Below are 113,869 nucleotides of genomic sequence, written 5' to 3' on the forward strand. Positions count from 1 at the left end.
GGGCCCCTCCCTCCCCCCCCGCCCCCGGACGCGACCCCGATTACCCACACATCAACGGCATGAGCCAGGGCGCAAGATTGTTCCGGCAGGCAGGCAGCACCGCAACAGGCACGACCGACGACCCTGTCAGCGGCTCCCCACCTCACGCCCCACGGAACGTCGGCGACGCCTTGAGGATCGCCCGACCGATCTTCAATCCTGCGAGCATCCGATGGGAGCGGGTTTGAGGGAGGCGACCGCCCTTTCTGATCGCTGATGTGCCGGATCCGCCCTACTCCTCGTCAAGGAGTAGGGCCGCCGCTTTGGGACCCATCAGGCTGGACCCAGCAGGCAGCAGGTCACGCTCGGGTAGAGCCATGCCTGGAAACCATGCTTCAGGGGGACAGCCAGGCGCTATTCGCCGTAGAGGGCGGCGGGCCGTCCCATGTCGTGCGCCGGCAGCGACAGGACACCGGCGACCCGCTTCTGGCTGAACTCTCCCGGCACCCACCACCGGACGGCAAAACCGCCCCTGGCGACCGGCGGACTGCAATCCGCCTCGATTGCACGCGCCCGGCGCGGCGGCCACCCCCTCGTGGTCCCATCCGCCTCCTCGTCACAGCCCCGAAGCGGTGGCCCCTGGCCGGTCCTCAGGAGCCCGGGCAGGAAGCGCGTCGTCGTGACAGGAACCTCGGCCTCAGCGACGAGCGGCCCTTGAGACGGCCCTCGATGGCCCACACCTCAACCCGTCAACCCAGGGTTTCCAGCCCCCTGGCGAACCCTTCGGTGTCATCACCATGGTGACGGCCGGGAACCGGCGCTCAGTCGAAGGTCAGACGGAGGCGCGGGTCATCCGCGTCGACGCAACGGGCGGTGATCTTCATGGGCAGCACGATGAAGCCGTTCTCCAGCCACTCCATGTACTGCTCGCACAGAGCCTCCTCCTGCTCTCTCCAGTCGTCGTCCGCGGCCGCCGGCCCGGCTGACAGGAGCATGGCGGCGGCGGTTGTGGCCAGGGCGGTGACGGCGCGTGTGTACATGGGGCCCCCGATCGGCTCGAAGTGATCTTTCGAGAGCCTTCGTACCCGCGCAAGTGGATCAGCTCGTCAAGGAAACGATCTGCGCATCTTTACCAGGCGGCTCGGCCGGTTGGCGGCCGAGCCGGATGGATCGTCAGGCCGGGGCCACCGGAGACTTGAGCGGGGTGCGGCCGCGGCCCAGAACCCAGAGCATGGCGCCGAGGGCGGCCACCTGGAGCGGCCAGCCCATGGCGATCTTGGCGAAGCCGAGGGCGGCGACCGCCTCGTTGCCGCCCCCGAACCAGTAGACCGGCCCCTGCACGGCCACCCGGACCGCGCACGGGAGCAGGAGCAGCCAGGTCAGCCGCGTGCACAGCTTCACGATGCCCGGGTCCTTGTGCCAGGCGGTCGGGTCGCCCGTGACCGAGCCGATCAGGAAGCCCACCACCGGCCACCGGGTGACGATGGACAGCAGCATCGCCACCATGTAGCCGGCGTTCCACAGGATGCCGGGCAGGAAGTAGTCCTTCGCGTCGCCGGTGCGGCTGGCGAAGAACGCGCCGATCGCGATGCCGATCAGGCTGTTGATCACGAACTGCGGTGTGGACCGCTGCACGATCCTGACCAGCAGCAGCACCACCGAGAGCGAGACGCTGACGATGAGCGACAGCTTCAGCTCCTCGGTGGTGACCCAGCACAGCGTGAACGCGATCGTCGGGATCGCCGCCTCGATGATGCCGCGCACCCCGCCGAACGCCTTGGCGAGCTGGGCTCGCACCGCCGCCTCAACGGTGTCGTGGGCGACCTCTTCCGCCTCAGCACTCACGTGTCAACTCCCTGGGCGCAGCTCGTAACGCGGATTGAACATCACCTTGCGTCCGTCCTGCATGCTGACCAGGCCCTCGGCCTTGACCGTGCGGCCGGGCTCGATGCCCGCGATCTTGCGGCGGCCGAGCCAGACCAGGTCGATCACGTCGGACCCGTCGTAGAGCTCGGCCTCGAGGGCGGGGGCACCGCCCCTCGGACGGAGTGTCACCGTACGTAGCGTACCCGCCACGCAGAAGCGCCGGCGGCCGCCACACGACACGATGGGGGTCGCGCCCACCTCGTCGGCGTCTTCTCGCAGTTCCTGGGCCTCGATCTCGGACTGGGGTGAGGCCAGCCGACTGAAGAAGCCGCGCAATCCCCCGCGTTTCGGAGGCTCTGCCGTACTCATGATGAATCAGCCTATGTGATGTCGGCGCGATGTCAGCCCTCAGCGAATCTCGCTGATTTCGGGTCCCCGTTTGAACGGGTTGAGCCCGGGCCGCTCGTCCGCCTTCTCGCCTGCTTGTTCGTTGGGGCGGCGCAGCGGGATGGGCTCCTCGCGGGCCATCGGCTCACTGCCCCTGACCACCACGACGTCCTTGACGAAGTCGATGTACGCCGCCGCGACGGCCTCGTCCAGCGCCGCCTTGCCGGAGATCACCGCGAGCAGGAACCAGCGGGGCCCGTCGATGCCGAGATACCGGGCGGGGCGGGAGCCGTCGTCGACCTTCATCTCGCCCTGCAGCTCGCTGCCGAAGGGACCCTCCTGCTCCTCCAGGTGGTGCGCCTGGGCCAGGATCTTGGTCTTGACCTCGTCCCACAGGCCCGAGCTGCGCGGTGCGGCCAGGGCCTGCAGCTGCAGCGAGCTCTCCTCGTAGAGGACGACGACACCGACGTGCTGGTCTCCGACGGAGGCCAGCCGCACGTCGAAGTCGGGATTGTGCGGCAGCCGCAGGCCGCCCAGATCGATCCTGTCGGTCTCCGGGTGGGGCTCGTCGGCGTCCCACGGGCCGGCGTCTCGTACAGGGGCGGCAGACTCCTGCTCGGCCACCTGTTCCGGCTGCTCACGACGACGACGTCGGAACACGTTCCTCACTCTCCTCGCTCGCGGGGCCGTCAGCGCGGCCCATTGATCATCGTCCTGTCGATCCGAACCCGTTGGCGCCGCGCACCGAACCGGGCAGGCGCTCCACCTCGTGGAAGGCCGCCCGCTCGACCCGCTGGACCACGAGCTGGGCCACCCGGTCGCCGCGCTGGAGGCGGAACGGCTCCTTGGCGTCGGTGTTGATCAGGGTCACCCTGATCTCGCCGCGGTAGCCCGCGTCGACCGTGCCCGGCGCGTTGACCAGCGTGACGCCGTGCTTGGCGGCCAGCCCGGACCTCGGGTGGACGAACGCGGCGTAGCCGTCGGGCAGGGCGATCGCGACGCCCGTCCCGACGACGGCCCGCTCGCCGGGCAGCAGCTCGACGTCCTCGGCCGCGTAGAGGTCGGCGCCCGCGTCTCCCGCGTGGGCGTAGGACGGCATCGGCAGCCCGGCGTCGAGCCGCCGGATGAGGACCTCTACGTTGCTCAAGGTTTCACCTCGTAGTCCTGGTGTTCTGTACGGTGGCGTGCTTGGCGAAGTGTCCCATGCTCACCTCGACGAACAGCGCCGCCGCGCGGACGGGCGGCCGGACCGTCGGGGCCGTTTCGCCCCTCAGCCTCAAGGTACGCCTTCCCGCCCGCGATGCCGTCGCACCCGGCGCGCAAGTGGAGTGTCGTGCCCAAGGGAGTAGAGAGAAGACAGGGGGTCACGGCTGACGAGGTTACTCGGTGTCGACCCGCCGGCCGTTCTCACCCTTGCTCCCGCGCTCGGCGCCCGTGCCGCCGGGCTCCGCGCCGTGCGGTCCGGACGCGTCGTCGCGGGGAGCGGCTCCCTCGCCACGCGGACGGGGAACCTCGCCGGGCCCTCCCCCGGCGTCGCCCCTGGGCCCCTTGTCCTCGCCGGGGCCGTAGCTGGGCGGTGGCAGGGCGGGCGGTTGGTGCCTCAGCTCGGGCAGCGCCCGGTAGATGACCGCGGCCACCGGCACGGCGACGGCGGCCCCCGCGATGCCGGCCAGGATGCCGCCGATGGCCAGCACCAGGATGATCGCCAGCGGATGGAAGTTGAGCGCGCGACCCACGATCAGCGGCTGGAGCACGTGATTTTCCAGCTGCTGCTCGACGATGAGGATCCCGAGGAAGATCAGCGCGTAGACGAGCCCCTTGGCGCCCAGCGTGACGAGGGTGGCGACCGTGCCGGCGAAGAAGATGCCGACGATGGGGATGAAGCTGGCGAAGAAGATCAGCACAGCCAGCGGCGCCCACAGCGGCACGCCCATGCCCGCCAGCACGATGCCCATGATCAGCCCGTGCACGGCGGCCACGGCCACGGTGCCCTGCACGTAGTGGGAGAGCGTGGCCCAGGCGGCCCGCCCGGCCCGGTCCACGCGCGGCGCGACGGTTCCGAACCCCCGCAGGACCCACGCCCAGATGCGGTCGCCGTCCTTGAGCAGGAAGAACGTCACGAACAGCAGCAGCACGATGGACGCGAGCACCTCGAAGGCGACCGCGCCGGCCGACAGCACGGTGCCGGTGATGGCCGTGCGCTGCGCGTTGACCATGGTGGCGATCTCGTCGACGTAGCTCGTGATCTGCGCCTCTTTGAGGTGGATGGGACCGGTGATCAGCCAGTCCTGCACCGATCGGGCCGTCGCCTGCACCTGCTGGACGAGGTTGGGGAACTCGTCGCTGGCCCGCGCGCCCACCAGCCAGCCGGTGCCGACCAGGATGGTCAGGGCCACCAGCATGGTGATCCAGGTGGCGTAGATGGGCCGCATGCCCGCCTGCCGCAGGCTGTTGGTCAGCGGGAACAGCAGGGCGGTCAGCAGCAGCGCGATCGCCACGGGCAGCGCCACGAACGTGAGCCGGGCGATGACGAGGGCGAAGAAGTAGACCACCACGCCGACGAGGATCAGGCACGCGCACCACGCGGCCATCTTGGCCAGCACGGGCGGCACGAGCTTGGTTGGGCGGTCGGGCAGCACGTATTCCAGACTGTCACGTCCGCGGCCCGGACGCGCGCCCATAAATCTTGGGGCGGCTCACAACAGAGCAACGCGAAGGCAGCGCAACCTGCACAAGCCCACCCCGCCAAGGTCGGGCCTGTGCAAGGGGTGGACGGCGTGTCACCGCCGTGGTCATGAAGGCTGTGGTGGTCCTCGCCGTGCTCGCGTCGCTCTTACCCGCCCCCGCGTACGCCTCCCGCGCCGATCTGGCGCTGGAGGTGCTCTCCAGCCGCCCCGACCAGGTGACCGGCGGCGATGCCCTGCTCAGGGTCAGCCACCGTGAGGGCGCGCGGCTGCGGGTCACGCGCGACGGCGAGGACGTCACGGCGGCCTTCAAGCAGACCAAGGACGGCCTGACAGCCCTGGTCACCGGCCTGAAGACGGGCGCCACCACGATCGTCGCGACGGCGGGCCGGGAGCGGCGGACGCTCACGTTGCGCAACCACCCGATCGAGGGCCCGGTCTTCTCGGGACCGCACCAGTACCCGTTCCTGTGCAAGACCGAGCGCAGCGGCCTGGGCCCGCCCGCGGTGGACAACCAGGACGGTCAGGGCATGCGCGTCGCGGGCGGCTGGAGCAGGGACTGCTTCGCGCCGGCCGTCACCGACCGCCTCTACCGGTCCACGGACGGCACGTTCAAGCCCCTGCCGGCGAGCGGACCAACTGGACGGCCGGCCGACATGGCCACGACCACGCTGCTGGACGGCCGCACGGTCGACTTCGTGGTGCGCAGGGAGCGCGGCGTGATCAACCGCTTCCTCTACTCCATCGCCATGGTCGAGGACGGCTGGACCGGCCGGGCGATCTACCGGTTCGACGGCGGCGTGGGCATCGGCCACGACCAGGGCACGCTCGGCGGCAACGCCCTCGACCCGTACGGGCTGGGCAAGGGCTACGCGATCATGTACTCGTCGGGCACCCGGACCTCCACCCACTACAACCTGATCCTGGGCGGCGAGACGGCCCTCATGGTCAAGGAGCGCTTCATCGAGCAGTACGGCGTCCCGCTCTACACGGTGGGCGTGGGCGCGTCGGGCGGCGCCATCCAGCAGTACCTCTACGGCCAGAACCTGGGCGACCGGCTGATCGACGCCGCGATCCCGCAGTACTCCTATCCGGACATGGTCACCCAGACCATCCACGTGGGCGACTGTAAGCTGCTCGAACGCTACATGGACCACAATCCGCGCTGGGCCCGGTGGGACGACAGGACGGCCCTCATCGGCATGAACGCCGACGACACGGTCGCGAACCCGTACACCGGCAAACCGGGCTCCGACGAGTGCGTCAACGGCCCGCTGGAGGGCGGCGTCCACAAGTGCCGCCTCCAGACGGTCGATCGGGCCGTCGCGAGGGGCCTGTACGGCTCCTGGCACCCGACCGAGGAGGAGCGGGCCAGGCTGAAGCAGATCTTCCCTACCGGGGTGTGCGACTACTGACGGCCAGCTCGCGCATCGAGCGCAGGGGCGAGGTGACCAGCGGCAGGAACGCCAGGCAGGCCCCGGCCGCCGCGACCAGGAGCGTGTCCCGCACCCCGATCACCCCGCCCAGCGCGCCGCCGATCAGCCCGCCCAGCGGCAGCGTGCCCCACACGAGGAAGCGCATGGTGGCGTTCACCCGCCCGAGCAGCGGCTCGGGCGTGATGGCCTGGCGGAAGCTGAGCTGCGTGACGTTGTAGATCACCACGCCGGCTCCGACGCAGAACTCGTAGGCCACGAACAGCCCCAGCCGCCAGTCGGCCGCCATCCACGGCAGCACGAACGTCAGCGGCGCGGGCACGGCGATGCCCAGCCACATCGCCGGCCCCTGCCCGAGCCGCCTGACGACCCGGGCGTTGACCAGCGCGCCGACGATCCCGCCGAGGCCGCCCGAGGCCATGAGCAGCCCGATGGTGCCCGCGTCCAGGCCGAGCTCCCTGGCCAGCAGCAGCAGGACCATGGGCTGGGCCACGGAGACGAAGAAGTTCGCGGTGGCGGTGCAGGCGGCGATGCGACGCAGCAGCCGGTGCCCGAGCACGAATCGCACGCCTTCGACGATCTCCCGGCCCAGGTGGGCCCGGCCGGGCTCCTGGCGGGGCTCGTGCCTGCGGATCGTCCCCAGGCACAGCGCCGACCAGGCGAACCCGGCCACCGTGGTGACCAGCGCGAAGGGCGCGGTGAGGAGGTGGATCAGGTAGCCGCCCCCGCTCGGTCCGCCGACCTGGGCCACCGTACGCACGATCTCCAGCGTCGAGTTGCCCTCGACGAGCCGCTCGCGCTCGACCAGGCAGGGCAGGTAGCTCTGATACGCGACGTCGAAGAACACGGTGAACACGCCCAGCACCAGCGCCACCGCGTACAGCTGGTGGATCGTCAGCACGTCCAGCCACCACGCGACCGGCACGGACGCGAGCGCCAGCGCCCTCGCCCAATCACTGACCACCATGACCACGCGCTTGCGCAGCCGGTCGACGAGGGCGCCGGCGGGGAGCCCGATCACCACGAACGCCAGCGTCTGGCACGCCGCCAGCAGGCCCACCTCGAACTCGGAGGCCCGCAGCGCCGACACGGCCACCAGCGGCAGGGCCAGCACCAGGAGCTGGCTGCCCGCCTGGCTGGCGACGTCGGCGAGGAACAACCGGCGGAAGTCGTGATCGCGTAACAGGCTCACCCGTCAGAGGATCCCTGACCGATTGAGAAAAATCAACCGGTTATAGGGTGTCGATCCATGGGCACCCAACGCCGCCCCGCCACCGAGGCCGAGGCCCGCGCGCTGGCCTCGGCCGTACGGCTGCGCATCCTGCGGCTCTGTCTCGACCAGGCGCTCACCAACAAAGAGATCGCCGGCCGCCTCGACGCGAACCCGGCCACCACCCTCCACCACGTGCGCAAGCTCGTCGAGACGGGCTTCCTGGCCGCCGAGGCCAGCCGTCCGGGGCCGCGCGGCTCCACGGAGATCCCCTACCGGGCCACCGGCAAGTCATGGGAGATGGACGTCCGCGAGAGCGGCGTGAGCGGGGGCAGCGCGGCGATGCTCGACGCGTTCCTGCAGGAGAGCAGGCTCATCGACATCGAGCAGGCCGACCTCGTCAGGCTGGGGCTCAGGCTCACCCCCGACGGGCACGCGGAGCTGCGCAGGCGGCTGGAGGAGCTGTTCGACGAGTTTCGCGAGCGGCAGCCGCCGCCGGACGGGCACGCGTACTCGATCTTCCTGGCCATGCACCGCGACGTCACCCGCGACCCCTGAACGCACGGACGCCGGGCGCCCCGCAGAGGGGGCGGCCCGGCGTCCTGCCATCCGGACGTCAGCCCAGGTGGACCTCGGCTTTCAGCTCGTCACCATACTCCAAGACGAACTCCTCCACAGTGCCTGCGGCGCAAAGGTCGTCCTGAGCTTGGCGGACAAGCCCGACTTCGGGCGCCCAAACGGTCAGCCTGGAGACCTCGGCCCGCATCGACAGCTTGGCCTCGGACTTCGCCTTGCGCACCTGACCGAGCACCTCGGAGGCCACGGCCAGCACGGCCGGGTCGCCGCTCCCGCGCGAGAGGCCGGGCCACGGGGCCCGGTGCACCGACCCCTCGCGCCACCACGACCACACCTCTTCGGTCACGAAGGGCAGGAACGGCGCGAACAGCCGCAGCAGCACGTCGAGCGCCTGCCGCAGCGCCGCGTGGGCGGAGGCGGCGGCCGGACCGGACTCGTAGGCCCTGGCCTTGACCAGCTCCAGGTAGTCGTCGCAGAAGGCCCAGAAGAAGCGCTCCACGGCCTCCAGCGCCCTGGTGTGGTCGTAGGCCTCGAACGCCTGGCCGGCCTCGCGCACGACGTCGGACAGGCCCGCGAGCATCGACAGGTCGAGCGGCTCGGTGACCGTGTCTGATCCTGGTCCGTCGTTCATAGCCAGGCCGAGGACGAACTTGGACGCGTTGAGGATCTTGATCGCGAGCCGCCGCCCGACCTTGAGCTGCCCGGCGTCGAACGCGGTGTCCACGCCGTAGCGGCCGTTGGCCGCCCAGTAGCGCACCGCGTCGGAGCCGTGCTGCTTCAGCAGGTCGAGCGGGGTGACCACGTTGCCCTTGGACTTGGACATCTTCTTGCGGTCGGGGTCGAGGATCCAGCCCGAGATCGCGACGTCGCTCCACGGCAGCTGGCCGAACTCGTAGTGCGACCTGACCACGGTCGAGAACAGCCAGGTGCGGATGATCTCGTGGGCCTGCGGCCGCAGGTCGGCCGGGAAGACGCGCTTGAACAGGTCGTCGTCGCTCTCCCAGCGGCCCGCGATCTGCGGCGTCAGCGACGAGGTGGCCCAGGTGTCCATCACGTCGGGGTCGGCCATGAACCCGCCGGCCACGCCGCGCTGGTCCTCGGTGTAGCCGGGCGGCACGTCGGAGGACGGGTCGACCGGCAGCATGTCCTCCGTGGGCACGATCGGCGCGTCGTGGACGGGCTGCCCCGACTCGTCGATCGGATACCACACCGGGAACGGCACGCCGAAGAACCGCTGGCGCGAGATCAGCCAGTCGCTGGTGAGCCCCTCGACCCAGTTGTCGTAGCGCACGCGCATGTGCGGCGGGTGCCAGGCCAGCTCGCGCCCGCGCCCCAGCAGCCGCTCGCGCAGCTCCTCGTCACGCCCGCCGTTGCGGATGTACCACTGGCGGGTGGTGACGATCTCGAGCGGCCGCTCGCCCTTCTCGTAGAACTTGACCGTGCGCGAGACGGGCCTCGGCTCGCCCTCGAGGTCACCGGACTCCCGCAGCAGCTCCACGATCCGCTCGCGGGCGCTGTGCACGGTCTTGCCGGCCAGCTCCTTGTACGGCTCCGCCTCCACGCCCTCCGGCGGCTCGGCCAGCAGGCGCCCGTCCCAGCCGATGACCGGCCGGGTCGGCAGGTGCAGCTCCCGCCACCAGGTGACGTCGGTGATGTCGCCGAACGTGCAGATCATGGCGATGCCGGTGCCCTTGTCCGGCTCGGCCAGCCGGTGGGCCAGCACCGGCACCTCCACCCCGAACAGCGGCGTCAGCACCGACGTGCCGAACAGCGGCTGGTAGCGCTCGTCGTCGGGGTGGGCGACCAGCGCCACGCAGGCCGGGATCAGCTCGGGCCTGGTCGTCTCGATGTAGACCGGCCCCGTCTCGCCGTAGAAGGAGATCTTGTGGAACGCGCCCGGCCACTCCCGGTCCTCCAGCTCGGCCTGGGCGACGGCGGTGCGGAAGGTGACGTCCCACAGCGTCGGCGCCTCGGCGAGGTAGGCCTCGCCGCGCAGCAGGTTGCGCAGGAAGGCGCGCTGCGAGACGGCCTGCGCCTCGTCGCTGATCGTGGTGTAGAGCAGCGACCAGTCGACCGACAGGCCGACCCGCCGCCAGACCTCCTCGAACGCCTGCTCGTCGAGGGCGGTCAGCTTGTGGCACAGCTCCACGAAATTGCGCCGCGAGATGGCGATCTCACGTTTGCCGGGCTTGTCCGGTGGCACGAAGTCAGGGTCATAGGGCAGCGACGGGTCGCAGCGCACGCCGTAGACGTTCTGCACCCGGCGCTCGGTGGGCAGGCCGTTGTCGTCCCAGCCGATCGGGTAGAACACCGACTTGCCGATCATCCGCTGGTAGCGGGCCATGATGTCGGTGTGGGTGAAGGAGAAGACATGACCGACGTGCAGCGAGCCGGACACGGTCGGCGGTGGCGTGTCGATGGCATAGACCTGCTCGCGCGAGGCGGACCGATCGAAACGGTAGGTGCCCTCGTCCTCCCAGCGAGCTACCCATACCTGCTCCAAGCCATCGAGGGTCGGCTTTTCCGGCATGGATGCATGGCGTAGTCGCTGTTGAGTCATGCCTCCATATGGTACGGCTTCGCAGGCCCGGCAAGCGGTACAGACTAGTGTTCGTTACAGAGGGGAAGGGAGATCGACATGGCGGAGGACAAGCCCGATGTCGCCTGGCGAGTGATCGGCGGCCTGGTGGGTCTGGCGACCGGCTGGGCGGCGAGAAAGATCCTCGGGTTCGTCTGGGTGAAGGCGACGGGGAAGGAGCCGCCGCTCGACACGGACTCGCCCGAGGTCAGCATGGGGGAGGCGATCGGCTACACGGTGCTCATGGGCGTCGGCATGTCCGTGGCGCAGATCGTGGTCAACCGGACCGCCAAGAAGCGTTACGACGCGTGGAAGTCTGTGAAGCAGGTGACTCAAGGGCAGTGAGAAACTCGTTGGCCCAGCGGTCCACGTCGTAGGTGGCGACCCGGCGGCGCATCGTGCGCATCCGCCGGGCCAGCTCGTGCGGCGTGGCCCGCATCGCGGCCAGCATCTGCCGTTTGACGTCCTCCACGTCGTAGGGGTTGACCAGGTAGGCCTGGCGCAGCTCGTCGGCCGCCCCGGCGAACTCGCTGAGCACCAGCGCCCCGTGCAGGTCGTGGTGGCAGGAGACGTACTCCTTGGCGACCAGGTTCATCCCGTCGCGCAGCGGGGTCACGACCATGACGTCGGCGGCCAGGTAGAGGGCGGCCAGCTCGGAGTGGTCGTACGACTGGTGGAAATACTGGACCGGCTGGTAGCCGAGCTGCGCGTGCTCGCCGTTGATCCGCCCGACCTGCAGCTCGATGTCGTCGCGCAGCCGCTTGTACTCCTCCACCCGCTCCCTGCTGGGCGTGGCGATCTGCACGAACACGGCCTCGTTCGCCTTCAGCCGCCCGTCCTTGAGCAGCTCGCCGAACGCCTCCAGCCGCTGCCCGATGCCCTTGGTGTAGTCGAGCCGGTCGACGCCGAGCAGCACGTGCTCGGGATCGCCCAGCTCCGCCCTGACCTCCTTGGCCCGCGCCATGATCTGCGGGTCGCGCACCAGCGAGTCGAGCTGCCCGAAGTCCACCGAGATGGGGAACGCCTGCGTGGTCACCACCCGGTCGTCGAGGAAGATCTCGTTCCCCTTGTACGGCAGCCCGAGCAGCCTGCGGCACAGCCGCCGGAAGTTGGAGGCCCCGCCGGGCAGCTGGAAGCCCACCAGGTCGGCCCCGAGCAGCCCTTCGACGAGGTCCTTGCGCCACGGCAGCCGCCAGAACAGCTCGGTCGGCGGGAACGGGATGTGCAGGAAGAACCCGATCCGCAGATCCGGCCTGAGCTTGCGCAGCATGGCCGGGACGAGCTGGAGCTGGTAGTCCTGCACCCAGACCACCGCGCCCTTCTCGGCGGCGTCGGCGGCGGCGTTGGCGAAGCGCTCGTTGACGGCGCGGTAGGTCTCCCACATCGCCCGGTCGAACACCGGCGGCGCCACCACGTCGTGATAGAGCGGCCAGAGCGTGGCGTTGGAGAAGCCCTCGTAGTACAGCTCCACCTCACCGGCCGACAGCGGGATCGGGATGAGGTTCATGCCGTCCTGCTCGAACGGCTCCAGCTTCTCGTCGGGGGCGCCGTGCCAGCCGAGCCAGGCTCCGTGACGGCGCTTCATCACCGGTGCGATCGCGGTCACGAGCCCGCCGGGGCTCCTGCGCCACGAGGCCGTTCCGTCAGGCTCGAGCGTCCGATCCACCGGCAAGCGGTTCGCGACGATCAGAAACGAGCTACGGCCAGTCACGCAGTTCCTCCTATTGTTCACCGAGCACACGGCGGACGGCGCCCGCCATCGAGTCCGGACCCGCATGGGGGATGATCGCGGCGATGTGGGAGTCGGGCCTGATGAGCCATGCCTCATCCGGCCCGGCGCCGAGCCTTTCAGCGAGCGAGCCGGTCCCATCCATCTCCGCGAGCCCGCGCACGGCGAGCGGCGCCGTAATGACCTTGCCCAAGACCTGGGCAAACAAACTCGAATCGCACATATCACCCAACAACACGAGAAATCCGTCGCGACAGAACTCCCGCAATCTGCCGCCCGGAATTCGCACGTCCGGAAGGATCACGCCGGGCGCCGGGACGCACGGCGCGCCCTTGGGCGGCCTGCCCCCGAACGGCCGCGTCGGCTCGGGGGTCGTCAGCGGCGAGTCCACGTACCAGAACGGCTCCGCGAAGCGGCCCGAGTCCACCTCCGCCACCCGCCCGCCCTCCAGCACGGCCCGCCTGCGCATGCGCTCCGTCACGGTCCTGGGCGCGAGGAAGCGCATCGTCGCGGTGGTGATCTCGAGGTTCTCCCGCGCGGCCGCGTGCCGCTCGGCGTGGTACGACTCCAGCAGCCCCTCCCCCGCCCAGCCGTTGAGCACGAAGGCCAGCTTCCAGGCCGCGTTCTCGGCGTCGGGCACGCCGGAGTTGAGCCCCCTGGCGCCGAACGGGGCCACCAGGTGGGCGCTGTCACCGGCCAGCAGGACCCGGCCGACGCGCATGCGGGAGGCGATGCGGGAGTGGAAGCGGTAAGTGCTGTGCCAGAGCAGGTCGAAGGGCTGCTCGCCGATGATTTGCCTGATTTTTCGCGAAATATCGGCTTTTGTTGGGATGAAGTCGGGCGCGATCTGCCAGTCGATCCGGAACGTGCCTCCCGGGCAGGGATGGATCAGGACCTGGCGGCCCGGGTTCCACAGCGGGTCGAAGTAGAAGCGGCGCTCGTTCTCCCAGCCGGGAAGGTCGGCCTTGATGTCGCAGATGAGGAACTGGTCGTCGAAGGTCCCCCCGTCGAACGAGACGCCGAGCGCCTGGCGTAGCTGCTGGGCCCGGGCACCCGCGCAGACCAGCGCGTAGGACGCGCGCAGCGAGCGCCGGCCGCAGCGGACCGTCACGCCCGAGGGGTCCTGCTCGATGCCGGTGACCTCGTGGTCCCACCGCACCTCGATGAGCGGCTGCGCCGCGATGGCCTCGTCCAGGATCTGCTCGGTGCGGGACTGGGAGATGTTCACGCACGCCGGCAGCGGGCCCTCACGCTCGAAGGACCAGGAGAACAGCTCGCGGTCGCGGTAGTACGTGCGGGCGGTGGTCCAGGCCAGGCCCTCCTCGGCGATCTTGCCCGCGCCGGCGGCGGTCCAGATGTCGAGCACGTCGCGCTGCTGGCAGATGGACTTCGACCCGGTGGAGTCGCGCCCGGCCCGCCGGTCGAGCACCAGCACCTGGATGCCCCAGCGGGCCAGCAGCAGCGCGGCACTCTGCCCCACCGGCCCCGCCCCGACCACGATGACCTGCACGCTGTCCGGGGCGCTCATGGCTGGAGTTGGTCCCAGACTTCGCGGTCGCGCTCGGCGGTCCAGATGCGCGGGCGCTCGATGCCGTGCAGCTCGTCCCAGAGTCTCGAGACGTTGAACGGCAGGCAGTGCTCGAAGATCGGCCAGGACCCGTACCGGGGCTCCAGCGCCCGGTGCGTGCGCTCGAACGCCTCCTTGACCGAGCCCGCGGCGCCGACCTCGCGCAGCATCACGGCGAGGAAGTCACGCGTCTGCCCGATGGCCGCGTCCACTTCCTGCCTGCCGCGCGCCACCGCGCCCCTGCCCCCGACCAGCGTCCGCGCCCCGAACGACGCGACCTTGTCGAGCGTCGCGGCCGACCATTCGAGGTGGAAGGCGTCGCCGGTGTAGAGGGCGGCCTGGGACTCGACGAGGTCGCCGGCGAACATGATCCGCTGCTTCGGCAGCCAGGCCACCAGGTCGCCCTCGGTGTGGCCGCGCCCGCAGTGGGCCAGCACCAGGTCGCCCCGGTCGCCGCCCAGGTCGATGGTGAACGTGTCGCTGAACGTCGCCGTCGGCCACGTCAGCCCGGGGATCGACTCGGGCTCCTTGAACAGGCGGGGCATCCTGGCGTACTCGCTGGCCCAGTCCTGCTCGCCGCGCTCGGCGATCAGCTCGCGCGTCTTGTCGTGCGTCACGATCACGTCCGCGCCGAACGCCGACGCGCCCAGCACCCGGACGGCGTGGTAGTGCGACAGCACCAGGTATCTGATCGGCTTGTCGGTGTGCTCCCGCAGCCTGGCCAGCCACTCGCGGGCGGCCACGGGCGTGGCGAGCGCCTCGAAGCAGACGAGGAAGTCCTCGGCCTCTATGGCGCCCACATTCGGATCGCCTTCTGCCGTGAGCGCGTACACGCCCTCGGCCAGCACCTCCATGGACTGCTTCTTCTCGCCGAGATCGGCCGACGAGGCGAACGGTTTGCCCATCACCACTCCTCCCGCAGCGCGGTCAGCATCCGCCAGAACCCCTTCCCCCTCCACCGTCCCCTCTCCCAACGCCGCCGCCGGTGCAGCGCTCCGAGTCTCGCCGCACCGGGCACGGCCACGTGGGCCGCACCCCGGCGACGCCCCGCCGCCGGCCCGCTCCGGCACAGCGCGCCGGGCGCGACGTCGCCGATGGCGCGCCGCTCGACACCGCATAAGGGACCTGGCGCCATACCGCGCGTGGACGGCGGCGATCCAGTGTCCGTCACGCGGGCCCGGGGCGGCCGGCGGGGGGTCACGCCGGGCGCCGGGTCTGGACGATGTGGAAGCGGCCCGCCACGTAGCCCGGGTCCGTGAGGGAGGCCGTGGCGGCCGGGTTGGCGCCCGTGCCGTGGTAGTCGCTGAACGCCGCCGACTGGTTGACGAAGACGCCGCCCGTCAGGTTGCACGACAGGTTCACCCCCGCGTCGAGGGCGGCCCGTTCGGCCTGGTCGAGCACCTCGGCGGAGGTCGAGTAGGCGGCGGCCGTGAGTGCCCCGCGGACCTTGATCGTGCGGCGCAGCACGTCGAGGCTCTCCTGCGTCGACCCCGTCGGGATGACGAACGCGATCGGTCCGAAATGCTCCCGCCCGTAGACGTCGGAGTCGTCCGGCGAGACCTTCACGATCACCGGCGTCCGCACCACCGCGTCCGGGAACCCCGGGTGCTTGACGGCGCGCGACTCCAGCACCACCTCGCCCAGCGACGGCGCGGCCTCCACCCGGGCCAGCACGTCGGGGTTGACGATGGCCCCGGTCAGCTCCACCGCGCGGGCGTCGTCCCCGAGCAGCCTGCCGACGGCGCCCGCCAGCCCGGCGCAGACCTCCTCGAAGCTCTTGTGCCCCTCGTCCGTCTCGATCCCGCCGGCCGGCACCAGGAGGTTCTGCGGCGCCGTGCACATCTGACCGCTGTAGAGCGACAGCGAGAACGCCAGGTTGCCCAGCATGCCGCGCCAGGAGTCGGTCGAGTCGACGACGATCGTGTTGACCCCCGCCTTCTCGGTGTGCACGAGCGCCTGCCGCGCGTTCTGCTCCAGCCAGTCGCCGAACTCCGTGGAGCCGGTGAAGTCGACGATGCGGACGTCGGGGTGGGTGGCGAGCGTCCTGGCCAGCCCCTGTCCCTCCTCCACCGCGAGCGAGACCAGCCCGGGGTCGAAGCCCGCCTCGGCCAGCACCTCGCGGGCGATCCGCACCGTGATGGCCAGCGGCAGCACCGCGCGCGGATGGGGCTTGACGATCACCCGGTTGCCGGTGACGAGCGAGGCGAACAGCCCCGGGTACGAATTCCAGGTCGGGAACGTGTTGCAGCCGATCACCAGCGCGATGCCCCGGGGCACGACCGTGAAGCGCTTGTCCATGACCAGCGGCTCCCCCTTGGCCGGCTTCTCCCAGCGGGCGCTCGCGGCCGAGGAGGTCATGGCCGCGTAGCCGTACGCGACCGCCTCGAGCGCGCGGTCCTGCGCGTGCGGCCCGCCCGCCTGGAAGGCCATCACGAACGCCTGCCCGGTCGTGTGCTGCACCGCGTTGGCCAGTTCGAAGCTGCGCCGGTTGATCCGGTCGACGATCTCGACGCAGGCCAGCGCGCGGGCCTCGGGCCCGGCGTCGCGCCAGGCGGGCAGTGCCGCCCGGCCCGCGGCGATCAGGTCGTCCACCAGCGGCTGCGGGTAGGTGACGCCCAGGTCGATGCCGTACGGCGAGCGCTCGGCGCCGATCCAGGACCCGGTGCCCGGCTGGTCGAGGGGGAACGGCTTGCCGAGGTAGGACTCGAACGCCTCCTTGCCCCGCTCGGCCGCCCCCTCGCCGTAGACGCGCGGGCTCGGCGACTCGGGATAGGCGCTCCAGTATCCCCGTCCGGCGATGGCGGACAGCGCCTGCTCCAGAGTCTCGCGGTGCTGCTCGAACATGGTGTTCACCTCTTGACAGGGATGGTCCGGACGGTGAATTGTTTACCGAACATTCGGTCAGTTGACAAGGGAGACCTGCGTTGGAGAGCGCGCGTCGCATGATGGACGCCGACACCGCCTCCGCCGCCCTGGGCATCGAGCTGACGGAGCTGGGCGAGGGGCGGGCGGTGTGCCGCATGACCGTGACCGACCAGATGATCAACGGACACGACCTGTGCCACGGCGGCTACGTGTTCCTGCTGGCCGACACCGCGTTCGCCTGCGCCTGCAACAGCCACGGCCCGGTGACGGTGGCGGCGGGCGCGGAGATCACGTTCGTCTCCCCGGCCCACGCGGGCGACGTGCTGGTGGCCGAGGCCGCCGAGCGCACCCGCTACGGCCGCAGCGGCATCTACGACATCACGGTGCGCGGGGCGGCCGGCCAGGTGGTCGCGGAGTTCCGCGGCCGCAGCAGAGAACTGAGACGGGTGAAGGGCTGATGAGACTCGGCGATGCCCCCGCGCCGGAAGACCTCGACCCCATCGAGCGGGTGTCCCGCGACGAGCTCATGTCGATCCAGCTGGAACGGCTTCAGCGGACGCTCACCCACGCTTACCAACATGTCCCGATTTATCGGCAAAAATTCGACCAGGCGGGCGTGCATCCGAGCGACTGCAAAGAGCTCGCCGACCTGGCGAAGTTCCCCTTCACCACCAAGCAGGACCTGCGCGACAGCTACCCGTTCGGCATGTTCGCCGTCCCGCGCGAGCAGGTGGCCAGGATCCACGCCTCCAGCGGCACCACGGGCACGCCCACCGTGGTCGGCTACACCAGGCACGACCTCGACGTCTGGGCGGAGGTCATGGCCCGTTCGATCCGCGCCTCCGGCGGCCGGCCGGGCGACCTCGTGCACGTGGCCTACGGGTACGGCCTGTTCACCGGCGGGCTGGGCGCCCACTACGGGGCCGAGCGGCTGGGCTGCACGGTGGTGCCGGTCTCCGGCGGCATGACGCCCCGGCAGGTCCGGCTCATCACCGACTTCCGGCCCGACATCGTCATGGTCACGCCGTCGTACATGCTGGCCCTGCTGGACGAGTTCGAACGGCAGGGCCTGGACCCCCGCGCGTCCTCGCTGCGGATCGGGATCTTCGGCGCCGAGCCCTGGACCGAGCGCATGCGCGCGGAGCTCGAAGACCGCTTCGACCTGCACGCCGTGGACATCTACGGCCTGTCGGAGGTGATCGGCCCCGGCGTCGCGAACGAGTGCGTCGAGACCAAGGACGGCCTGCACGTCTGGGAGGACCACTTCTACCCCGAGACCGTCGACCCCTTCACGGGAGAGCCCACGCCGGCGGGCGAACTGGTCTTCACCAGCCTCACAAAGGAGGCCATGCCGGTCGTCCGCTACCGCACCGGCGACCTGACCACGCTGCTGCCGGGCACCGCCAGGCCCGCGTTCCGGCGCATGGAGAAGGTGACGGGCCGGACCGACGACATGATCGTCCTGCGCGGCGTGAACGTGTTCCCGACCCAGATCGAGGAGCTGGTGCTGCGCGTGGAGGGCCTGTCACCGCGCTTCCAGCTCCACCTGACCCGCCCCGGACGGCTCGACGTGATGACGGTCAGGGTCGAGTCCCGCCCCGGCTTCGCGAGGCGGGCCGAGGCCGGCCAGGCGCTGCGCCGGGCCGTCAAGGACACCGTCGGCGTGAGCGTGGAGGTCGAGGTGGTGGATCCGGAGACGCTGGAGCGCTCGGTCGGCAAGCTCAAACGAGTCATCGACAAGCGGGATAATTAAGACATGGCCTCTCCGACCCCCACCCGTCAGCGCAAGCGCGGACACGACCCGGAGTCCGTGCTGTCCACCGCCGTGGGTGTCTTCAACGAGCGGGGCTACGACGGGACGAGCATGGAGGACCTGGCCAGGGCCCTCGGCGTGACCAAGTCGGCCATCTACTACCACGTGCCGGGCAAGGAGCAGCTGCTCGCGCGGGCGCTGGACCGGGCGCTCGACGGGCTGTTCGCGGTGGTGACCGACGAGCGCGCCGCCTCGGGGCCCGCGATCGACCGCCTGGAGCGGGCCGTACGGCAGAGCGTGCGCATCCTCGTGGACCGGCTCCCGTACGTGACGCTGCTGCTGCGGGTGCGCGGCAACAGCCGCACCGAGCAGGCGGCGCTGGAGCGGCGGCGGGAGTTCGACAGGTTCATCAGCCGCCTGGTCAAGGAGGCGGCGGCGGAGGGCAGCATCCGGCCGGACGTGGATCCGGCGCTGGTGACGCGGCTGCTGTTCGGCGCGGTGAACTCGATCACCGAGTGGTACAGACCGGCGCGCGGGGCCTCGGCGGACGACCTGGCCGACGCGCTGCTCAAGATGACCTTCACCGGCCTACGGGTCTAACGCTTCCCGCCGCCCGGGATCGACCTCGGGGGTCTCGGCGCCGCGCGGCAGCTTGACGCGCAGGTCGTTGCGGACGGCCTCGCCGAGCTTCTTGGTGGCGATGCGGTTGAGCGCGCCGCCGGCGATCGCTCCCGTGAGGAACGGGCCGAGCGTGGTCAGATGGCGGCCGAGCGTGCGGAGGAGGCGGTTGCGCAGGGCGGTCTTGGTGGCCGCGCCGAGCGCCAGCGAGACGGACGTGGGTGTGAGGGGGTCGATGCCACGTTGTTTGGCCCATGCGGCCGTGAACGCGACCGCGCGCTGGGTGCCCGAGCCCTGGACGCGTACGCCGTAGACCTCGTGCAGCTCGGCCAGGAGCTTGACCTCGATGGCGGCGACGACGATGGTCTCGGCGACGAGCTGCGCGGGGGCGGAGAGCAGAAGGGGCGGTGCGGCGAACTCTGCCGCCGCGAGCGCTCCGCCGATGGCGCCGACCGTCATCGTGGCCTTCTGGGCGGTGCGCACCAGGTCGTCGGCGAGTTGCTCGCCGGTCAGGCCGTGATGGTGCTCGGAAAGGGTGTGCAGGTCCCTGATCGGGATGCGAGGCGCGATGCTGAGAAAGACGTCCGCCAGCCAGCGGCCCCGGCCCGTGCCTGTGGCACGCGCCTTCTTGGCTCCGTCGGACAGCGCGCGGGCTAGTCGGCCGAGCAGCCTGCGCCGCTCGGCCGGCTCCAGCTCGCCGGGCTCGGTGAGCTTGCCTACGAGCTCGCCGACCTCGCGTTCGGGGCCGGCGACCTCGTTGTCTGGTTGCTTGTCCTGCTCAGGTACGGCCACGCGTTGCCTCCGTCCTCATGGTCGCGATCGCTCAAGGTCGGGTTTCTCCCTACCCAGAGCATTTCGCTCCAGTCGATTAGGCGGCGCACTCCCGGCAGACCTGCTGGCCGTTCTTCTCGGAGGCCAGCTGGCTACGGTGGTGCACCAGGAAGCAGCGCGAGCAGGTGAACTCGTCGGCCTGACGGGGGATCACCCGCAGGGAGAGCTCTTCGTTCGACAGGTCCGCACCGGGCAGCTCAAGCGACTCGGCCAGGTCCGTCTCGTCGATGTCGATGCTGCCAGACGACTTGTCGGTGCGCCGCGCCTGCAACTCCTGGAGGCTGTCCTCCCCCAGGTCGTCGTCTGTCTTGCGTGGGCTGTCGTAGTCGGTAGCCATTGTGCTTACTCCATCCCCCTCATCTATATGTCCTCGCGCTCATCGCGCGTCTTCTAACGTCCAGGAAGCCCATCTTGTGCCCGTTCCGCCGGGGAGATTTCCCATGGGTACCCCGCGGGAACGGACGACGAACCTCCCAACACGTCAGGGCTGGCTGCCGCCGGCAATGGTTAGCCAAATATGGCGAAACCCACAGCCTTGGCGCCATGCACCACCGTGTTCGACGGCACATCCAACCACATGTGCGGCGTGAATGAGACGCCCCCCACGCCTCAACACGGGCACCAACACACGGACGAACGCGCCAGAGCAAGACGATCTCAGCGTCTCGGGAGCCGAATGGTCACGACAAGCCCTCCACCATCGCGTGGCACGGCGGCCACATTTCCACCGTGAGCCTGAACCACCGCACGAACGATGGACAGCCCGAGCCCCGATCCCTTCGCCGAATCCACACGGTCCGCGTGGAGCCTCCTGAAGGGCTCGAACAGGCTGTTCACCTCGTACGCCGGGACGTGCTGCCCTGTGTTGGCCACCTGAACAACCAAGGCACCGTCCGCCATTCCCGTCTGGATCCAGACTTTTCCGTTTTCGGGAATGTTGTACTTGACCGCGTTCTCCAGCAGGTTGCTGACCGAGCGCTCCAGGAGCACCGGATCGCCTATGGTAGGCGCGCTGACCAGTTCGGCCGTCACGGTTACCCCGTGCTCCTCGGCGAAGGCCGTCACCTGTTCCACGGCCGTCTGAGCGACTTCCCGGACATCGAGCGGTTTGCGCACGGCGAGTTCGCGCTCGCTCCTCGCCAGCAACAGCAGTCCCTCGATGAGCTTCTCGTTACGCGCGTTGACTTCGAGAAGGGTACGGCCGAGCGCTTTGAGATCCTCGGACGCCTCGGGATCGGACAGGGCGATCTCCAGGACGGTCCGGTTAATCGTGAGGGGAGTTCGCAATTCGTGGGAGGCGTTGGCCACGAATCTGCGCTGGGTGTCGAAGGCGACGTTGAGCCGGGTGAGCATGGCGTCGAACGTGTCGGCCAGCTCCTTCAGCTCGTCGTTGGGGCCGTGCAGGTCGATGCGCTGGTGGGCCAGGGTGCTCTCGGACAGCTTGCGGGCCGTCGCCGTCATCTGGGCGACCGGCCGCAGCGCCCGGTCGGCCACGAAGTAGCCGATGATCAGCGCCAGGATGCCGACGCCCATCAGCGCGAGCAGGGAGTTGCCGAACAGCGCGTCCCGCGCGTCCTGGACCGCCTGCTTCTGCAACTTGGCCCAGACGATCTGGAACTGCTCGTCCGCGGCGGGAGGCAGCCCCAGGTCGACGTTGGGCCACGCCGAGCTGAGGGCCGTCCCGACGATCACGTAGACCGACCCCAGCAGCACGGCGGAGGCCGCGAAGACGAGCGCGCCGTACGTGAGCGTCAGCCGCCACCGGATGCTGACCTTGGCGGGCAGCTCCCTCATCCGCTCCATCGGCGTGCGCTGCACCGGCGACTGCCCGGGCGGTGGCGGGCCGTCCCAGGCGGGCGGCCCGCTGGGTGGTGGCGCCTGCTGCACGCGCGTCGCCTTCCTCCCCGAATGCGGGCTGATCATCGGATGCGTCGGCCCGGACTGGAGCTCCTCCGACTTCTCCGTCACGGGGCCTCCCCCGCGACGGACGGGCGGCGTTCGATGGATCGCCGTTCACTCACAGTTTGTACCCAACCCCGGGCACAGTCTCGATCACCTGAGGCTCGCCCAGCTTCTTCCGCAGCGTCATCATGGTCACGCGGACCACGTTCGTGAAGGGATCGATGTTCTCGTCCCATGCCTTGTCCAGCAGGTCCTCCTGGCTGACCACGGCACCCTCGGCCCGCATCAGCTCCTCGAGCACCGCGAACTCCTTCTTGGTCAGCACGACCTCCTTGCCGTCGCGCTCCACCAGCCGCTTGCCCGGGTCGAGCCGGATGCCGGCGCGCTCCAGGACGGGCGGCAGGGCGGGCGCGGAGCGGCGGCCGAGCGCGCGCACCCTGGCGACCAGCTCGACGAACACGAACGGCTTGGCCAGGTAGTCGTCGGCCCCCAGGCCGAGACCCTCCACCTTGTCGTCCACGTCGCCCGACGCGGTCAGCATCAGGATCCGCGAGGCGGTCCGCTGCTCCACCAGGCGACGGCACACCTCGTCGCCGTGGACGACCGGCAGGTCGCGGTCCAGCACGATCACGTCGTAGTCGATGTAGGAGGTCCGCTCGAGGGCGCCGCCCCCGTCGTAGGCGACGTCGACCGCCATGGCCTCGCGCCGCAGCCCGGTCGCGATCGCGTCGGCGAGCACCCGCTCATCCTCAACCACCAGCACCCGCACGCCTGATGCACCTCTCTCCGATTCTGGTCACTCATTCTGTCCACAGCCTCGATAAGCGCACGGTAAGGCATGTTCAGAGGTGGGTGACCCCCCGGTCAGGGAGAGGAGCACAAAATTCATGTTTCGGAGTGTGAGGGGCCGGGGTATGCCTGCGGGACACCCATCGCCCGGACATCACCCGGCAATGGGCGTACTTCGCCCCAAGAGCACGGATCGGACCCCAGAGAGTAGGTGAGATGGGCGAGTTCACGACCACGATCGAACACCGCCTCGACCAGGCTTATAAGGGCCTTCGGGAGGCCCGTAGCGTCGGCGACGAATATCTCGCCGACACACTCACCGCCGAGATCGAGGACCTGCGCAGGCTGGCCGACGATCACGGCATCCCGTTGCCTCGCTGATCAAGCGCGAACGGCCGGAGCCCTCGAGGGCTCCGGCCTTTCGCGTCAGGCGTCCCGTTCGGGGTTCTGCGCCGCCAGCAGGTCGTGCAGTTCCTCGAAGAGCCCCGGCGCCGCGCAGAGCGCGAACTCCGGGCTCACCGGCTTGCCGTGCAGGCCTTCGAGCCTGGCCCCCGACTCCGTCGCCACCAGGCCGGCCGCCCCGTAGTCCCACGGGTTGATGCCGCGCTCGTAGTAGGCGTCCACCCGGCCCGCCGCGAGCGAGCACAGGTCGATCGCGCACGAGCCGCCGCGCCTGATGTCCCGCACCCGGGGCAGCACCTCCGCCACCACCTGGCCCTGGACGGCGCGCCTGCTCACCGCGTAGCCGAATCCGGTCGCCACCAGCGCCTGCGCGAGCGGCACGCCCGTGTTGCAGCGCAGCCGCTCCACGCCGAGCCAGGCGCCCTCGCCGAGTGCCGCGGTGTAGACCTCGCCGCGGGCCGGCAGGTTGACGGCTCCGGCCACGACCCGGCCGTTCACCTCGACGGCGATCGACACGGCCCACTCCGGCAGGCCGTACAGGAAGTTGACGGTGCCGTCGATCGGGTCGACCACCCAGCGCACGTCCGACTCGCCGGGCTCCTCCCCGCCCTCCTCGCCGAGGATCCTGTCGCCGGGCCTGGCCGCCAGGATGCGCTCGCGGATGAGCTCCTCCGACGCCTTGTCCAGCGCGGTGACCACGTCGGTGGGGCTGGACTTGGTCTCGATCTCCTCGGACATCGTGGGCCGCTTGGCGAGCAGCATGTCGCCCGCCTCGCGCGCGATGTCCTCGGCCAGTCTCAGGAAATCCGTCATCAGGCCACCGAGTCCGGACGCTTCCACTCCTCGCCGAGCACGTGCTGGGCGAGGAACGCGAACACGGTCTCGTACCAGGCGACGATGTTGCCCGGCTTGAGGATCCAGTGGTTCTCGTCGGGGAAGTACAGGAACTTCGACTCGACCTCGCTGCGCCGCAGGTCCCACCAGAGCCGCAGACCCTCGCCGATCGGTACGCGGTAGTCCTTGTCGCCGTGGATGACGAGGAGCGGGGTGGTGATCTTGTCGAGGGAGTTGTGCGGCGACAGCAGCTGGTAGCGCTCGGAGCCGGGCTCGCCCATCTCGCGCTGCCAGTACATGGCGGCGTCGGTGGTGCCGGCGAACTGGTCGAGGTTCCACAGTGCCGCGTGGGTGACGATGGCCTTGTAGCGGTCGCTGTGGCCGGCGAGCCAGTTGGCCATGTAGCCGCCGTACGAGCCGCCCATCGCGGCGATGCGCTCGCTGTCGATGTCGTCCCTGGCCAGGGCCACGTCGACGATCGCGTCGAGGTCGGCCTGGGTGCGCGGGCCCCAGTTGCCCCAGCCGCGGTCGATCATCTCCTGCCCGTAGCCGGTGGACAGGCACGGGTCCGGCATGAGGACGGCGTACCCGCGCTGGGTCATGAGCCACACCTGCCAGCGCCACTGCCAGTCGTTCCACGAGGCGACCGGGCCGCCGTGGATCCACAGCACGAACGGCGCCGGCTCGTCGGCCGAGGCGCCCTCGGGCAGCGCGAGCCAGCCGCGGACCGTGGCGCCGTCGTCGGCGGTGGCGGAGATCTCGGTCAGCGTGCCGGGCACCTCGGGGCGCGGCCCGGGCGAGGGCAGGTCGACGATCTCGCCGGTGGCCACGTCGATCCTGGCCGGGCCGGGGGCGAGGGCGATGCCGCTGCGCAGCGCGTAGACGGAGCCGCCGTCGGAGGAGGCGTTGAGCCCGGTGTACGCGGCGTCGTCCTGGGTGAGCCGCGCGCTCTCCCCGTCCAGCGGGACGCGGAAGACGGGGCGGCGGCCCTGGTGGTCGGCCACGATGTAGACGGCCGAGGAGTCCGGCGCCCACTCGACGTCCGCGGGGAACAGGTCGGGCGCGTACGCGCGGCCCTCGCCGGTGGCCACGTCGGCGATCCACAGCTCGCTGCGCGCCGAGACCTCCAGCCCGGTGAACCGCTCGCGGGCGCAGGCCACCTTGGAGCCGTCGGGCGAGATCGCGAGCGGGCCCGTGTAGTCGAAGCCCTCCTCGGTGAGCACGGTGCGCCGCTCGCCGGAGGCCACGTCGATGGCCACCAGGTCGGTACGGCTCTCGCCCTTCGGCAGGTACGTGCGCCAGGTCGTGATCACCGTGGCGCCGTCCGGGCTCAGCTCGAACGAGGCGTCCCGCAGCGCCTCACCCGCGTCGGGGGTCAGGTCGCGCACGTCCTCAAGGCGGTCGCCGCCGAGCCTGGCGGCGAACAGCCGGGTGCGGCCAGGGCCGAGATCGTGGTCCCAGAAGCGGATCGGGTAGCCCTCGTGCAGGATGGCGCTGATCCCGGCGTCCTTGCGGGCCTTGCGCCTGGCCTCCTCGGCCGCCTCCTCGCCGTCGAGCACATCGGAGGAGAACACCACGACGTCGGCGGCCGTACGCACGGCGCCGATCCCGCCGGGGCGGGTGGCCACCTGGCGGGCCTCGCCGCCCGCGCGGGGCAGCAGCCAGAGCGCGGGCACCTCGTCGGAGGAGTCCTTGACGGTGGGGTCGGGGCGGGCGGAGGTGAACAGCACGTCGCCCGCGGCCGTGAAGACCGCGGCCGACTCGCCCTTGGCCGAGCGCGTCAGCCGGTGGGGCTCGCCGTCGACCGGAATCGCCCAGAGCGCGGTGCCGTAAGACTTGCCGTCGGGGTTGAGTGACTGGACTGTGGAGATCAACCTGGAGCCGTCGGGGGAGAGCTTCAGCGAGAGAACCCGGGGGATGGCCACGTAGTCGCGTATGTCATTGAATGCGCTCACTCAATCGAACCTACCCTGCCCATGGCCTCACTTCGTGAGGCTGGCTCGGTCGCTTCGAGCCGCCGCCTTCCCTCGTCACTCCGTGAGGCTGGCTCGGTCGCTTCTGTCGGTTGCAATCGAAGCTGTCGGTGTCCGCGCGTTGTCGGTGCTCGTGTCGGCGTTCAGGTTGATGTGTCGGATTCGGCCTTCGGCTCCGATCTTGGTGATGCAGAATGCGAGGCGGCATCGTCGGCGCGATCCGGCAAAGTCATCAGGGCCGATTGTTCTTGCCGTCCAGCCACAACGTGTCAGTCTCATCGCGATGGGAACCCGAACTGCCAACGTGCTTGGCGTCGATCTTCGGACCCTTTTTGATCACATGCACCAACGCCATCGCGTGTCCACGTCCAAGGCCGTAGTCCAGCTTCAGCCAGTCGATGATCGCTCCGGCTTTCGTGGATGGGTCGTCAAGGCCACGCTCTTTCGCCAAAGCGATGAACTCACGCGGTGTCAGTCCGGTCTTGTCCTCGATGTTGTCGAGGTACGCCTGGAACGACATTTTTCTCCATTCTGCGGGGATCGGCCGGATGGCCGCCGACTCTGCGGTCCGGCGAGCAGCAAGCTTGTCTTTTGCAAGTATGGTTTGTCAACTGTACTTTGAGCTAAGATCTGCACCATGGCGTCTCGAGAGTACGGACAGTTCTGCGGCCTGGCCCGCGCGATGGAGATGATCGGCGAACGGTGGAGCATGCTGATCATCCGCAACCTGTTCGCCGGACCCCAGCGCTTCACAGATTTGCGAAAAGGCTTGCCCGCCATCCCGACCAACATCCTGTCGGCCCGCCTCAAACAGCTCGAAGGGGCAGGCCTGGCCACCCGCCGCGCGCTGCCACATCCCGACCGCGCAGTCGTCTACGAGCTCACCGCCTATGGACGCGATCTGGAACCGGCGCTCATCGCGCTGGGACGATGGGGCGCACGGACGATGACCGAACCCCGCCCCGGCGAAGTCGTCACCGCCGAATCGATCGCCATGTCCTTCCGCACCACCTACCGGCCGGAAGCAGCCCAGGAAGTCACCGTCGGCTACGAGGTCCGTATGGGCGACTTCACGCTCGGCCTGCAGATCACCGACGGGGTACTGACGGTGGGCCTCGGCCCGCACCCGGCACCCGACCTCGTCATCAAACGGCTGACCGGCCACCCGATCCGCGAACTCATGAGTGGCAGCAAAACCCCGGACGAAGTACTCCACGACAGCAGCGTGCGCATAGAAGGTGATCCCGCGCTTCTTGGTCGCTTCGCCGAGATGTTCCGTTTCTGAGCGACAGAAAGACCTGAACGACTCTGCTCGAAACCGTCCGGACCAAAGTGTCGCGCCGCTGGTCAGAGTCCACTCCGGCCGCCGACTTCATCCGGAAGGGACAGCTGCGCTCCCTCCACTCCTCAGTCCAGGCGACGGCGCTCGCGTTCATGGCCTCACTCCGTGAGGCGGGCTCGGCCGCCTCACGCCTCGCGGGGGACCGGCGGTAGCCCCGAATAGGGTGGGCACGTGGGAACTTACGACGCGTTGCTGGTTCTGTCGTTCGGCGGGCCCGAGGGGCCCGAGGACGTGCTGCCGTTCCTGGAGAACGTCGTGCGCGGCAGGGGGGTGCCGCGCGAGCGGCTGCTCGAGGTGGCCGAGCACTACCAGGGCTTCGGCGGGGTCAGCCCGATCAACCAGCAGAACCGCGACCTGGTCGAGGCGCTGCGCCCGATCGCCGGCGTGCCCGTCTACTGGGGCAACCGCAACTGGCACCCGTTCGGCGAGGACACCGTCCGCCAGATGAGGGCCGACGGGATCAGGAAGGCGGCCGTGTTCGCGACCTCGGCGTTCGCGGGCTACTCGAGCTGCCGCCAGTACTACGAGGACATCGCCAGGATCTCCGTCGAGGACGGCCCCGAGCTGGTCAAGATGCGCCACTTCGGCGACCACCCGGGGTTCGTGGCCGCGATGGCCGACCACACGCGGGCGGCGCTCGAACGGCTCGGCCGCGACGACGCCAGGCTGGTGTTCACCGCCCACAGCATCCCCGTCTCCATGGCCGAGACCGCGGGCCCCTCGGGCGGCCTGTACGAGGCGCAGCTCCGCCGGAGCGCCGAGCTGGTCAGCCGGGCGCTCGGCCGCACGCAGCCGTGGGACCTGGTGTGGCAGTCGCGCAGCGGCCCGCCGCAGGTGCCGTGGCTGGAGCCGGACGTCTGCGACTTCCTGCGCAAGACGGACGCCCGTTCGGTGGTGCTGGTGCCGATCGGGTTCGTCTCCGACCACATGGAGGTCGTCTACGACCTCGACACCGAGGCCAGGCAGGTGGCCGCCGAGCTGGGGCTGCCCATGGAGCGGGCGGCGACCGCCGGCACGCACCCGCGCTTCGTCCAGATGGTGCGCGAGCTGATGGACGAGCCCGAGCCCGTCCCCTGCGCGCTCACCTGCTGCCCGCCTCCCCGTAGACGTCCTCAGGCGTAGGTACGGGCGTAGGCCTGAGCGATCCCCATGACCTTGTTCACGTAGTCCCAGGAGTGGTTGTAGAACCAGATCGCCTTGCGTAGCTTCTCGCCGCCCTGGCCGGCGCCGTTGGCACACAGGTAGTTGGCGGCGCCCGGCACCGCGTCGTAGGGGCTCCAGATGTCGGCCTTGCCGTCCCCGTCGCCGTCCACGCCGTAGTGCTTCCAGGTGGCGGGCATGAACTGCATGGGCCCGAGCGCGCCCGCGCTGGACGGGCCGTTGTTGCGGCCGTGGCTGCTCTCCACCTGCCCGATCGCCGCCAGCACCGTCCACGACAGCCCCGGGCAGCGGGTGGCCGAGGCCTTGTAAAGGTCCAGGTAGCTGCCGGGGCGGCCGACGTTCACCGTCGTCGGCGGCTTCTGCTGCTGCTTCGGCGTACGGTGCGCCGCGTCGAGCATGACGACCTGCGAGCCCTTGCCGAGCACCTTGCGAACCCCGGTCTCGCTGATCTTGCCGGCCTTGCCGTGCAGCAGCACCGCGACCCCCGGCGCGAACCCCAGCGACCTGCCCACGTCCGCGCTCACCAGCCCGTCCACGCCCATGAGCCCGAGCGTGGCCGAGGCCGCCACGCGCAGCCTGGGACCGCCGTCCACCTGGTACATGGCACCCAGGATCATCCCGAACTTGCGCATCGCGCCCGCGTCGGCCACCAGCTCGCCCCTGGCCAGCGCGCTCCACACGGCGGGCTGGTCGGCGACGGGCTGCGGCGTCCAGGAGCGGAAGTCGGCGGGGTCGACGGCCAGCAGGTTCAGGGCGGTGCCGGCCACCTTGACCGCGCCCGCGTCCACCACGATCACCTTCTGCACGTGCTTCAGCCCGCTGAGCGCGAACCTCGTGGTCTTCGGCACCGCGCCCGCGGCGATGGCCAGCACGCGCGGCGGCGTCGCGGTCACCCCGGGGCCGCCCTGGCCGAAGTCCTTGACCGGCTCCTTGACCGGGGCGGCCGTGGGCACGAGCTGGTCGAGGCGCGGCGAGGGCTGCTGCGGCCGCTGGGTGGGCTTCCTGCGCACCGGCTCATTCGCGGTTTTGACCAGGTCGTCGCCCAGGATCACGACGACTCCGCCGGCCGCGGCCGTGACCACGAGCACGGCGGCGACCATGAGGATGACCGCACGGAACGAGGGAAGACCGGACACTCGGGACACGTTAACCCACGCGGCCGCCAAATCACTTGCCATACGGACATACGGTGCGCCATGGTTACTTGGCTCAAGTAAGGGGGAAACGGCGTGGTCGGGCCTTACCGGGGATTGTTCGACGGGCCCGGCGTCAAGGGATTCGTGCTGGCGGGATTCATCGGCCGCATGCCGATGTCCATGCTCGGCATCGGGGTCGTGCTGCTGGTCTCCGCGCTCACCTCGTCGTACGCCACCGCCGGCGGCGTCGCCGCCATGACCAACCTGGCCTTCGCCGTGGCCGCCCCCATGTCGGGCCGCCTGGTGGACAGGTTCGGGCAGGGGCGGGTGATCCCGCCGTTCGCCGTCGTCAACGCCCTCGCGCTGGTCGCGCTGATGCTGTGCGCAGGGTTCGGGCTGCCCGACTGGACGCTGTACGCCTCGGGCCTGCTCGTGGGCGCCACCTCGCTGTCACTGGGCTCGATGGTGCGGGCCCGCTGGTCGGTCATCCACGGCGGATCGGGCAAGCTGCACACCGCGTTCGCCTTCGAGTCGGTGGTGGACGAGGTCATCTTCGTCACCGGGCCCGCGCTGGTCACGGTGCTGGCCACCGCCGTGAACCCGTACGCGGGGCTGGTCGTGGCGCTGGTCTGCATGCTCCTCGGCGCCCTCGCGCTGGCGGCCCAGCGGCGCACCCAGCCGCCCGTGCAGCCGGTCAAGTCGGCGGCGGGCTCACCCATCCTGATCCCCGGCATCGCCCTGCTGGCGTGCGTCTACCTGGCGCTGGGCGCCGTGTTCGGCTCGGTCGACCTGATCACGGTGGCCTTCGCCGAGGAGCACGGCGCGAAGGGCGCCTCCGGGTTCCTGCTGGCGGCGTTCGCGGGCGGGTCGATGGTGTCGGGGCTGTGGTTCGGGTCGAGGAACTGGCAGATCTCGCTGCGCGGGCGGTTCGTGCGGACGCTCGCGCTGTTCGTGGTGGGGCTCATACCGATCATGTTCATCGGTGACGCGCGGATCATGGCGGCGGCGCTGTTCCTGGCCGGTTTCGCCATCTCGCCGACGCTCATCACGGGCTTCTCGCTCACCGAACGGCTGGTGCCGCCGTCCCTGCTCACCGAGGGCATGGCGTGGATCTCGACGTCGATCGGGTTCGGCGTGGCGGTCGGCGCGTGGGCCGGCGGGCGGCTCACCGAGATGTTCGGCGCGTCCAACGCGTACGCCTTCTCCTGGACCGCGGCGATCCTCGCCGCGGTCGTCGGTATCGGAGGTTCGGGTTTGCTGAGACTTCCCGAGGCTCCTTCACCAGCCAAGAGCTGATCCGCTACGGTCGGGACATCCCTCGCAACACCCATCTCATTGGAAGCATTACCTATGTCCCGACAAATCAGTTCACTTCTAGCTATCGCGGCGGTTTGCGTCACCCTGGCCCCGGCGCCCGCCTTCGCACAGGCGCCGAAGAAGGCCGCGCCCGTTGACTGCGAGCAAGTCAAGTGCCTCGCGCTGACGTTCGACGACGGGCCCGGCAAGTACGCGGGAACGCTCCTCGACACGCTGAAGAAGTACGACGCGAAGGCGACGTTCTTCCTCGAGGGCCAGTACGTCAAGAGCCGCCCCGCGTTCGTCAAGCGCATGGTCGCCGAGGGCCATGAGGTCGGCAACCACAGCTACAGCCACCCCGACTTCACCAAGGCCGAGGCCGGCACCATCAGGAACGAGATCAAGAAGACCCAGGACGCGGTCAAGAAGGCGGCGGGCGTCGAGCCCAAGCTGCTGCGCCCGCCGTACGGGCTGGCCGACCTGCAGGTCGCCGACATCGCCACCGAGTTCGGCATGCCGATGGTCCTGTGGACCGCCGGCTCGGAGGACTGGGCCAGCAAGAACGTCGACGCCATCAAGAAGAAGACCATGGAGGTCGCGCAGCCCAACGGCATCATCCTGATGCACGACTGGGTGAAGCAGACCGTGGACGCGATGCCGGCCCTCATCAAGTCGCTCCAGAAGAAGGGCTACACCCTCGTGACGGTGTCCGACATCGTCAAGAGCCAGAACCTGCAGCCCGGCGACATCTTCCCGGTTCCCGCCGGCTGGGAGAAGTGAGTATCGTTCGCGCTTAACCGAATGACGCTCTGGAGGGGTGCCATGACGTTCGCGAACTGGGCGCGTAACCAGTCGGGCACCCCTGCCGAGGTGCGTACGCCGGCCTCGGTCGAGGACGTCGTACGCACCGTGCGGGACGCCGCCGCCTCGGGGCGGCGGGTCCGCATGGTGGGCACGGGCCACTCCTTCACGGGGGTGGCCCTCACCGACGGCATCATGCTGCGCCCCGGCGCCCTCACCGGGGTCAGGTCATGGGGCGACGACCGCGTGACCGTGCTGGCCGGCACCCCGCTCCGCGTGCTGAACGAACTGCTCGGCGAGCGCGGCCTGGCCCTAGCCAACATGGGCGACATCACCGAGCAGACCGTCGCGGGCGCGATCCAGACCGGCACGCACGGCACCGGCCGCGACAGCGGCGGCCTCGCCGACCAGGTCGCCGAGCTGGAGCTGGTGCTGGCCGACGGCTCGGTGACGACGGCCGGGCCGGGCGAGGACCTGTTCGACGCGGCCAGGGTCGGGCTGGGGGCGCTCGGCGTGCTGACCGCCGTGACGCTCCGGGTGGAGCCCGCGTTCCTGCTGCACAACCGGCGGCGCAAGCTGCCGCTCAGCGAGATGCTCGACTCGCTCGACGAGCTGACCTCGGCGAACGAGCACCTCGACTTCTTCTGGCTGCCGCACACCGACGCCTGCCTGGTCAAGACCAACAACCGCAGCCCCGGCCCGGGCCGGCCGCCGAGCGCGTTCCGGCACTGGCTGGACAACGTCTTCCTGGAGAACACCGTCTTCGGCGCGGCCTGCGCGCTCGGGGGCCGTTTCCCCGACCTCATCCCGCGGATAAACGCCGTCAGCGCGGCGGCGCTCGCCGACTCGGAGTCGATCGACACGTCGTACAAGATCTTCACGGCGCGGCGGGACGTGCGCTTCCTGGAGATGGAGTACGCGGTGCCGCGCGAACGCCTCGGCCAGGCGCTGCGCGAGACCAGGGACCTGATCGACCGGATGGACTGGAAGATCACGTTCCCGGTGGAGGTGCGGGTCACGCCGCCCAGCGACGCGTGGCTGTCCACCGCGTACGGGCGGTCGTCGGCGTACATCGCGTGCCACATCTACCGGCCGACGCCGAACCCCGCGTACTTCGAGGGCGTGGAGGAGATCATGACTCGGCTGGACGGGCGGCCGCACTGGGGCAAGCTGCACACCAGGGACGCCTCCTACCTGAACAAGGTCTATCCCCGCTTCGCGGACTTCACGGCCCTGCGCGACCAGCTCGACCCAGGACGCCTATTCGGCAACGAGTACCTGGATCTCGTGCTCGGCTAACGCATCGTTAGGTAAAGAGCTTGCTCGAAAACGTGTCCTGGGATCCGCGCGGGCCGCGTGGCGGGCATCCTCGTAACTCGTGCCCCGACGACTCGGCCTGCCCTCCGTGTACCTCGCCGCGGCCGTGGCCACCGCCGCCACGACCGCCGTTCCTCTCGCGATGACGCCCGCGTCAGGACTCGCCCTGCGCCCCGCCCCCACCGAGCCCACCCGGCCCTTCATCGTCACCGCACGCAGCCGCGGCGCCGCCCGCGACCTCGTCGGCGAGGTGCGGTGGCGGGTGCGGCGCTACTACACCGCCGCACTGCCCGGATTCGCCACCTTCCTCACCGCCGCCGAGCTGGCCGAGCTCCGCTCCGACCCGCGGGTGCGCGCGGTCGAGCCCGACCGCGAGATCCACCCCATGGCGCTCGGGAAATCCGGCCCGCTCTCCCGCTGGGCCACCGGCGCCGGCGCCACCGTGTACGTCGTGGACAGCGGCCTGGACGCGGGCCGGGCCGAGCTCCGCGACCGGGCCTGGCGCGCCTTCGACGCCACCGGCGGCACCGGGCACGACTGCGCCGGCCACGGCACCGAGGCCGCCCGGCGCGTCAACGTCATGGCGCCCAAGGCCAGGATCGCCTCGGTACGGGTGCTCGGCTGCGCCGGCTACGGCACCCTGGCCGACCTGCTCGCCGGGCTGGACTGGATCGGCAGGCACGCCCACGGCCCGTCCGTCGCGAACCTGGCCGTCGACGGGTCCGACTCCCCCGCGCTCGACACCGCCACGCGGTCGCTGGTGCGGTCGGGCGTCTTCGTCGTCGGGGCGGCCTCCTCCGGCGACTGCCGGACCGTGCCCGGCGGTCAGGCGTTCTCCGCTCACGCCCCGTATCTGGCCGGGGTCGCCGCCCGGTACCTGGAGCGCCATCCTGGCGCCGCGCCTTCCGTTCTAGCTTCTTGGCTCAAGTGCACGACAGCAGGCGGCGCGATTCGTCAGAATCCGTCAGGGGCCTCTAACCTCCACTTGCACAACGGCGGGCTCTAGAGGGATGGATTCGACAAATGTGACCGGCGTCACACCTTCCCGGGAGTATCCCAGGAAGGCGATGTTCGGACATGCCGGGTACGGTGCTGGCAGGCAACCGGCACACGCGAGAGACTCAAGGGTCCGGGGGAAGAATGGCGACGCTGACGAAGGGACTCGCATGCAGGAGCTCCGACTCGTCGCGGTGAGTGAGGACGGCACCTATCTCGTGCTGGCTACTGCCGGGCGAGGTACGCGCTTCACGCTTCCCGTGGACGACCGGCTCCGTGCTGCCGTCCGCGGCAACTTCTCCCGTCTCGGCCAGTACGAGATCGAAGTGGAGAGTCCGTTGCGCCCCAAGGAGATCCAGGCTCGCATCCGCGCCGGAGAGACGGCGGAGGAGATAGCCGCGACCGCCGGGATCCCGGTCGAGCGTGTCCGCTGGTTCGAGGGTCCGGTGCTGCAGGAGCGGGAGTACGTCGCCCAGCAGGCGCAACGCGTGGCCGTCCGCATGCCAGGGGAGGTGGCGCCCGGGCCCACCCTGGGCGACCTCGTCGCCGAGCGGCTGACCAGGCGGGGCGTGCCCACCGACGAGATCGACTGGGACTCCGCCAAGCGCGACGACGGGCTGTGGCGCGTCAAGCTCGGCTACGTGTGGAACGGTCACACGCGCCACGCCGAATGGCTGTTCGACCCGCGCAAGCGGCACGTGACGCCCCACGACGACGAGGCCATGCGGCTGTCGTCGGCCGACTTCGACCCGGATCCCGTCGTGGTGGAGGACACGACGGTGACGCCGTTCACGCCGCGGGTGGCCAAGCTGCAGCCGGTGCCGCCGCTCGCCTCCGACCCGCTGCCGTTCCCGTCGGTGGTGCGCCGCGAGCCGGAGGAGCCGGCGGTCGGCTACAGCCCGCCTCCCAGGCCGTCGGAGACGTCGTACGGCCGCGCTCCGGAGGCGGCGCCCCCGTTCGAGCGCGGCGCGCCTCCACGTGAGCCTGACGCCGCCAGAGAGGCGTCCTACGACACGCCCGACCCCGGCGAGCCCTACCGCCCGGAGCCTCCCGCCCGCGAGGCCGGCTACGCCCGCCCCGGCGACGCCTCGTCGCGCCGCGGCGGGTCTTCGCCGTGGCTGCCCGACCTCGGCTCCGGCCGCCCTGCCGGGCGCGACGCCGACTCCTCCATCTACGCCCCCGCCGCCACGCCCGCGGACTCCCGCACCTCTCCGCCGCCCGCCGTCGAGGAGCCGCCCGCCCAGGAGCGCCCCGCGGCCGGTCGCGACCAGACCTATGCCCCGCAGGCCCCGGCACCGTCCCAGACGGCCGCCGTCGCCCCGCCCCCCACCCAGCCCCGCCCCACCGCCGAGCCCCACCACCAGCCCACCACCCGAGACCCCCTCACCACCCCGGACCAGCCGACCTACCAGGACCGGCCCACCACCGCACATCAGCCCGCCTCCCAGGACGGGCCCACGGCCGCGGACCAGCCCGCGACCCAGGACCGATCCACCGCCGCGCACCAGCCTTCGGTCCAGGACCGGCCCGCCGCCGCGCACCAGCCCGCCTCCGGGGAACAGCTCACCGCTCCGGCCCGGCCCGTCTCCCAGGACCCGCCGGCCTCTCAGGACCGGCCCGCGGCTCAGGACCGGCCCGTGGTCCAGGACCGGCCCGCCGCTGAGGACCAGCGCGTCGGCCAGGCCCAGGCGAGCGCCGGCGTGGAGTCGCCCGCGCAGCCCGAGGCCGCGACGCCCGCTGCGGTGGAGCCGCCGGCCGCGCCGGAGCCGTCCACGGAGCCCGCGCACTCCCCTGCCCGCAACGAAGCGACCAGCCAGCCGAGCACGGCCCCGGACCCGATCGCGGCCTCCGAGCCGACCGCAGCGCCTGAGCCAACCGCGAACTCCAAGCCGACCGCGGTCCCTGGGCCGGCCGTGGTCCGGGAGGCGTCGGCGGCCGCCCAGCCCGCGGCGTCAGCCGACGCCGTGACGCCCGTGGAGGCTGCGGCAACCACCGAGCCAGCCGTTTCCGACCCCGTGACATCCGCAGAGCCGGCGACAGTCGCCGAGCCTGTGGCCGCGTCGGAGCCGAAGACAGTCACCGAGCCGGCGGCATCTGAGGCACCGGCGGCGTCCGCCCAGCCGACCTCGGTCACCGAGCCCGCGGCTACCTCGCAGGCGACGGCAGCCACCCAGCCCACAGCCTCCGAGCCGACGGAAGTCACCGAGCCCGTGGCATCCTCGGAGCCGACCGCAGCCGCCGGGGCCGTGGCCGCCTCGGAGTCGGTGGCATCTGCGGCGCCGGTGTCATCCCCGGAGCCGACCACGGTCGCCGAGTCGGCACCGGCCGCCGAGCCGGTCGCATCCTCGGCCACCGAGCCGGTCGCGACGTCGGCCACCGACGCCGAGCCCACTCCCGAGCCCACTCCCGAGCCCACTCCTGAGCCCGCTACCGCGCCGGTTCCCGAGGCCGTCTCCGCGCCTGCCGCCACGCCTGGCGACGCGTCCACCGACGCGCCCACCGACGGGGACGCCACGCCGACCACCCCGAAGGACGCCCAGGCCGCCGACGCCGTGAAGGCCGAGGCGTCCAAGGCAGCGGACGTCGCGCCCACCGCCGAGCCGGCGGCCACCACGCCCGAGGAGAAGGCGGCCCAGCCCGTACCGGACGCCGAGCCTCAGCCCGAGGACGCCCCTGAGGTCGCCGCACCAGCGGCCGCGACCAGCGCCACGACGGAGCCTGGCGCCTCCACACCGGAGGCCGCGAGCACCGCCGCACCGGAGCCCGAGCCCGCAGCCCAGTCCGCTGAGCCGGAGCCCCAGAGCGCGGCCGAGCCTGAGCAGCCCGCTCAGGAGGCCAAGCCGCCGGCACCCGCCCCCAAGCCCAAGCCCACGGAGCCCAAGACCGCCCCGGCGGTCCCGGCGGCGCGGTCCGGCAAGGAGCAGCCCAAGGAGGAGCCGCCCGTGCCGGTGCCGTCTCCCCCGCCCGCCCCGGCGGCCCGCCAGGCGCGCAAGGGTTCGCGGGGCCGCCGCGCCTCCGTCCCGACCTGGGACGAGATCATGTTCGGCGCCCGCCGCCAGGACTGACCCGCCTCAGGCACAGAGACCCACCTCGGCGGCGCACCGCCAGACCACGACGCCCACAGCCACACCGTCCACCGACTCCACAAAGGCCGAGCACCGCGGCGAGAGGACGGGAGCTCCCTTCCTCTCGCCGAGGGAAAGGGGCCGCTGCCTCAGCAACGGGACCGCCCGATTCACCGCCGGGGGAAGAGGGATCGCTTTCTCGGCACGGGACCTCCCGATCCACCGCCGAGGGGATACCTCGGCTCGGCCGCCCGGGTAAGGGGACCGGTGCCTCGGCTAGGCCGCTCGGGGAAAGGAGACCGGCGCATGGCCGGTAGCTCCCATTAGGTGGCGGGGGGTGTGTTGTGGGAGTCGAGGAAGGGCGCGAGCCACTCCGGCGTCACCTCGGCGGGAAAGGCCGCCCCCTGGGCCACCGACACGTCGATCGCCGAGTAACCCCCCTTGCCGGCTCCCACACCGGCGATCAGCGTGAGCACTCCGGCCCGCCGCTGGAACCACGTCTGCCGCAGCCGCCACCCCACCACGGCCCGGCGTTCGATCACGGCGTGGGAGCGCCGCAGCGACCCCGACCGCACCGCCACGCGAACCCCGTCGTAGCCGTGCCCCAGTGACCGGTACCGGTCGAGCCCCAGCGGAATCCCGACCCCGGCCAGCAGCGATGCCGGCACCAGCAGGACCCACCAAACGATCGCCCCGGTCGCCCAGAGCCCCACGGCGCTCGCCACCGCCACCACGGCCCAGGGGAAGACGGCACGGAACAGGCGGCGGTTGCGCGCGACGGGCGGGTGGCGGCGGAGTTCGGCCTGGGAGGGGCCGATGGCCTCGGCGGTCACCTGGTACGCCACGGCCCGGGGCACGTCGGGCAGCAGTTGCCCGCGGGTCTCGGAGTCGCCCAGCCCCGTGACGATGGCCCAGGCCCGTACGACCCCGGCCCAGCGTTCGGCGAGCCCGTCGACGATCTCGTAGCCGCGCACCCGGGCGGACTCCAGCGACACGCTGCGCCGGTTGATCAGCCCCCGTTCGGCGACCAGGTAGCCGTCGCGGTGCTTGAGCTTGAAGTCCCAGTTGAAGACCGCGTACATCAGCCCGCCCACGAACGGCATCGCCGCCACGAGCAGCACCGCCACGGCCACCAGCAGGTAAGGATGGTCCCAGACCCACTCCCAGGCGCTCCAGGCGGTGTCCTGGTCGAGGCCCAGTTCGTCGCCCCACTGGAACACCAGGCCCACGGCGCCGCCCGCGAGGGCGAAGGGGGTGAGCAGGTACGCGCCCGACAGCGGCCCGTACAGCAGCCACTTCCGCGGCACCCCGACGATCACTCGCTCCTGAGGGAGCGCCGCCTCGGGCACCTGCGCCTCGGGCCGGGGCGCGCGCCGCAGCAGCAGCAGCACCGACTTGAGGCGTTCGGCCTCCTCCGGCGTGATCCCGTCGAGCTCGGCCTCCTCGTCGTCACCGCTGGCCCCGGTGTCGATCTTGAGCACGGTCAGGCCGAGCAGGCGGTGCAGGGGCGGCGTGGACACGTCGACGCCGCGGATCCGTTCAAGCGGGATGGTACGGACGGAACGGCTGATCAGGGACCGCTTGGTCTCCAGCCGGTCGCCGATGATCTCGTACGTGAAGGTGGCCCACCTGATGATCGCGAACACCACGGTGCCGGCCACGCCCAGGGCCGCCCAGACGTACGAGTGAGCCGAGAACCCGCCCACGAACAGCACGCCGACGAGGGGCAGGAGGAGGGAGGGCAGCATGCGTACGGGGTCGATGAGCAGCACCTTGGGGCTCAACCGCAGCGGCACCCGGGCCGGCGGACCCGGCGGGCCGGTCCACGGCTCGGGCCCCTGCCCGCTCCCATCGCCGCCGGCCGAGGGCGGCGCGCCCGGCGCGGCCCAGGTCGGAGCAGCGGCCCGGGGATACGGCTCGCCTTGGAGCGGAGGACGCCACTCGCTCCGAGGGGGAGGACCCGGCTGCGGGGGCGGGTCGCCATGCGGGGGCGGGTCGCCATGCGGATGGCGGGGGTCGGTCATGTCGCGTCGTCCCTGAGCGCTTCGGCGCGGTGCGCCAGCTGCTCGGCGAGTCCGGCCGCCACCGCGTAGTCAAGACCCTTGATCGTCGAGGACCCGGCGTGGGAGGCGGTACGGATCTCGAGCGTGGCCAGCCCCAGCAGCCGCTCCATCCACCCTTGCCCCTTGTCGACCGTCTGGATGCGGCTTACAGGGACGAACACCCACTCCCTGGTCAAGAACCCCGACCGGGCGTAGACGACGTCCCCAGAGAGCTCCCAGCGGTGCACGGCGTACCGCACGAACGGCTCGGCCACCAGGAACGGCGCCGTCACCAGCACGACCGCGGCCGGCAGCAGCCAGGAGTTGTCCGCGAACCAGCCGGGCACCCACGACCAGCCGCTCCCGCCGACCCACCGCGCCACCAGAAGCGAGCCGCCGAGGAAGAACACGAACGCGACCAGCGACTCGAGCAGCCACAGGCGGACGGCCTTCGGCGAGACGCGGTTCGCCGGATCGCGCAGCGGGCCAGTTGACGTCACAAGGCCAGCTTAGGGCGCGCGGACGCAAGGCGATCAGTCCGCGAGCCGGTAAAGATCGACCGAGATTCCCGGCGTGTCGGCCGACGCGCCCCTCCGCCCCGGTGCCATGCTCGGTGGCGGCCGGCCGCAGGCTGTCGAGCCAGGCCACGTCGGCGGCGCCACGTACGTGCCAGCCAGGCCCGGCCAGCGCATGACCGCACCACCGCGCGAGCGCCTCACGCAACGTGGCAGCCGCCGTCCACCCCGCACGAACCACCACCGGACGTGGCCCCCGCGCCGCCAGAGCACCGGGCCAGAGCCACCCAAATCACCGCGAGTTCCTACATCTATGGACCGATCCGACGCACCTGGTTTTTTGCGACATCGCCGTGACCGAAAACGGTGTCCGTTTTGCCGGATCCTGGGGTACGAGCCCGCCCGCGTCCCGCCGGATCGAACCGGCAGGCCAGGCAGGGTCCCGGGGCGCGACCCGATCCGCTCCCCCAACAGACACGCAGGCCACTCCTGTGGCCAACCTCACTCCAAGGATCCCGCGATTCTGACCCGTTTCGGATCCTTTACCGAGCACCGACCATCGAGAAACGGTCTGCGCACCGCCGAGAGCCGCGTAGCATCGTCCGGCATGGGGCTGTGTAACGCGGCAACACGTATGCGGCGCATCGCCGTCAGTGTGACGGCGGTGACTGCGGCGTTCGCGTTGGCCGGTTGCGGCAGCTTCATCGGCAGATCTCAGGCCAAGGACATCGCGGAGATCAACGTCTCGAGCCCGGAGTTGCGGGAGGGCAAACCGCTCCCCGCCGAATACTCCTGCAGGGGTGGCGAGGGCAGTCCTCCGCTGCGCTGGTCGAGCCAGCCATTGTCCGAGGCGAAGTCGATCGCGATCGTGGTCGACTCCCACACATCGTCCGACTCGGCGGTCAACTGGGTGCTCTACAACATCCCGGCGACCACCACCGAGCTGGGGCCCAACGCCGCGGCCGACCCTCCTGAGGGGTCCGGCCAGGCGAAGGTCACCGGCGGCAAGGAGGGCTACGAGCCTCCTTGCGACCCGGGCAGCTATCGCTTCACCGTCTACACGTTGAACGGCAAGGTCGACGTCCAGAAGGGTGCCGAGCTCCCCGACATCCTGAAGAAGATCGCGGACAAGACCATCGCCCGGGGTCGGCTCACAGCGGTCGACATCCAGTGAGATAGCGAACACAGCAGGTAGTCCGGTGTACCAATTCTTCACGTAGGGTGTGACAACGCTCATAGTGGTCCGACACAATCAGATCCAATCGTTAGGCACTGGTGATCAAAAGGGGCAGGTCGCGTCGATGGCCGCGCGATCTCACCAGCGCCGAAGGGAGGCCATGGCTTTGAGGGTGGTGCAATGATCGCGGTCGTAGTGAGCTTGGTCGCTGTCGTGCTCCTCGTGCTCGTCGTCGTGGCACTGGGCATGCGTTCAATGAGCCGCCGGGAGAGCTCTCTCCCTCCGGAACGGCTGAAGGAGATGGCCGAGAAGGAGGAGAGGACCCAGACGCGGTCCACTGACGAGTTCGCCTCGCATGAGCCTCGCATGGCCAATTTCAGCCCGGATTTCAGCCCCATCGGCGAGCGCGAGCCCAAACCGGTGCGCACCGGTCAGCGTGGCAGGCGCGGCGTCGACGAGTGGGGCAACCCGAGCACGGATGACGACGACGAGGAGTTCTGGGCCAACATCCGCAGCGACGCGGAAGAGGGTGGCTTCGGCGCGGGTGGCACCGTGGCGGCCAGGAAGGGCGCCTCCCGTCCGGTCGAGCGCGAGAAGCCCGCCGAGCACCCCGCGACCCCCAAGCGTCAGGAGCGCACCGCGAAGCCGCGGCCCGCCGCCGCCTCGGCCGCCGTCGACCCCGACGCGACCACCGTCCAGGCCCCCCTGCCGCAGCGCCAGCCGGCCTCCGCCGCGGCCAACCTCGCCGATCTGGTGGAGCCCGCCAAGCGCCCCGCTCCGTCCCAGCCGGAGCTGGCCGACCAGCGTACGGTGACGTTCGCGGCCCCCACGGCCGACGTGATGAGCATCCTGGGCGCGGGCGCCCAGCCGGTCCCCTCCCCCCGCCCCGACTCCCTGTCGTCCAACAACTCGCCCAGGAGCGGCGCCGGCTCCTTCCCGGCGGCCCCCGCCGCCAACGGCACCTTCCCGGCCGGCCCCGTAAGCCGGCCCGGCGGGAGTGGCGCCTACCCGGTCAACCCCGCCTCGAGCGGCTCCTTCCCCGCCCAGCCCGCCCCCATCCACGGGGCGCCCACGAGCGACCCGTTCCCGGCCTACAACAACGCGGCCGAGACCACCTGGACCAACCCGCCCGCGACGCCCTCCTCGTCCGGCTCCTGGCCCGCGCAGCCCGACATCCTCGACGACCCCTCCCCCGCCGCCGGTTACGGCTCGGGGACCTCCTGGCCAGCGTTCGAGCAGCCCGCCGCGCGCTCGTCCTATCCCGCCTCGTACGAGGTGCGCTCCGGTTGGGCCGTGGCCGACGACACCGACCCGCTCACCGGCCCCTCCCCCGCCTCCGGCACCCCGACCGTGCCCGGCAGGGCGGTCTCGGCCTACGATGACGTGCTGTCGTCGACCCCGGTGCCCCCGACGCCGCAGGGTGCCCCGTTCGCGTACGAGACGGGCGACATCACCACCGCCCCGGCCGCAGCCTGGCCGGAGCCGCCGTCGAGCGCGACCGCGTGGCCGACGTACGGCTCCCAGAACGGCAACGGCGGCGGCAACCACCGTCGCGGGTCCGACCAGGAACACCCGCACGACTACTACCGGTGAACGCACGCGCCCATTAATGGGTAAAACCAGCGTGACACACCCTTAAAGCAGGGTCGACGGAGCAATAGGGTTTGCTCCATGATCCCCGACACGAAGAGTAGCTGGCTGAGCACCCTCCGGCATGATGTGCCAGCCTCGCTCGTGGTTTTCCTCGTCGCGGTGCCCCTGTCCCTGGGCATCGCGATGGCCTCCGGCGCGCCGCTGGCCGCCGGTCTGATCGCCGCCGTGGTCGGCGGGATCGTGGCGGGCGCGCTGGGCGGGTCCGCCGTACAGGTCAGCGGGCCCGCCGCCGGGTTGTCGCTGGTGGTCGTGGACCTCGTGCAGACGTACGGATGGCGCGCCACCTGCATGATCACCCTGCTGGCGGGCGCCGTGCAGCTCCTGCTGGGCGTGTTCAAGGCGGCCAGGGCGGCACTCGCGGTGTCGCCGGCGGTCATCCACGGCATGCTGGCGGCCGTCGGCGTGATCATCGCCCTCGCCCAGCTCCACGTGGTGCTGGGCGGCAGCTCGCAGCGTTCGGCCGTGGCCAACCTGATCGAGCTGCCCGGCCAGATCGCGAACCTGCACGGGCACAAGGTCGCCGTCGGGCTGCTCACGATCACGGTGCTGGCGCTGTGGACGCGCCTGCCCAAGCGGGTCAAGGTCGTGCCCGCGCCGCTGGTGGCGCTGCTCGTGGCGGCGGTGACGGCGTGGGTGTTCGACTGGGACGTCACGCGCGTGGACCTGTCCCACAGCCTCACCCAGTGGGCCTTCCCCGTCCTGCCGCACGGCGACTGGCACCTGATCGTGGGCGCGGTGCTGCTGGTGGCGCTGCTGGCCGGGTGCGAGTCGCTGCTGTGCTGCGTGGCGGTGGACGGGATGCACGGCGGCCGCCGCGCCGACCTCGACCAGGAGCTGACCGGCCAGGGCGTCGCGAACATGGTCACCGGCGCCCTCGGCGGCCTGCCGGTGGCGGGGGTGATCGTGCGCAGCACCGCCAACGTGCAGGCGGGCGCGCGTACGCGCTGGTCGGCGATCCTGCACGGGGCGTGGGTGCTGGTGTTCGCGATCGGGTTCGGCTGGACGATCAAGCTGATCCCGCTGGAGGCGCTGGCGGCGTTGCTGGTGTTCATCGGCGTGCAGATGGTGAACCTCGGTCACATCCGGAAGGTGCACGGCCACGGCGAGGTGCCCGTCTACGTCGTGACGATGCTCACCGTGATCGTGCTCGGGCTCGCCGAGGGCGTCGTGATGGGGCTGATCCTGGCCGCGCTGCTCGCGCTGCGCCGCCTGACCTGGGTCACGGTCCTGAAGCGCGACGGCGGCGACGGGCGGCTGCACGTGACGGTCTCCGGTTCGCTGACGTTCCTGGGCGTGCCCAGGCTCACGCACGAGCTGCGGACGATCCCCCCGGTCACCGCCGTGGACCTCGACCTGAACATCGACTTCATGGACAACGCCGCCTTCGAGGCCATCCACTCCTGGCGGCTGGACCACGAGCGCATGGGCGGCACGGTCGACATCGACGAGCTGCACGACGAGTGGTACGCGCTGGCGGCCAGCGGCGCGCGCATGTTCCCCGTGAAGTCGCCGCCCAAGGTGCCGGATCGCTGGTGGCTGCCGTGGTCGCACCGCCGTCGTCCGGTCCGTCCGTCGGCTCCCGACTCCGCCGAGGCGGAGTGCCTGCTGACGGCGGGGGCGCGCGAGTTCCATCGGCGTACGGCGCCGCTGGTCCGGCCCATCTTCACCGAGCTGGCCCGCAAGCAGCAGCCGTCGCACCTGTTCATCACGTGCGCCGATTCCCGGATCGTGCCCAGCCTCATCACCGCGAGCGGCCCGGGAGACCTGTTCACGGTGCGCAACATCGGCAATCTGGTGCCGCGCCGGGGCTCGGAACCGCACGACGACTCGGTGGTGGCGGCGATCGAGTACGCCACGCAGGTCCTCGGCGTACACACGATCACGGTGTGCGGGCACTCCGGGTGCGGCGCCATGGCGGGGGTGCTGAGCGGCGGGGTGCAGGCAGGCAGCCTGCCGGGGCTGAGGAAGTGGCTGCGGCACGGAAACCACAGCCTGGCCAGGTTCATCGAGACCGAGGGCGACCGGCTGCACAGCGGCGCTCTGGACGTGCTGTGCCGGGTCAACGTGCAGCAGCAGCTGGAGAACCTGCGCACGTACCGGAAGGTCGACGAGCAGGTGCGCGCCGGGAAGCTGGAGCTGGTGGGGCTGTACTTCGACATCGGCTCGGCCAGGGTGCACATGGTGCCGCCGCTGCGCCCCAACGCCGAGCGGACGATGAGCGTGTGAACCGTTCTGAGTAATCCTGCGCAGACGCGGCGCCCGGGGCGGATTAGTGTCGCGGGGCCGGCGAGGTTCTCCACATGCCCATGGCGCTCCTCGCGACGCCGGTCCTGACTCCCAGGGGCCGGAGGGGCGGAGGTGTCGATGCCTCCGCCCCTCTCTCGAGTAACGCAATGACCGAATGGGTACGCAACCTCACACAGAGTGATGATTCGCCCGAAACAGGGGGAATGGGTGGGGACGGCACTTCGGACGGCAGCAGTGGCCGCGGCGACGGGAATGCTCGCGGTCGCATGCGGCAGCACGCAGAGCACGACGATGACAGTGATCGGGCCGCCGGTCGGCCTTGAGCCGTTCTATCAGCAGAAACTGTCGTGGTCGGGCTGCAGGGACGGCTTCCAGTGCGCCACGTTGAAGGTGCCACGGGACTACGCCCGTCCCGAGGGCCACCAGTTGAAGATCTCCGTCATCCGGCTGCCCGCGAGAGACAGATCCCGGCGCGTCGGCTCACTGGTGACCAACCCCGGAGGACCCGGCGCATCCGGCGTCTCCTTCCTCCGCACCTCCAGCCAGGCGTTCGGTGCGGCGCTACGAGATCGCTTCGACCTCGTCGGGTTCGACCCCCGCGGCGTGGGAAAGAGCGAGCCGGTGCGCTGCTTCGGCTCCCGGCAGGCCGAGCAGCGCCTCTTCGCCGACCCGCCCGCCACCCGCTCCCAGATCGACACCCAGGTCATGTTCTGGCGGGCGTTCGTGGCGGCCTGCCGGGCCAGGTCCGGCGCCAACCTGCCGTACGTCGGAACGGTCAACGCCGCCCGCGACATGGACGTGCTGCGGGCCGCGCTCGGCGACCAGCGACTGACCTACCTCGGATTCTCCTACGGCACGTACCTGGGCGCCTTCTACGCCGACCAGTTCCCACGGAACGTGCGGGCCCTGGTCCTGGACGGCGCGTCCGATCCGAAGCTGACGGGCGAGGAATTCCTCCTCGGCCACGCCCAAGGCTTCGAGACCGCGCTGCGAGCCTTCGCCGCCTACTGCGTCAAGATCGCCGGGTGTCCCCTGGGCGCCGGGAGCGTGGACAAGGCGGTCGGCAAGATCTCCGACCTGCAGGAACGGGCCGCCCGCAAACCCCTGAGGAACCGGGCAGGCGACCACAGCCCGGTGGACGACGACGTGGTGACGCAGGGGATCTACATGGCCCTCTACAGCCGGAACACCTGGCCCGCGCTGCGGCAGGCCCTGACCCAGGCGATCGACGACGGCGACGGCACCGGCCTGTACAAGCTCGGTGACGAGCAGGAGGCAGACGACTCGACCGGGGCGCTGAAGGCCGTCAACTGCGTGGACAAGCCGTTTCCCGCCGATCTCGCGGCCGTCGAGAACCTGGCGGACCGGGCCGAGAAGGTCGCGCCGCACTTCGGCTCGTTCATCGTATGGCCGTGGCTGCCGTGCGCCTACTGGCCGGTCAAGCCCACCCGGCAGCCCAGGGCCGTGACCGCGGCCGGCGCCCCTCCGATCCTCGTGATCGGCACCACCCGCGATCCTGCGACCCCGTACAAGTGGGCTCAGAGCCTGGCGAACCAGCTCACGTCCGGCGTCCTGCTCACCTACGACGGCGACGGACACACCGCCTACCTGGCCAACACAGAGCAGTGCATCCGCCGGCCGGTCGAGGAGTATCTGATCAACGCTCGGCCCCCGCAGCGCGGCATCACCTGCAAGCAGCAGCCGCTGGACCCGGACAGCAAGGGCTCACCAGGCTGAGCCCTTTCACCTTGGCTAACACCGGAGAAACAGCTGCGTCGCAATGCTGCCTGCCATGGCTTCGCGTTCTTTGCCGTTTTTGTCCCCCACGTAGGCCGCCGTGCCGTCCCAGCCCGGGACGCGACCGCTCCGGCGAGCCCTGCCGGCGTCCGTCCTCCTGTCATCCCTGCTCACCTCATGCGGCCCCGCCCCCGTGCCTGCCCCGCTCGTCCCCCGCGCGGTCGCCGCGACCTCACCGTCGCCGCCTGCGCGCCGTCCGTACGGCAAGGCGCTGACCCGTTCCTTGGACCGCTACCTGGACGCCCTCCCGGGTCAGCTCTCGGTGTCGGTACGCGAGCTGTCCACCGGCCTGTCCTACACCTACAACCACCGCCTCAGAACGGCCACCGCCAGCATCGTCAAGGTCGACCTCGTGGTCGCGCTGCTGCTCAAGGCCCAGCGCCGGCACCGTGGCCTCACCGGCTCGGAGCGGCGTTCGGCGGCCCGGGCCATCAAGGTCAGCGACAACGCCGCCGCGTCCACGCTGTGGTCCGCGATCGGCGGCGCGCCGGGGCTGGCCGCCGCCCACAGGAGACTCGGCCTGCGTGACACGGCCCCCGGCCCTGGAGGGGCGTGGGGAGCGACCACGACCAGCGCCGCCGACCAGGTCCGCCTCCTGACCGCGCTCACCTCCCCCAAGAGCCCTCTTTCCGCCGAGAACCGCCGGTATGTGCTCGGCTTGATGAGTGACGTGACGCCGGAGCAGTCGTGGGGCGTGAGCGCGGCCGGACGCCGGCACGTGGCCCTCAAGAACGGCTGGCTGCCACGACCGCGCGACGGGGGCCGGTGGACGGTCAACAGCATCGGCCGGGTACGCGACCGCCACGGGCACACGTACCTGATCGCCGTCATCTCCCACCGGCACCGGACGATGGGGGCCGGGGTGAAGGCGGTCGAGCACGTGGCCGAACTCGTCGCCGAGGCCCTCTCCAAGACCGCGGGCCGCAGCTGACGAGGCCCCGGCCCACCTCGACCGACGAGGGCCCGGCCCACCCCGGCTGACGAGGCCTGGGCCCATCTCGGCCGACGGCGACTCACCTCACCGGCGAACTGTGGTCCGGGCCGCCGGAGGGCTGGGGTCGAGGCCGGTCAGGGCGGAGGTGGCGGCCCACAGGCGTGCCGCGAGTTCGGTGTCGGCCAGGTGGCCGCGTACGGGTTCGAGAATGGGCAGGCCCCGGATCCCGAAGACCCGGGGTCCCCATAGCTGGCCGCCCTGTACGGACGGGTCGAGGACGGCCCGGACGGCGGGCCAGGCGGCGGCTTCCTTGCCCTGGAGGAGGAGGCCCGCGGGCAGGCCGCGCAGCCGTTCGCCGGTGGTGGGGAGGTGGACCGGCGGACGGGCGGGCGTGAGGGAGTCGAGCGCGCCGCCGGGATGGGTGACCACGCTCAGCGTCGTGCTGCCGGCGGCGCGCAGGCGGCGGTCGAGTTCGAAGCCGAAGAGCATCTGGGCGAGCTTGGATCGCGCGTAGGCGCGTTTGGGCCGGTAGTCGCGCGTGCTCTGCAGATCGTCGAGGTCCAGGCTCCCGGACTTGGCGGTGAAACTGCCGGTGGTGACGACGCGGCTCGCGGGCGTGGCCGTGAGCAGGGGCAGCAGCCAGTGGACCAGCGCGAAGTGCCCCAGATGGTTGGTGGCGAACATCAGCTCGTCGCCGTCCCCGGTGACCTGCCGTTGTGGCTGGTCGAGCAGCACTCCGGCGTTGCAGACGACCGCGTCCAGCCTCTCCGGACGCAGGGCGTACACGGAGGTTTCGATCGAGGAGAGGTCGGCCAGGTTCAGGCGGATGTGCCGCACGTCGGCGCCGGGGACGCGGGCGCGGATCGAGGCCTGCGCGGCTTCGGCCTTGGCGGTGTCGCGGCTGCCGAGGATGACGGTGGCGCCGGTGCCGGCGAGTTGTTCGGCGACGAAGTATCCGATGCCCGCGTTGCCGCCGGTGACGAGGAAGTGCTTGCCTTCGGCGCGCGGCAGGCGTCGTACGTCCCAGGGGATGCCCATGTCCGGCTCCTTGTCTCGGTGATTCTGGATTGGCTCTGAAACTATAGTCATTCTGAATTCATAGGCGCTCCAGGTTTCGCTACGATGAAGGCATGGAGATGGGGCGCCGGGAGCGCAAGAAGGCACAGACCCGCCGGGCGTTGTCGGACGCCGCGTTGCGGCTGTTCTCCGAGCACGGGTACGACGGCGTCACCGTCGCGCAGATCGCCGACGAGGCCGACGTCTCCATCGCCACGCTGTTCGCGCACGTGCCGGACGGCAAGGAAGCGCTGATCTTCGACGACGGCGCGGAACGGCACGTCCGGCTGGCCGCCGCGGTCCGCGACCGGCCCGCCGGGCAGTCCGTGCTGGAAGCCCTGCGCCGCTGCCTGGCGGGCCGTGGGCCCTTCACCGACGATCTCCCGCCCGAACTGCGGGCCAAACGCGACCTGATCGTCAGCACACCCGCGCTGCGGGAGTACTCACGCAAGCTCTGGATAGCCGGCGAGGGCCCCCTGGCCGAGGCGATCGCCGCAGAGAGCGGCCGCGACCCCTCCGACATGACCGTTCGCGCGCTCGCCCGCTATGTCCTGGAGATCCCTGAGCTCGCGGGTGCGGAGCCCAACCCCTTGGCCGCGATGAACGCCATCTTCGACCTGCTCGAATCCGGCTGGCCGGAGTCGCACGAGAACGCCTGACCGGCTCGCTCGGCCCTGGGCGAGCTCCGGGCACCGCCCTCACAGCACGGCGTACCACCCCCGGGAAGAGGCCACCGCCAGGAAGAAGCCCCCCGAGAGGAAGCCACCCCTGGGAGGAGGCCTGACCGGCTCGCTCGGCTCTGGAAGCGGGCTCCCGGCGGCGATGCCGCTCTCGGCGCCGCGCCTGCAGCACGGCGCATCCACCCGGCGCCGGCCGCCCGGCTGACCCGGCTCCGGCCGGGCCGTCGTCACCGCTCAGCCCGGCCGCGTGTGCTCGCCCGTTATCTGCCGCCGCTCGGCGTGCGGTTCCCCATTGGGCACAGACGAAACTCAACCCACAGTCGTACAAGTGATCCAGAAAATCGGACCCAGGGTGCATTGGAGCAGGTCCAGGGCTCGCGATAACGTCCATCGCATGACGCTTTCCCTCCACCGGCGCGCAGTCGTGGCCGACACACACAACGACCTGCTCATGGCCGTGTCCGCACGGCCGCCTCAGCAGTGGGCCTCGTTCTTCCGGGAGAGATGGCTGCCCCAGCTCGTCGAGGGCGGGGTCGATCTGCAGGTCCTGCCGGTCTTCATCGACGACCAATATCGGCCGGAGGGCGCGCTGAGGCAGACGTTGCGCATGATCGAGTGTGCGCACGTGCTGGCCGAGGGAAATCCCGACCACGTCCGGATATGCCTCAGCGCGGCCGACATCGACCGCACGCTCGACGAGGGCAAGATCGCTCTGGTGATCGCGCTGGAGAGCATGCCGGGCCTCGACGCCGACGTCGAGCTGATCTCGACCGTCCACCGCCTTGGCGTGCGAGTGGCGTCCATCGCCCACTTCGGGCGCACGCCGCTGGCCGACGGCAGCGGTGAGGACGCCACGGGCAGCGGCCTGACCTCCCACGGCATCGCGGCGCTGGCGGAGATGGAGCGGCTCGGCATCGTCTTCGACGTCTCCCACCTGGGCGCCTCCGGCGTGGCGCACGTCCTGGAGCTGGCCACCAGACCGGTCTTGGCCACCCACTCCTCCGCCAGGGCGCTGCGCGACCACCACCGCAACCTCACCGACGACCAGCTCCGCGCGGTGGCCGCCACGGGTGGCGTGATCTGCGTCAACTTCTTCGCCCCCTTCCTCGCCGAGCGCGAGGAGGACATGACCCTCGACCGCCTGCTCGACCACATCGAGCACATCGTGTCCGTCGCCGGGATCGACCATGTGGGGCTCGGCCCCGACTTCATCCGCGAGGTCATGGACGACCTGACGCCGCCGTGCTGCGAGGGCCTCAACCCGAGGGGTGTCAACCCGAAGTCGGCCATCCCGGGATTGGAGGGTCCCGCGGGCCTGCCCATGGTCACCGAGGGTCTGCTGGCCCGCGGCCTCCCGGAGAAGGACGTCATGCAGATCATCGGCGGCAACGTGCACCGCTTCCTGGGCGGGCAACTGGCTTGATCGGCGGCATGCGCACGTGGGTGGGTTCACGGCAGTGCATCGTCTTCGGGCAGACGGCTGTGGCGGTCAACGGCGGCATGCACCGCTTCCCGGCCAGATGGCTCGGCCGGTTGACGCTGGTGTGCACCGCCTTCGGTGAATAGCTGGGTCGGTTGACGCCGGCGTGCGCCGCCTTCCGGTAAATAGCTGGGTCGATTGGCGGCAGCGTGCGGCGGTTTCCGGGTAAGTAGCAGGTGGAGTGGGTGGCGGCCGGTGCCGTCTCCTGGGTGAGCGATTGATGGCGTTGGCGGCAAGGTGCGCTGGTTCCTGGGCGGGGAGCTGGTTCGGTCGGCGGCAGCGACGACGCTGCTTGGGCGAGTAATCGGTGGAGTAGGCGGCGGCGTACGCCGTCTCTTGGATGAGCGATCAACGGCGTTGGCGGCAGCGTGCGCTGGTTCCTGTGCGGGAGCCGGTTCGGTCGGCGGCAGCATGCACCGCTTTCTGAGGATCTGAGTGAGCGGGTGGTGGGTCGCCGGCATGTGCATCACCCCCTTCATCAACCCCTCCTCGAACGGCGGTCGGGCCGGTGCGAGGGGACGGCTGCGGAGAGGAAACGGTATGAAGCGCGAGCTCTACGGAGGGATGGCATGATCGAGGATCTCGAAGAGCTGGTGTTGTGCGAGTCCTTCACCCACGACCTGGAGGCCATCGCCCGCAGCGCGAAAGTCGTGGCGGCGATGGGAGCCCGCCATCTGGGCGCGCAGCCCGAGTTCCTCGTGATCGACGGCGTCACGCACCTGCGCTGGACGTTCGGCACCCCCAAGGTGTTCCTGCTGTGTCACCACGACACGGTCTGGCCGATCGGCACCCTCGCCACCCACCCTTGGTCCGTGGTGGACGGCGTGGCACGGGGGCCCGGCGTGTTCGACATGAAGGCGGGGCTGGTGCAGACGTTCCACGCGCTCGCCGGGCTCGACTCACTCGACGGCATCACGCTGCTGATCAACGGCGACGAGGAGTGCGGCTCGCGTACCTCGGCCGAGCTGATCAAGGAGACCGCGCGCGGGCTGGCCGCCGCGTTCGTCATGGAGGCGAGCGCCGACGGCGGCGCGCTGAAGACCTCCCGCAAGGGCACCGCCCTCTACACCGTCAACGTCCGCGGCCGGGCCGCGCACGCCGGGCTCGAGCCCGAGAAAGGGTTGAACGCCGCGATCGAGCTGGCTCACCAGATCCTGGCCATCGCCGCCATCGGCGCCGGGGCCACCACCGTCACGCCGACGGTCCTGTCAGGCGGTACGGCGCGCAACACCGTCCCTGCTGCGGCCTCGGTCGCGGTGGACGTGCGAGTGGCTGAGATGTCGGAGCAGGATCGGGTCGACGCGGCCTTCCACGCGCTCCGGCCGGTCCTGCCCGGCACCCGCCTGGAGATACTCGGCGGCCCCAACCGGCCGCCGCTCGAGAGCGCGATGTCGGCCTCGCTGTACGCGTTGGCGCAGGAACTGGCGGCGGACCTGGGAGTGGGGCCGCTGACCTCGGCCTCGGTGGGCGGCGCCTCGGACGGCAACTTCACGGCGGGAGTCGGCTGCCCGACCCTCGACGGGCTGGGCGCGGTGGGCGGCGGGGCGCACGCGGACGACGAGCACGTCATCGTCGCCGAGATGCCCCGGCGCACCGCCCTCCTCCGCGCCCTGATCGAGGCCGTTCGTCGTGGGGCGTGAGCGGAGATCCTCACCGCGCGAGTGTGCATCGGGGCGTGTGGCAGGGCGTGTGGGCATCGGCACGTGTGGGCAGGGGCGTGCGGGCATGTGTGGGCGGGGACGTGCGAGCATCGGCACGCGGGGGCATCGGCACCTGTGCACATCGGGGCGTGTGGGCATCGGCACGTGGGGCCGTCGCAGCGGTCGAGCGAGGAGGTCCGCATTCCTCGCTGGTGCAGGCGTCGGCGGCACCCGGCGCAGCGGCCACCGGGCGTGTCCGATAACGTCCTCCCGCCACCGACTGCCACCGACCGACACCGACCGGCACGGACGGGCACGGACGGGCACGGACGGCCACGGACGGCCACGGACGGCCACGGACCGACACCGACCGACACGGACCCGGCACCAGGAGAACGCCCCTCCGGCCGGCCTCACCCGGCGAGGACCCCCGTACGAGACCGCGAGCCGACCAAGCTGGCGAGCTTCACCGGCCGCGGCTGGCGGTGACCGGCGCCACGATGACCCACCCTCCATGGCCCCTGACCGTCCCGGGCTGCCCCAGCGGTGACGTCATATCGTTGATCTCCGGACGGCACCGCGCGATGCCGAAGCCTGGCGAGGGCGCGATCGGGCTCATGGCCGGGTTCGGGGCTGACCCTCGAGCAGGGCGGCGAAGCCGTCGAGATGGCGCGCGAGGCTGTACTCGAACAGCCCGTCCAGGTCCGACACCGTCTCCTCGGGAATCGTGGCCAGCAGTGGAAATCGTCCGCTGCTGAGGAGTTCGTCGGCGCGGTTGCGTTGCGCGAGCCACCACCGGTCGAGGGACACCCCGGTCTCCTGCTCCGCCTCGACCTCTTCCGCCATCGACAGGGCGACGGTCATGACCAGCCCGTGCAGCGCGAGCGCCTCTCGAATGCGGGTCGCCATGGGCAGGCCGAGCCCGTCGAGCGCGCGCAGGGTCCATTCGGTGTGGGCCATCATGTTGGGCACGAGCAGCGGGCGCGTGAACGAGACGGCCCTGGGCAGCCAGAGGTGCCGCCGGACCAGCTCCCATTGCCGCCGGGAGATCAGCTCGAGCTTGGCCCGCCACCCGTCCGGCCCGGGCACGGGAAGCTCCGGCTCGCCGAAGACCTCGTCGACCATCTGCGTGACCAGCTCGTCCTTGTGCTCCACGTGCCGGTACAGCGACATCGGACCGGCGCCGAGCTCGGCCGCGAGTCGCCGCATGGACACCGCGTCGAGGCCCTCGACGTCAGCGATCTTGATGGCGGTGCGGAGCACCTGCTCGCGGTTGAGCGCCTGCTTGGGAACGCCGGCCTGCCGCGGTCTCGACGGCGCGGCAGGCTGCTTCTGGGTCACGCTCGCGCTGACCACCGCGCCGGAGCCGACCTTCGTCTCGACCAGCCCCTCGTCGCGCAGCGCCGCCATCACCTTGGTCGCGGTGGCGAGCGCGACGCCCCAGCGCTGGGCGATCTGCCGGATGGACGGCATCCGGTCGCCGGACCGCAGGTCGCCGCTCAGGATCCGGGCACGGATCTCCGCCACGATCCGCTGATAGGGCGGATCCGTCCGCTGCATGGGAGCCTCCGATCCATCGGCAACTGTACTAGTTCACTCCATACAGTACTAGTTCACTTATTTCCTGCAAAACAGCCATAAAGACCGCCATGTCAATACTCTGTACGCATGACAGTTGATACGCCGTACGCATCCGTGCGGCAGGCGGACGAGCAGGCGGTGCTGGACGTCCTCACCGAGGCGTTCATGGACGACCCCCTCGCCTGCTGGCTCTTCCCCGAGGCGAGCGAACGAGGTCGCCTCCAGTCGCACTTCTACCGCTCCCTGCTCATCCAGCCCACCGCCGAGGCGTACCTGATCGGCCGTGGCGAAGGCGCCTCGGTGTGGCTGGGTCCGGCGTCCCGCGAAGAGCCAGCGCCTGAGGCGGACCAGAAAGCGGTCTTCGGCGAGAGCGGGGCGCGGCTGCAGGCCGTGGGCGAGGCGCTGGCCCAACGGCACCCCGGCCACGAACCGCACCTTTACCTCGCATGCATGGGAGTGGTCGGCCGACGGCAGGGCGCCGGGCTCGGCTCGGCGATGCTGCGGCACCGGCTGGAGCGAGCCGACGCCGACGGGCTCGCCGCGTACCTGGAGGCGAGTTCGCCCCGGAGCCGCACCCTCTACCTGCGGCACGGATTCGAGGATCTCGGCGAACCGGTGCGCGTGGCGGACAGCCCGCTCCTGTGGCCGATGTGGCGCCGGCCGCGCCACTGACCGCCTGCCCAACCCGACGAACAAGGAAGACAACGACAATGACCAACCATGAAGCAGAGCGCGCGCCGACCCTGGTGTTCGTCCATGGCACCAACTCCTCCTCGGCCTTGGGCACGGGGCTGATCCGCGAACTCACCCTGCGCGGGCACCGCAGCCTGATGGTCGACCTTCCGGGACACGGCGACGAAGCGTTCTACCCCCGCGCGTACCAGGCCCCGCAGGACCTCCAGTCGCTCGCGACCGAGCCGTCGCCGCTCTCGAAGATCACCATCGACGACTACGTCGAACGCGTCGTGGACGTGGTGCGCCGCGCCCGCCGCCTCGGGCCCGTGATCCTGGCCGGCGCCAGCCAGGGCGGCGTCACCGTGAGCAGGGTCGGCAACGCCATCCCCGAACTGCTCGACCGGGTCGTCTACGTCGCCGCGTACTGCTGCGTGGACCTGCCGAACCTGACCGCCTACCTCTCCACGCCGGAGAACAGCGACAGCCTGCTCCCCCAAGTGACCCAGGCGCTGGTCGCCGACCCCGCGGTCCTGGGGGTGACCCGGCTCAACTGGCGCTCGGCCGACCCGGCGGTGTTCCGCGGCGTCCGGGAGGCCCTGGCCGGCGACTTCACCGACGAGGCCGTGAGCCGGCTGCTCAACCTGCTCGAACCGGACGAGACCGCCGGCATTCCCATGGCCGAAGCCCGGGGCCAGGCGCACACGTGGGGCCGCATTCCCCGGACCTACGTACGATTCACTCTCGACCGGCTGATCCCGCCAGCGCTGCAGGACCGGTTCATCAAGGAGGCAGACCGCCTCACGCCGGACAACCCCACCGACGTGCGAAGCGTCGCGGCGCCCCACGTCGGCCCCTTCGACCGGCCCGAACTGGTGGAGATCTTCAGCGACCTCCTCAGCCACTAGTTCCGCGCGACGTCGCGGGTGGTCCCGTCGGCGATGGCCTGGAGTTTGTCCGGGTTGGCGATGTTGTGGATGGTGGTGATGCGGCCCTCCGCGTCGAAGTCGAACGTGACGGTGGCGATCACCTTGCCCGGGCCGCTGAACACCACGCCCGGGCCGCCGTTGATCTCGACCAGTGCGGCCTTCATGTCGGCGGGCTCGACGCCCTGGTAGGTGACCTCGCCGATGGCGGCGAACCAGGCGGCCACCGTCTGCGCGCCCACGACCGGACGCAGGGCCTGGCGGACCTTGCCGCCGCCGTCGGTCCACAGGGTGACGTCCGGGGACAGCAGTTCCATGAGGATGTTGATGTCTCCCCCGGTCGCGGCGGCGAGGAAGCGCTCGGTGACGTCGCGCTGCCGCGACCGGTCCGCGGTGAAGCGGGGCCGCCGGGCCCGTACGTGCTCGCGGGCGCGGTGCGCGGCCTGGCGCACCGCGGTCTCGGAGCGCTCCACCGCCTCCGCGATCTCGGCATGGCTGAAGTCGAAGACCTCCTTCAGCACGAAGACCGCGCGCTCCAGCGGGCTCAGGGTCTCCAGCACCACCAGCATCGCCGTCGATACCGACTCGGCGTCCGTGACGTCGCCGGCGGTGTCGCCGCCGGTGAGGATGGGCTCAGGGAGCCACGGCCCCACATAGGTCTCGCGCTGGTGCTGCGTGGAGCGCAGCCGTTGCAGCGCCAGGTTCGACACGATCCGCGCCAGATAAGCCTTCGGGTCGGCCACCTGCGAACGGTCGGCGGCCGACCATTTGATCCACGCGTCCTGGACCGCGTCCTCGGCGTCCGCCACGGTGCCGAGGATGCGGTAGGCCACGGAGAACAGCAGGTTGCGATGCTGGTTGAAGACCTGCTGGTCGCGATCGGAGTACGGCTGCGTCACCGCGCACCCCGGACCCGGGTGAAGCGGCCGCCGCGGGGCCAGAACGCGCCCGAGGCGGGCATCTTCTTCATGCGGCCATAGGTCGGCCAGGGGGAAGCAGTCACCGTCTCCTTATACCGTGCCGCCATCCGGCCGGTCAGATACACCCGGCGGGGGCTGTCGTCGGGGTGGGTGAACTGGACGACCGCGTCGTGCCGCCCCAGGCTCACCGGCGTGTGGTAGTAGCCGAAGCGGAACGGCTTGGGCCGCTTGCCGTCCAGCGTGCGGACGATCGACACCGCGGCGTGCACGCCGGTCGGCATGCCGCCCTGGCAGGTGCCGTGCATGACGCCGTAGCCCTGCCGGATCGCGGCGGCGTCGCCCACGGCGTACACGTCCGGGTGCGACACCGACCGCAGCGCGGCGTCGGTGACGACCCGGCCGCGCTCGTCGACGGTCAGACCGGCCGCGGCCGCCAGCGGCGAGACCCGCGTACCGCTCGTCCACAGCACGGCGTCGGCGGCGACGAGTTCCCCGCCCGCCAGCTCCACCGCGTCCGGCAACACCTTGACCACCTCGACCCCGCTGAGCACCCGGACGCCCAGGCGCGCGAGCGCGGCCTGCAGGTACGCCCTCGGCCTGGGGCTCATGGCCGCGCCGGGCTCCTGCCGGCCCAGCAGTACGACGTCCAGCTCCGGGTACTGCTCGGCGATCTCCGCGGCCGACTCGACGCCGGTCAGCCCGCTGCCGCCGACCACGACCGTGCCACGGCCCAGCCGAACCAGCCGCTCGGCCAGCAGCTCGGCGTCCTGCGCGCTGTTGAGGGTGTACGCGTGGTCCTCCACGCCCGGCACCGCCGCCGTGTCGGCCACGCTGCCCAGCCCGTACACCAGCGTGTCGTAGTGCAGCACCCGGTCGTCGTCGATCCGTACGAGCTTCGCGTCCGCGTCCACAGCCGTCACCCAGCCCCGCACGAACCGCGCGCCCGTGCCCTCCAGCAGCTCCGGGATGCTCAGCTCGGCGACCCGCTGGCCGGTCGCCGACATGTGCAGCCGCAGCCGCTCGGTGAACCGCTCCTGCGAGTTCACCAGGGTCACCTGTACGTCCTCGCGTCCCTTGCCCCGAGCCGCGAGCTGGATGGCCGCGGCCATGCCCGCGTACCCCGCCCCCAGAACCAGAACCCGATGCGTGCCCGTTTCACGGTTTTTGGTCATCTTTGCGCCTTTCTCCTCGCGCTGACGACCACGAGATGCAAGCTGCTCGCCGATACGTGACATGAGCCGGGTGTGACGTGCGCCACACCCGGCCTCACGGAGGCTTGTGCCTGGTCAGCGGCCCTGAGGAGCCTGTTGGCGCTATCGCGGGGTCAGAACGCAGAACTCGTGGCCATCGGGATCGGCCATGACCACCCAGTCGACCTCACCCTGACCGATGTCGACGCGCGTCGCCCCGAGGGAGATGAGGCGCTCGACCTCCGCCTGCTGATCACCGTCGGCGGGCGGAGCGAGGTCGAAATGCAGCCGGTACTTCCCGGTCTTCGGCTCCAGCGGCGGCCCGCCCCAGGTGATCTTCGGGCCGCCGTGCGGCGAGCGGATCGCGGTCTCCTCGTTCTGGTCCCAGACCAACGGCCAGCCCAGCGCCTCGCTCCAGAAGTATCCGACCTCCTGCGAGCCGTCGCACGCGAGCGCTCCCACGAATCCGCACTCGGCCAGGAAGTTGTTACCCGGCTCGATCACGCAGAACTCGTTGCCTTCGGGGTCGGCGAGCACCACATGACCCTCCTCCGGACGCTGACCGATGTCGATGTGCCGGGCACCGAGCCCGAGCGCCCTCGCCACCGTCTGCTCCTGATCCTCGAGGGACGTGCTCGTCAGGTCGAAGTGCATCTGGTTCTGGCCGATCTTCTGCGCCTGGGACGGAAGAAACCGGATCCGGAACCCGGTGTCGTCGCTCGGCAGGAGCGCGATGCCGTCCTCGGGGTCGTCGGCCGGCTTCCAGTCCAGAACGCCGGCCCAGAAGTGCGCCAGACGGAGCGGGTCGTGTGCGTCGAAGCAGAGCGCGTGGAGGCGACAGGCCATTCCGCTCCGCACCTCCGATCTGCTGATGGAAAGCCGCAGAAAGGGCACGTCCTCCGCGCCCATGGAGAAAATAACGTCAGGCACTCGGAGACCGCCACGCATTTTCTCTCCCGCGCCCACGCACGCCATGCGCGGCGACGGAGGGCCCAGCATTGTCCCCACCTGACCGCCTTTCAGGCTGTCAGCCGATCATGTCCTTCCCCGCCACACAGGAGAGGTGCTTTGCTTGATTCCCGCACGTAGCACGCTGTCGGAAGAGGAACTGATGGGGTCGGCGAGGCGTGGCTCCCGGAACGGGCTGGCCGTTCTCCTCATCATGGTCCTGCTTACCGCCTGTGCCCCTGCGGTCGCCGTATCGAAGGTCCCGTCTCCAGGGCCGACCTGGTACGGAACGAACGAGAACGTCGCGGCGGATGAGACCTGCCCGAAGGGGGACGGGCCCAGGGGGCTGGACTGCCGCAAGACAGATCCCAGAGAGAAGGCGACTCCCAGGTTCGACGCATGCATGGAGCAGCACCACGTCAAGAACGCGGCCATTCTGTGCCATCGCGACTTGATCGTCTGGTTCGAATGCAGATATGGCGCACGGACGAACGCCGTCACTTCCAGGATGTGCGACGCTTCGGCCGGCTCCTATCTGTCCTGCCGCACAGGAACTCCCGCCCGCTCCGACCAGGTCTGTGCGGCCGCCGAACGAGAATACCTGCGCTGCCCCGGGTCGTACGGTGACCCCTTCGTCGAATGCGGAGACCCGCGGCGTTCCTATTATGAATGTCGCGATGACCCCAGAGGGAGCGACCCGTTCTGTGCCACCTATCTTGAGGTGCTGAGCGTCTGTCGCGCGCTGAAGGTCGGGTGTACAGACCTGCTCGACAAGTTCCTCACCTGTTCAGACGCGGAACTGTCTCCCAATGAATGCGCTTTCGGCCAGCGGATGAGGATCTATTGCCTCCGCGACATCAAGGAAGGCGTCTTCCACGAGGCGGACACCTGCGACGGTCAATGGCGTAAAGCGATGGCTGAATGCTCGACCGAGGCGCAACGCGCTGTTCCGTGCTCGCTGGGTGCGGGCTGGCGAGACGCGAGCTATTCGATCTGCGAGGGCCAGAGAGGTGTCGCCTATCTGAAAGGCCAAGCGACGAAGACGCACATTTGTTGGACGGGTGGCGATGCCGCCGAACTCACGGATGAGGCGGCGGAAGGCATCTGGGAGGACACGTACCTGCGTGTGGTGCACTTGGACGGCGAAAACAGCTACGAGGTCATGCACCCTGGAGTCCAAAGAACGCCATAGAGCTCAGGTCACGGAGCTCACGCTCGTCAAGCGACGTCCTGCTCTTTGGCCCGCGGTAACACCCTGTCCCACACTTCCACTCCCCAAGATCACGGAACAGGGGCGGAACGAGAGATCATGAAGGGCACTCCGCTCCTCGAAGGGGCGGAGGGTGACGAGTCGGCCTGTGGGCCGGGTTCTAATTCGGCATGATCGTGACCTGTGGCAATGCATGCGAAGGGTTTCCTGACCTGCAGAAACGCTGTGGTTACTCGTCGTTGTCCGACGTCATCTTGCGGTGCGATGTGCCCTGGCTGTGCCCTGCAGAGAAGCTGTGTCGTCTGGAGTCTCACGATAGGACTCGAACCAGAATCTCGTGATGTTGATCAGTTCGTGCTGGTTCAGGCGCGAGGTCGTGTCGGTCAGTGGTGTTCAGTCCTGTCCAGGCGAGTTCATCGTGGGTGGCTCCCGGCCTGGCTCCCCTTCGACCTTTCCGCCAATCATGCTTCAGACGTTTCCGTCGGGCTGTCAACCATCCTGACTTCTTCGATGCGAAGCTTTGGGGATGTCTCCTGACCTTGCGTTTTGCCTGGTCAACCCCTCTGTTCATGTGCATCGTAGGGCATCAGTAGGTTTCCGTGGGCGTCTTCAATGCCATTCTTTTTGTCACTCAGGTTGGGCGTCAGATCTGTCGTTCCTGTGGCGAAGACCCCTTTCGTCACGCCTTCAGGTGAGTCCAGCCCGCCCGCCACGCGCCGTACGTAATGCCGTATGACTTCCCGCTGCAGGTTCCGGTTCGGTTGCACTGCTGCTTCGCGAACCTCAGTCGACTGACCTTCCCGCGCTCAAGGCCATAGTAGTCCATCCTCCACTTCCAGAGATTAGGCCCGATGCCTTTAGTGCAGATTGCAACGACTTCCGCGAGATTGTAGGCTTTTTCCCGAGTGGTGCTTTTCCCCTCAGGGTATCCCCATACGAAGCTGACGTGCTGCTCGCCGACTTTGTATCGCGAGATGCCGGTATCGTAGGTCTTTTTTGCGGTCCCCTTCTTGCATGTCGCACCCCACTTGGTGTACAGAAAGCCGGGAGACGCTGAAGCCGCTTGCGGTGTAATCGCTACTCCGCCAATGGCGATCATGGATGTTGCAAGCCCCACAGCGAATCGCCGCATGACTGAGCTAGCCGGTTTCCTCATGATCCCGCCTTTCGTCGAGAGATACCAACGATGAGATCGTATGAGGGGGCGGTATATTTGAGGTATGTCGGAGATATTGCCGACCACAATTGCTCTGCCCTGCCCGTCTGCCGTCGTCCCACCCGCAGGGGTAGCGGGCCAGCCGCGGGGCTGCCCGGTCGCGCGCTCGGTGTCAGGGCCGTGATGGAGCGGAGGCGGCCCCCCGGCTGGTCTGCTAGGGCTTTCCCTGGGACGTCGGCAGGCGGGCAGGCTTTCACCTCAACCATTCAGCCACCGTTCGCGGCGATCTTGGCCGCCCCGGAGCCGGAGCCGGAGCCGGAGCGCCGGAGGCATGTTCTAACCCCGGCTCTGTCGCCGGCAACAGGTGCGCTGATGAGCTCAGCCCCGTGACCCGAGTAGTGCGCTGCTCTTGCGGCCCTGCCCTTCGTCCGCGCCAGCCGACCGGCGTTGTGACGGGTCGGGCGCGGGAGCCCAAGCGGGACTGCCCGGCCCGTGCCGCGTCGGCGGCGCGTGCGGCCCGGGCAGGGCCGCTTTAACTTCGAGACGGGCATGATCACGGTGGACCAACAGGTCATCGTGGTCAAGAGCCGTCCCATGCTCGGCACTCCCAAGAGCCCTGCGTCGGTGCGCGAGGTGCCTATGCCCGACTTCCTTGGTGTCGCCCTACGGAAGCACATCGCCGAGTACGAGCCGGTTGATGTCCTGTTCCGTACGGCCCTACGTGACAACCTGATCCGTCGCGATTACTTCAACGCGAAGATCTGGAAGCCTGCGATCACGGCGGCGGGCTTGCTTCCCGACACGACCTTTCACGACCTGCGTCACACCTTCGCCAGTACGGCTCTTGCCTCCGGCATTCCCATCTCGGAGGTCTCCAAGTGGCTCGGCCATGAGTCGATCACCACCACCGTGGACCTGTACGGCCACCTCGTACCCGAAGCCTCCGCCAGAGCCAGAGAAGCGCTCGACAGGGCATTCGGACCATCGCTGAATGTGCCCTGAGCGTGCCCTGATCTTGGGACATGCCCGTTCCCTCCCAGGTCAGAGAGGGATTGAGTGACGAGTCGGCCTGTAGGCCGGGTTCTGTCCTTCGTGAGAAGGGGCGACCATCCATCTAGGGCCGCCGTTGCCGGCGGCCTCGAGCGGTCTACCCGCGCGGCTCGGGCGGGCAGCCCTCGAACGTCGCGCGCGGGACGCTCCGGAGAGCGTCCCTTCTTGACCTTGCTCCGGGTGGGGTTTACCTAGCCGCCCACGTCACCGTGGGCGCTGGTGGTCTCTTACACCACCCTTTCACCCTTACCTCCCGTCGACCGGGAGGCGGTCTGCTTTCTGTGGCACTGTCCCGCGGGTCACCCCGGGTCGGTGTTACCGACCACCCTGCCCTGTGGAGCCCGGACCTTCCTCGGCGGGCCGGATGGCCCGACGCGGTCGCCCGGCCGACTCGTCAGCAGCACTTTACCAAGCTCCGCGGCGTTTCCGGTCAACGGCGCAGGTGTGAGGTGTCGTTGAACGACTTCACCACGGCCGGACCGTCCGCGTAGTACTCGATCAGCGACAGGCAGGCCACGTCGAGATGCATGCGGTAGAGGGACTCCAGAGGGGCCATCAGGGCCAGCCGCAGCAGCATCTTGATGGGCGTCACGTGGGAGATCGCGAGGACGGTCTTGCCCTCGTAGCGCTCCACCAGCCGCTCCCCCGCTGCCTGGACGCGGCGGGCGACCGTGGCGAAGCTCTCGCCGCCCGGCGGCGCGGTCTCCGGGTCGGCGAGCCAGGCGGAGAGCTCGGCGGGCCAGCGGCGCTGGACCTCCGTGAACGTGTGGCCCTCCCAGTCGCCGAAATCGAGCTCCCGGAGGTCCTCGTCCACCTCGACCTCGAGCCCGGTCCGCCGGGCGACCGCTTCGGCGGTCTGCCTGGCGCGCTTGAGGGGCGAGCTGACGATCACATCCAGCCGGTACGGCTCGCGCGACAGCCGTTCGGCGGCCGCCGCGGCCTGGGCCAGGCCGTTGGGCGTGAGCTCGGCGTCGCCCCTGCCCGAGAACCTGCGCTCCACGGACAGCGGGGTCTCGCCATGCCTGAGCAGGAGCAGGGACGTGGCCACGCGGGTGGGCGGGGCCCAGCCGGTGCCCTTGGCGGGCGCCTTGGCCGTGCGTTGCTGGGCCGCGGCGGTGGAGGCGGTCGGGGCGGATAGTTCGGAGATGGCGCCTATGTCGAGGACGTCTGTCTGTTGGGCGACGGGAGGGGGCGCGGTGGGCCGCGGGGTGCGGGGCGATGGGGGCGGTCCCCCGGCTGTCGGCGGCTGTCCCGCCTCGGCCAACGACGGCTGTGCCGCACCTGTCGGCGGCTGTCCGGCGGCGGCCGGAGGCTCTGCCTGTGCCTCCGGGTGGGTGGTGCCGGTGGTCTTCCAGGTCAGGCCCTTGGCGGCCGCGTCCATGGCCTCGTTGGCCAGGCGGTCGGCGTGCTTGTTGCGCTCGCGGGGGATCCAGGTCCACTCCGTCACCCGCAGCCGCCTGACCAGCGCTCCGGCTTCCATCGCGAGCGGCCGCAGCCCCTCGTTCTTGATCTTCCAGCGGCCCGCCATCTGCTCAATGACCAGCTTCGAGTCCATCCGTACGGCCACCGGCGCGCCGTCGCCGCCCAGCCGGAGCACGGCCTGCAGGCCGGCGATCAGGCCGCGGTATTCGGCGACGTTGTTGGTCGTGACGCCGATGGCCTCGGCCGCCTCCGCCAGCACCTGGCCGTCGGAGGCGTCCATGACCACCGCGCCGTAGCCGGCGGGCCCCGGGTTGCCGCGCGAGCCGCCGTCCGCCTCGATGACGTAGGAGGTCACAGGCCTGACTCTGCAGTACGTACGAGGATGCGCCGGCACTCCTCACAACGGAGGACCTCGTCGTGGGGCGCGGCCTTGATGCGGTTCATCTCGGCGATGGACAGGGCCACCTTGCAGCCCTGGCACCGGCCGCCACGCAGCATCGCGGCGCCCACGCCGTACTGGTCCTTGAGCTTCTCGTAGAGCGCGAGCAGGTCGGCGGGGATCTCGCCGGAGACGCCGCTCCGGCGGCCCTGGACCTCCGAAGCCTCCTTGTCGATCCCCTGGAGCGCCTCGTCGCGGCGGGCCTCGGCGGTGGAAAGGGCGGCGGCGAGCTCGTCACGCTGCGTGATCAGGTCGGTGACCTTGGTGTCGGCGGCCTCCTTGCGCTCCATGATCTCCAGCACGACCTCCTCCAGGTCGCCCTGACGCTTGTGCAGCGAGGCGATCTCGGACTGCAGGCTGGAAAGGTCGCGCGGCGAGGTCACGGCGCCCGAGTCGAGGCGCTTCTGGTCACGGTCGGCACGCGTGCGCACGGCGTCGACGTCGCTCTCCGCCTTGGCCTGCTCGCGGGCCAGGTCACCCGCCTGGGTCTCGGCCTCGATCACCTGCGTGGAGACCTTGGCGAACAGCTTCGACCGCTCGTCGATCTCGGCCAGCTCGGGCAGGGTGCGGCGGCGGTGGGCCAGCCGATCAATCACGGAGTCGAGCTCTGCCAGGTCGAGCAGTCTCTTCTGTGCCTCAGGGGCTGCTTTCATGATCAATATCCTTTTGTCCAAGCATCGGTGACCGTGGCGGAGACGCGCGTTTCAACGGTAACGCCACTGGAGTGCAGGATGGACGCCGCGCTGTCGAGCCAGGGCCACTCGGTCGCCCAGTGCGCGGCGTCGATCAGCGCGGGCCCGCCCGACTCCACGAACTCGCTCGCCGGATGATGCCGCAGATCCGCCGTCAGGAACACATCGACCTCGGCCGCCTTGGCCGTGCCGAGCAGGGAGTCGCCGGCGCCGCCGCTGACCGCGACGCGGCTGACGGGCCGGTCGGGATCGCCTGCCACGCGGATGCCCCAGGACGTGCGGGGCAGGCCCTTGGACGCCTGGGCCGCGAAGTCGCCCAGCGTCGTCGCCGACGGCAACTCGCCGATGCGGCCCAGACCTCGCCACGGGTCGTCCGGGAACGGCTGGAGCGGCACCAGGTCGCCCACCAGGCCCACGGCTCTGGCCAGGGCGTCGGACACGCCGGGGTTGGCCACGTCGGCATTCGTGTGGGCGGTGTAAAGGGATATGTCGTTCTTTATCAGGGTGTGAATCAGGCGGCCCTTCGGCGTGGTCGCGGCCACGCTGGTGGTGCCGCGCAGGTAGAGGGGGTGGTGGGTGACGATCAGGTCGGCCCCCCACTCCAGGGCCTCCTCGGCCACGGCCGCCACCGGGTCGACCGCGAAGAGCACCCGGCGCACCTCCTGGGCCGGATCCCCGCAGACCAGCCCCACGGCGTCCCACGACTCGGCCCGGGCGGGCGGATAGGCCGCCTCGAGCACCTCGATCACGTTCGTCAACGACACAGCAGCCACCTGCGCAGACTATCGGCACGGGAGAGGGTGTCGGTGGAACGGCGTTCGGCGTAATGTAAGTGAATCCTGACCTGCGGAGGGCGGCATGTCACCAAGCGTCGCGATCGTCGGAGCGGGGTTCGGCGGACTGTGCATGGCGATCCAGCTCGAACGGGCCGGGATCCGCTCGTACACGGTCTTCGAGAGGGCTGACGACCTCGGGGGCACCTGGCGCGACAACAGCTACCCCGGGGCAGGATGCGACATTCCCTCGCATCTTTACTCGTACTCGTTCGAGAAGTACGCGAGCTGGACCCGCCGCTACCCAGAACAGCCCGAAATTCTTGGATATCTTGAACATTGCGCCGATAAATACGGCGTCAGGCGAAAAATCCGGTTTGGGGCCGAAGTCCGGCGCGCCGAGTTCGACGGCACCAGGTGGCAGGTGACGAGCGGCGACCGCACCGAGCCGTTCGACGTGGTCGTCACGGGCGCGGGCCAGCTCAACCGCCCCCGCCTCCCCGACATTCCGGGAATGCCGGACTTCGGGGGTGTCTCCTTCCACTCCGCCCGCTGGAACCACGACCACGACCTCACCGGCCGCCGCGTCGCGGTGATCGGGAACGGCTCGTCGGCGGCCCAGTTCATCCCGCGCGTCGCGGAGCGGGCCGAGCGCCTGTACGTCTTCCAGCGCACCCCCAACTGGGTCATCGCCAAGCCGGACGCGACCTTCGGACCGCTGGCCAGGCTGGGGTTCCGGCTCGTCCCCGGGCTCCAGCGCGCCTACCGCGAGTGGCTCTACCGGTACGCCGAGGCCACCCTCTACCCCGCGCTAGCCCAGGGCTGGAGCGCGGACCTGCTCAAGAAACGCGCCCTGCGGCACCTGCACGACCAGGTTCCCGACCCGGCGCTGCGGGCCAAGCTCACGCCCGACTACCCGCCGGGCTGTAAGCGCGTGGTCATCGACAGCGCCTTCTACCCCGCGCTGACCAGGCCCAACGTCGACGTGGTGACGGACAGGATCGTACGGATCACGCCCACGGGCGTCGAGACCACCGAGAGCCCGCACGAGGTGGACACGATCGTCTACGCCACCGGCTTCCGCACCACCGAGTTCCTGGCCCCCATGGAGATCACCGGGCGCGACGGCCGCACGCTGGAGGAGCAGTGGAAGGGCGGCCCCGAGGCGTACCTGGGCATCTCCGTGCCCAACTTCCCCAACCTCTTCCTCCTGTACGGCCCCAACACCAACCTCGGCCACAACTCCATCGTCTTCATGATCGAGTGTCAGGTGGAGCACATCATGTCCTGCCTGCCGTACCTGTCCGCCAACGGGCCGATCGAGGTGCGGCCCGAGGTGATGGCGGCCTGGCGCGGGCAGCTCGACGCGGCGATGGCGCGGATGGTGTGGGGCGGCGGCTGCCAGAGCTGGTACAAGACGGCCGAGGGCCGCGTGACGAACAACTGGCCCGGCCCCACCACCCTCTACCGCCGGCTCACCGCCAGACCCTCGGCCCCCGCCTACCGGCCCGTCGGCCTGTCGGCGCCGTAGCCGCGACGGCGCCGAGAGGCCGACGAAGGGCCACACGGAGGCCCGCGACAGGGCCACCCGCGGACGTGCGTAAATGGAGGCATGAACGGTGGCGTGAAGATCAGGGAGTTGCGGGAGATCGACGAGTTCAAGGAGGTGTACCGGCTCTTCGACGACATCTGGCACCCCGCGCCGAACAATCCGCCCGTGACCATGGAGCTGATGATCGGGTTCGCGCACACGGGCAACTACGTGGCGGGCGCGTACGACGAGGGCGGCACGCTCGTGGGCGCCTCGGTCGGGTTCAGGGCGGCGGAGCGGACGCTGCACTCGCACGTGACCGGCGCCGTCATCGGCAAGGGCATCGGCCACGCGCTCAAGGCGCATCAGCGCGAGTGGTGCCTGGGTCAGGGGCTGGAGCGGATCACCTGGACGTTCGACCCCCTCGTACGCAGGAACGCGCGCTTCAACCTGGTCAAGCTGGGCGCCATGCCGGAGGAGTACCTGGAGGACTTCTACGGGAAGATGGCCGACGCGATCAACGAAGGGGACGCCTCCGACCGGCTGCTGGCGGTGTGGCGCCTCACGGACACGGCGAAACCCGGCGAACACCCCCGCCGAAACGCCGAGGCGCTCCTGTCGGACGAGGGCGGGTGGCCCGTGGCCAAGGAGGCGCGGGGCGGCACGGTGCTCGTGGGGACGCCGGCCGACGTCGAGCGGCTGCGGCGCGAGGACCCGGCGGCCGCCGCGGCGTGGCGGCTGGCCGTGCGGGACACGCTCGGCCGGCTCATGAAGGAGGGCCGGCGTGTCGTGGGTTTCACCGATCGCGGTGAATACGTGGTCACGCAGGTTAACCAGGCATTCCACCAGAGTTTCCGGTCTCTGTAATGTGGCGGCTAGGCAACGCTTAGCAAGGAGATTCGCATGGCGGAGTTCACCCCGACCGTTCCCGCGCGAGTCCTACCGTCCGTCACCGTCCGCGACCTGCCCGACCCTCCCCGATCGACCTGGCGCATCATCGGCCCGGGGCTGGTCGGCGCGGGTGTGGGGCTGGCGTCGGGCGAATTCATTCTCTGGCCGTACATCGCCTCCCAAGTCGGGCTCATCTTCGTCTGGGGAGCCGCGATCGGCATCATCACGCAGTGGTTCCTGAACATGGAGATCGAGCGCTACACGCTGGCCACCGGCGAGACCGCGCTCACCGGCTTCAGCCGCATGTGGAAACACTGGGGCCTGGTCTTCGTGGTGATGACGCTCTGCTCGAACCTCTGGCCCGGCTGGGTCACCACGTCCGCGACGATGGTGACGTACCTGACCGGGTCGGGCGCGAGCAGCGTGCGGTGGATCGCCATCGGCATGCTCGTCGTGATCGCGCTCGGCCTGACGCTGGCGCCGGTGATCTACACCGCGCTCGAACGGGTCATCTTCGTGAAGATCATCCTGGTGGCCACGCTGATCCTGGTCGCCGTCCTGTTCGCGATCAACGCGGAGAGCTGGGTCCAGCTGGGCAAGGGCCTGACCGTCGGCGCCCGGCTGCCGGTGCCGGCGCTGGAGTTCTCGGTGCTGATGGGTGCCATCGCCTACGCCGGCGCGGGCGGCGGCCAGAACCTCTGCCAGAGCAACTGGATCCGCGACAAGGGCTTCGGCATGGGCCAGTACGTGCCGCGCCTGGTCAGCCCGGTGACCGGCCAGGAGGAGGCGGCCGCCTCGACCGGCTTCCAGTTCGCGCCCACCAAGGAGAACCTGGCGCGGTGGCGGCAGTGGTGGCGCTTCGCGAACATCGAGCAGGCCTGGACGTTCGCCGTGGTGTCGTTCCTGACGATCGCGTTCATGTCGATGCTGGCCTACTCCACCGTGTTCGGCCGGGAGGGGCTGGCCAACGGCATCCAGTTCCTGCAGGTCGAGGGCGAGGTGCTGCAGGAGGTCGTCGGGCCCTGGTTCGGCGTGCTGTTCTGGTTGATCGGCGCGCTGGCGCTGTTCGCCTCCGCCATGGGCATCGTCGACTACACCTCGCGGCTGGCCTCCGACACGATCAAGACGGTCTACCTGCGTGACAAGCCCGTCTCGGTGAACCGCGTCTACTTCTACACCGTCTGGGCGATGGCGCTGATCGGGATCGCGGTCCTGATGGCGGGCTTCGACCAGCCGCTCATCCTGCTGGTGTTCTCGGCGTGCTTCGCGGCCGTGATGATGTTCGTGTACTCGATCCTGCTGATCGTCCTCAACCGGCGGTCGCTGCCCGAGCCCATCAAGGTGCGCTCGTACCGGCTCGGCGCGCTGATCTGGTCGGTGGCCTTCTTCGGCACGCTGACCGTGCTGGTCGTCATCCAGCAGGCGCAGAAGCTGTTCGGCTGATCAGAAGGGAGTGACCTGCCCCGGAAGTTGACCTCAACCTCACTTGAGGTTGCAGACTCGGCCGCATGAACGTGATCGAGGTGACCAGGTTCGGCGGTCCTGAGGTGCTGGAGGTCCGGCAGGCGCCGGAGCCGGAGGCCGGCCCGGGGCAGGTGCTCATCGGCGTGTCCGTGGTGGACGTGATGTCGCTCGACGCGCAGTTGCGGGCCGGGTGGGGACGGGAGTGGTTCCCCGGCGAGCCGCCGTTCGTGCCCGGCACCGGCGTGGCCGGGCGGGTGCTGTCGGTGGGCGACGGCGTGGACGACGCGTGGGCGGGGCGGCGGGTGGCCGCGTTCCTGCCCGGCGGCGGCGCGTACGCCGAGCGGGTCGTGGCCGACGTCGAGACGGTGGTGGCGGTGCCCGACGAGGTGCCCCTGTGGCGGGCGGCCGCGCTGATCCAGGTCGGGCCCGCGGCTCTGAGCCTGGTGGAGGCGGCCGAGCTGAAGCCCGGGACGCGGGTGCTGGTCACGGGGGCCGGTGGGGCGCTGGGGCTGTCGATCGTGGGGTTGGCGAGTGCGGCGGGGGCTCAGGTGACGGCCGCCGCCCACGGCGCGGCCAAGCGGGCGGCTGCCCTGGCCATGGGCGCGGCGGAGGCCGTCGACTACGACGAGCTCGGCGGGCCCTTCGACGTGGTCTTCGACGGGGTGGGCGGGGAGGTCGGCGGCGCCGCGTACGAGCTGGTCGAGCCCGGCGGCACGTTCTTCGCCTACGGCGTGCCCAGCGGCTCTACCGCCCGGATCGAGGCCGGGGCCGCGCGGGTGGTGGGCATGGAGCAGGTCCAGTTCGCCCCGGACGAGTTCCGGCGGCTGGCCGTGCGGGCCCTGGAGCACGACAGCCTCACGACCGTCGTGGGCCTGGCCGTGCCGCTGGAGCGGGCGCACGAGGCCCACGCCGCCCTGGCGAGCCGCGAGCTGGTCGGCAAGGCGGTCCTGCTGGTCACCGCCCAGGCCGCCCGCTACCGCGCCCACGGCGGTCCGGAGGTGCTGGCGCTGGAGGAGATCCCGCTCCCCCAGCCCGGCCCGGGACAGGTGCGGATCGCGGTCAGGGCGGCCGGGGTCAACCCCATCGACTGGAAGCTCCGCCGCGGCCTCATGGGCGCGCCCCTCGGCGAGCCTCAGGGCACCGGGCTCGAACTGGCCGGGACGATCGACGCCATCGGCCCCGGCGTGACCGGGTGGCGGCTGGGGGATCCGGTGTTCGGGCAGGTCGATGCGGGGGCCGCCGCCACGCACGCGATCGCGGACGCGAGCCTGCTGACGGCCAAGCCGGACGATCTGACGTACGAGGAGGCCGCCGCGCTGCCCGTCGCCGTCGAGACGGCCCGGCGCGCGCTGGGCGGGCTGGGCCTGGAGAAGGGCCAGACGCTGCTGATCCACGCGGTCGCGGGCGGCGTCGGGCTGGCCGCCGCGCAGCTCGCCCTCGCCGCGGGCGCCCGGGTCGTCGGGACGGCCGGCGAGCGCCACCACGCCTTCCTGCGCGGCCTCGGCGTCCACCCGGTCACGTACGGCGAGGGCCTGGAGGAGCGCCTTCCCGGCCCCGTCGACCGGGTGCTGGACGCCTCGGGCAGAGGCGAGCTGGAGCTGTCGGTGAAGCTGGCCGGCGACCCCGCCCACGTGATCAGCATCGCCGACCGGGCCGGCGCGGCCAGGCTCGGCGTGCGCTTCTCCTCCGGTGGCGCGAAAGGGCCGGTGGAGCACGCAAACGTACGGATCCCCATCGCGGCGGCGTTCCCCCTGGAGAGGATCGCCGACGCGCACCGGCGCAGCGAGGACGGCCACTTCCTGGGCAAGATCGTGGTGAACACGGAAGGCGCCTTGCCGCGATAGCGCGGCGCACTGGTCTCCATGCTGGAAGCCTCGGCACGCCTGCTGAAGCTCCTGTCCCTGCTGTACTGGACCGGCCCCGTGCAGGCCACGCCCGGGGTCGCGGGCGGCTACCGGCCGGGCGCCGGGCCCGCGCTGCCGCGCCGCCGCTCGACGACGAGGAGGCCGTCGCGGTGGCGGCCGGGCGGCGGGCGGTCAGCGAACGGTAGGGCCGCGGTCAGCGGGCGGCGTCAGGCTCGGCGGCATGAAGAACATGACGCGGGTGGCGGGCGGCAAGGACGATTTCCAGCTCGTGCACCACCTCACCCTCAAGGGCAGCCAGTTCGAGATCGGCAGGGCGCTCACCGAAGAGGCACGGCGGCTGGGCTGGGCCCCCATGCCGGCCGACCCGGCGGTGAACCGGGCCCGCAGGACCTGGTTCGAGCGGCACTGGCCGCAGCACCACGCCCGCCTGGACGGCGCGGCGGCGGCCCTCGGTCTCGACCCCGACCAGGACGACCTGGCCCTTGACGGGCTCGGCTACGTCCCCGAGGGCTCCGGCTGCTCGGCCCTGTGGATCCCGCCGTCGGCCGCCACGGACGGGCACGGCCGGGTGGGCCGCAACTACGACTTCTTCCCCCTGACCAGCAGCGAGGTGATGGGCACCGCGCCCAGGCCGGGCGAGCTGCCGATGGCCTCGCGCCCCTACGTGATCACGACGGTGCCCGACGAGGGGCTCGCCTCCACCGTGATCACCATGTCGGACCTGGACGGCTGCATGGACGGCATCAACTCGGCCGGCCTGGCGGTCACGCTGCTGGTGGCCGACTTCGAGCACGCCGCGCCGCCGGAGCACGTCTCGCCGCAGGTCGGGGTGGGAAGCGTGCAGCTGCCCAGGTTCCTGGTCGAGACCTGCGAGAACGTGGAGCAGGCCAAGCAGGCGCTCCTGGGCGCCAAGCAGTACGACCACGGCACCTCCCTGCACTACCTGGTGGCCGACGCGAACGGCCAGGCGTTCGTGTGGGAGCGCGGCAGGGACGGCAGCGAGCACATCGTCCAGCTCGGCGACGGCCCGCTCTGCGTCACCAACCACCTGCTGCACCGCCACCCCGACCCGATGAAGCTGCCCGAGGACACCCCGGGCGGCTTCAGGACCTACGAGCGGCTGCGCACGCTCTACGAGCGCAGCAAGGGCGCCACCGTGTCACCGCGGGAGCTGCGCGACCACCTGCGCGCGGTCCAGCAGGCCGAGGACCCGGCCCTGCCGTTCCGCACGTTGTGGACGACGGTCTTCGACACCGCCGACCGCACCCTGTCGGCCCGCTTCTACCTGGGAGACGGCCGGCGCTACAGCGAGGAGCTGATCTTTCACGCCTCCGACAGGTAGTCCTCGCGCACCTTGGAGCGCGACAGCTTGCCCGTGGGCGTGCGCGGCAGCAGGGAGCGGTATTCGATCTCCTTCGGGTGCTTGAACCTGGCGATGCGCGGCCCGCAGTGCTCCAGCAGCTCGGCGGTGAGTTCGGGGCCGGGCGTGACCCCTTCGGCGGGCTGGACGAGAGCGACCACGTGGTGGCCCCACTCCTCGTCCGGCACCCCGATGACGGCCACGTCCGCCACCGCCGGGTGCTCGAGCAGCGCGGCCTCGATCTCGGCCGGGTAGATGTTCACCCCGCCGGAGACGATCAGGTCGGTACGCCGGTCGCACAGGAACAGGTAGCCGTCCTCGTCCAGGTATCCGATGTCGCCCGGCGAGTACCACTCCCCCAGCATGCTGGCGGCCGTCTTGTCCGGGTCCTTGCGGTACTCGAACCTGCCCATGGCCGACTTGACGTAGATCAGGCCGGGCTCGCCGGCCGGCAGCTCGGCGCCGTCCTCGTCCACGATCTTGGCCTCGAACGTGGGCGCCGGCCGCCCCACCGTGCCGGGCCTGGCCAGCCAGTCGTGCGGCTTGACCGCGAACGCGATCGTCGACTCGGTGGAGCCGTAGTACTCGTAGAGGACCGGCCCCCACCAGTCCATGATCTGCTGCTTGACCGCGACGGGGCAGGCGGCGGCGGTGTGGATGACCTGGCGCAGGCTCGACACGTCGTACTTGCCCCTGACCTCCTCCGGCAGCTGCAGCATGCGGTGGAACATGGTCGGCACCATCATCGCGTTGTTGACCCGGTATCGCTCGATGAGCTCCAGGATCGTCACCGGCTCGAACTTGGGCGCGACGACCACGGTGTGCCCGAGGTGCAGCGCGAACTGGGTGTGCGCGCACGGCGCCGAGTGGTACATCGGCGAGGTCACCAGGTGGACGTCGTCGCCCGGCTTGAGGTCCACGACCTCGCCGAGGAACCACTGGTAGGCGGGCACCATCTGCTCGGGCGCGACGCCCGGCAGCGGCCGCTGCACGCCCTTGGGGAAGCCGGTGGTGCCGGAGGTGTACCACATGACCGCCCCGGAGGTCCGCTCGCCGGGCGCGTCGGCGGGCTGCCCTCCGGCCAGCCCGGCCGTGCCGATCTCCCCGCCGGGCACGGCGTGGTCGGGGCCGGTGACCACGACCTTGGCGTCGCAGTCGGCCAGGATGTACGCCACCTCCGACGCCGTCAGGTGCCAGTTGATCGGCACGTAGTAGAGCCCGATCTGCGCGGTCGCCATGACCATGACGATGGCGTCGATGCCGTTGGGCAGCACGCCCGCCACCACGTCGCCGGTGCCGAGCCCGCGGGCCCGAAGGCCGTGCGACACCTGGTTGGCCCGGGCGAGCAGCTCGCCGTAGGACGTCCTGGTGCCGTCGGAGTCGATCACCGCGAGGCGGTCGGGGTCGGCGGCGGCGATGGCGTAGAAGCCCGGCAGCTGGCTGACGTCCACTTAGAGCTCCAGCAGGTCTGCGAGGCGGGCGCGGTGGATGCGGGGCGGGCCGAGCAGCACCTCGTCCGCCTTGGCCCGCTTGTAGAACAGATGCGCGTCGTGCTCCCAGGTGAAACCGATGCCGCCGTACAGCAGCAGGTGGTCGCGGGCCACCTCGAAGCAGGCGCGGCCGACGTACGCCTGGGCGAGGGCGGCGGCGCCGGGCAGCTCGTCCGGCGCCTCGTCGGCGGCCCAGGCGGCGTACCTGACGATGGACTCGGCCTGTTCGAGCTTGCAGTGCATGTCGGCGAGCTTGTGCTTGACGCCCTGATAGGAGCCGATGAACCGGCCGAAGGCGACGCGGATCTTGGCGTAGGCCACGATGGCGTCCAGCGCCGCCCGCATCACGCCGAGCTGCTCGGCCGCCAGCGCCACGCACAGCCGGTCGCCGACCTGCGGCGCCGGCCCCAGCACGCGGGCGGGCGCCCCCTCCAGGACCACCCGCGCCTGGCCGCGCGTCAGGTCGAGCGTCTCCAGCGGGGTCCTGGTGACGCCGGGCCCGGCCAGCTCGACGGCGACCAGGAGGTCGCCGTCGCCGCTGCGCGCGGGCGCCACCAGCACGTCGGCCTCCATACCGCTGAGCACCTGCGCCAGCGTGCCGCGCACGGCCCCGCCGTCGAGGTCGACGGGGGCCTGGGCGAGCGTGGCCGTGGTGCGGCCCTCCGCCACGGCGGCGAGCAGCTCCTTGTCGGGAGCGCCGGTCAGGGCGATCGCGGCGAACGCGGTGGCCAGGAACGGGCCGGGCAGCAGGGCCGCGCCCGTCTCCTCCAGCGCGACCGCCAGTTCGGCCAGGCCCGCGCCCGCGCCGCCGTACTCCTCGGGAACGATCAGTCCCGCCAGGCCCAGCTCGCCGTTGAGCCTGGCGTAGACCTGCGGGTCGTAGCCGTGCCGCGCCTTGGGCAGCGGCGAGGCGGTGCGCAGGAAGTCGCGCACGGCCGCACGCAGCTGCCGCTGCTCCTCATCGAGTACGAGCTTCACCCCTGCGTCCCCACCTTCAGGTCCTTGAACGGCACGGTCTTGTCCATCCGGGGCTCCGGCGGCAGGTTGAGCACGCGGTCGCCCACGATGTTGCGCATGATCTCATTCGTGCCGCCGCCCAGCGACATGGCCGGGGCCAGCGAGATCGCTTGCGCGAGCGGGGAGTCGCCCAGGACGGCCTCCGGGCCGGCGAGCCGGGTGGCCAGATCGGCCTGGAACATGGTCAGCTCGGCCAGCAGCAGCTTGGCGGCGCTGCCCCGGGCGCCGGGGAAGATCCCCGCCTCGGTCTCCTGGGCCAGCCGCTGGTTGAACAGCGCCAGGGCGCGGCTGCGGATGTGCAGCTCGACCAGCTCGTCGCGGACCAGCGGGTCGCCGGTGTCGACCACCCGGCGCAGCGCCTCCAGCGAGGTCGGGTCCTCCTTCTGACCGCTCATGCCCACGCCCGCCGAGATCGACAGCCGCTCGTGCAGCAGGGTCGTGACGGCCACGCTCCAGCCGTCGTTGACCTCGCCCACGCGGTGCTCGTCGGGGATGGGGACGTCGTCGAAGAAGATCTCGTTGAAGTTGGACCTGCCGGTCATGTCCTTCAGCGGCCTGACCGTGACCCCGGGGTGGTGCATGTCCACCACGAACATGGTCAGGCCCTTGTGCTTGGGCACGTCCACGTCGGTGCGGGCCAGCAGCAGCCCCCAGTCGGCGTGGTGGGCGACCGAGGTCCACACCTTCTGGCCGTTGACGATCCAGTGGTCGCCGTCGCGCTCGGCCCGCGTCTGCAGGCTGGCCACGTCGCTGCCCGCGCCCGGTTCGGAGAAGAGCTGGCACCAGATCTCCTCGCCGCGCAGCAGCGGCCGGACGAACCGCTCGCGCTGGGCGTCGGTGCCCCGGTCGACCAGCGTGGGCCCGGTCATGCCGAGGCCGATCGAGAAGACGTACGTGGGGAGGGTGAAGCCGCGGGCCTCGGCGGCGAACGCGCGCTCCTCCGCCTGCGTCAGCCCCTGGCCGCCCCACCGCCGCGGCCACGTGATGCCGGAGTAGCCGGCGTCGTGGAGCTTGGCCATGAATTCCTTGGCCCGGGCGATCGCGTCTCCCCCGGGCCGGTCGTCCGCTGGGACGTTCGCCTGCAGCCAGGCCCTGGCGGAGCGCCGATAGTCAGCAAGGTTCACATCGACTCCTTGGCATCAGTGCTCACTTACTCTAGTCAGGCGACCGGATGCCGCATAGAGCACTGTTCCGCAGCTCTTTTAGCGTGATTTGTCACTGAATCTCCGTTAATTCGATGCGGGGGCACGTACTGTGATCATCTGATCACGGGGGGATTGGGTGTGATCGAACGGCTGGGCCGGTCCATTCGCGCGCGCCTGGCGCTGTTCGCCAGCGTCGCCATGGCACTGCTGTGCCTGTCGGCAGGCTCGCTTTTCCTGTGGGTGGGGCACAGCACGGCCGTCAGCATCCGCACGAAGGAGGTGACCGGTGCCGCGCTGCACGTGGGCCACGACATCCAGCGCAACCACCTGCACCCCCTGACGAACTTCGACCTGAGGGGCATCCAGGTCGTCGACTCGACCGGTCGCGTGGTGGCCTCGACGCCGAACCTGGACGGCAAGCCGCGCCTGACCACCGTGGTGCCCGACCCGAACAGCCCCAGCCGCACCGACGTGCTGTGCCGGCTCCCCCAGCTTGACGGCGACTGCCACATCACGGCCGCCGTCCGGGTCTACTACGAGGCCGGCGACTGGTTCGTCTACGCCTACGACTCCACGGTGCCCTGGTACATCCACCCCTCCGTGATCGCCGTGCTGATCGTGGTGAGCGTGGCGCTGGTCGCGATCACCTGGTTCGGCGTGTCCAAGGTGGTGGCCAGGACGCTCGTGCCGGTCAACCAGATCACCCGGCGGCTGAACGACATCGGCTACGGCGACGAGACCATGCGCGTGCCCGTGCCGGAGAACGCCGAGGAGATCAAGGCGCTCGCGGAGGCCGCCAATCACACGCTCGCCCGGCTGGAGGTCGCGATGGAGCAGCAACGCCGGTTCGCCTCCGACGCCTCCCACGACCTGCGCAGCCCGATCACCGCCATGCGCGCGGAGCTCGAGGCGGCGATGCTCGCCCCCGAGGAGAACGACTGGCGCGAGACCTGCGACAAGCTGATGGCCAGCGTCAACCGGCTGCAGAACATCGTCGCCGACCTGCTGACGCTGGCCAAGCTCGAAGCGGGCGCCCCGTCGCGGCTGGAGTCCGTCGACCTGGCCGAGCTGGTCGCCGCCGAGACCACCAGGCCGCGGTCGAAGAAGATCGTCACCGCGCTGCAGCCCGGCGTGGTCGTCACGGGCGACCGGCTCAAGCTGGCCCGCCTCCTGACGAACCTGCTGGACAACGCCGAACGGCACGCCGAGAGCACGATCATCGTGACCCTGCGCAGAAACGAGCAGGCCGTGCTGGAGGTGCTCGACGACGGCGCGGGCATCGCGCCGGACCAGCGCGAGGTGGTCTTCAGGCGGTTCACCCGGCTGGACGCCTCGCGCAGCCGCGACGCCGGCGGCACCGGGCTGGGCCTGCCCATCGCCCGCGAGATCGCGCAGGCCCACCGCGGCACCCTCAGGATCGAGGACTCCGACACCGGCGCGCGCTTCGTGCTGCGATTGCCGATACGAAAGGAGTGAATGTGGGTATGAGAAATTTTCCGCCCTTTGATGGATTTCTGGGCGCGCACGATTACCAGGCATGGGAGGTGAGTTACTCGCTGTGACTTCAGGGTTCAGCCGATTACGGCGCGAGGATTTACTGAAGACGGCCTGCGAGGTCATCGCGGAGCGCGGGTTCGGGCATACCCGGACCATTGACATCGCCAGAGCCGCCGGAGTGAGTCAGGCGCTGCTGTTCTACCACTTCGAGACCAAGGATCGGCTGTTCGCGCAGGCCTTCACCTACGCCGCCCGCCAGCATCTCCACTCGCTCGAACACATCGAGGAGTCCAAGGGCACGCCGCTCGAACGGCTGCGCACCCTGCTCAGGCTCTCCTCCCCGGCGATCCCCACCGAGGGATGGCGGCTGTGGATCGACGCGTGGTCCGAGGCGATGCGCAACTCGGAGTTGGAAGAGATCTCGCGCCGCCTCGACTCCCGGGGCCGGCTGCTCCTACGCGCGATCATCGAGGCGGGCATGGCGTGCGGCGAGTTCAAGTGCGACGACCCCGACGCCTCCACGTGGCGGATTCTCGCCCTCGTGGACGGGCTCGCGATCCAGACGCACGTGCATCCCAAGGTGCTGACCAGGCGCAAGGTGAACATGCTGATCCGTACGGCCGCCGCGGCCGAGCTCGGGCTCTCTGCGGAAAGCCTGTGACCCTCCCCTCTTCCGACGCTATTGGATGCTCCGTACAATTAGCGGCGAGGAGAGGAGCACGCGATGGCATCCGCACCGAGCTCTGCCGCCGCCCGCGAACGCGACGAGCAGGTCGCCAGCAGGAGCGCCTACCGAGCGGTCATCGAACGGCTCTCGAAGGCGTCGGTCGACAAGCACTGGGAGCCGTACCGGGACATCCCGTGGGATGACCCGGAGTTCGCCGTGGACCCGGCAGATCCCCGCTGGGAGCTGCCGGAGGTCGACAAACTGGGCGGTCACCCGTGGTACCGCAGCCGCCCGCCCGAGGTGCGGGCGGAGATCGGGCTGTGGCGGGTGGCCACCGCGATGAAGATCGGGCTGCAGTTCGAGAACCTGCTCAAGCGCGGGCTGCTCAACTACGCCTACCGGCTGCCCAACGGATCACCGGAATTCCGGTACGTCTACCACGAGACCATCGAAGAGGGACATCACGGGATGATGTTCCAGGAGTTCGTGAACCGCACCGGCTTACCGGTCCGCGGGATGCCCGGGCCGCTGTCGGTGATCGCGCAGGTGGCGCCGTGGATCCCGCTGATCTCGACGGAGCTGTTCTTCGTGTTCGTGCTCGGCGGCGAGGATCCGATCGACCACGTGCAGCGCAAGGTGCTGAAGGACGAGCGGGCGCATCATCCGCTGGAAGAGACGATCATGCGCATCCACATCGCGGAGGAGGCCAGGCACATCTCCTTCGCCCGGCACTACCTGCGTAACCGGGTGCCCCGGATGCCCGCGTACCGGCGGCTCCTGCTGGGGATCATCTCGCCCGTCATCCTGGGCGTGATGGCCCGGATCATGCTGGCGCCCCCTGGGCCGATGATCCGGCGCTTCCGCATCCCGGCCCACGTGGTCGCCGAGGTCTACCTGCGCAATCCCGCCGCCAAACGGGAGATCCACGACTCGGTGGGCAGGACGCGGGAGCTGTGCGCGGAGATCGGCCTGATCAACCCGGTCACCCGGCGGATCTGGCGGGCGATGGGCATCTAGCCGGCCGGCCGCCGGGCGATCAGCACCTCGGTGGCCACGGTGTACTCCCACGTCCCCGAGGGGTCGAGATCGAGCAGCGCCTTCCCGGCCGCCTCCTTGAACGGCTCCAGCCGGTCGCCGAGGCGGGCCGGGGCGCTGTAGGAGTAGGACAGCTGCAGGCCGATCACGGCGTCCACGTCGTACGTCACGCGGTGCTCGTACATGGCGGACTCCAGCTCGCTGAACGGCGAGGTGACCAGCACGTCGTGGGGGTGCTCGCCGCTGGCCTGGAAGGAGTTCGTGGCCGTGAACGTGTTGGCGTCGAACTGCTCGCGCACCCGGCGCATCGTCGGCTCCCAGGGCTCCTCCACGGGTTCGCGGCCCGGGCCGACGAGCGCCACGGCCCCGCCGGGTGGCAGCAGCTCGTCCAGCTCGGCCAGCACCGCGCGGCGGTCCATCCAGTGGAACGACCGGCCCATGACGATGTGGCCGAACGCCGGGAGCTCGCGCAGCCTCGTCGAGTCGCCGCGCAGCCACCGGATGTTGCGCACCTCCGCCGCCAGCCGCCTGCCCGTCTCCAGCATCTCCTCGTCGGGATCGACCGCCAGGACCTCGCGCACGCTGCGCGCCAGCGGGATCGCCACCGTGCCGGGGCCGCAGCCGAGATCGAGCACGGTGCCGTCCGGGCCGAACGTCCTCGCCAGGTGCTCGATCGCCCGATCCGGGTGATCGGTGCGGTACTTCGCGTAGTAGGGGGCCGCGCCGCCGAACAGGTCAGTCATGGATGGGACCATATACGGGTTCGTTTCGTCGTTGCTGGAAGGTTTGATCTTTGAGGCGGCTACTCACGGTCCTGCTGCTCGCCTTCGCCGCCGCCGGGATCGCCCCTCCCGCGGCACAGGCGCACAATGTGCTCGTCAGCAGCGACCCCAAGGACGGAGCCACGCTGCCGGCCGCGCCCGCGCGGGTGACTTTGGTGTTCGACCAGGCGGTGCGGCAGGGCTACGCGCAGGTGGGCGTGACGGGCCCGGACGGGTCCTCGTGGGCGGACGGGTCCGCGGAGGTGGCCGCCGAGCGGGTGTCGGTACGCGTCAAGCCGCTGCCGTCCGGGGGCGCGTACACGGTGGGCTACCGGATCCTGTCGGCCGACGGCCACCCGGTCACCGGCAAGATCTCCTTCACCCTCGCCGACGGTGCCGCCGGGGCCGGCCCAGCCCAGAACGCGGGCCAGGACGCGGCCCAGGGCGCCACCGGGCAGGCGGCGCGGGACGCGAGCGCGCAGGCCGCCGAGGCGGCCGCCAACGGGGGCGCGGGCATGGCGGTGGTGTGGGTCGTGGGCGCGCTGCTGCTGCTCGCCGCCGGCACGGCGGTGGCCCTGCGCCGCTCCCGCCCGGCCGCGGCGGCGCCCGCCCCGGGCTCGGCCGGACAAGCGCGGCCCGAAGCGACGCCCGCCCCGGGCCCGGCCGGAGAGGCTCAGACCGATGCGGCCGGCGAAGAGGCCCGGGCATGAGCGTCTTCGCGCCGGCTCTCCCCCGGCAGCGGGTCGGCGGTCGGCTGGTGGCCGGGGCGTTCGGCGTCTGCGCGGTCGTCGCCGCCGTGGCGGCGAGCACGTTCACCGCCCAGGAGGCCGTCCCCGGCATCCCCATGCCCGGCCCGCTGGTGTCCTTCGGGCTGCCCGTCGTGCGGGTGCTGCTCGACCTGGCCGCCGTCGCCACGGTCGGGCTGAGCCTTTTGCCCAAGCTGCTCGGGTTCGACGCCCCCGAGCGGACCGAGCCCGTCATGCTCAGGGTGCGTCCGCTGGCCGTGCTGGCCGCCTGGGCGTGGGCGATCTGCGCGCTGCTCACCATCGTGTTCCAGACGGCCGAGCTGAATCCCGGCAGCGTGCCCACGTTCGGGATGATCGCCGCCTACGTCGAGACCGTCGGCACCGGCCAGGGGCTGCTGTTCAGCGCGGCGTGCGCGCTGGCGGCGGCCGGCATCGGGCTCATGGCGGTGCGGTTCGGCGAGAAGGTGCCCGCCGAGCTGCGGGTGATCGTGGCGCTGTTCGGGCTGCTGCCCATCCCCGTCACCGGGCACGCCGTCAACTCGATCTGGCACGACCCCATCATGGTCTCGATGGAGATCCACGTGATGGGCGCGGCGGCGTGGACGGGCGGGCTGGCGGCCACGGCCGTGTTCGTGGCGCCGCACCGCGAACTGCTGGCCGTGGTCCTGCCGAGGTTCTCCAGGATCGCCACGGTGTGCCTGCTCCTGGTCGGGCTGTCGGGGCTGATCAACGGGCTCGGCACGATGGCGCTCACCCCCGGCGTGAGGCTGCCCGACGCGCTGCTGACCAGCCACTACGGCGTGCTGGTGGTGGTCAAGACGGTCCTGGTGGCGGCGCTGGTGCCGCTGGCCGCCCACATCCGCTTCCGCCTGATGCCCGCCATACGTCGCGGCCGGGCCACCGCCCTGGTGGGCTGGGCGGCGGCCGAGGTGGGCGTGATGGGGCTGGCCTACGGCGTGGCGGTGGCGATCACCCGGGCCTCGATCGTCTGAGACCCGCGCCGCCTGGCGGCCAGCCACTCGACCGTCAGCCAGACGGCCAGCAGGCCGAGGCCCGCCCAGACGGCCGACGACGTGGCGAGCGGGGGCGCTCCGAGCAGCCCCTTCTGGCCCTTGATCGCGCTGTAGACGCCGCCCATGATCGCGCTCTGCGCCACCAGCGCGCCGTAGGCGGCGGCCGTGACGCCGACGCTCCCGAGCACGGCCCGTACGTACGGCATGCGCACCAGGAACGCGAGGTCCACCACCAGCCCCGCGACGACCAGGAAGAAAGGCACCGCCGACGGCGGGAACCCGGTGAAGGTCAGCAGCGGCCACAGCAGCGTGCGGACCCCCACGTAGGCGCCGGCCACCAGCGTCGCGGCCCCGAACCTGCCGATCAGCAGCCTGGCCACGACCAGCACCGACAGCCCGACGACCACCGCGTAGACGGGGTATAGGAGGTCGGGGACGGGCAGCGAGAACGCGACCATCATCGCCCGGTCCACCGGCCGCCCCATCTGGTCGGCCGCGAACTGGAGCAGGATCTGCTCGGCGTAGGTCGCGTGGTTGTCCCAGGCGCCGATCGACAGGATGCCGTACTCCTGGTGCTGCTCGGGAAAGTGCACGTTCTCCAGGAAGAACGCGAAGAACGCGCCCAGCACGACGGTCCGCTCCCGGCCCGGCGGCGCCCCCATGAACCAGCCGCGGAGCACGCCCGCGATCATGAAAAACGTTCCAAGATAGAGCATGATGTGCGACGGGCTCCACGAGGTGATGTCGAGCCCGTTGACGCGGTGGTTGATCAGGTCGAGCGGTACCGCGACCAGGAAGATCCCGGTGCCCCACTGGATCAGCCGCAGCGCCGCCTTGTCCACGCCGTAGCCGGTGTATCCGTGGATGACGGTCAGCGCGACGGCGATGGCGGTGCCGGCGGAGTTGAGCAGGTGGGGCGGGGCGAGGTCGTCCCGCAGCCACTTGAAGTGCCACGAGACGTCCCACGCCGAGCCGAGCAGCTTGAGCGTGAACGCCACCAACCAGCCGAAATAGAGCACCCTGAACAGATCCTGCGGCGTCTCACGCCCCGCCTGGCCCCTGGTCCAGTACGGCAGGGCCCACTCGGCGGCCCTCTTGAGAGATGCTGGAGACTTCACGGGAGTGAATCTTACGGTTCCCCGGGTTGAGGTGTTGCTGGGGCAATGCCAGGCAATGTCCTGGCAGGTCAGGTGCGCCTTCTCGTCAGCCGGACCGGGAGGTGCTTGAGCCCGTTCTGGAAGTTGGACGTCAGCCGCCGCGGGCTGCCCGCCGGCTCGACGTCCCACTCGCGCAGCAGCTGCGTGAAGACCGAGCGGAACTGCGCGCGGGCCAGGTGGGCGCCGAGGCAGAAGTGGGGGCCGAACCCGAAGCTGACGTGGTCGTTCGGGGCGCGGGTGATGTCGAAGCGGTCGGGGTCGGGGAAGACGGACGGGTCGCGGTTGGCGGAGGCGTGGTAGACGACCACCTTGTCCCCGGCGCGGATGTGCCGGCCGCCCAGGGTGAGGTCGCGCGTGGCCGTCCGCCGGAAGTGCATGACGGGAGGCCAGAAGCGGAGCATCTCCTCGATGGCGGAGCCGAGCAGCGACGGGTCCGCGCGCAGGCGGGCCAGCTCCGCGGGGTGCTGGAGGAGCGTGAGCAGCCCGCCGGGGATGCCGTTGCGCAGGGTCTCGTTGCCCGCGACGGCGAAGAGGAAGAACATGTTCTCGAACTCCGCCTCCGTCAGGCCGCCCTTCAGCATGGCCGACATGACGGACTCGCCGTCCACGGGGCTCTCGGCCAGGGCGTGCGCGTAGGCGAACATGTCGGTCAGCGCGGCCTTCGAGCGCGGGTTCACCCCCGGTGCGAGCCGCGGCCTGGACGCGACGGCCAGGCGGCCCATCGGGGTGAGCGACTCGACGTCGGCCGTGGACAGGCCCGCGTAGTCGGCGTCCTGGTAGCCGATCACGCGCGACGCCCAGTCGTACAGCAGCCGCTTGTCCTGCGCCGGGACCCCCATGACGTGGGCCAGCGTCCACACGGGCAGGTCGGCGGCCACCTCCACGAAATCGCACTCGCCCGGCGCGAACAGCGCCGCGGCCCGCCCGGCGATCGTGCGCTCCAGCGCGCGCACGGCCCGCGGGGTGAAGGCCGCCGCCACGATCCTGCGCAGCCTGGAGTGCTCGGGCGGGTCCATGTTCAGCATCTGGACCTGCACGAACGCCAGGTCGCCCGGGGTGTCGGGGTCGCGGAGCTGGGTGGCGCCGAGCTGCGAGGAGAAGTCCTCGGGGCTGCGCAGCACGTGTTTGACGTCGGCGTGCCTGAACACCCCCCAGTAGCCGGGGCCCTCCCGCCAGGGGCCGACGGCGGGCTCCGGGATCCAGCAGACCGGGGACTCCTCCCGCAACGCGGCGAACAGCTCGTACGGGACGGCCGACTCGTAGGTGGCCGGCAGGAACACCTCGACCACCGGCCGCCCGCTCGTACCCGGCATGCCGCCCACCCCCGCGCTCGTGACGTCGTACCTCCCGCCCTATACCGCCACCCTGACAGGACGCAAGCGATCGAGCCAGGAGCGGCGGGGCGCTGCGGCGGGCATCATGAGCGCGTGACTCCAGCAGACGCAGAGGCGATCCTCCAGGAATACTTCGCCCCCTGGATCCAGCGGCTCGGGTTGCGCGTGGAGGAGGTGGGCGAGCGCAGCGCCGTCGTACGGCTCCCGTGGTCCGACGACCTGGCCCGGGAGGGCGGCGGGCTGTGCGGCCAGGCGATGATGGCGGCCGCCGACACCGCCACGGTCATCGCCATCTCCTCGGCGCGCGGCGGGTTCGTGCCGATGACCACCGTGCAGCAGTCGACGACGTTCCAGCGGCCGGTGATCGGGAAGGACGTCCTGATCGACGTCCGCATCACGAAGCTGGGCCGCACGCTGGCCTTCTCCGACGTCACCCTCACGGCCGCGGGCAGCCACGAGGCCGCCGCCCACGCGACGACCGTCTACGCCATCCTGGCCTGATCCCGCAGCTCGACCCTGATCTCAGGGATCTCTCAGGTGCGGAAAGTAGGCTCACGGTCATGAAGCGTGTGGCCGCGCTGGTAGCGGCGCTCGCCCTCATCGGGGTGACGACGTGGCTCGTGTGGCCGTCGGCTCCTGGGGTGCGGGGCCGGGACCAGACAATCAGCGTCGTCGACGGACCCGGCGACGACCAACAGGTGGAGCTCGATACGACCTTCTTCCCGCCGCCCGACGGCGGGAAGGCTCCAGCCGTGCTGATCGGGCACGGCTTCGGCGGCAGCAAGCAGAGCGTGCGGGACCAGGCCGTCCGGATCGCCCAGCAGGGCTACGCCGTGCTGACCTGGTCGGCGCGCGGGTTCGGGCGCTCGACGGGCGAGATCGCGCTCAACTCGGCCGACTACGAGGTCAAGGACGTCAAGCAGCTGATCGACTGGCTGGCCAAGCGCCCGGAGGTCCAGCTCGACGCCGCGAACGACCCGCGCGTGGGCATCGCGGGCGGCTCGTACGGCGGCGCGATCGCCCTGATGACGGCCGCCTACGACCACCGGGTCGACGCCATCGTGCCCCAGATCACCTGGGCCGACCTGGCCGACGCGCTCTTCCCCAACGCCGCCGCGCAGGGCGCAGGTCCGGCCGCCATCGGCCAGGACGCCGCGCACGGGGTCTTCAAGCGCATGTGGGCCGGCATCTTCTTCGGCCAGGGCGTCTCGCTGGACAGCTTGGCGACGCGGGGAGGGCGCCAGGCCGCGGCCGGCCCGCTGACGCCCGAGCAGGCGCGGTGCGGCAGGTTCCTGCCCGCGATCTGCGACGTCTACCAGCAGGTAGCCGAGGACGGCAAGGCCACGCCGGAGGCCGTCGCCCTGCTGCGCAAGTCGAGCCCGATCACCGTGGCCGGCCAGATCAAGGCGCCGACCCTGCTCATCCAGGGCCAGCGCGACTCGCTCTTCCCCCTCAGCCACGCCGACGCCAACGCCAAGGCGATCGCCGCCACCGGCACGCCAGTGAGCCTGGCCTGGTTCGACGGCGGGCACGACGGCGGCAACGGCGAGGCGGACTGGGTGTTCGAGCAGTCCACGGCCTGGTTCGCCCGCTACCTGAAGGGCGACAGGTCCGCCCCGGCGGTGAGCGCGTTCACGGTGACGCGCGACGGCGGCCGCGACCCCGGCACCCGCCAGCGCATCCGCCTCCACCCTGAGGCCGCCTCCTATCCCGGTATGGCCGGCACCGACACCACCGCGGTCCAGCTGAGCGGCCCCGCCCAGAACATCGTCAACCCGCCGGGCGGCGCGCCCGCCTCCATCTCGACGGTGCCCGGCATCGGCGGCCTGCTGGGCGGCGGCCAGAGCAGCACCGGCGTGTCCATCGACATGCCGGGCCAGAGTGCCGCGTTCGAGTCCCGCCCGCTCACCGCCCCGCTCCAGCTCACCGGCAGTTCCACGGTCAGGGTCAAGGTGTCGGGCAAGGGTGAGGCGACGCTGTTCGCCAAGCTGTACGACGTGGCCGACGGCACCCAGCCGCCCGCCCTGCCCGCCGGGCTGGTGGCGCCGGTCCGGGTGAGCATCCCAGAGGGCGCGGGCAGCGCCGAGGTCACCGTCACCCTGCCCGCCGTGGACTACCGCTTCGCCGTGGGCCACCGGCTCCGGCTGGTCCTGACCACGACGGACATGGGTTTCGCGACCGCCGCCGAGCCCGCTTCGTACCAGGTGTCCCTGGCCTCCCCCGCGCTCAACGTGCCGACGGTGCGCACGCTCGCCGCACCGCCGACCGGCGTGGCGTGGTGGGTGTGGGCGATGCCGCTGGCCGCCGTGGTCGTCGCCGCCGTGCTGCTGGCGACGGGGCGCACCCCGTCCCGCCGCCGGACCGTGCCCGGCTCCCTGGGGAACGGCGACGCGCCTGACGTGGCCGGCGACAAGGACGTGCCGCTGGAGATCAGCGGTCTGACCAAGGCGTACCGCAACGGTGAACTGGCCGTGGACGGGCTGTCGTTCCGCGTCGAGCGGGGCCAGGTCCTGGGCCTGCTCGGGCCGAACGGCGCAGGCAAGACGACCACGATGCGCATGATGATGGGCCTCATCCAGCCGGACGGCGGCGAGATCCGGATCTTCGGTGACCGCGTCACGCCGGGGGCGCCCGTGCTGTCCAGGCTCGGGTCGTTCGTCGAGGGGCCGGGGTTCCTGCCCCACCTGTCCGGGCGGGACAACATCGAGCTCTACTGGGCCGCCACCGGACGGCCTGCCGCCGACGCGCACTTCGACGAGGCGCTGGAGATCGCCGGCCTGGGCAAGGCCCTGGACCGGGCCGTCCGCACGTACTCGCAGGGCATGCGCCAGCGGCTGGCCATCGCCCAGGCCATGCTCGGGCTTCCGGACCTGCTGGTGCTCGACGAGCCCACGAACGGTCTCGACCCGCCCCAGATCCGGGAGATGCGCGAGGTGCTCAAGCGCTACGCGCAGGACGGCCGTACCGTGATCGTCTCCAGCCACATGCTGGCCGAGGTCGAGCAGACCTGCAGCCACGTCGTGGTCATGCACCGGGGCCGCCTGGTCTCGACCGGGCCGGTGTCGCGACTGCTCACCGCGGCCGTCCCCGCCAACGGGCACGGACCGCGCCTGGAAGACGTCTTCCTCGACCTCATCGGAGACAAGTCATGACCGTCGCCGCGCCGGGCTACGCGCCCCGCCGCACGCTGCCGCTGCGCGTGGAGATCGTCAGGCAGTTCAAGCGGCGGCGGACACTGGTCATGTTCGGGCTGCTGCTGGCGCTGCCGTGGATCCTGGTGATCGCGTTCCAGTTCGGGCCGCAGCCGAGCGGCCAGGGGCAGTCGTCGCTGCGCATCTCCGACCTGGCGACGGCCGGCGGCCTGAACTTCGCCGCCTTCGCCCTGTCGGTGTCGGCCAGCTTCCTGCTGGTGGTGGCGGTCGCGCTGTTCTGCGGCGACACCGTGGCCAGCGAGGCCAACTGGTCGTCACTGCGCTACCTGCTGGCCGCGCCGGTCCCCCGCGACCGGTTGCTGCGCCAGAAGCTGATCGTGGCGCTGGGCTACTCGGCGGCGGCGGTGATCTGCCTGCCGCTGATGGCGCTGGTGGCGGGCACGCTGGCGTTCGGCTGGAACGACATCCAGGTGCCCGGCACGGGTGAGGAGATCGCGGCCCTGGACGTGCTGCCGCGCTTCGGCATCGTGATCGGGTACGCCCTGGTCAGCCAGCTGGTGGTGGCCGCGCTGGCGTTCCTCGTCTCCACCATGACCGACTCCCCGCTCGGCGCGGTCGGCGGGGCGGTCGGGCTCTGGATCGTCTGCAACATCCTGCAGGCGGTGGAGGCGCTGGGCTCGCTGCGCGAGTTCCTGCCCACGTTCTGGAACAACGCCTGGCTCGACGCGCTGATGCCGGAGCTGGACTGGAGCGGCATGGCGAAGGGTGCCTCGGTGTCGGTCACGTACGCGGCCATCCTGATCGCGCTCGCGTTCCGGCGCTTCCGGCGCAAGGACGTGGTGAGCTAGGCCCAGTCGAACGACCTGGTCACAGCCTTCTTCCAGCCCGCGTACGCCTCCTCCCGCCGCTCCTCGCTCCACCGGGGCTCCCAGCGGCGGTCCTCCGCCCAGTGCGCCCGCAGCTCCGAGATGTCCTTCCAGTATCCGGAGGCGAGCCCGGCGGCGTACGCGGCCCCGAGCGCGGTGGTCTCCGACACGACCGGGCGGCTGACCGGGACGCCGAGGATGTCGGACTGGAGCTGCATGCACAGGTCGTTCGAGGTCACGCCGCCGTCCACCTTGAGCACGTCGAGGACCACCCCGGAGTCCTGCTGCATCGCCTCGACGACGTCGCGGCTCTGGAAGCAGATCGCCTCCAGAGCGGCCCTGGCGAGGTGGGCGTCGGTGTTGTAGCGCGACAGGCCGACGATCACGCCGCGCGCGTCGGCACGCCAGTAGGGGGCGAACAGCCCGGAGAACGCCGGCACGAAGTACATCCCCCCGGCGTCCTCCACCTGACGGGCGAGGGCCTCGCTCTGCTCCGCCGAGGTGATGACGTGCATCTGGTCGCGCAGCCACTGCACCGCCGAGCCGGTCACCGCGATGGACCCCTCCAGCGCGAACACGGCCGGCTGGTCCCCGAACTTGTAGGCCGGCGTGGTGAGCAGCCCGCTGCGCGAGCGAACGGGGTCGTTGCCGGTGTTGAGCAGCAGGAAGTTGCCGGTGCCGTAGGTGTTCTTGGCCTCGCCGGGCGCGAAGCAGACCTGGCCGACGGTGGCCGCCTGCTGGTCCCCCAGGATCGCGCTGATCGGCACCTCCCCGCCGACCGGTCCGTACGGGAGCGTGGTCCCGTACATGGCGGGGTCGGCCGACGGCCGGATCTCGGGCAGCATCCGGCGCGGGATCCCGAAGAACGACAGCAGCTCGTCGTCCCAGTCGAGCGTCTCCAGGTCCATCAGCATCGTCCGGCTGGCGTTGGTCACGTCGGTGATGTGCACGCCGCCCTTGACGCCGCCGGTGAGGTTCCACAAGGTCCAGGTGTCGGTGTTGCCGAAGACGGCCTCGCCCCGCTCCGCGTCCTCGCGGACGCCCTCCACGTTCTCCAGGATCCACTGGATCTTGCCGCCGGAGAAGTACGCCTCCGGCCGCAGGCCCGTCCTGTCGCGGATGACGTCCCCGCGCCCGTCCCGCTCCAGCGCGGCGGCGATCCGGTCGGTACGGGTGTCCTGCCACACGATCGCGTTGTAGTAGGGGCGGCCGGTCCGCCGGTTCCAGACGACCGTGGTCTCGCGCTGGTTCGTGACGCCCAGGGCCGCCAGGTCCTTGGCGTGCAGCCCGGCGCGCTGGATCGTCGTCTGGATCACGGCCGCCGTCACGGTCCAGATCTCGATCGGGTTGTGCTCGACCCAGCCCGCCTTCGGCAGGATCTGCTCGTGTTCGAGCTGGTATTTGGCGACCTCGGCGCCATCGTGATCGAAGATCATGAATCGGGTGCTGGTGGTGCCCTGGTCGACGGCTCCCACGAACTCGGGCATGTCTTTCTCCTCTGCAAGATTCCGGTCAGATCTCCACCGGCTGCACGATCCCGCGCTCCTCGCTCGGCGGGAGGAACCGGGCGATGCACGCCTGGTACAGGCCGGCCCCGATGACAGCTCCGACCAGCGGGCCGACGATCGGCACCCAGAAGTACAGATCGCCGTACTGATCTTGCCAGGCTGTGGAGTAGCCGGTGAGGTAGCTCGCCAGGCGCGGCCCGAAGTCGCGGGCAGGGTTGATCGCGTAGCCGGCGTCGGTGCCGAAGGACATGCCGATCCCCACGATGAGCAGGCCGACGACCACGGGGCCGAGGTTCGCGCTGGGGGCCATGTTGGCGACGTCGGACACGGCGAAGATGACGAACAGCAGGATGGCGGTGCCGATGATCTGGTCGCGCAGCCCGCCCCACATGTTCACCGGCAGCACCCCGTTGCCGGGCAGGGTCGAGAAGACGCCCTGGGTCTTGATCGTGAACCCGGGATCCACCATGGTCAGCACCTCGGTGTAGTTCCACCGGACGAGGAGCGCCGCGAGGAAGGCCCCGGCCGTCTGCGCCAGCGCGTACGGCAGGACCTTGCCCCAGGCGAAGCCGCGGAAGACCGCGAACGCCAGCGTGACGGCCGGGTTGAGGTGCGCGCCCGTGGTCCGGCCCGCGACGTAGACGCCCAGCGTGACGCCGATCCCCCACGCCCAGGCGATGCTGTCGTGGTCGCCGAGCTTGCCCGCGACCACCTGGGCGACCACGCCGACGCCGAACAGGATGAGCACCATGGTCCCGGCGAACTCAGCGATCAGCTCACCGGTCAGCCCTATCCGGTCGCGACGTCCGGCCACCGTTCCTCCTTGCGCATGTGATCGTCGTGTGCCATTCCCGATTTCGCGGCATGCATACGGAGAGCACGCTATATGTCACGCAAAGTGACATCCGAGGGTCGCGAATGGAAATCGTCGCCGCGCGGTGACGTGGGCGCGGGCTGATCGCCGGTGCCGCCTCCCGGCCACAACGCCTACTCTGGTCAGCCGGTGGACGAGGACGGGCGGTGGACGCGGTGGGCGAGTTCTGGCGGTCCGAGCACGCCGTCCGGCTGGCGCCGGTCGGGGCGGTCGCCTGCAGCGGGCTGCTGCCGTTGGTGCAGGTCGGGCTGGCGTTCAGCTATGTGGGCAACGGCGTCGGCACCGGGCTGTGGAGCCTCGCGGCGACCGCGGGCTACCTACCGCTGCACCTGCGGCACGTCTGGTACGCGGCGCGGGCGCGCCGGCCGCCGCTCGGCGGCTGGTCGCTGGCGGCGATGACCGTGGTCATCCTCGGGGCCACCCCGCCGGCCGGGAACATGTGGCCGCGGGCGTACACGGCCCTGGTGGTGTCGTTCCTGCTGGTCCTGCCCGCGCCGTGGTCCTACGTGGGCTACGTGGCGGTGGTGGCCGCGGCGGCGCCGGTGGCCCACGCGCTCGGGCTGTCGTGGACGGTCGCGCCGTGGCTGACGCTCTCGGTGCTGTGCGGCAGCGCGGCGCTGCTCCTTCTGGTGTGGCTGGCCGCGGCGCTGACCCGGTTGCAGGAGGCCAGGGAGGCACTGGCCCAGCGGGCCGTCATGCAGGAGCGGCGCAGGATCGACGACGACCTGCGCCTCAGCCTCGGCAGCGCGCTGGAGTCGATCGCGGCGCGCGGCGATCGGGCGGCGCGCAAGATCGCGATGGGCGAGCCGGCCGATGCGGCGGAGGAGTTGACCGGGCTCGCCGACGATTCCCGGCGCACGCTGGCCGAGGCCAGGCGGCGGGTACGCGGTTACCGGCAGCCGTCGCTGCGCGCCGAGCTGGAGACCGCCGCCGGCCTGCTGACCGCGGGGGGCGTCGTCACCCGCTTGGAGCTGCCACGCAGCGGCCTCCCTGACGCCATCGCCCCGCAGCCGCGGGCCGCGCTGCGCGCGACGGTCACCCGCCTGCTGCGTGCGGGACCCACCGGCGCCTGCACGATCACGGTGGCCGCCCTGGACGGCCGAGTGCTGCTGGAAGTGCGCGCCGACGGCGCCGCCACCGAGACGATCGAGGTGCCGGCATGACGCCCACGACACCGCCGCCCTGGGTGCTGCGGCGCCCGCACTGGCCGCTGATCGCGCTGCACGTGCCACTTGCCGCGCAGGTGCCGGTCTACACGATCCTCGGCATGGACGGCTCCCCTCCCGCCGATCCGCTTCCTTCGATCCTGGGCGCCCTCGGGGCCCTCGGGCTTCAACTACGGCACAGCCTCGCCGCCGCCCGGGGAGAGCGGCCCGCGGGATGGCGCTGGAGCTTCGCGGCGCTCCTGCTGCTCACCTATGCGCCGATCTGGCTCCTGGGCCTGAACTGGGTCACCATCAGCATTTTCACGCTGGCCTCGACGGCGATGCTGCTACGCGGCCGGCCGATGCTGACGGCGGCCGCCGCGCAGGTGTCGGTCTTCGGGGTCCTCCAGCTGATCTCGACCTTGCGCACACCGGACTTCAGCGTCTGGCAGGTCTTCATCCTGGAGTTGTACGCCGTGGTCGTGCCGACTCTGTTCGCCGCGGCCCTGGTCGGCGGCGCCCGGCTGGTCCGGCTGCTGAACGAGCTGGAGGCCGCCCGTACCGAGCTGGCCGCCACGGCGGTCGGCGAGGAACGCATCCGGGTCTCCCGCGACCTGCACGACCTGCTCGGCCAGAGCCTGTCGGCGATCTCCCTCAAGGGCGACCTGGCCCTGAGGCTGCTCGCCAAGGACACCCCCGCCGCCCACGCCGAGATCGAGAGCCTGACCGGAGTGGCCCGCGACGCGCTGCACGACGTACGGGCGATCACTCTCGACCAGCACACGGTGTCGTTGCGCACCGAGATCGACGGCGCCGCCGCCCTGCTCGCCGCCGCCGGCGTCGGCACCCGGTTCGACGTGGCCGACCTGCCGCCGCTGCCGGCCCTCGCCCGCGACGCCCTGGCGTGGGCGATCCGCGAGGGCACCACCAACCTGCTGCGCCACAGCCAGGCCGCGACCTGCGCCATCACCCTGTCCCGGCACCCTGGGAAGGTCCGGCTGGACATCGTCAACGACGGCGCGCGCGGCCCCGTCGTCCACGGGACAGGGCTGTCCGGCGTGGCCGAACGCGCCCGCGCCGCGTCCGGTACGTCAACCGCCGAAGTCCGCGACGGCCGGTTCCGGTTGTCGGTCGAGGTGCCTGACGCGGGCGCGCCTAATGATCGGAGACGGTCCGGCTGAAGGTCACCAGGGTGGTCCCCGGGCCGTTGTAGCCGGGGACGGGCTCGCTGACCTCGAAGCCCATGCGGCGGTGGAACGCTATGGACGTCTGGTTGACGGGCGAGGTGATGGCCTTGACGACGCGGCGGTCGTGGAGGCGGGCCAGGTCGAAGAAGCGTTCGTACATGGCGCGGGCCACGCCGCCCGTCCTGGCCGCCGGGGAGACGCCGACGAAGTGGATGTAGGCCTCGCCGGGCTCGGACGGGGAGAGGAAGCCGATCAGGAACCCCGCCATCCCCGCCGGGCCCTGCGCGATCAGGCTCGTCCGGTGGAAGTGGTCGAGGAAGAGCCTGGGCAGGGAGGGCAGGATCGGCCGGCCCCACCACTCGTCGACGACGGCGGCTATGGGGTCGTAGTCGGCGGGGGTGGCGGGGCGCAGTTCGTACGCGGGCGACGTCATGGCTCTGTCACCTGACCTGCGCGGCGATCGTCCGCGCGCACTCCAGGGACTCCGTACGCGTGGTGTCCACCACCAGGTCATAGGTCACGCCCTGGTGGACCACCTCGGCCTGCAACTCCGCCATCCCCCGGACCCGGTCCCCCCGGGCGATCTCCCGGCCCGCGGCCACCGCGCTCTCACACTTGACACCGACCCACAGCACCTCCAGCCCGGCAAGGGCCTTCTGCCACCGTCCCTGGGAGTCGGCTCCACCGAGGAAGACGTCGTCGATGATGACCCGGGCGCCCGCACGGACCATCGCGGCGACCCCTTCCGACCACGCCGCGTCCAGCATCCGGAACTGCGGCCCGACGCTGACCCCGCCGTCCGGGGCGAACTCGATGCCGCCGTCCGATCCCTGCATGGACGCCGGCATCGCCTCGATCAGCGAGTCGACCCCGAAGGCCAGCCATGGGTCCGGCAAGACCGCCTGCAGACACCGGACGATCCCCGACTTGCCCGAGCTGGAGCCGCCGTTCAACACGATCACCTGAGTAGTCACCGGCCCACGATAGGGGCGCTCCCCACCAGGCCCAAAGGCATTTTCCGGCGGAGCCGCGGCGTACTTGATCATTTGGCCGTGCGGTCGCGGAGCTGGGCCAGGGAATCGACGTACTTGAGCATCAGCCGGGCGAACTCGAGCCGGTCGCCCTCGCTCCAGTCGGCGGTGATGTACTCGAACGCCTCACGCTGGTGGCGGCGGAAGCGCTCCATGAGCTCGACCCCCGCCGGACTCAGCCGCAGCACGGTGCGCCGCCCGTCCTGCTGGGAAGCGGCGCGGATCAGGTAGCCCGCCTTGATGTTGTCGCTCACCATGCGGCTGGCGACCGAGGGGTCAACCGCCAGCAGCTCCGCTATCGCGCCGACGGTCACCTCCTTGTCCTGACCTGTGGTGTGCTCCAGGACCAGGTTCAGCACGAGCGTCCTGCTCAGGTCCTTGGCCGAGATGGGGTTCTCGACCTCCAGCAGCGAGGTGCGGCGCAGCTTGGAGAAGGCCGGTCCCACGGCGTTGAGCAGGTGTTCGGCTGTCGCTGTCTCGTCCATGCCGCCATCGTATCTCTGTGCAACCAGCAAGACATGTGTTGACAGGAATTTATGTGCATGTAAGCATGCATGTGTTTTCGAGCACCAAAAACCTCAGGAGTCACCATGACCATCCTCATCACCGGCGCCCGCGGCAAGATCGGCCAGGCCGTCATCCACCGCCTGGTCACCGCGGGCCTGCCCACCCGTGCCGCCAGCGCCGACCCCGCCGCCCTGACCGCCCCCGCCGGAGTCGAGGTCGCCGAGCTCAAGCTCGACCAGCCCGGCACCTTCCCCACCGCGCTGGACGGCGTCCGCCAGGTCTTCCTCTACCCCGAGCCCGCCGGCATCGACGCCTTCGCCAAGACCGCCCAGGACGCCGGCGTCGAGCACGTCGTCCTGCTGTCGTCCTCCTCCGTCACGGCCCCCGGCGCCGAGACCGACCCGCTGGCCTCCCACAGCCTCCAGGTCGAACGCGCCCTGACCGCCTCCGGCCTGACCTGCACCTTCCTGCGCCCGGACGCCTTCGCCGGCAATGCTCTCGGCTGGTCCTACCTCATCAGCCAGAACCAGCCGATCCAGCTCGCCTACCCCGACGCGCACATCGCGCCCATCCACTCCGACGACCTCGCCGACCTCGCCGTGGCCGCCCTGACCGGCGACACGCTCACCGGCCGTCAGGTCACCCTCACCGGGCCGCAGTCGCTCACCTTCCGCGAGCAGCTGGCCATCCTCTCCGGCGCGATCGGCCGGGACATCCCCCTCCTGCAGATCACCCGCGCCGAGGCCGAACAGCAGATGGCCCGGTGGATGCCCGCCCCCTACGCCGGCTCGCTGCTGGATTTGTGGGCCGCAGCCACCGCCGGTCCCGCCCCGATCGCCGAGACCACCCAGACGCTCCTCGGCACCCCCGCTCGCACCTTCGCCCAGTGGGCGGCGGAGAACGTCGCCGCCTTCAACGCCCGATGAGCGTCATCCGTCCACGCCCCGCCCTGCTCGGGCCGGGGCTCATCCCCCTTCACCCCCTTGGGAAGTCCTCATGCTCACCCCTGTGGGCCCCGCGCCTGCATCCACCTCCGCGCGCCGGCGCTGGGCCGTCCTCGCCGTCGTGCTGTTCGCCGCCATTCTCGACCTGCTGGATTCGACCATCACCAACATCGCCGCCCCCGCCATCGCCGCCGACCTGAACGGCGGCCAGGCGCTCATCCAGTGGCTCGGCGCCGCCTACGCCCTGGCCATGGGCGTGCTGCTGGTGGTCGGCGGACGGCTCGGCGACAAGTACGGCCGGCGCCGCCTGTTCCTGGTCGGCATCACCGGCTTCACCGTGGCCTCCATCGCCTGCGGCCTGGCCTTCGACCCGGCCTCCATCGTGGCGTTCCGGCTGCTCCAAGGAGCGTTCGGCGCCCTGCTCATCCCGCAGGGCTTCGGCATCCTCGGCGCCGTCTTCCCCCGCGACCAGCTCGGCACCGCCTTCAGCGTCTTCGCCCCCGCTCTGGGCCTGTCCGCCATCGGCGGACCCATCCTCGCCGGCTTCCTCATCGACGCCAACCTGCTCGGCCTCGGCTGGCGTGCCATGTTCCTCATCAACATCGCCCTCGGCGGCCTGGCGATCGCCTGTGCCGTGCGGCTGCTGCCCCCGGATCCCGGCGACCGCGCCGTCACCGTCGACGGGCCCGGTTCGGCCCTGCTCGCCGTCACCATGCTCACCCTGCTGTACGGCCTGATCGACGGCACCAGCCACGGCTGGAGCCTGCCACCGGTCGTCTGCCTGGGCGCCGGAGTGGTGTTCTTCGCCCTGTTCTGCCGCCGCCAGCGCACCGCGCCCCAGCCGCTCATCAAACCCTCGCTGCTGGCCAACCGCGGCTTCACCTCCGGGTTGATCCTCGGCCTGGCCTTCAACGCCGCAGTCGCCGGCCTGCTGCTGGTGCTCTCCCTTCACCTGCAGAACGACCTCGGCCGCACCCCCACCGGTGCCTCCCTCGGCCTGGCGCCCGTCGCCGCCGGCATCGTGGTCGCCTCGATCGCCACCCACCGGCTCATCGCCCGGCTGGGCCGCAGGCTCATCCTCATCGGCCTGCTGCTCACCCTGACCGGCGTCCTGACGCTCCTCACCGGCATCGCGCTCATCCTGCCGGTGTTCGTGATCGGCCTGGGTCTGGGCACCTGCTTCGGCACCGTCTACCAGATCACCCTCGGCGACGTCGACCCGGCCGAGTCCGGCAGTGCCAGCGGCTCGCTGTCGGCCACCCAGCAGCTGGCCAACAGCATCGGCGCCGCCGCCCTCACCACCGTCTACTTCCACGCCGGCCCAACGGCCAGCCTGGTCGTGGTGGCGGCCCTCCTGCTGGCCTCCTGCGTTCTGGTACGGCTGCTGCCCCGCCACGCCCAACCCCACAACTGACTCCGCCGAGGACGGTGTGACCGGCATGGGAGCACACCGTCCTGCCCGCAGGCCACGCACCGCGATGGCCCGCCCTCGTCCGCACCCGGAGGGTTGCCCGTCGCCCTGCCCGAGCCGGGGTCTCAGTTGTCAGCTACGCGATCAGATTCACGCGAAGGACCTTCGGCCGGCACCGTGGCGGGCGTCGGCACGGGAGAGGCGATCCGATTGGCGACGGCTGCCAGGATGGCTCCTGCCACGGCCGCGGCCGCCGCGGCGACGAAAGCGGCACCGCCGGTGTCGCTGGGGCCGGTGAGCTGGCCGGCGACGGCGGTGCCCAGGCCGTAGCCGGCCCACATGAAGGTGTTGAGCCAGGCGAAGACCTCGGTGCGGTAGCGAGCGGGGGCGTGTTCGGCGAGCAGTGTCGGCACGACGGCGTCGCGCGGCCCGGTCACCAGCCCGGCGAGAAAGATCAGTACGGCGAGCGTCGCGAAGCCGGGCGCCCAGCCTCCCCCGAGCAGGATGGCCGCCTCGGCGAGCGAGAGCAGGACGAGCAGGCGCCCGCCGGTGACGGGCCAGGCCCGCGCGCCGTACCCGAGGGTGCCGAGAAGGGCACCGGCTGAGAGCAGGCCCATCAGCACGCCGGCGGAGGAGGCGGAGCCGGAGGTAGTGGCCGAGGCGACCGTGGCGATGCGCAGGCAGCCGAAGGTGAAGGTGCCGAAGGCGGCGATGGCCAGCAGCAGGAGGGTGCGCCGATGGGTGAGCGGCCCGGCGAGGCGGAGCCTGCCCGGCGGGGCGGGCGCCGCTTGCCGTACCGCGGAGGAGGCCAGGAGCAGCGCGGTGCCGAGCAGGACGGCGGCGCCCGCGGCAACCACCACGCCATGAGCGGGAACGGCCAGGATCAAGATCGGCACGAGCAGGGGGCCGACGATGAACATCAGCTCGTTGACGGCGTTGTCGACCGCATAGGCCGCGGACAGGGAGGCGGTGGGGACGAGGCGTGGCCAGGCGGTTCTGATCACGGATCCGGCGGGCGGGGTCGTGGCGCCGAGCAGCACAGCGGCGCCGATCATCAGGTCAGGCCGGGCGAGGAGGAGGAGAGCGTAGGCGAGGGCGTGGGCGGCCAAGTAGCAGGTCAGGGCCCGGCGGGGGCCGTACCGGTCGGCGACGCGCCCGCCGAGCGGCGCGCACAGGGCCAGGGCCAGCGCGTGACCGGTGAGCACGAGGCCGGCGACGGCGTAGGAGCCGAGCCGGTCGACGGCGGCCAGCAGCAGGGCGAGGCTGAGTACGGGCGTGCCCAGCTTGACGAGGAGCCCGCTGACGAGCAGGCGGGGGACGCCTGGATGGGTGAGCAGGCGTCGATAGGGCGCGAACATGGCGACTCCGTTACCATCTAACTGGACTACGCCTATGACACAGGAGGAAGGTGTTACTAGTCAAGTGGAAATAGCCTGTAACGTAACCCGTCAGGTTCCCCTGATCGCCGAACTGGTCAACCTGGCCACGACGCACTGGCGGGGCGGCGTCTCGGTACAGCCGCCGGCGGGCGAGGACCTGGCGACGGCCTTCGCCGCCCACCTCGGCGACCGCACGGGTGCGGCCCTGCGCGCCGACCCGGATGCGGGGCGGCACCTGGGCGAACTGGCCACCCGGCTGCGGCAGGCACTCCTGGCCGAACGCCCGCAGGACCAGGCCGCCCGCATCAACGCCATGATCCGCAGGTACGGCGCGCAGCCGTACCTGACCGAGGACGTTGGCCAGCCGTTCCACCTCCACTTCCACGGCTCGGGTGGCACGCAGGCGGAGGCCATGGGCGGCGAGTTCGCCACGGCGCTGGCCCTCGTCGTGGACGGCTACGGCCCGGACCGCTTCGGGGAGTGCGAGGCACACCACTGCGAGGCGGTCTACATCGACCTGACCCGCAACGGCTCACGCCGCTACTGCAGTGCGGCGTGCACGGCTCGCGCCAAGACCGCCGCTTACCGCAGTCGGCGCCACACCTGATCAAGCCTTGTAGTACCGGCGCATGAGACGGGTCGCCCAGGCCGGTTGCCGGACCGGGTCGGTGGGCGCGAATTCGACCAGGTACGGCTTGATGTCCAGCACGGGGGTGCCGTCCAGTGCGTCCAGGTCGGCCACATGCAGGTCGCGGCCATCGAGGGCCAGCAGGCGGCAGACCGAGACGCCGAGCCGGTTGGGCCGGTACGGTCCGCGGTGCGCGAAGACGCCCACGAGCGGTCCGTCGGGATTGTTGCGCGGCGGCCGGGGCCGGCCCCGCACGTCCGCCTCGTCGATCCGGTCGAACCGGAAGACGATCTCCAGGTGGGAGAACTCCCGCAGGCCCTGCAGGGCCGACGGCTCGAAGCGGTCGTCCAGGCGGATGACGGCCTGGGTGTCGTACCAGCCGTCCTCGTACATCTCGTTCCGCCCGCCGAGGACGTGGGCGACAGGGCGGAAAATCATCCGTTCCCGCCCATGACGCAGAGCTGGGCGCGGAGGGTCTCGCCGACCCACTGTTCCCAGCGCTCGCGCGTCCAGCCGCGCTCGCGCACGAACAGCAGGTAAAGCTCGGGGCTGAGCAGCCCGTACAGCAGGTCGGCGGCTTCCTCCACCGACACCTCGGCTCGCGCCCCGGGTTTGCCGACAAGCGCCTTGGCCGCGCCCTGCTGGACGACATACCGGGGGTCGACCTCGTACGACCACAGCGCGGCGACCTCGGGGTCGCTCGCGACCGCCGCCTCCAAGACCCGGCCGATCGGCGCGACGCGTTCCAGGACCGAGGTCGTGCCGGCGACGTAGGCGCGCAGCAGGTCCTGGGCGGTGCCGGCGGCCAGCGCCGCCATGTACCACGGCCGGTCCATCGTGGCCACCGGCTCGTCATCGCCCGCGATCGTGACGTCGACCAGCTCCTTGAGCAGGGCGCGCTTGTTGCCGAAGACGAAGTAGATCGTCTGCACCGCGACCCCGGCCTTCTCGGCGACGTCCTGCAGGTTGGTCGCGCCGTATCCGTCCTGCACGAACAGCTCCGATGCCGCCTCGAGGATGCGCCGGCGCGTCTCCTTCGCCTTCTGGGCCCGCTTGTTCGTCCGCTTGACATCGCTCATGGCTAGAGTCTATCTCTAGATTCGTTCACTAGAAGTCAACTCTAGAGAGAAGGTCCAGCCATGACGGTCATCAGTGTCACCCGCTTCCAGGCCGATCCCGAGGACGCCGACCAGGTTCAGGACCGGCACGCCGCCCTGGTCACCGCCATCAGAGCCGCTCAGCCAGGCCTCACCGAAGCGCGCCTCGGCCGGCTGGACGACGAGACCTGGGTCGGCGTCTGGCGCTGGGATTCGGCCGCCAGCCTGCAGGCCGCCCGCCAGGCCGCGGCCGGCACCCCCGCCGCCGTCGCGGCGTTCGCCGTCGCCCGCGACGTCATGGCGGAGGACATCGAGATCCTGGCCGAGCTCTGACCCCCGGCTCCGGCCCCGGCCCCGGCAGTCCGGGGCCGGGGTTCCCCCGAATCAAGGAGATGACATGATCGAAATCGACGCGTTGACCAAGGTCTACGGCTCGGCGCAGGTCAGGGCGGTCGATGAGGTGTCCCTGCGCATCGGCGCCGGGTCGGTCTTCGGCTTCCTGGGCCCCAACGGCGCCGGGGCGGCTCATGATCTCAGCGCGCTTGTCGGACCATGCCTTGCGCTCGGCCATGCCACTCACTCCTCATCTGCGGTGCGTCCTTGGGAGGCGCTGTCCGGAACCCGGAGCGGGAAGCGCCCCGTCGTGGAAGGCCTTCGTCGGCCCCGCGTCACCGGAATCGCCGGCGCGTGGCCGGCCGCGGCCGTCGCAGGCGAGGCCGATTCGGTGGCCAGCCCTCACCGGGAGCGGCCGATGGTGTGATCGTCCGGTTCGTTCCGTCCAGATCCTGGGCGTCCGGGTGGTCACGGGTTCTGTTCTTCCACCAGGCCCTGGCTCGACTGCTCGGCCGTCCAGGAGGTGAGGAAGCGCAGGGCATCGTGCGACGGGCTGCCGGGCTCGGCGGTGAGGACCATGAGCCGCTGCCCCGAGCCGTCGGGGCTGGTCCAGGTATCACAGTCGAGCGTGAGATCACCGACCAGCCGATGCCGGTAGTGCTTGGTGCCGTAGCCGGCGGTGTTGACGCGATGCTCGGCCCACCAGGTACGGAAGTCGGCGTCCTGGACGGACAGTTCGCCGACCAGGCGGGCTAGCTCGGGGTCGTCAGGGTCCGCGACTACCTCCATACGCAGCGCGGCGACGGCATCGCGGGCGTCATGTTCCCACCGCCGGTGCATACCTCGCATGACCGGGTCCGTGAACAGCAGGCTCACGTAATTGCGTCGATGTGACGGAACGTGCGAGAAATCGATGTACAGAGCCGCGGCGGCGGAGTTCCACTCCAGGATGTCCATACGTTTGCCCAGAACGATGGCCGGGGTTTGGGTGAGCTGGTCGAGGAGGCGTCTCATGGCGGGCCGTACGCGCTGCGCGGGCCGCCGCCGACGCGGCCGGGCGTCGGCCTTGCCGGCGAGTTCATACAGGTAGCGCTGCTGGTCCTCGTCGAGACGCAGCGCGCGGGCAAGGGTGGCGAGCACCGATGCGGACGCCTGGACGCGGCCCTGCTCCAGCCGGGTGTAGTAGTCGACGCTGATCGCCGCTAGCTGAGCGACCTCCTCACGGCGCAGGCCCGCGACCTTGCGGCGGGTGTTCGTCTCGGGCAGGCCGAAGTCCGTCGGGGCCAGTTGTGCCCGGCGAGCTTTGAGGAACGCGCCCAGCTCGCCGGGATCACGTGCGGGAGTCATGCTCCCCATTGTCCCGGCCGGCCACACAGATGTGAGGGGGCACGTTCTTTCCCAGGCAGGAACCTGCCGCTTTTGCGCGCACGGGACTGGGCCGACCGTAGAGACAAGCCCGGCACCGCGCCGGGCCCGGAGCCCACCACAGCGGTGTGGTCCTGCCGAGACAGCACATGCGGAGAACCCCGTGACGAAGATCGACATCACCTTCGACAGCGCCGGCATCCCCCTCGCCGGCCACCTCTATCTGCCCGGCACGCCGGCAGCGGGCCCCCATCCGGCGATCGTCGTCGGTCACCCCGGCACCAGCGTGAAGGAGCAGACCGCCGGCCTGTACGCGCGGCAGCTGGCGGAAAGGGGCTTCGTCACGCTGGCCTATGACGCGGCCCACCAGGGCGAGAGCGGCGGCCAGCCGCGCGGTCTGGAGGATCCCGCCCAACGCGTCGAGGACCTCAAGGCCGCCGTCTCCTTCCTCACCACCCGCAGCGAGGTCGACGCGGAACGCATCGGCGCGCTCGGCATCTGCGCCTCCGGCGGCTACGTACTCCCCGCCACCGCGAGCGATCATCGCATCAAGGCCGTCGGCACGGTCAGCGCCGTCGATGTCGCCCGCCAGTTCCGCCTGGGCGCCGACGGGACCCAGGACCCGGCCGTGTTCCAGGCCATGCTGGACACCGCCGCCCGTGCACGCACCGCCGAGGCCCGCGGCGAGCAGCCGCCGGTTCTCACTCTCTTCCCCGACACCGCCGAGCAGGCTCGCGCGCTCGGCGGAGAGCACGGCGTCGAGGGCTTCGACTACTACCGCACCCCGCGTGCCCAGCACCCTCGAGCGGCGAGCTTCTTCACCTGGACCAGCATCGACAAGATGGCGATCTTCGACGCCTTCGCCCCCATCCCGCTGATCGGGTCACGGCCGCTGCTCATGGTCGTGGGCACCCGCGCCGTCACCTCATGGATGAGCGTCGAAGCGTTCCAGCGCGCCATCGGACCCAAGGAGCTCCACTGGATCGACGGCGCCAGCCATGTCGATCTCTATGACAGCAAGCAGTACGTGGATCTCGCTGTCGAAAAGCTCGCCGGCTTCTTCACCGGGCACCTGGGTCAAGCGGTCTAGGGTCCGTCGTCAGCTCAGAGCGCGAATGACGAGAGTGTGATCGCCGCTTTCGTATGAGAGGGCGGTCTCGTCATCGCTTGGTGGCGATGTCGCGCAAGCCCTTGAGCCGGTTATGGTGCCCCTGGCTGGGCGATCGAGTGACGGATTTCGACGTGTAATCGGCTGTCAACCCCACCAGGCGCGATCGGCCGGCCCGGTCCGGGGCGGGCATCAGATGGCCCACCGCTTCGCCGGTCAACGGGCGGGGGGTTCGGGGGATCGGAAGGGGGCCGGAGCCCCCTTGGGAGGCGCTGCCTGGAGTCCCGAGCGCGCAGCGCCCCGGCGTGGAGGGCCTTGTTCCAGGCTCGTGTGCGGCCCGGTGTCGAAGGTCTTGTTTCTAGGCCCAGTGTGGGGGCTTGTTGTCCAGGTAGAAGGCGTCCGGGTTGGTTTCGGGCCAGTCGCCCCAGCCCTCGTCCGTGTCGTCTGCTGTCTGCTCCGGTAGAAAATCGTTCACGCCGGACATGCTACTCGGGCCTACAAACCAGCACCCGGTGTGTCCGCAGGTCCAGGGACAGGCGGGGGCGGCGGCGGTACGATGCGAGAGCAGGTGTCGCCTATCCCCCGTGAGGCTGCTCATGGCAACCCCGACAGGCTGGCAGCGAGACGGCAATCTACCGACGGAGCTCACCAGCTTCATCGGCAGGACAAGGCTCCTCGCCAACCTCAAACGGCACCTGGGCGAGTCCCGCCTGGTGACCGTGACGGGCATCGGGGGCGTGGGCAAGTCCCGTACGGTGCTGAGGCTCGCGCATCTCGTCCGCTCGCAGTATCCCGACGGCGTGTGGTTCGCGGATCTCGGGCGGTTGCAGGACGCGGGCATGGTCAAGCACACCATCGCCTCCGCGCTGGGCATCGCCGACCAGTCCTCGCGGGCGGAGTCCGAGTCGCTGTCGGAGTGGGTGGGCGAGCGCGACATGCTGCTCATCATCGACACCTGCGAACACCTGGTGCACGGGTGCGCCGATCTGGTGCACGAGTTGCTGGAGGCGGCGCCCAACCTGAAGGTGCTGGCCACCAGCCGCCAGTCGCTCAACCTGCCGTACGAGCACGTGGTCCCCGTGCCGCCGCTGCAGGTGCCGTTCGAGGATCCGGGCGAGAGCCTGTTCACGAACGAGGCCGTGCAGCTCTTCGCCGAACGCGCCGGGGCGAGCGTGCCCGACTTCGTGCTCGACGAGGACAACATCGGCGCCGTGGCCGAGCTGTGCCGCAGGCTCGACGGGATCCCGCTCGCGATCGAGCTGGCGGCCGTGCGGCTGCGGGCGCTGTCGGTGGAGCAGATCCTCGGGCTGCTGGCCGACCGGTTCAGCCTGCTGGCGGGCGCGAGCCGGACGGCGCTGCCGCGGCACCAGACGCTGCGGGCGGCCATCGGGTGGAGTCACGAGCTGTGCGAGCCCGCGGAGCGGCTGCTGTGGGCGCGACTGTCGGTGTTCGCGAAGGACTTCGAGCTGGACGCGGCCAGGTTCGTCTGTTCCGACGGGCGGCTGCCGTCCGAGGACATCACCGACCTGGTCACGGGGCTGGTCGAGAAGTCCATCCTGCTGATCAGGAGCAATCACGCCGGCGTGCGCTACAAGCTCATCGACACCCTCGCGGAGTACGGCGAGGAGTGGCTCGACAAGCTCGGCCAGAAGGAGCAGATGAAGCAGCGGCACCTGGAGTACTACCTGAGCCTGGCCCAGCGCAGCGAGGATGCCTGGTCCGGGCCGCGGCAGATCTACTGGTTCGTCCGCATGCGGCAGGAGCACGACAACGTCCGGGTGGCGCTCGACCATGCGCTCAAGTCGCCGGGCAAGTCGGTGCTGGCGCTGACCCTGCTGTCGTCGTTGTGGTTCATGTGGATCTGCTGCGGGTTCGTCCGCGAGGGGCGGCTCTACCTGGAGAAGGCGCTGCAGGCCAACCCGACCGTGAGCAAGGAGCGCTGCAAGGCGCTGTGGGTGCTCTCGTACGTGCGCAGCGCCCAGGGCGACAGCGCGGGCGCGTTGAAGGCGGCCGAGCAGTGCAGCACCGAGGCCGTCAGGGTCGGCGACTCCAGGGCCGTGATCCTGGCCTCCAAGATGCAGGGCACGGCCGCGCTGCTCCAGGGCGACCTGCAGAAGGCCAGCGCGCTGCTGGGCGTGGCGATCGAGTTCAACACCGACAACAAGGAGCTCAACCCCGGCCTGCTGCCCGCCATCGTCGAGCTGTCGCTGGTGCTGTCGTCGCAGGGTGAGTTCTACGAGGCGGAGTCGCTGCTGCTGGACTGCCTGCAGGTGTGCAGGGAGCGCGGCGAGCTCTGGGTCAGCTCGTACGCGCAGTGGGCTCTGGCCTTCACCAGGCTCGCGACCGGCAGGGCGGAGGAGGCGCTGCAGAGCGCCAGGGAGGGGCTGCGGATCAAGCGGCACTTCCACGACACGCTCGGCACCCTGCTGGCGCTGGAGACCTGCGCGCGCATCTTCGTCATGCACGACGAGCTGGCGCTGGCCGCCAAGCTGCTCGGCGCGTTGCAGCAGAACTGGAAGTCGGCCGGCCTGCCGCAGATGGGCGCGCCGTTCCTGACCGACGACCACAACGCGTGCGTGCGCGAGTGTGCGCGGCGGATGGGCGAACTGGCCTACAAGAGCGCGCTGGAGGAGGGCGCCAGGCTCGACCTGGACGAGGCGTCCGAACTCGCGCTCGGGGGCGAGCCGGACGCCTCAGACTAGCGCCGGCCTCAGACCGCCTGGGGCCAGCGGGTGTCGTCGGGCCAGGCGTGGACGTAACGTGCGCTGCCGAGGGAGAACTCGATGTGCCCGCGCACCCAGTGTTCGAGCCCCCGTACGTACTTGCGGACCGGCAGCGACGCCCAGTGCTCCAGCGCCGCGCGCCGCTCGATGAACGCGGCGATCGCGTCGTTGTGCATCTGCGCGACCCCGCGCAACGCGTTCTGGAGGGAAAGGGACTTGTGCGTGGCCAGCACGGTGACGAGGTTGTGCCGGGCCTTGTCGTTCCCCCGTTCCTTGGCGTACGAGAGCAGGTCGTTGTCCCAGCCGATGAGGTCGCACGCCAGGTCGGACAGCGCGCGCACGTCGGGATGATGCCATTCCTCGGCCTCGAGCCGGTAGCCGCCGCCTGCGTCGATGAGCGCGAAGCAGGTGTACGTGGCCCCCGTGATGCGACGCATCAGCACGTAGTCCTCAGGGTTGGGGATCAGGTCGACCTCGCGGTTCGCCGCCTCCCAGATCTGGGCGAACAGGTACTCCTTCACCGTGATCCGCCACCGGTCCACCTGTGCGGGGGTGGCGGCTTCGGAGATCCGGTGCAGGAGCTCGTTGAGGGCGAGGCCGAACGGGTCGTCGGCGTCCGGCTTCCGGCGTCCGTCGAGGATCTCCAGGAGCGGCGGCAGGGCGCGGGCCAGCGCGGAGGCCCGGTGTCCCATCAGCTCGCCCTCGCAGAACGCGTCGTCGAACGCGAAGAGCCAGTTGTACCAGTCGTTGATCAACCGGAGGCTGTCACGCGGCACGGTCGGGTTGGTCCGGGCCGCGAGCAGGCCGATTTGGGAGCGCCGGAAGTGCTCGATCGCCTCGGCGCCAGTGAGCATGTTTGAGGCGGCCAGCCATGCGTGACTCTCCGCGTCGACCTCCGTGGCATGCACGTTGATCTCGTTCGGGAACGGACATGGCAGCGGAGGGATGTGGAGTGGTCGCCTACCAAATGTTTGCGCAGAAGTAGCCACGTCATCCAGCATGACGAGGCAGTGCACGAAAGGCCACAGTCGGCAACTTCGAGCCCTTTAGTGCTTATTTCATACTATGAATCGCTTTGCGTGAAGCATTGGATAAACTGGTCATTTTCCACATTGGCGCCCCGACCAAAGCCTGCAGCGAACCCGCACGGCGAGCGCCTCCCCGTTGGGTAACGCTCTGACCACGACAGACTCCTCTTTGTGGCGAGCGGCGTCAGACCGAGGCCGCGAGACCCGGCGAGAATCGGCGCCTCATGTGACAAGGAGGCGAACGGTCCCAGCGTGACCGTAATAAGCCGCAAGCACCAGCAAAGTGTCACCTTTGCCGTCGGTCGCATCGACCGGCGCGCCGACCTCGACCTACACCCCCGCCGACCCGACGGCACCCATCCTGACCAGGACGAACATCCCGGTTGCGAACCCCGGGCTTCGGGTCCCTGGCGATGTGTCCCATTGACCCTCGATAGGGTGCCGTGCGCGGAATCGTTCCGACCCGCCGTAGGTTCTGGTGAAGAGTACCTAGGGAAAGGCTGTCCAACCGTGTTCGACCCGAAGGATCTCTACAAGCTCGCAGACGACGCGCCCGAGCTGCCCGATCCGGTGTTGCTGTACCACTTCGACGGCTTCGTCGACGCGGGCGCCGCCGGACGCCTTGCGCTGGGCCACCTGCTGGCCGAGCTGGAGCACCGGGTCGTGGCGACGTTCGACGTGGACCGGCTGCTCGACTACCGGTCTCGCCGGCCCATCATGACCTTCGACACCGACCGATGGGTGGAGTGCGAGAGCCCGGAATTGGCCGTTCATGTCGCGAAGGACGCGACGGGAACGCAGTTCCTGGTGATGAGCGGGCCCGAGCCCGACCGGGAGTGGGAGCTGTTCACCAAGGCCGTGTCGGACCTGGTGGAGCGCTTGAAGGTGAGCAAGATCGTGACCCTCCACGGCATCCCCATGGCGGTCCCCCACACCCGGCCGCTCGGCCTCACGATGCACGCCAGCCGGCCCGAATTGATCAACTCCCAGACGAGCGCGTTCGGACGGGTCCAGGTGCCGGGGAGCGTGGCGGCGCTGATGGAGTTCCGGCTGGGGGCGCAGGGGCACGACGCGCTGGGGTACGCGATCCACGTACCGCACTATCTCGCGCAGGCCGAGTACCCGACCGCCGCCGTCACCGGCCTGGAGGCGGTGACGCGGGGCACGGGGCTGGTGTTCCCGCTGGACGCGCTGCGCGACGCGGCCCGCCGCACGACGACGGAGATCGAGGAGCAGATCCAGGCCTCCACCGAGCTCTCCACCGCGATCAAGGGGCTGGAGCAGCAGTACGACGCGTTCGCGGGCGGCGCCGACCGCGAGAACCTGATGGCCGAGACCACCCCGATGCCCACGGGCGACGAGCTGGCCGCCCAGTTCGAGCGCTTCCTCGCCGAGCGTGACGACGAGTAAAAGCCCATATTTTACGGTGGCCCAAGCCGGCACCACCCGCCGCACGTGCCCGGGGCCTGTCCAGGGTGACGCTCACCAGGCGCGCGTGGCGGGCCGCCGTCACGCCGCCCCGTGGGCCGTCTGGGTGGTGCCTTGATGACCTCGGGAACCCGTCTCGGTGGTGCCTTGACGACCTCGGAAACAGGGCCGCATTCGTGGACCCGGCCCAGCGGGGCCCTCCCTCGTCACCCCCGGAAACGGGGCGGCGGCCGGGCACTGTCTGAGGGCTCTCGTCGGGCCTGCCCGATAGCCTGAGGAAATGACTGACATCCGGGTCGGACTGGTCGGCTACGGCACCGCCGGAGCGTATTTCCACGCCCCTCTCATCCACGCCACCCCCGGCCTGTCCCTGACCGCCGTCGTGACCGGCAACCCCGCCCGCCAGGCCGAAGTGGCCGAGAAGTACGGCGCGATCACGGTGTCCGACGTGGAGGAGCTGTGGGGCCGGTGCGATCTCGTCGTGGTCGCCTCCCCCAACAGGACCCACGTGGCCACCGCCGCCGCCGCGCTCACCGCCGGCCTGCCGGTCGTCGTGGACAAACCTTTGGCCAGGACCGCCGCGGAGGGCCGCGAGCTGGTGCGGCTGGCCAAGGAGCGGGGGCTCATGCTGACCGTGTTCCAGAACCGGCGCTGGGACGGTGACTTCCGCACCGTCCGCAGGCTGGTCGAGGAGGGGCGGCTGGGTGAGGTGCTGCGCTTCGAGTCGAGGTTCGAGCGGTGGCGGCCGGTGCCCAAGGGCGGCTGGCGGGAGACCGGGGGCACGGAGGAGATCGGCGGGCTCCTCTACGACCTGGGCAGCCACTTGGTGGACCAGGCCCTGCAACTGCTCGGTCCCGCACGCGAGGTCTACTGCGAGAGCGACGTGCGGCGCGAGGGGGTGGCCTCCGACGACGACACGTTCATCGCGCTGACGCACGCGGGCGGGGCCCGGTCGCATCTGTGGATGAGCTCGGTGTCGGCCTGGCGAGGGCCCAGGTTCCGGGTGCTGGGCTCGTTGGCCGGGTTCGTGAAGTACGGGATGGACGTTCAGGAGGAGCGGCTGCGGGCGGGGATGTCGCCCGGTGCGCCGGAGTTCGGGGAGGACGACGAGGGGAGCTGGGGGCTGCTCGGCACGGAGGAGGCCCATCGTGCCGAGCGGACGGAGCCGGGGGCGTACCTGGACTTCTACTGCGGGGTGGTGGCGGCACTGCGCGAGGGTGCGCCACCACCCGTGGACCCGGACAGCGTGATCGACACGCTGACCGTCATCGAGGCCGCCCACCTGTCTGCCACCCAGCGCATCGTCACCCACCTGGGCTGACCCACGCGCTCGCCCGCCCCGCGAGCGGCAGGCCGGTCCCCCGGGGCGGCGCCCAACGTCGTCCCGGCGGCAGAGGTCCGGCGGCGGTCCGGCCGCTGCGGCGGGCCAGCATCGTCTCAGCGGTGGCAGCGTCCGACCGACCGGCGGTGGCGTCCGATCCGCCGGTGGGGGGTCAGTCGCGGAGGCGGGCGCGCAGGGCGGTTGTGTCGGCGTCGGTCCAGCCGTGCCGGGTCAGCCAGCCCATCGGCCCGCCGAACCGCTCGTCCAGCACCTGGAAGAACTGCTCGATGTACCGGGCCCGCGGCATGTGATCATCCGCGGGTCGCGAGTCCAGGTCCCCCCGGTACGTCTCGCTGCTTCGCAGCCGCTTGAGGATCAGCTCCAGCCGCTCCCCCGTCACCACGTAGTCCTCGACGATCGCCTCGCGGGTCGCCTCCGCCACCTCCAGCGCCAGCGCCGACAGCACCCCGGTGCGGTCCTTGCCCGCCGCGCAGTGCACCAGCGCCGCCCCGTCGTCCAGCGACATCGCGCGCAGTGCCGCCACCACCGCGTCCGGGCGGTCGCGCAGGTAGCCGAAGTAGAAGCCGGTCACCCGCAGCTCCTCGTCCAGCGCCCGCTCGGCCCAGGGCAGCACCCGGTCGGCGTCGATGGTGTCGGCCTCGACGTCGGTGTGCGTCCCGCCCTCCGCGAACAGCGTCAAGTGGTGGTGGCGCACCTCGGGCACCAGGGTGAGCGGCCCCGGCCCCTCCAACGCGACCTCCGCGTTCGAGCGGAGGTCCACGACGTGCCGCAGATTCAGCTCACCCACCAGCACCGCCACGTCACCCGGCGTGAGTCCCTGCAGGTTGTCGGCGCGGAAGATGCGCCCGCGACGGGTGCGGCCACCGTCGCGAGTAGGCAATCCGCCCAGGTCACGCGCGTTGACCGCGCCTTCCAGGTCTATCCACCTCGTCATCTCATCCATTATTGCGACCCTATATGTCCGCCAAATATGAGCGGATTCGAGGTTCATAACGCAGCATTAACGTATGGATCCACGACGTCTGCCTCCTCGGCTGGTGATCGATCCAACGCTGCACCCGGAGGTCTCGGTCGAGCTGCGGTCCAGCCCGCACATCCTCCGCATGGCTCGATCCGGTGTGCGCGTGGACACCACGAAGAACCCTGCCCTCCTCTTCGTGATCCCGGCCTTCCTGATGGTGATCGCCGTTGCGACCGGCACGGCAGCCCTGCTGGTCCCCGGTGTGGGGCTCGGGCTGATCGTCCTGTTCAGGTGGATGGCGTTGGACGGCACCTACCGCTCGACCAGGCGGCGGATCCGCGCCGCCCAGGTTCACGCCAACCGCTTCATCCTCCCCGAGGACCTGGACTATCCCTGCCAGATGCTGCTGCGCAGGGCGCAGAACGCGGTCGAGGCGATCATGGGCTCCCGCGTCCACCGGGACGGCCTGATCGACACCATCGACAACCGGGTGTCACTGCCCGAGGAGGTCTGGCAGATCGCCCAGCGGTTGCGGAAGCTGTCGTCCATGCACGCCGAGCACGGCAAGATCGTCCCCCGCGAGCTGCCGCCCGGCATGGAGGACGCGTTCAAGCCCTACACCACCGCGCTGGACGCCGCCTGGACGTCGCTGTCGCACCGGGTCCGCCACCTGGAGAAGTACGCCAAGCAGGTGATAAAGGCGGACAAGGTCTACCACGCGCACCGGCGGCTCGAGGCGCTGGCCGCCAAGACCCCCGAGTACCAGCAGCTGATCGCCGACACCGTGCGGGACGAGCTGGCCCACGAGCGCATCAGGGAGCTGGCCGACCAGGCGGCGCACATGCGCAAGCTGTTCGAGGAGAGCATCGCCCAGGCCAGGCTGGCGGCGGGCGAGCTGATCAGGACCCCTCTTCCCTGATCAGGCCGCTCAGGGGTCGGCGCGTCTGAGGAGCTCCAAGGTACGTCGCATGCCGGCCTCATTGCCGAGGCTGCGGTAGATGTCCCTGGCCTGCTCCAGCGGCTCCACCGCGGCCCCGCGGCCGCCCGCGTCGAGGTGCGCCTCCCCCAGGTAGCGCAGGCTCCTGGCCATCCACCACCGGTCCTCGAGCTCCTCGAACCCCCGCACCGCCCGCCGCAGCTCCCCCTCCGACTCCTCGATCCGGCCCAGCCTCGCCAGGACGCGCCCGGCCGACACGGCGGTCCTGGCCACCCCCCACGAGTCTCCCAGCGCGACCAGGATCTGCTCGGCCCGCCGGACGAAGTCGAGCTCGCGCAGCCCGTTGTCGGGGTCGCCGACCTCCCCCGCGGCCCGCAGGCAGCGGGCCTCCTCCCACAGCTCCCCGCGCTGCCTGAACATCTCGGAGGCCCGGTCGAGACTGAACCCGGCCCTGGTGAACAGGTTGGCGGCCGGCCGGAGGTCGCCCGCGTGGTACTCGGCGCGCGCCTGCGCGGCCAGCACCTCGCCGTAGACGCGCAGGGTCTGGGCCTCGGAGTAGCGGTTGCCGTTCCGCTTGAAGATCTCCAGGGCGTCTTCCAGCAGCTCCCTGGCCTCGTCGGGACGGCGTTCCGACATGCGCATCTCGGCGAGGTTGCGCTGGGTGCGGGCCATCCACCACAGGTCGTCCTCGCCCTTGAACGCGGTGATGGCCCCGATGAGGTAGTCCTGCGCCCGGTCCAGGTGGCCGTCGCTGAACAGCGTCATGCCGATCGTGCGCATGGCCCTGGCCGCCCACCAGGACTCCCCCAGCTCCTCGAACGTCTCCAGCGCCCGCCCGGCCTCCTCCAGCGCCCGCTCCCGCAGGCCCAGGCCGCCGTGCACGGAGGCGCTGTCGAGCAGCGCGATGGCCAGTGCGCGCCGGTCTCCGGTCTGCTCGGCGGCCTGGCAGCCGAGCTCGGCGACGGCCACCCAGTCGGCCCAGTACGCGCGCAGCGAGTGGCACAGAGAGCAGAACGCCCTGGCCAGCCCCAAGGTCAGCTCCCACAGCCGGAGCTGGCGAGCCAGGTGGATCATGGCGAGCAGCGTCAGCCGCTCGGCGTTGAGCCAGTCACCGGCCAGGACCTGCCCGCCGGTGTCGGAGCGGCGGCCGCCCTTGCTCCAGTCCTGCGGCCAGCGGTTCTGCGCGGCCTCCTCGGCGCGGCGGCGGTAGCCGTGCAGCACGCGCTCGATGGCGCCCCTGCGCCGCTCGGCCTCGTCCTGCTCGGCCAGCTCCGTGGCGAACACCCTGACCAGGTCGTGCAGCCGGTAACGCATCGTGCCGGTCTGGTCGGTGCCCGAGCACTCGGCGAGCTGGGCGTCGATGAGGGCCTCGAGCTGGTCGGCGCCGTCGAGCCCGGAGCTGTCGAGCAGCTCGCCGGCCACCCAGCCGGGCACGTCGGGTGCGGTGAGCGCGCTGAGCAGGCGCAGCAGGCGGCGCTGCATGCCCGTGCAGTCGTCGTAGCTGAGCTGCACGGAGGCGCGCACGCTCTTGTCCACGGTCGGGGCCACTTCGAGCTGGTCGAGGCGGCGGCGGGTGTCGGCCAGCCGGGCGGCCATGTCGCGCATGGTCCACTGCTCGCGGGTGGCCAGCCGGGCGCCGCAGATGTTGATCGCCAGCGGCAGGTAGTCGCACAGCCGCACGACCTCCTTGGCGGCCTCCAGGTCGTCGACCACCCGGTCGCCGCCGGCCAGCCTGGCCAGTAGTTCCACGCCGTGCCCCTCGCTGAGCACGCTCAGCCGCGTGTCATGGGTGCCGTTCAGGAACAGCGGCGCGCGCGAGGTGACCAGCACCGCGCAGCCGGGCTCGGCCGGGATCAGCGCCTTGACCTGGGCGGCGTCGTGGGCGTTGTCCAGGCCGATGAGGATCCTGCGGCCCTTGGTCCAGGTCAGCCAGAGCTTGCGTAACTCGTCCAGGCCGCCGGGGTCGGTGGTCAGGCGCACGTCCAGCGCGCGCAGGAACCCGATCAGCACCTCGTCGGGGCGCACCGGGGCGTCCACGCCGCCGCGCAGGTCGGCGTAGAGCCTGCCATCGGGGAACCAGTCGGCCAGCTCGTGCGCGAACCTGGTCATCAGCGCCGACTTGCCGACGCCGCCCCGGCCGTACAGGGAGACCACGAGGGGCGGTGAGGGGTCGGAGGTCTTCCTGCGCTCGGTGAAGACCTCGTGCAACTCGGCCAGCGCCTCGGCGCGGCCGGTGAAGTGCTCGGGGACCGGCGGCCACTGGTCGGGCGGGAGCGTGCCGGGCGCGGGGAGCACCTGCTGCCGGGGCTCGCGCGGCTCGGTGGTGGCCCAGGTGGTCAGCCCGACGAGGACGGCCGCCGCGCCGGTCACGGCGACCTTGGCCAGCGGCGGGAGCTCCCAGTCCACGGAGGCGGTCAGCACGCTCGCGGCGGCGGCCGCGAGGCCCGCGGAGACGGGCGCGGCCCATGGCACCTTTCTGCGTCTTTTACGCGGTTCGTCAGGTAGATCCCCTGTCAACGAGCACCCCCTATGGGGTAATTCAAGCCAATGGGGTACGGCTCGCGCCAGCCGTACCCCATCGTTCATCTGTCAGCCGATCACGTGACAGGTGGCCGTCGCCGTCTTGCTCGGGTCGCTCTCCGAGGTGGCGGT

General features: G+C 70.7%; 103 protein-coding genes, 1 other RNA gene and 2 pseudogenes (1 of these 106 only partly in view). 54 read left to right on the forward strand and 52 right to left on the reverse strand.

Annotated features, from left to right (window positions below; genetic code table 11):
• Positions 1-800: 800 nt before the first annotated feature.
• From ACFKCF_RS03035 to ACFKCF_RS03065, 7 genes are all read right to left on the reverse strand, one after another.
• Positions 801-1,019, reverse strand: coding sequence for a hypothetical protein (locus tag ACFKCF_RS03035; RefSeq protein WP_394490335.1), 219 nt, complete (start codon positions 1,017-1,019; stop codon positions 801-803).
• Between the two features lie 133 nt (positions 1,020-1,152).
• Positions 1,153-1,824, reverse strand: coding sequence for a DUF3159 domain-containing protein (locus ACFKCF_RS03040; RefSeq protein WP_394490337.1), 672 nt, complete (start codon positions 1,822-1,824; stop codon positions 1,153-1,155).
• A gap of 3 nt (positions 1,825-1,827) precedes the next feature.
• The gene (locus ACFKCF_RS03045; protein ID WP_090929309.1) at positions 1,828-2,214 is read right to left on the reverse strand and encodes an OB-fold nucleic acid binding domain-containing protein; all 387 of its coding nucleotides are present in this window, start codon (positions 2,212-2,214) and stop codon (positions 1,828-1,830) included.
• Between the two features lie 39 nt (positions 2,215-2,253).
• Positions 2,254-2,892 (reverse strand): DUF3710 domain-containing protein, encoded by a 639-nt coding sequence (locus ACFKCF_RS03050; protein ID WP_394490339.1) that lies wholly within the window; start codon positions 2,890-2,892, stop codon positions 2,254-2,256.
• A 46-nt stretch (positions 2,893-2,938) separates the two neighbouring features.
• Complete coding sequence (gene dut, locus ACFKCF_RS03055) at positions 2,939-3,379, reverse strand: dUTP diphosphatase (protein ID WP_394490341.1); 441 nt, start codon at positions 3,377-3,379, stop codon at positions 2,939-2,941.
• Between the two features lie 4 nt (positions 3,380-3,383).
• Positions 3,384-3,512: a hypothetical protein gene (locus tag ACFKCF_RS03060; protein ID WP_394490343.1), complete on the reverse strand. Its 129-nt coding sequence runs from the start codon at positions 3,510-3,512 to the stop codon at positions 3,384-3,386.
• Positions 3,513-3,611: 99 nt separating this feature from the next.
• Entirely contained in the window at positions 3,612-4,871 is a 1,260-nt protein-coding gene (locus ACFKCF_RS03065; protein WP_394490345.1) for an AI-2E family transporter, read from the reverse strand.
• A gap of 155 nt (positions 4,872-5,026) precedes the next feature.
• Here ACFKCF_RS03065 and ACFKCF_RS03070 point away from each other — a divergent pair, with 155 nt between their 5' ends.
• A complete protein-coding gene (locus ACFKCF_RS03070) occupies positions 5,027-6,331 on the forward strand; it encodes a DUF6351 family protein (RefSeq protein ID WP_394490347.1) in 1,305 nt (434 codons plus the stop codon).
• Here ACFKCF_RS03070 and ACFKCF_RS03075 read toward each other — a convergent pair.
• Positions 6,309-7,541, reverse strand: a complete 1,233-nt coding sequence (locus ACFKCF_RS03075) for an MFS transporter (RefSeq protein WP_394490349.1) — start codon at positions 7,539-7,541, stop codon at positions 6,309-6,311. The genes ACFKCF_RS03070 and ACFKCF_RS03075 overlap by 23 nt on opposite strands.
• A 57-nt stretch (positions 7,542-7,598) precedes the next feature.
• Here ACFKCF_RS03075 and ACFKCF_RS03080 point away from each other — a divergent pair, with 57 nt between their 5' ends.
• Entirely contained in the window at positions 7,599-8,117 is a 519-nt protein-coding gene (locus ACFKCF_RS03080) for an ArsR/SmtB family transcription factor (RefSeq protein ID WP_394490351.1), read from the forward strand.
• 58 nt (positions 8,118-8,175) lie between these two features.
• Here ACFKCF_RS03080 and valS read toward each other — a convergent pair whose 3' ends face one another.
• Entirely contained in the window at positions 8,176-10,695 is a 2,520-nt protein-coding gene (valS, locus tag ACFKCF_RS03085) for a valine--tRNA ligase (RefSeq protein WP_394490353.1), read from the reverse strand.
• A gap of 78 nt (positions 10,696-10,773) precedes the next feature.
• Between valS and ACFKCF_RS03090 the strand changes: the two genes are divergently transcribed.
• Positions 10,774-11,058, forward strand: coding sequence for a DUF4235 domain-containing protein (locus tag ACFKCF_RS03090; protein ID WP_394490355.1), 285 nt, complete (start codon positions 10,774-10,776; stop codon positions 11,056-11,058).
• Here the strand turns inward: ACFKCF_RS03090 and ACFKCF_RS03095 are convergent.
• From ACFKCF_RS03095 to paaN, 4 genes are all read right to left on the reverse strand, one after another.
• On the reverse strand, positions 10,991-12,424 hold the full coding sequence (locus ACFKCF_RS03095; protein WP_394490357.1) for a trehalose-6-phosphate synthase: 1,434 nt from the start codon (positions 12,422-12,424) through the stop codon (positions 10,991-10,993). The genes ACFKCF_RS03090 and ACFKCF_RS03095 overlap by 68 nt on opposite strands.
• Before the next feature lie 10 nt (positions 12,425-12,434).
• The gene (locus tag ACFKCF_RS03100) at positions 12,435-13,970 is read right to left on the reverse strand and encodes an FAD-dependent monooxygenase (RefSeq protein WP_394490359.1); all 1,536 of its coding nucleotides are present in this window, start codon (positions 13,968-13,970) and stop codon (positions 12,435-12,437) included.
• On the reverse strand, positions 13,967-14,914 hold the full coding sequence (locus tag ACFKCF_RS03105; RefSeq protein ID WP_394490361.1) for an MBL fold metallo-hydrolase: 948 nt from the start codon (positions 14,912-14,914) through the stop codon (positions 13,967-13,969). Before ACFKCF_RS03105 ends, ACFKCF_RS03100 begins: the two co-directional genes overlap by 4 nt.
• 292 nt (positions 14,915-15,206) lie before the next feature.
• Positions 15,207-16,853, reverse strand: coding sequence for a phenylacetic acid degradation protein PaaN (gene paaN, locus ACFKCF_RS03110; RefSeq protein ID WP_394490363.1), 1,647 nt, complete (start codon positions 16,851-16,853; stop codon positions 15,207-15,209).
• 98 nt (positions 16,854-16,951) lie between these two features.
• On the opposite strand from paaN, the gene paaI reads away from it, so the two are divergent.
• The 3 genes from paaI to ACFKCF_RS03125 are packed head-to-tail and all read left to right on the forward strand — an operon-like array spanning position 16,952 to position 19,227.
• The gene (gene paaI, locus ACFKCF_RS03115; protein WP_394490751.1) at positions 16,952-17,332 is read left to right on the forward strand and encodes a hydroxyphenylacetyl-CoA thioesterase PaaI; all 381 of its coding nucleotides are present in this window, start codon (positions 16,952-16,954) and stop codon (positions 17,330-17,332) included.
• Positions 17,332-18,627: a phenylacetate--CoA ligase PaaK gene (gene paaK, locus ACFKCF_RS03120; RefSeq protein WP_394490365.1), complete on the forward strand. Its 1,296-nt coding sequence runs from the start codon at positions 17,332-17,334 to the stop codon at positions 18,625-18,627. Before paaI ends, paaK begins: the two co-directional genes overlap by 1 nt.
• 3 nt (positions 18,628-18,630) lie before the next feature.
• The gene (locus ACFKCF_RS03125; RefSeq protein WP_394490367.1) at positions 18,631-19,227 is read left to right on the forward strand and encodes a TetR/AcrR family transcriptional regulator; all 597 of its coding nucleotides are present in this window, start codon (positions 18,631-18,633) and stop codon (positions 19,225-19,227) included.
• Here ACFKCF_RS03125 and ACFKCF_RS03130 read toward each other — a convergent pair.
• The 4 genes from ACFKCF_RS03130 to ACFKCF_RS03145 all read right to left on the reverse strand — a co-directional run bounded on the left by ACFKCF_RS03130 (position 19,216) and on the right by ACFKCF_RS03145 (position 22,747).
• The gene (locus ACFKCF_RS03130) at positions 19,216-20,037 is read right to left on the reverse strand and encodes a hypothetical protein (RefSeq protein ID WP_394490369.1); all 822 of its coding nucleotides are present in this window, start codon (positions 20,035-20,037) and stop codon (positions 19,216-19,218) included. The two genes, ACFKCF_RS03125 and ACFKCF_RS03130, sit on opposite strands and share 12 nt — an antisense overlap.
• A gap of 76 nt (positions 20,038-20,113) precedes the next feature.
• Positions 20,114-20,413 carry a DUF4193 domain-containing protein gene (locus tag ACFKCF_RS03135; protein WP_020542847.1) on the reverse strand — a complete coding sequence of 100 codons (300 nt, stop codon included), beginning with the start codon at positions 20,411-20,413 and terminating at the stop codon, positions 20,114-20,116.
• 320 nt (positions 20,414-20,733) lie between these two features.
• Positions 20,734-21,999 (reverse strand): sensor histidine kinase, encoded by a 1,266-nt coding sequence (locus ACFKCF_RS03140; RefSeq protein ID WP_394490753.1) that lies wholly within the window; start codon positions 21,997-21,999, stop codon positions 20,734-20,736.
• A 94-nt stretch (positions 22,000-22,093) separates the two neighbouring features.
• Entirely contained in the window at positions 22,094-22,747 is a 654-nt protein-coding gene (locus ACFKCF_RS03145; protein WP_346101226.1) for a response regulator transcription factor, read from the reverse strand.
• A gap of 236 nt (positions 22,748-22,983) precedes the next feature.
• On the opposite strand from ACFKCF_RS03145, the gene ACFKCF_RS03150 reads away from it, so the two are divergent.
• Positions 22,984-23,148 (forward strand): hypothetical protein, encoded by a 165-nt coding sequence (locus tag ACFKCF_RS03150; protein WP_165959788.1) that lies wholly within the window; start codon positions 22,984-22,986, stop codon positions 23,146-23,148.
• A gap of 45 nt (positions 23,149-23,193) precedes the next feature.
• On the opposite strand, the gene ACFKCF_RS03155 is transcribed toward ACFKCF_RS03150, so the two are convergent.
• The 3 genes from ACFKCF_RS03155 to ACFKCF_RS03165 form a co-directional block, all read right to left on the reverse strand.
• A complete protein-coding gene (locus ACFKCF_RS03155; protein WP_394490371.1) occupies positions 23,194-23,982 on the reverse strand; it encodes an inositol monophosphatase family protein in 789 nt (262 codons plus the stop codon).
• Positions 23,982-25,958 carry a prolyl oligopeptidase family serine peptidase gene (locus ACFKCF_RS03160; protein ID WP_394490373.1) on the reverse strand — a complete coding sequence of 659 codons (1,977 nt, stop codon included), beginning with the start codon at positions 25,956-25,958 and terminating at the stop codon, positions 23,982-23,984. The genes ACFKCF_RS03155 and ACFKCF_RS03160 overlap by 1 nt, the downstream gene beginning before the upstream one ends.
• Before the next feature lie 250 nt (positions 25,959-26,208).
• Positions 26,209-26,496 (reverse strand): DUF4287 domain-containing protein, encoded by a 288-nt coding sequence (locus tag ACFKCF_RS03165; protein ID WP_394490375.1) that lies wholly within the window; start codon positions 26,494-26,496, stop codon positions 26,209-26,211.
• Positions 26,497-26,613: 117 nt separating this feature from the next.
• Between ACFKCF_RS03165 and ACFKCF_RS03170 the strand changes: the two genes are divergently transcribed.
• Positions 26,614-27,261 carry a winged helix-turn-helix transcriptional regulator gene (locus ACFKCF_RS03170; RefSeq protein WP_394490377.1) on the forward strand — a complete coding sequence of 216 codons (648 nt, stop codon included), beginning with the start codon at positions 26,614-26,616 and terminating at the stop codon, positions 27,259-27,261.
• A gap of 228 nt (positions 27,262-27,489) precedes the next feature.
• The gene (locus ACFKCF_RS03175; RefSeq protein ID WP_394490379.1) at positions 27,490-28,440 is read left to right on the forward strand and encodes a ferrochelatase; all 951 of its coding nucleotides are present in this window, start codon (positions 27,490-27,492) and stop codon (positions 28,438-28,440) included.
• On the opposite strand, the gene ACFKCF_RS03180 is transcribed toward ACFKCF_RS03175, so the two are convergent.
• Positions 28,431-29,615, reverse strand: coding sequence for a lytic transglycosylase domain-containing protein (locus tag ACFKCF_RS03180; protein WP_394490381.1), 1,185 nt, complete (start codon positions 29,613-29,615; stop codon positions 28,431-28,433). The genes ACFKCF_RS03175 and ACFKCF_RS03180 overlap by 10 nt on opposite strands.
• Before the next feature lie 93 nt (positions 29,616-29,708).
• On the opposite strand from ACFKCF_RS03180, the gene ACFKCF_RS03185 reads away from it, so the two are divergent.
• The 5 genes from ACFKCF_RS03185 (at position 29,709) to sepH (ending at position 37,090) form a co-directional block, all read left to right on the forward strand.
• Positions 29,709-30,911: an MFS transporter gene (locus ACFKCF_RS03185; protein ID WP_394490383.1), complete on the forward strand. Its 1,203-nt coding sequence runs from the start codon at positions 29,709-29,711 to the stop codon at positions 30,909-30,911.
• A gap of 54 nt (positions 30,912-30,965) precedes the next feature.
• Positions 30,966-31,691, forward strand: coding sequence for a polysaccharide deacetylase family protein (locus ACFKCF_RS03190; protein WP_394490385.1), 726 nt, complete (start codon positions 30,966-30,968; stop codon positions 31,689-31,691).
• Between the two features lie 42 nt (positions 31,692-31,733).
• Positions 31,734-33,011 (forward strand): D-arabinono-1,4-lactone oxidase, encoded by a 1,278-nt coding sequence (locus tag ACFKCF_RS03195; RefSeq protein WP_394490387.1) that lies wholly within the window; start codon positions 31,734-31,736, stop codon positions 33,009-33,011.
• 79 nt (positions 33,012-33,090) lie between these two features.
• A complete protein-coding gene (locus ACFKCF_RS03200) occupies positions 33,091-34,035 on the forward strand; it encodes a S8 family serine peptidase (RefSeq protein WP_394490389.1) in 945 nt (314 codons plus the stop codon).
• Positions 34,036-34,195: 160 nt separating this feature from the next.
• Positions 34,196-37,090 (forward strand): septation protein SepH, encoded by a 2,895-nt coding sequence (sepH, locus tag ACFKCF_RS03205; RefSeq protein WP_394490391.1) that lies wholly within the window; start codon positions 34,196-34,198, stop codon positions 37,088-37,090.
• 323 nt (positions 37,091-37,413) lie between these two features.
• Here the strand turns inward: sepH and ACFKCF_RS03210 are convergent, their stop codons facing one another.
• Together ACFKCF_RS03210 and ACFKCF_RS03215 are read right to left on the reverse strand one after the other, a co-directional pair.
• Positions 37,414-38,886, reverse strand: a complete 1,473-nt coding sequence (locus tag ACFKCF_RS03210) for a PH domain-containing protein (RefSeq protein WP_394490393.1) — start codon at positions 38,884-38,886, stop codon at positions 37,414-37,416.
• A 224-nt stretch (positions 38,887-39,110) separates the two neighbouring features.
• A complete protein-coding gene (locus ACFKCF_RS03215; RefSeq protein ID WP_394490395.1) occupies positions 39,111-39,632 on the reverse strand; it encodes a PH domain-containing protein in 522 nt (173 codons plus the stop codon).
• 679 nt (positions 39,633-40,311) lie between these two features.
• On the opposite strand from ACFKCF_RS03215, the gene ACFKCF_RS03220 reads away from it, so the two are divergent.
• From ACFKCF_RS03220 to ACFKCF_RS03240, 5 genes are all read left to right on the forward strand, one after another.
• Positions 40,312-40,821, forward strand: coding sequence for a YbhB/YbcL family Raf kinase inhibitor-like protein (locus ACFKCF_RS03220; RefSeq protein WP_394490397.1), 510 nt, complete (start codon positions 40,312-40,314; stop codon positions 40,819-40,821).
• A gap of 183 nt (positions 40,822-41,004) precedes the next feature.
• On the forward strand, positions 41,005-42,417 hold the full coding sequence (locus ACFKCF_RS03225; RefSeq protein ID WP_394490399.1) for a hypothetical protein: 1,413 nt from the start codon (positions 41,005-41,007) through the stop codon (positions 42,415-42,417).
• Between the two features lie 78 nt (positions 42,418-42,495).
• A complete protein-coding gene (locus tag ACFKCF_RS03230) occupies positions 42,496-44,703 on the forward strand; it encodes a SulP family inorganic anion transporter (protein ID WP_394490401.1) in 2,208 nt (735 codons plus the stop codon).
• A 228-nt stretch (positions 44,704-44,931) separates the two neighbouring features.
• Entirely contained in the window at positions 44,932-46,461 is a 1,530-nt protein-coding gene (locus tag ACFKCF_RS03235; protein ID WP_394490403.1) for an alpha/beta hydrolase, read from the forward strand.
• Positions 46,462-46,654: 193 nt separating this feature from the next.
• Positions 46,655-47,452, forward strand: coding sequence for a serine hydrolase (locus ACFKCF_RS03240; RefSeq protein ID WP_394490405.1), 798 nt, complete (start codon positions 46,655-46,657; stop codon positions 47,450-47,452).
• 87 nt (positions 47,453-47,539) lie between these two features.
• Here ACFKCF_RS03240 and ACFKCF_RS03245 read toward each other — a convergent pair whose 3' ends face one another.
• Positions 47,540-48,493: an SDR family NAD(P)-dependent oxidoreductase gene (locus ACFKCF_RS03245; protein ID WP_394490407.1), complete on the reverse strand. Its 954-nt coding sequence runs from the start codon at positions 48,491-48,493 to the stop codon at positions 47,540-47,542.
• 92 nt (positions 48,494-48,585) lie between these two features.
• Here ACFKCF_RS03245 and ACFKCF_RS03250 point away from each other — a divergent pair, with 92 nt between their 5' ends.
• From ACFKCF_RS03250 to ACFKCF_RS03265, 4 genes are all read left to right on the forward strand, one after another.
• The gene (locus ACFKCF_RS03250; RefSeq protein WP_394490409.1) at positions 48,586-49,170 is read left to right on the forward strand and encodes a TetR/AcrR family transcriptional regulator; all 585 of its coding nucleotides are present in this window, start codon (positions 48,586-48,588) and stop codon (positions 49,168-49,170) included.
• 415 nt (positions 49,171-49,585) lie between these two features.
• The gene (locus tag ACFKCF_RS03255; protein ID WP_394490411.1) at positions 49,586-50,614 is read left to right on the forward strand and encodes a dipeptidase; all 1,029 of its coding nucleotides are present in this window, start codon (positions 49,586-49,588) and stop codon (positions 50,612-50,614) included.
• Positions 50,615-50,622: 8 nt separating this feature from the next.
• Positions 50,623-50,757, forward strand: a complete 135-nt coding sequence (locus tag ACFKCF_RS03260; RefSeq protein ID WP_394490413.1) for a hypothetical protein — start codon at positions 50,623-50,625, stop codon at positions 50,755-50,757.
• A gap of 483 nt (positions 50,758-51,240) precedes the next feature.
• Positions 51,241-52,311: a M20 family metallopeptidase gene (locus ACFKCF_RS03265; RefSeq protein ID WP_394490415.1), complete on the forward strand. Its 1,071-nt coding sequence runs from the start codon at positions 51,241-51,243 to the stop codon at positions 52,309-52,311.
• A gap of 615 nt (positions 52,312-52,926) precedes the next feature.
• Here ACFKCF_RS03265 and ACFKCF_RS03270 read toward each other — a convergent pair.
• Positions 52,927-53,871: a TetR/AcrR family transcriptional regulator C-terminal domain-containing protein gene (locus tag ACFKCF_RS03270; RefSeq protein ID WP_394490417.1), complete on the reverse strand. Its 945-nt coding sequence runs from the start codon at positions 53,869-53,871 to the stop codon at positions 52,927-52,929.
• Positions 53,872-53,979: 108 nt separating this feature from the next.
• Here ACFKCF_RS03270 and ACFKCF_RS03275 point away from each other — a divergent pair, with 108 nt between their 5' ends.
• Positions 53,980-54,564 carry a GNAT family N-acetyltransferase gene (locus ACFKCF_RS03275; RefSeq protein ID WP_394490419.1) on the forward strand — a complete coding sequence of 195 codons (585 nt, stop codon included), beginning with the start codon at positions 53,980-53,982 and terminating at the stop codon, positions 54,562-54,564.
• A gap of 38 nt (positions 54,565-54,602) precedes the next feature.
• A complete protein-coding gene (locus tag ACFKCF_RS03280) occupies positions 54,603-55,472 on the forward strand; it encodes an alpha/beta fold hydrolase (RefSeq protein WP_394490421.1) in 870 nt (289 codons plus the stop codon).
• Here the strand turns inward: ACFKCF_RS03280 and ACFKCF_RS03285 are convergent.
• From ACFKCF_RS03285 to ACFKCF_RS03295, 3 genes are all read right to left on the reverse strand, one after another.
• A complete protein-coding gene (locus tag ACFKCF_RS03285) occupies positions 55,469-56,389 on the reverse strand; it encodes an RNA polymerase sigma-70 factor (RefSeq protein ID WP_394490423.1) in 921 nt (306 codons plus the stop codon). The two genes, ACFKCF_RS03280 and ACFKCF_RS03285, sit on opposite strands and share 4 nt — an antisense overlap.
• Positions 56,386-57,582, reverse strand: a complete 1,197-nt coding sequence (locus tag ACFKCF_RS03290; RefSeq protein WP_394490425.1) for an NAD(P)/FAD-dependent oxidoreductase — start codon at positions 57,580-57,582, stop codon at positions 56,386-56,388. Before ACFKCF_RS03290 ends, ACFKCF_RS03285 begins: the two co-directional genes overlap by 4 nt.
• 141 nt (positions 57,583-57,723) lie before the next feature.
• Entirely contained in the window at positions 57,724-58,446 is a 723-nt protein-coding gene (locus tag ACFKCF_RS03295; protein WP_394490427.1) for a VOC family protein, read from the reverse strand.
• Positions 58,447-58,672: 226 nt separating this feature from the next.
• On the opposite strand from ACFKCF_RS03295, the gene ACFKCF_RS03300 reads away from it, so the two are divergent.
• Entirely contained in the window at positions 58,673-59,740 is a 1,068-nt protein-coding gene (locus ACFKCF_RS03300; protein ID WP_394490429.1) for a hypothetical protein, read from the forward strand.
• Positions 59,741-60,437: 697 nt separating this feature from the next.
• On the opposite strand, the gene ACFKCF_RS03305 is transcribed toward ACFKCF_RS03300, so the two are convergent.
• Positions 60,438-60,914: a hypothetical protein gene (locus tag ACFKCF_RS03305; RefSeq protein ID WP_394490431.1), complete on the reverse strand. Its 477-nt coding sequence runs from the start codon at positions 60,912-60,914 to the stop codon at positions 60,438-60,440.
• 549 nt (positions 60,915-61,463) lie between these two features.
• Between ACFKCF_RS03305 and ACFKCF_RS03310 the strand changes: the two genes are divergently transcribed.
• Positions 61,464-61,916 carry a tyrosine-type recombinase/integrase gene (locus tag ACFKCF_RS03310; protein ID WP_394490433.1) on the forward strand — a complete coding sequence of 151 codons (453 nt, stop codon included), beginning with the start codon at positions 61,464-61,466 and terminating at the stop codon, positions 61,914-61,916.
• Positions 61,917-61,970: 54 nt separating this feature from the next.
• Here the strand turns inward: ACFKCF_RS03310 and rnpB are convergent.
• From rnpB to ACFKCF_RS03330, 4 genes are all read right to left on the reverse strand, one after another.
• An RNA gene (gene rnpB, locus ACFKCF_RS03315) (RNase P RNA component class A) lies at positions 61,971-62,358 on the reverse strand.
• Positions 62,359-62,394: 36 nt separating this feature from the next.
• The gene (locus ACFKCF_RS03320) at positions 62,395-63,741 is read right to left on the reverse strand and encodes a histidine phosphatase family protein (protein WP_394490435.1); all 1,347 of its coding nucleotides are present in this window, start codon (positions 63,739-63,741) and stop codon (positions 62,395-62,397) included.
• The gene (locus ACFKCF_RS03325; RefSeq protein ID WP_394490437.1) at positions 63,738-64,478 is read right to left on the reverse strand and encodes a zinc ribbon domain-containing protein; all 741 of its coding nucleotides are present in this window, start codon (positions 64,476-64,478) and stop codon (positions 63,738-63,740) included. The genes ACFKCF_RS03320 and ACFKCF_RS03325 overlap by 4 nt, the downstream gene beginning before the upstream one ends.
• Before the next feature lie 2 nt (positions 64,479-64,480).
• Complete coding sequence (locus ACFKCF_RS03330; RefSeq protein ID WP_394490439.1) at positions 64,481-65,281, reverse strand: Nif3-like dinuclear metal center hexameric protein; 801 nt, start codon at positions 65,279-65,281, stop codon at positions 64,481-64,483.
• A gap of 94 nt (positions 65,282-65,375) precedes the next feature.
• On the opposite strand from ACFKCF_RS03330, the gene ACFKCF_RS03335 reads away from it, so the two are divergent.
• From ACFKCF_RS03335 to ACFKCF_RS03365, 7 genes and pseudogenes are all read left to right on the forward strand, one after another.
• A complete protein-coding gene (locus ACFKCF_RS03335; RefSeq protein ID WP_394490441.1) occupies positions 65,376-66,821 on the forward strand; it encodes a flavin-containing monooxygenase in 1,446 nt (481 codons plus the stop codon).
• An 81-nt stretch (positions 66,822-66,902) separates the two neighbouring features.
• Positions 66,903-67,688 (forward strand): GNAT family N-acetyltransferase, encoded by a 786-nt coding sequence (locus tag ACFKCF_RS03340; protein ID WP_394490443.1) that lies wholly within the window; start codon positions 66,903-66,905, stop codon positions 67,686-67,688.
• A gap of 36 nt (positions 67,689-67,724) precedes the next feature.
• The gene (locus tag ACFKCF_RS03345) at positions 67,725-69,155 is read left to right on the forward strand and encodes an Nramp family divalent metal transporter (protein ID WP_394490444.1); all 1,431 of its coding nucleotides are present in this window, start codon (positions 67,725-67,727) and stop codon (positions 69,153-69,155) included.
• Positions 69,156-69,220: 65 nt separating this feature from the next.
• A pseudogene (locus ACFKCF_RS03350) lies at positions 69,221-70,114 on the forward strand (zinc-binding dehydrogenase); the annotation flags it as partial.
• 12 nt (positions 70,115-70,126) lie between these two features.
• The gene (locus ACFKCF_RS03355) at positions 70,127-71,020 is read left to right on the forward strand and encodes an NADP-dependent oxidoreductase (protein WP_394490755.1); all 894 of its coding nucleotides are present in this window, start codon (positions 70,127-70,129) and stop codon (positions 71,018-71,020) included.
• Positions 71,021-71,038: 18 nt separating this feature from the next.
• Positions 71,039-71,217: pseudogene (locus tag ACFKCF_RS03360) on the forward strand (DNA-binding transcriptional regulator); the annotation flags it as partial.
• Between the two features lie 44 nt (positions 71,218-71,261).
• The gene (locus ACFKCF_RS03365) at positions 71,262-72,383 is read left to right on the forward strand and encodes a C45 family autoproteolytic acyltransferase/hydolase (RefSeq protein ID WP_394490445.1); all 1,122 of its coding nucleotides are present in this window, start codon (positions 71,262-71,264) and stop codon (positions 72,381-72,383) included.
• Here the strand turns inward: ACFKCF_RS03365 and ACFKCF_RS03370 are convergent.
• Genes ACFKCF_RS03370 through ACFKCF_RS03380 form a run of 3 tightly spaced genes read right to left on the reverse strand, consistent with a single transcriptional unit; the run spans position 72,365 to position 76,032 of the window.
• Entirely contained in the window at positions 72,365-73,852 is a 1,488-nt protein-coding gene (locus tag ACFKCF_RS03370; RefSeq protein ID WP_394490447.1) for an AMP-binding protein, read from the reverse strand. The two genes, ACFKCF_RS03365 and ACFKCF_RS03370, sit on opposite strands and share 19 nt — an antisense overlap.
• Positions 73,853-74,869: an acyl-CoA dehydrogenase family protein gene (locus ACFKCF_RS03375; protein WP_394490449.1), complete on the reverse strand. Its 1,017-nt coding sequence runs from the start codon at positions 74,867-74,869 to the stop codon at positions 73,853-73,855.
• The gene (locus ACFKCF_RS03380; protein WP_394490451.1) at positions 74,866-76,032 is read right to left on the reverse strand and encodes an acyl-CoA dehydrogenase family protein; all 1,167 of its coding nucleotides are present in this window, start codon (positions 76,030-76,032) and stop codon (positions 74,866-74,868) included. Before ACFKCF_RS03380 ends, ACFKCF_RS03375 begins: the two co-directional genes overlap by 4 nt.
• 159 nt (positions 76,033-76,191) lie before the next feature.
• On the opposite strand from ACFKCF_RS03380, the gene ACFKCF_RS03385 reads away from it, so the two are divergent.
• From ACFKCF_RS03385 to ACFKCF_RS03395, 3 genes are all read left to right on the forward strand, one after another.
• Complete coding sequence (locus ACFKCF_RS03385; protein WP_394490453.1) at positions 76,192-77,529, forward strand: sensor histidine kinase; 1,338 nt, start codon at positions 76,192-76,194, stop codon at positions 77,527-77,529.
• Between the two features lie 82 nt (positions 77,530-77,611).
• The gene (locus ACFKCF_RS03390) at positions 77,612-78,211 is read left to right on the forward strand and encodes a TetR/AcrR family transcriptional regulator (RefSeq protein ID WP_394490455.1); all 600 of its coding nucleotides are present in this window, start codon (positions 77,612-77,614) and stop codon (positions 78,209-78,211) included.
• Positions 78,212-78,274: 63 nt separating this feature from the next.
• The gene (locus tag ACFKCF_RS03395) at positions 78,275-79,234 is read left to right on the forward strand and encodes a diiron oxygenase (RefSeq protein WP_394490457.1); all 960 of its coding nucleotides are present in this window, start codon (positions 78,275-78,277) and stop codon (positions 79,232-79,234) included.
• On the opposite strand, the gene ACFKCF_RS03400 is transcribed toward ACFKCF_RS03395, so the two are convergent.
• Complete coding sequence (locus ACFKCF_RS03400; RefSeq protein WP_394490459.1) at positions 79,231-79,995, reverse strand: class I SAM-dependent methyltransferase; 765 nt, start codon at positions 79,993-79,995, stop codon at positions 79,231-79,233. The genes ACFKCF_RS03395 and ACFKCF_RS03400 overlap by 4 nt on opposite strands.
• Positions 79,996-80,045: 50 nt before the next feature.
• Between ACFKCF_RS03400 and ACFKCF_RS03405 the strand changes: the two genes are divergently transcribed.
• Positions 80,046-80,723 carry a copper resistance protein CopC gene (locus tag ACFKCF_RS03405; protein WP_394490461.1) on the forward strand — a complete coding sequence of 226 codons (678 nt, stop codon included), beginning with the start codon at positions 80,046-80,048 and terminating at the stop codon, positions 80,721-80,723.
• The gene (locus ACFKCF_RS03410; RefSeq protein WP_394490463.1) at positions 80,720-81,751 is read left to right on the forward strand and encodes a copper resistance D family protein; all 1,032 of its coding nucleotides are present in this window, start codon (positions 80,720-80,722) and stop codon (positions 81,749-81,751) included. The genes ACFKCF_RS03405 and ACFKCF_RS03410 overlap by 4 nt, the downstream gene beginning before the upstream one ends.
• On the opposite strand, the gene ACFKCF_RS03415 is transcribed toward ACFKCF_RS03410, so the two are convergent.
• Both ACFKCF_RS03415 and ACFKCF_RS03420 read right to left on the reverse strand, forming a co-directional pair.
• Complete coding sequence (locus ACFKCF_RS03415) at positions 81,709-82,890, reverse strand: hypothetical protein (RefSeq protein ID WP_394490465.1); 1,182 nt, start codon at positions 82,888-82,890, stop codon at positions 81,709-81,711. The two genes, ACFKCF_RS03410 and ACFKCF_RS03415, sit on opposite strands and share 43 nt — an antisense overlap.
• A gap of 68 nt (positions 82,891-82,958) precedes the next feature.
• Positions 82,959-84,242 (reverse strand): cytochrome P450, encoded by a 1,284-nt coding sequence (locus ACFKCF_RS03420; RefSeq protein ID WP_394490467.1) that lies wholly within the window; start codon positions 84,240-84,242, stop codon positions 82,959-82,961.
• Positions 84,243-84,356: 114 nt separating this feature from the next.
• Between ACFKCF_RS03420 and ACFKCF_RS03425 the strand changes: the two genes are divergently transcribed.
• Genes ACFKCF_RS03425 through ACFKCF_RS03435 form a run of 3 tightly spaced genes read left to right on the forward strand, consistent with a single transcriptional unit; the run spans position 84,357 to position 88,263 of the window.
• On the forward strand, positions 84,357-84,764 hold the full coding sequence (locus ACFKCF_RS03425) for a PaaI family thioesterase (protein ID WP_394490469.1): 408 nt from the start codon (positions 84,357-84,359) through the stop codon (positions 84,762-84,764).
• 59 nt (positions 84,765-84,823) lie between these two features.
• Complete coding sequence (locus ACFKCF_RS03430) at positions 84,824-87,415, forward strand: CocE/NonD family hydrolase (RefSeq protein WP_394490471.1); 2,592 nt, start codon at positions 84,824-84,826, stop codon at positions 87,413-87,415.
• The gene (locus ACFKCF_RS03435) at positions 87,412-88,263 is read left to right on the forward strand and encodes an ABC transporter permease (RefSeq protein ID WP_394490473.1); all 852 of its coding nucleotides are present in this window, start codon (positions 87,412-87,414) and stop codon (positions 88,261-88,263) included. Before ACFKCF_RS03430 ends, ACFKCF_RS03435 begins: the two co-directional genes overlap by 4 nt.
• On the opposite strand, the gene glpK is transcribed toward ACFKCF_RS03435, so the two are convergent.
• Together glpK and ACFKCF_RS03445 are read right to left on the reverse strand one after the other, a co-directional pair.
• Positions 88,260-89,768: a glycerol kinase GlpK gene (gene glpK / locus ACFKCF_RS03440; protein ID WP_394490475.1), complete on the reverse strand. Its 1,509-nt coding sequence runs from the start codon at positions 89,766-89,768 to the stop codon at positions 88,260-88,262. The genes ACFKCF_RS03435 and glpK overlap by 4 nt on opposite strands.
• Positions 89,769-89,793: 25 nt before the next feature.
• Complete coding sequence (locus tag ACFKCF_RS03445) at positions 89,794-90,603, reverse strand: MIP/aquaporin family protein (RefSeq protein ID WP_394490477.1); 810 nt, start codon at positions 90,601-90,603, stop codon at positions 89,794-89,796.
• A 206-nt stretch (positions 90,604-90,809) separates the two neighbouring features.
• On the opposite strand from ACFKCF_RS03445, the gene ACFKCF_RS03450 reads away from it, so the two are divergent.
• Together ACFKCF_RS03450 and ACFKCF_RS03455 are read left to right on the forward strand one after the other, a co-directional pair.
• Positions 90,810-91,826: a hypothetical protein gene (locus ACFKCF_RS03450; RefSeq protein WP_394490479.1), complete on the forward strand. Its 1,017-nt coding sequence runs from the start codon at positions 90,810-90,812 to the stop codon at positions 91,824-91,826.
• On the forward strand, positions 91,823-92,989 hold the full coding sequence (locus tag ACFKCF_RS03455) for a sensor histidine kinase (RefSeq protein ID WP_394490481.1): 1,167 nt from the start codon (positions 91,823-91,825) through the stop codon (positions 92,987-92,989). The genes ACFKCF_RS03450 and ACFKCF_RS03455 overlap by 4 nt, the downstream gene beginning before the upstream one ends.
• On the opposite strand, the gene ACFKCF_RS03460 is transcribed toward ACFKCF_RS03455, so the two are convergent.
• The 3 genes from ACFKCF_RS03460 to ACFKCF_RS03470 form a co-directional block, all read right to left on the reverse strand.
• Positions 92,964-93,428, reverse strand: coding sequence for a GNAT family N-acetyltransferase (locus tag ACFKCF_RS03460; RefSeq protein ID WP_394490483.1), 465 nt, complete (start codon positions 93,426-93,428; stop codon positions 92,964-92,966). The genes ACFKCF_RS03455 and ACFKCF_RS03460 overlap by 26 nt on opposite strands.
• A 7-nt stretch (positions 93,429-93,435) precedes the next feature.
• Complete coding sequence (cpt, locus tag ACFKCF_RS03465; RefSeq protein WP_394490485.1) at positions 93,436-93,969, reverse strand: chloramphenicol phosphotransferase CPT; 534 nt, start codon at positions 93,967-93,969, stop codon at positions 93,436-93,438.
• Between the two features lie 68 nt (positions 93,970-94,037).
• Entirely contained in the window at positions 94,038-94,511 is a 474-nt protein-coding gene (locus ACFKCF_RS03470) for a MarR family winged helix-turn-helix transcriptional regulator (protein WP_394490487.1), read from the reverse strand.
• 105 nt (positions 94,512-94,616) lie between these two features.
• Between ACFKCF_RS03470 and ACFKCF_RS03475 the strand changes: the two genes are divergently transcribed.
• Both ACFKCF_RS03475 and ACFKCF_RS03480 read left to right on the forward strand, forming a co-directional pair.
• Positions 94,617-95,459 (forward strand): NAD(P)H-binding protein, encoded by an 843-nt coding sequence (locus ACFKCF_RS03475; RefSeq protein WP_394490489.1) that lies wholly within the window; start codon positions 94,617-94,619, stop codon positions 95,457-95,459.
• 70 nt (positions 95,460-95,529) lie between these two features.
• Complete coding sequence (locus ACFKCF_RS03480) at positions 95,530-96,891, forward strand: MFS transporter (RefSeq protein ID WP_394490491.1); 1,362 nt, start codon at positions 95,530-95,532, stop codon at positions 96,889-96,891.
• Positions 96,892-97,013: 122 nt separating this feature from the next.
• Here the strand turns inward: ACFKCF_RS03480 and ACFKCF_RS03485 are convergent, their stop codons facing one another.
• A complete protein-coding gene (locus ACFKCF_RS03485) occupies positions 97,014-98,246 on the reverse strand; it encodes an MFS transporter (protein WP_394490493.1) in 1,233 nt (410 codons plus the stop codon).
• 64 nt (positions 98,247-98,310) lie between these two features.
• Here ACFKCF_RS03485 and ACFKCF_RS03490 point away from each other — a divergent pair, with 64 nt between their 5' ends.
• The gene (locus tag ACFKCF_RS03490; protein ID WP_394490495.1) at positions 98,311-98,874 is read left to right on the forward strand and encodes a CGNR zinc finger domain-containing protein; all 564 of its coding nucleotides are present in this window, start codon (positions 98,311-98,313) and stop codon (positions 98,872-98,874) included.
• On the opposite strand, the gene ACFKCF_RS03495 is transcribed toward ACFKCF_RS03490, so the two are convergent.
• Positions 98,875-99,333 (reverse strand): SAM-dependent methyltransferase, encoded by a 459-nt coding sequence (locus ACFKCF_RS03495; protein WP_394490497.1) that lies wholly within the window; start codon positions 99,331-99,333, stop codon positions 98,875-98,877.
• Positions 99,330-99,974, reverse strand: a complete 645-nt coding sequence (locus ACFKCF_RS03500; RefSeq protein ID WP_394490499.1) for a TetR/AcrR family transcriptional regulator — start codon at positions 99,972-99,974, stop codon at positions 99,330-99,332. The genes ACFKCF_RS03495 and ACFKCF_RS03500 overlap by 4 nt, the downstream gene beginning before the upstream one ends.
• Before the next feature lie 60 nt (positions 99,975-100,034).
• On the opposite strand from ACFKCF_RS03500, the gene ACFKCF_RS03505 reads away from it, so the two are divergent.
• Both ACFKCF_RS03505 and ACFKCF_RS03510 read left to right on the forward strand, forming a co-directional pair.
• Positions 100,035-100,325 (forward strand): antibiotic biosynthesis monooxygenase, encoded by a 291-nt coding sequence (locus ACFKCF_RS03505; RefSeq protein WP_394490501.1) that lies wholly within the window; start codon positions 100,035-100,037, stop codon positions 100,323-100,325.
• A gap of 64 nt (positions 100,326-100,389) precedes the next feature.
• On the forward strand, positions 100,390-100,752 hold the full coding sequence (locus ACFKCF_RS03510) for a hypothetical protein (protein ID WP_394490503.1): 363 nt from the start codon (positions 100,390-100,392) through the stop codon (positions 100,750-100,752).
• 41 nt (positions 100,753-100,793) lie between these two features.
• Here the strand turns inward: ACFKCF_RS03510 and ACFKCF_RS03515 are convergent, their stop codons facing one another.
• Complete coding sequence (locus tag ACFKCF_RS03515; RefSeq protein ID WP_394490505.1) at positions 100,794-101,672, reverse strand: helix-turn-helix domain-containing protein; 879 nt, start codon at positions 101,670-101,672, stop codon at positions 100,794-100,796.
• A 181-nt stretch (positions 101,673-101,853) separates the two neighbouring features.
• Here ACFKCF_RS03515 and ACFKCF_RS03520 point away from each other — a divergent pair, with 181 nt between their 5' ends.
• Together ACFKCF_RS03520 and ACFKCF_RS03525 are read left to right on the forward strand one after the other, a co-directional pair.
• Entirely contained in the window at positions 101,854-102,780 is a 927-nt protein-coding gene (locus ACFKCF_RS03520) for an alpha/beta hydrolase (protein ID WP_394490507.1), read from the forward strand.
• Positions 102,781-103,394: 614 nt separating this feature from the next.
• Positions 103,395-105,500: an ATP-binding protein gene (locus tag ACFKCF_RS03525; RefSeq protein WP_394490509.1), complete on the forward strand. Its 2,106-nt coding sequence runs from the start codon at positions 103,395-103,397 to the stop codon at positions 105,498-105,500.
• An 8-nt stretch (positions 105,501-105,508) separates the two neighbouring features.
• On the opposite strand, the gene ACFKCF_RS03530 is transcribed toward ACFKCF_RS03525, so the two are convergent.
• Positions 105,509-106,429, reverse strand: a complete 921-nt coding sequence (locus tag ACFKCF_RS03530) for a hypothetical protein (protein WP_394490511.1) — start codon at positions 106,427-106,429, stop codon at positions 105,509-105,511.
• Positions 106,430-107,059: 630 nt separating this feature from the next.
• On the opposite strand from ACFKCF_RS03530, the gene ACFKCF_RS03535 reads away from it, so the two are divergent.
• Both ACFKCF_RS03535 and ACFKCF_RS03540 read left to right on the forward strand, forming a co-directional pair.
• The gene (locus ACFKCF_RS03535; protein WP_394490513.1) at positions 107,060-107,959 is read left to right on the forward strand and encodes a proteasome assembly chaperone family protein; all 900 of its coding nucleotides are present in this window, start codon (positions 107,060-107,062) and stop codon (positions 107,957-107,959) included.
• 298 nt (positions 107,960-108,257) lie between these two features.
• Complete coding sequence (locus tag ACFKCF_RS03540) at positions 108,258-109,298, forward strand: Gfo/Idh/MocA family oxidoreductase (RefSeq protein WP_394490515.1); 1,041 nt, start codon at positions 108,258-108,260, stop codon at positions 109,296-109,298.
• Positions 109,299-109,470: 172 nt separating this feature from the next.
• On the opposite strand, the gene ACFKCF_RS03545 is transcribed toward ACFKCF_RS03540, so the two are convergent.
• Positions 109,471-110,253, reverse strand: a complete 783-nt coding sequence (locus ACFKCF_RS03545) for a tyrosine-protein phosphatase (RefSeq protein ID WP_394490517.1) — start codon at positions 110,251-110,253, stop codon at positions 109,471-109,473.
• Between the two features lie 73 nt (positions 110,254-110,326).
• Between ACFKCF_RS03545 and ACFKCF_RS03550 the strand changes: the two genes are divergently transcribed.
• Complete coding sequence (locus tag ACFKCF_RS03550) at positions 110,327-111,199, forward strand: hypothetical protein (protein ID WP_394490519.1); 873 nt, start codon at positions 110,327-110,329, stop codon at positions 111,197-111,199.
• 9 nt (positions 111,200-111,208) lie between these two features.
• Here the strand turns inward: ACFKCF_RS03550 and ACFKCF_RS03555 are convergent, their stop codons facing one another.
• Together ACFKCF_RS03555 and ACFKCF_RS03560 are read right to left on the reverse strand one after the other, a co-directional pair.
• Positions 111,209-113,689 carry an ATP-binding protein gene (locus ACFKCF_RS03555; RefSeq protein ID WP_394490521.1) on the reverse strand — a complete coding sequence of 827 codons (2,481 nt, stop codon included), beginning with the start codon at positions 113,687-113,689 and terminating at the stop codon, positions 111,209-111,211.
• Positions 113,690-113,806: 117 nt separating this feature from the next.
• Positions 113,807-113,869, reverse strand: partial view of a M6 family metalloprotease domain-containing protein gene (locus ACFKCF_RS03560; protein WP_394490523.1) — the final stretch only. 2,040 nt of this gene lie beyond the right edge of the window; the window shows 63 of its 2,103 coding nt (coding positions 2,041-2,103); the start codon falls outside the window, past its right edge; it ends in the stop codon at positions 113,807-113,809.

The organism is Nonomuraea sp. JJY05, from assembly GCF_043496855.1.
GTDB lineage: Bacteria > Actinomycetota > Actinomycetes > Streptosporangiales > Streptosporangiaceae > Nonomuraea.

Coding starts and splice junctions, on each gene's coding strand:
- ACFKCF_RS03035 (WP_394490335.1), bottom strand. CDS start 1,019: ATGTACACACGCGCCGTCACCGCCCTGGCCACAACCGCCGCCGCCATG.
- ACFKCF_RS03045 (WP_090929309.1), bottom strand. CDS start 2,214: ATGAGTACGGCAGAGCCTCCGAAACGCGGGGGATTGCGCGGCTTCTTC.
- ACFKCF_RS03070 (WP_394490347.1), top strand. CDS start 5,027: ATGAAGGCTGTGGTGGTCCTCGCCGTGCTCGCGTCGCTCTTACCCGCC.
- ACFKCF_RS03080 (WP_394490351.1), top strand. CDS start 7,599: ATGGGCACCCAACGCCGCCCCGCCACCGAGGCCGAGGCCCGCGCGCTG.
- valS (WP_394490353.1), bottom strand. CDS start 10,695: ATGACTCAACAGCGACTACGCCATGCATCCATGCCGGAAAAGCCGACC.
- ACFKCF_RS03090 (WP_394490355.1), top strand. CDS start 10,774: ATGGCGGAGGACAAGCCCGATGTCGCCTGGCGAGTGATCGGCGGCCTG.
- ACFKCF_RS03100 (WP_394490359.1), bottom strand. CDS start 13,970: ATGAGCGCCCCGGACAGCGTGCAGGTCATCGTGGTCGGGGCGGGGCCG.
- ACFKCF_RS03105 (WP_394490361.1), bottom strand. CDS start 14,914: ATGGGCAAACCGTTCGCCTCGTCGGCCGATCTCGGCGAGAAGAAGCAG.
- paaN (WP_394490363.1), bottom strand. CDS start 16,853: ATGTTCGAGCAGCACCGCGAGACTCTGGAGCAGGCGCTGTCCGCCATC.
- paaI (WP_394490751.1), top strand. CDS start 16,952: ATGATGGACGCCGACACCGCCTCCGCCGCCCTGGGCATCGAGCTGACG.
- paaK (WP_394490365.1), top strand. CDS start 17,332: ATGAGACTCGGCGATGCCCCCGCGCCGGAAGACCTCGACCCCATCGAG.
- ACFKCF_RS03125 (WP_394490367.1), top strand. CDS start 18,631: ATGGCCTCTCCGACCCCCACCCGTCAGCGCAAGCGCGGACACGACCCG.
- ACFKCF_RS03135 (WP_020542847.1), bottom strand. CDS start 20,413: ATGGCTACCGACTACGACAGCCCACGCAAGACAGACGACGACCTGGGG.
- ACFKCF_RS03140 (WP_394490753.1), bottom strand. CDS start 21,999: ATGATCAGCCCGCATTCGGGGAGGAAGGCGACGCGCGTGCAGCAGGCG.
- ACFKCF_RS03150 (WP_165959788.1), top strand. CDS start 22,984: ATGGGCGAGTTCACGACCACGATCGAACACCGCCTCGACCAGGCTTAT.
- ACFKCF_RS03155 (WP_394490371.1), bottom strand. CDS start 23,982: ATGACGGATTTCCTGAGACTGGCCGAGGACATCGCGCGCGAGGCGGGC.
- ACFKCF_RS03165 (WP_394490375.1), bottom strand. CDS start 26,496: ATGTCGTTCCAGGCGTACCTCGACAACATCGAGGACAAGACCGGACTG.
- ACFKCF_RS03170 (WP_394490377.1), top strand. CDS start 26,614: ATGGCGTCTCGAGAGTACGGACAGTTCTGCGGCCTGGCCCGCGCGATG.
- ACFKCF_RS03190 (WP_394490385.1), top strand. CDS start 30,966: ATGTCCCGACAAATCAGTTCACTTCTAGCTATCGCGGCGGTTTGCGTC.
- ACFKCF_RS03195 (WP_394490387.1), top strand. CDS start 31,734: ATGACGTTCGCGAACTGGGCGCGTAACCAGTCGGGCACCCCTGCCGAG.
- sepH (WP_394490391.1), top strand. CDS start 34,196: ATGCAGGAGCTCCGACTCGTCGCGGTGAGTGAGGACGGCACCTATCTC.
- ACFKCF_RS03225 (WP_394490399.1), top strand. CDS start 41,005: ATGATCGCGGTCGTAGTGAGCTTGGTCGCTGTCGTGCTCCTCGTGCTC.
- ACFKCF_RS03230 (WP_394490401.1), top strand. CDS start 42,496: ATGATCCCCGACACGAAGAGTAGCTGGCTGAGCACCCTCCGGCATGAT.
- ACFKCF_RS03245 (WP_394490407.1), bottom strand. CDS start 48,493: ATGGGCATCCCCTGGGACGTACGACGCCTGCCGCGCGCCGAAGGCAAG.
- ACFKCF_RS03250 (WP_394490409.1), top strand. CDS start 48,586: ATGGAGATGGGGCGCCGGGAGCGCAAGAAGGCACAGACCCGCCGGGCG.
- ACFKCF_RS03255 (WP_394490411.1), top strand. CDS start 49,586: ATGACGCTTTCCCTCCACCGGCGCGCAGTCGTGGCCGACACACACAAC.
- ACFKCF_RS03260 (WP_394490413.1), top strand. CDS start 50,623: ATGCGCACGTGGGTGGGTTCACGGCAGTGCATCGTCTTCGGGCAGACG.
- ACFKCF_RS03265 (WP_394490415.1), top strand. CDS start 51,241: ATGATCGAGGATCTCGAAGAGCTGGTGTTGTGCGAGTCCTTCACCCAC.
- ACFKCF_RS03270 (WP_394490417.1), bottom strand. CDS start 53,871: ATGCAGCGGACGGATCCGCCCTATCAGCGGATCGTGGCGGAGATCCGT.
- ACFKCF_RS03275 (WP_394490419.1), top strand. CDS start 53,980: ATGACAGTTGATACGCCGTACGCATCCGTGCGGCAGGCGGACGAGCAG.
- ACFKCF_RS03280 (WP_394490421.1), top strand. CDS start 54,603: ATGACCAACCATGAAGCAGAGCGCGCGCCGACCCTGGTGTTCGTCCAT.
- ACFKCF_RS03290 (WP_394490425.1), bottom strand. CDS start 57,582: ATGACCAAAAACCGTGAAACGGGCACGCATCGGGTTCTGGTTCTGGGG.
- ACFKCF_RS03295 (WP_394490427.1), bottom strand. CDS start 58,446: ATGGCCTGTCGCCTCCACGCGCTCTGCTTCGACGCACACGACCCGCTC.
- ACFKCF_RS03305 (WP_394490431.1), bottom strand. CDS start 60,914: ATGAGGAAACCGGCTAGCTCAGTCATGCGGCGATTCGCTGTGGGGCTT.
- ACFKCF_RS03310 (WP_394490433.1), top strand. CDS start 61,464: ATGATCACGGTGGACCAACAGGTCATCGTGGTCAAGAGCCGTCCCATG.
- ACFKCF_RS03325 (WP_394490437.1), bottom strand. CDS start 64,478: ATGAAAGCAGCCCCTGAGGCACAGAAGAGACTGCTCGACCTGGCAGAG.
- ACFKCF_RS03335 (WP_394490441.1), top strand. CDS start 65,376: ATGTCACCAAGCGTCGCGATCGTCGGAGCGGGGTTCGGCGGACTGTGC.
- ACFKCF_RS03340 (WP_394490443.1), top strand. CDS start 66,903: ATGAACGGTGGCGTGAAGATCAGGGAGTTGCGGGAGATCGACGAGTTC.
- ACFKCF_RS03345 (WP_394490444.1), top strand. CDS start 67,725: ATGGCGGAGTTCACCCCGACCGTTCCCGCGCGAGTCCTACCGTCCGTC.
- ACFKCF_RS03365 (WP_394490445.1), top strand. CDS start 71,262: ATGAAGAACATGACGCGGGTGGCGGGCGGCAAGGACGATTTCCAGCTC.
- ACFKCF_RS03395 (WP_394490457.1), top strand. CDS start 78,275: ATGGCATCCGCACCGAGCTCTGCCGCCGCCCGCGAACGCGACGAGCAG.
- ACFKCF_RS03400 (WP_394490459.1), bottom strand. CDS start 79,995: ATGACTGACCTGTTCGGCGGCGCGGCCCCCTACTACGCGAAGTACCGC.
- ACFKCF_RS03410 (WP_394490463.1), top strand. CDS start 80,720: ATGAGCGTCTTCGCGCCGGCTCTCCCCCGGCAGCGGGTCGGCGGTCGG.
- ACFKCF_RS03420 (WP_394490467.1), bottom strand. CDS start 84,242: ATGCCGGGTACGAGCGGGCGGCCGGTGGTCGAGGTGTTCCTGCCGGCC.
- ACFKCF_RS03430 (WP_394490471.1), top strand. CDS start 84,824: ATGAAGCGTGTGGCCGCGCTGGTAGCGGCGCTCGCCCTCATCGGGGTG.
- ACFKCF_RS03435 (WP_394490473.1), top strand. CDS start 87,412: ATGACCGTCGCCGCGCCGGGCTACGCGCCCCGCCGCACGCTGCCGCTG.
- glpK (WP_394490475.1), bottom strand. CDS start 89,768: ATGCCCGAGTTCGTGGGAGCCGTCGACCAGGGCACCACCAGCACCCGA.
- ACFKCF_RS03455 (WP_394490481.1), top strand. CDS start 91,823: ATGACGCCCACGACACCGCCGCCCTGGGTGCTGCGGCGCCCGCACTGG.
- ACFKCF_RS03460 (WP_394490483.1), bottom strand. CDS start 93,428: ATGACGTCGCCCGCGTACGAACTGCGCCCCGCCACCCCCGCCGACTAC.
- ACFKCF_RS03470 (WP_394490487.1), bottom strand. CDS start 94,511: ATGGACGAGACAGCGACAGCCGAACACCTGCTCAACGCCGTGGGACCG.
- ACFKCF_RS03475 (WP_394490489.1), top strand. CDS start 94,617: ATGACCATCCTCATCACCGGCGCCCGCGGCAAGATCGGCCAGGCCGTC.
- ACFKCF_RS03480 (WP_394490491.1), top strand. CDS start 95,530: ATGCTCACCCCTGTGGGCCCCGCGCCTGCATCCACCTCCGCGCGCCGG.
- ACFKCF_RS03485 (WP_394490493.1), bottom strand. CDS start 98,246: ATGTTCGCGCCCTATCGACGCCTGCTCACCCATCCAGGCGTCCCCCGC.
- ACFKCF_RS03495 (WP_394490497.1), bottom strand. CDS start 99,333: ATGATTTTCCGCCCTGTCGCCCACGTCCTCGGCGGGCGGAACGAGATG.
- ACFKCF_RS03500 (WP_394490499.1), bottom strand. CDS start 99,974: ATGAGCGATGTCAAGCGGACGAACAAGCGGGCCCAGAAGGCGAAGGAG.
- ACFKCF_RS03505 (WP_394490501.1), top strand. CDS start 100,035: ATGACGGTCATCAGTGTCACCCGCTTCCAGGCCGATCCCGAGGACGCC.
- ACFKCF_RS03510 (WP_394490503.1), top strand. CDS start 100,390: ATGATCGAAATCGACGCGTTGACCAAGGTCTACGGCTCGGCGCAGGTC.
- ACFKCF_RS03515 (WP_394490505.1), bottom strand. CDS start 101,672: ATGACTCCCGCACGTGATCCCGGCGAGCTGGGCGCGTTCCTCAAAGCT.
- ACFKCF_RS03525 (WP_394490509.1), top strand. CDS start 103,395: ATGGCAACCCCGACAGGCTGGCAGCGAGACGGCAATCTACCGACGGAG.
- ACFKCF_RS03540 (WP_394490515.1), top strand. CDS start 108,258: ATGACTGACATCCGGGTCGGACTGGTCGGCTACGGCACCGCCGGAGCG.
- ACFKCF_RS03545 (WP_394490517.1), bottom strand. CDS start 110,253: ATGACGAGGTGGATAGACCTGGAAGGCGCGGTCAACGCGCGTGACCTG.
- ACFKCF_RS03550 (WP_394490519.1), top strand. CDS start 110,327: ATGGATCCACGACGTCTGCCTCCTCGGCTGGTGATCGATCCAACGCTG.